General features: G+C 47.1%; 101 protein-coding genes and 1 riboswitch (2 of these 102 running past the window's edge). Of the genes, 67 read left to right on the top strand and 34 right to left on the bottom strand.

The genetic code is table 11. From position 1 onward, the window contains the following. Window positions 1-1,083, top strand: the end of a protein-coding gene (gene clpA / locus ACJJI5_RS11410; protein ID WP_413662223.1) for an ATP-dependent Clp protease ATP-binding subunit ClpA. Its footprint begins 1,197 nt before the window's first position; only the last 1,083 of its 2,280 coding nucleotides appear in the window; its start codon lies off the left edge, out of view; it ends in the stop codon at window positions 1,081-1,083. A 97-nt stretch (window positions 1,084-1,180) separates the two neighbouring features. Here the strand turns inward: clpA and infA are convergent, their stop codons facing one another. The 4 genes from infA to trxB form a co-directional block, all read right to left on the bottom strand. Then, complete coding sequence (gene infA, locus ACJJI5_RS11415) at window positions 1,181-1,399, bottom strand: translation initiation factor IF-1 (RefSeq protein WP_010130378.1); 219 nt, start codon at window positions 1,397-1,399, stop codon at window positions 1,181-1,183. A gap of 125 nt (window positions 1,400-1,524) precedes the next feature. Further along, window positions 1,525-2,244, bottom strand: coding sequence for an arginyltransferase (locus ACJJI5_RS11420; protein ID WP_413662222.1), 720 nt, complete (start codon window positions 2,242-2,244; stop codon window positions 1,525-1,527). Further along, window positions 2,237-2,929, bottom strand: a complete 693-nt coding sequence (gene aat, locus ACJJI5_RS11425) for a leucyl/phenylalanyl-tRNA--protein transferase (protein WP_444894753.1) — start codon at window positions 2,927-2,929, stop codon at window positions 2,237-2,239. Before aat ends, ACJJI5_RS11420 begins: the two co-directional genes overlap by 8 nt. Before the next feature lie 88 nt (window positions 2,930-3,017). After that, window positions 3,018-3,965: a thioredoxin-disulfide reductase gene (gene trxB, locus ACJJI5_RS11430; RefSeq protein ID WP_282933072.1), complete on the bottom strand. Its 948-nt coding sequence runs from the start codon at window positions 3,963-3,965 to the stop codon at window positions 3,018-3,020. Between the two features lie 410 nt (window positions 3,966-4,375). On the opposite strand from trxB, the gene ACJJI5_RS11435 reads away from it, so the two are divergent. From ACJJI5_RS11435 to ACJJI5_RS11470, 8 genes are all read left to right on the top strand, one after another. Next, on the top strand, window positions 4,376-5,431 hold the full coding sequence (locus tag ACJJI5_RS11435) for a methyltransferase domain-containing protein (protein WP_282933071.1): 1,056 nt from the start codon (window positions 4,376-4,378) through the stop codon (window positions 5,429-5,431). Between the two features lie 226 nt (window positions 5,432-5,657). Next, on the top strand, window positions 5,658-8,000 hold the full coding sequence (locus ACJJI5_RS11440; protein ID WP_282933070.1) for a DNA translocase FtsK: 2,343 nt from the start codon (window positions 5,658-5,660) through the stop codon (window positions 7,998-8,000). Between the two features lie 93 nt (window positions 8,001-8,093). Further along, a complete protein-coding gene (gene lolA / locus ACJJI5_RS11445; protein ID WP_445354044.1) occupies window positions 8,094-8,705 on the top strand; it encodes an outer membrane lipoprotein periplasmic chaperone LolA in 612 nt (203 codons plus the stop codon). Further along, window positions 8,698-10,041, top strand: a complete 1,344-nt coding sequence (locus tag ACJJI5_RS11450) for a replication-associated recombination protein A (protein ID WP_413662219.1) — start codon at window positions 8,698-8,700, stop codon at window positions 10,039-10,041. The genes lolA and ACJJI5_RS11450 overlap by 8 nt, the downstream gene beginning before the upstream one ends. 19 nt (window positions 10,042-10,060) lie before the next feature. Then, window positions 10,061-10,435: a fluoride efflux transporter CrcB gene (gene crcB / locus ACJJI5_RS11455; RefSeq protein ID WP_282933067.1), complete on the top strand. Its 375-nt coding sequence runs from the start codon at window positions 10,061-10,063 to the stop codon at window positions 10,433-10,435. Between the two features lie 47 nt (window positions 10,436-10,482). After that, the gene (gene serS, locus ACJJI5_RS11460; RefSeq protein WP_282933066.1) at window positions 10,483-11,766 is read left to right on the top strand and encodes a serine--tRNA ligase; all 1,284 of its coding nucleotides are present in this window, start codon (window positions 10,483-10,485) and stop codon (window positions 11,764-11,766) included. A gap of 92 nt (window positions 11,767-11,858) precedes the next feature. Further along, window positions 11,859-13,253 carry a siroheme synthase CysG gene (cysG, locus tag ACJJI5_RS11465; protein WP_445354045.1) on the top strand — a complete coding sequence of 465 codons (1,395 nt, stop codon included), beginning with the start codon at window positions 11,859-11,861 and terminating at the stop codon, window positions 13,251-13,253. A 64-nt stretch (window positions 13,254-13,317) separates the two neighbouring features. Beyond that, the gene (locus tag ACJJI5_RS11470) at window positions 13,318-13,581 is read left to right on the top strand and encodes a hypothetical protein (protein WP_445354046.1); all 264 of its coding nucleotides are present in this window, start codon (window positions 13,318-13,320) and stop codon (window positions 13,579-13,581) included. 22 nt (window positions 13,582-13,603) lie between these two features. Here the strand turns inward: ACJJI5_RS11470 and ACJJI5_RS11475 are convergent, their stop codons facing one another. Beyond that, window positions 13,604-15,931, bottom strand: a complete 2,328-nt coding sequence (locus tag ACJJI5_RS11475; RefSeq protein ID WP_445354047.1) for a penicillin acylase family protein — start codon at window positions 15,929-15,931, stop codon at window positions 13,604-13,606. A gap of 325 nt (window positions 15,932-16,256) precedes the next feature. Between ACJJI5_RS11475 and ACJJI5_RS11480 the strand changes: the two genes are divergently transcribed. From ACJJI5_RS11480 to ACJJI5_RS11495, 4 genes are all read left to right on the top strand, one after another. Continuing rightward, window positions 16,257-18,806 (top strand): TonB-dependent receptor, encoded by a 2,550-nt coding sequence (locus ACJJI5_RS11480; protein WP_444897509.1) that lies wholly within the window; start codon window positions 16,257-16,259, stop codon window positions 18,804-18,806. Between the two features lie 362 nt (window positions 18,807-19,168). Then, window positions 19,169-20,473 carry an ergothioneine biosynthesis protein EgtB gene (gene egtB / locus ACJJI5_RS11485; RefSeq protein ID WP_445354048.1) on the top strand — a complete coding sequence of 435 codons (1,305 nt, stop codon included), beginning with the start codon at window positions 19,169-19,171 and terminating at the stop codon, window positions 20,471-20,473. Between the two features lie 2 nt (window positions 20,474-20,475). Then, window positions 20,476-21,444 (top strand): L-histidine N(alpha)-methyltransferase, encoded by a 969-nt coding sequence (gene egtD, locus ACJJI5_RS11490; protein ID WP_445354049.1) that lies wholly within the window; start codon window positions 20,476-20,478, stop codon window positions 21,442-21,444. A gap of 28 nt (window positions 21,445-21,472) precedes the next feature. After that, a complete protein-coding gene (locus ACJJI5_RS11495; RefSeq protein WP_445356313.1) occupies window positions 21,473-21,922 on the top strand; it encodes a DUF411 domain-containing protein in 450 nt (149 codons plus the stop codon). Window positions 21,923-21,931: 9 nt separating this feature from the next. On the opposite strand, the gene ACJJI5_RS11500 is transcribed toward ACJJI5_RS11495, so the two are convergent. Further along, a complete protein-coding gene (locus ACJJI5_RS11500; protein ID WP_445354050.1) occupies window positions 21,932-23,179 on the bottom strand; it encodes an ArsB/NhaD family transporter in 1,248 nt (415 codons plus the stop codon). 77 nt (window positions 23,180-23,256) lie between these two features. Between ACJJI5_RS11500 and ACJJI5_RS11505 the strand changes: the two genes are divergently transcribed. Both ACJJI5_RS11505 and ACJJI5_RS11510 read left to right on the top strand, forming a co-directional pair. Continuing rightward, a complete protein-coding gene (locus tag ACJJI5_RS11505; protein ID WP_445354051.1) occupies window positions 23,257-24,510 on the top strand; it encodes an MFS transporter in 1,254 nt (417 codons plus the stop codon). 34 nt (window positions 24,511-24,544) lie between these two features. Continuing rightward, a complete protein-coding gene (locus ACJJI5_RS11510) occupies window positions 24,545-25,537 on the top strand; it encodes a hydrolase (RefSeq protein ID WP_445354052.1) in 993 nt (330 codons plus the stop codon). 25 nt (window positions 25,538-25,562) lie between these two features. Here the strand turns inward: ACJJI5_RS11510 and ACJJI5_RS11515 are convergent, their stop codons facing one another. Next, window positions 25,563-26,609, bottom strand: coding sequence for a methyltransferase domain-containing protein (locus ACJJI5_RS11515; RefSeq protein WP_444913969.1), 1,047 nt, complete (start codon window positions 26,607-26,609; stop codon window positions 25,563-25,565). Between the two features lie 403 nt (window positions 26,610-27,012). Between ACJJI5_RS11515 and ACJJI5_RS11520 the strand changes: the two genes are divergently transcribed. Together ACJJI5_RS11520 and ACJJI5_RS11525 are read left to right on the top strand one after the other, a co-directional pair. Next, window positions 27,013-27,630 carry an RNA polymerase factor sigma-70 gene (locus tag ACJJI5_RS11520; protein WP_282933052.1) on the top strand — a complete coding sequence of 206 codons (618 nt, stop codon included), beginning with the start codon at window positions 27,013-27,015 and terminating at the stop codon, window positions 27,628-27,630. Window positions 27,631-27,632: 2 nt separating this feature from the next. Continuing rightward, on the top strand, window positions 27,633-27,836 hold the full coding sequence (locus ACJJI5_RS11525) for a zf-HC2 domain-containing protein (protein WP_282933051.1): 204 nt from the start codon (window positions 27,633-27,635) through the stop codon (window positions 27,834-27,836). Between the two features lie 39 nt (window positions 27,837-27,875). Here the strand turns inward: ACJJI5_RS11525 and ACJJI5_RS11530 are convergent, their stop codons facing one another. Next, window positions 27,876-28,364 carry a hypothetical protein gene (locus ACJJI5_RS11530; RefSeq protein ID WP_413662207.1) on the bottom strand — a complete coding sequence of 163 codons (489 nt, stop codon included), beginning with the start codon at window positions 28,362-28,364 and terminating at the stop codon, window positions 27,876-27,878. After that, window positions 28,361-29,293, bottom strand: a complete 933-nt coding sequence (locus ACJJI5_RS11535; RefSeq protein ID WP_444908107.1) for a DUF2092 domain-containing protein — start codon at window positions 29,291-29,293, stop codon at window positions 28,361-28,363. Before ACJJI5_RS11535 ends, ACJJI5_RS11530 begins: the two co-directional genes overlap by 4 nt. A gap of 222 nt (window positions 29,294-29,515) precedes the next feature. On the opposite strand from ACJJI5_RS11535, the gene ACJJI5_RS11540 reads away from it, so the two are divergent. The 4 genes from ACJJI5_RS11540 to ACJJI5_RS11555 all read left to right on the top strand — a co-directional run bounded on the left by ACJJI5_RS11540 (window position 29,516) and on the right by ACJJI5_RS11555 (window position 35,785). Further along, window positions 29,516-29,908 (top strand): hypothetical protein, encoded by a 393-nt coding sequence (locus ACJJI5_RS11540; RefSeq protein WP_444908108.1) that lies wholly within the window; start codon window positions 29,516-29,518, stop codon window positions 29,906-29,908. An 84-nt stretch (window positions 29,909-29,992) separates the two neighbouring features. After that, the gene (locus ACJJI5_RS11545) at window positions 29,993-31,369 is read left to right on the top strand and encodes a TolC family protein (protein ID WP_445354053.1); all 1,377 of its coding nucleotides are present in this window, start codon (window positions 29,993-29,995) and stop codon (window positions 31,367-31,369) included. 14 nt (window positions 31,370-31,383) lie between these two features. Continuing rightward, window positions 31,384-32,625, top strand: coding sequence for an efflux RND transporter periplasmic adaptor subunit (locus ACJJI5_RS11550; protein ID WP_444933374.1), 1,242 nt, complete (start codon window positions 31,384-31,386; stop codon window positions 32,623-32,625). Window positions 32,626-32,638: 13 nt separating this feature from the next. Beyond that, a complete protein-coding gene (locus ACJJI5_RS11555) occupies window positions 32,639-35,785 on the top strand; it encodes an efflux RND transporter permease subunit (RefSeq protein WP_445354054.1) in 3,147 nt (1,048 codons plus the stop codon). Window positions 35,786-35,998: 213 nt separating this feature from the next. Here the strand turns inward: ACJJI5_RS11555 and ACJJI5_RS11560 are convergent, their stop codons facing one another. Together ACJJI5_RS11560 and ACJJI5_RS11565 are read right to left on the bottom strand one after the other, a co-directional pair. Then, complete coding sequence (locus ACJJI5_RS11560; RefSeq protein WP_445354055.1) at window positions 35,999-37,273, bottom strand: hypothetical protein; 1,275 nt, start codon at window positions 37,271-37,273, stop codon at window positions 35,999-36,001. A 532-nt stretch (window positions 37,274-37,805) separates the two neighbouring features. Next, on the bottom strand, window positions 37,806-39,092 hold the full coding sequence (locus ACJJI5_RS11565) for a hypothetical protein (RefSeq protein WP_444897495.1): 1,287 nt from the start codon (window positions 39,090-39,092) through the stop codon (window positions 37,806-37,808). Between the two features lie 539 nt (window positions 39,093-39,631). Here ACJJI5_RS11565 and ACJJI5_RS11570 point away from each other — a divergent pair. From ACJJI5_RS11570 to ACJJI5_RS11580, 3 genes are all read left to right on the top strand, one after another. Next, a complete protein-coding gene (locus tag ACJJI5_RS11570; RefSeq protein WP_445354056.1) occupies window positions 39,632-40,477 on the top strand; it encodes an SPFH domain-containing protein in 846 nt (281 codons plus the stop codon). A 916-nt stretch (window positions 40,478-41,393) separates the two neighbouring features. After that, on the top strand, window positions 41,394-42,146 hold the full coding sequence (locus ACJJI5_RS11575; protein ID WP_445354057.1) for a class I SAM-dependent methyltransferase: 753 nt from the start codon (window positions 41,394-41,396) through the stop codon (window positions 42,144-42,146). Between the two features lie 106 nt (window positions 42,147-42,252). Next, window positions 42,253-42,606, top strand: coding sequence for a DUF1428 domain-containing protein (locus ACJJI5_RS11580; protein WP_445354058.1), 354 nt, complete (start codon window positions 42,253-42,255; stop codon window positions 42,604-42,606). Window positions 42,607-43,478: 872 nt separating this feature from the next. Here ACJJI5_RS11580 and ACJJI5_RS11585 read toward each other — a convergent pair. From ACJJI5_RS11585 to ACJJI5_RS11595, 3 genes are all read right to left on the bottom strand, one after another. Beyond that, the gene (locus ACJJI5_RS11585) at window positions 43,479-44,468 is read right to left on the bottom strand and encodes a right-handed parallel beta-helix repeat-containing protein (protein WP_445354059.1); all 990 of its coding nucleotides are present in this window, start codon (window positions 44,466-44,468) and stop codon (window positions 43,479-43,481) included. Window positions 44,469-45,998: 1,530 nt separating this feature from the next. Continuing rightward, the gene (locus tag ACJJI5_RS11590) at window positions 45,999-46,466 is read right to left on the bottom strand and encodes a M56 family metallopeptidase (RefSeq protein ID WP_445356314.1); all 468 of its coding nucleotides are present in this window, start codon (window positions 46,464-46,466) and stop codon (window positions 45,999-46,001) included. A 458-nt stretch (window positions 46,467-46,924) separates the two neighbouring features. After that, the gene (locus ACJJI5_RS11595) at window positions 46,925-47,242 is read right to left on the bottom strand and encodes a BlaI/MecI/CopY family transcriptional regulator (protein WP_445354060.1); all 318 of its coding nucleotides are present in this window, start codon (window positions 47,240-47,242) and stop codon (window positions 46,925-46,927) included. A gap of 192 nt (window positions 47,243-47,434) precedes the next feature. On the opposite strand from ACJJI5_RS11595, the gene ACJJI5_RS11600 reads away from it, so the two are divergent. The 13 genes from ACJJI5_RS11600 to ACJJI5_RS11660 all read left to right on the top strand — a co-directional run bounded on the left by ACJJI5_RS11600 (window position 47,435) and on the right by ACJJI5_RS11660 (window position 60,260). Then, window positions 47,435-47,926: a hypothetical protein gene (locus ACJJI5_RS11600; RefSeq protein ID WP_445354061.1), complete on the top strand. Its 492-nt coding sequence runs from the start codon at window positions 47,435-47,437 to the stop codon at window positions 47,924-47,926. A gap of 27 nt (window positions 47,927-47,953) precedes the next feature. Further along, window positions 47,954-49,375: a sodium:solute symporter family transporter gene (locus ACJJI5_RS11605; RefSeq protein WP_445354062.1), complete on the top strand. Its 1,422-nt coding sequence runs from the start codon at window positions 47,954-47,956 to the stop codon at window positions 49,373-49,375. Window positions 49,376-49,689: 314 nt separating this feature from the next. After that, a riboswitch (cobalamin riboswitch) is annotated at window positions 49,690-49,837 on the top strand. Window positions 49,838-49,940: 103 nt separating this feature from the next. After that, complete coding sequence (locus tag ACJJI5_RS11610) at window positions 49,941-51,797, top strand: TonB-dependent receptor plug domain-containing protein (RefSeq protein ID WP_445354063.1); 1,857 nt, start codon at window positions 49,941-49,943, stop codon at window positions 51,795-51,797. A 37-nt stretch (window positions 51,798-51,834) separates the two neighbouring features. Further along, window positions 51,835-52,449, top strand: a complete 615-nt coding sequence (cobO, locus tag ACJJI5_RS11615) for a cob(I)yrinic acid a,c-diamide adenosyltransferase (RefSeq protein WP_445354064.1) — start codon at window positions 51,835-51,837, stop codon at window positions 52,447-52,449. 12 nt (window positions 52,450-52,461) lie between these two features. Continuing rightward, window positions 52,462-53,970, top strand: coding sequence for a cobyric acid synthase (locus ACJJI5_RS11620; protein ID WP_445354065.1), 1,509 nt, complete (start codon window positions 52,462-52,464; stop codon window positions 53,968-53,970). Next, window positions 53,967-54,989 (top strand): FecCD family ABC transporter permease, encoded by a 1,023-nt coding sequence (locus ACJJI5_RS11625; RefSeq protein WP_445354066.1) that lies wholly within the window; start codon window positions 53,967-53,969, stop codon window positions 54,987-54,989. The genes ACJJI5_RS11620 and ACJJI5_RS11625 overlap by 4 nt, the downstream gene beginning before the upstream one ends. Further along, a complete protein-coding gene (locus ACJJI5_RS11630; RefSeq protein ID WP_445354067.1) occupies window positions 54,989-55,771 on the top strand; it encodes a heme ABC transporter ATP-binding protein in 783 nt (260 codons plus the stop codon). The genes ACJJI5_RS11625 and ACJJI5_RS11630 overlap by 1 nt, the downstream gene beginning before the upstream one ends. Beyond that, window positions 55,764-56,312, top strand: coding sequence for a bifunctional adenosylcobinamide kinase/adenosylcobinamide-phosphate guanylyltransferase (gene cobU, locus ACJJI5_RS11635; protein ID WP_445354068.1), 549 nt, complete (start codon window positions 55,764-55,766; stop codon window positions 56,310-56,312). Before ACJJI5_RS11630 ends, cobU begins: the two co-directional genes overlap by 8 nt. A gap of 20 nt (window positions 56,313-56,332) precedes the next feature. Further along, window positions 56,333-57,379 (top strand): nicotinate-nucleotide--dimethylbenzimidazole phosphoribosyltransferase, encoded by a 1,047-nt coding sequence (cobT, locus tag ACJJI5_RS11640; protein ID WP_445354069.1) that lies wholly within the window; start codon window positions 56,333-56,335, stop codon window positions 57,377-57,379. Further along, window positions 57,369-57,974 (top strand): histidine phosphatase family protein, encoded by a 606-nt coding sequence (locus ACJJI5_RS11645; protein WP_445354070.1) that lies wholly within the window; start codon window positions 57,369-57,371, stop codon window positions 57,972-57,974. The genes cobT and ACJJI5_RS11645 overlap by 11 nt, the downstream gene beginning before the upstream one ends. Beyond that, complete coding sequence (cobS, locus tag ACJJI5_RS11650) at window positions 57,958-58,791, top strand: adenosylcobinamide-GDP ribazoletransferase (protein WP_445354071.1); 834 nt, start codon at window positions 57,958-57,960, stop codon at window positions 58,789-58,791. Before ACJJI5_RS11645 ends, cobS begins: the two co-directional genes overlap by 17 nt. Window positions 58,792-58,821: 30 nt before the next feature. Beyond that, entirely contained in the window at window positions 58,822-59,715 is an 894-nt protein-coding gene (locus tag ACJJI5_RS11655) for a cobalamin-binding protein (RefSeq protein ID WP_445354072.1), read from the top strand. Window positions 59,716-59,804: 89 nt separating this feature from the next. Next, window positions 59,805-60,260, top strand: coding sequence for a hypothetical protein (locus tag ACJJI5_RS11660; protein WP_445354073.1), 456 nt, complete (start codon window positions 59,805-59,807; stop codon window positions 60,258-60,260). Between the two features lie 160 nt (window positions 60,261-60,420). On the opposite strand, the gene ACJJI5_RS11665 is transcribed toward ACJJI5_RS11660, so the two are convergent. The 4 genes from ACJJI5_RS11665 to ACJJI5_RS11680 form a co-directional block, all read right to left on the bottom strand. Beyond that, window positions 60,421-61,419 (bottom strand): zinc-dependent alcohol dehydrogenase family protein, encoded by a 999-nt coding sequence (locus tag ACJJI5_RS11665; protein ID WP_445354074.1) that lies wholly within the window; start codon window positions 61,417-61,419, stop codon window positions 60,421-60,423. Between the two features lie 101 nt (window positions 61,420-61,520). After that, a complete protein-coding gene (locus ACJJI5_RS11670; protein ID WP_445354075.1) occupies window positions 61,521-62,366 on the bottom strand; it encodes an enoyl-CoA hydratase/isomerase family protein in 846 nt (281 codons plus the stop codon). A 33-nt stretch (window positions 62,367-62,399) separates the two neighbouring features. Next, a complete protein-coding gene (locus ACJJI5_RS11675) occupies window positions 62,400-63,218 on the bottom strand; it encodes an SDR family NAD(P)-dependent oxidoreductase (protein ID WP_445354076.1) in 819 nt (272 codons plus the stop codon). Window positions 63,219-63,221: 3 nt separating this feature from the next. Next, window positions 63,222-64,190 (bottom strand): LLM class oxidoreductase, encoded by a 969-nt coding sequence (locus tag ACJJI5_RS11680; RefSeq protein ID WP_445354077.1) that lies wholly within the window; start codon window positions 64,188-64,190, stop codon window positions 63,222-63,224. Window positions 64,191-64,448: 258 nt separating this feature from the next. On the opposite strand from ACJJI5_RS11680, the gene ACJJI5_RS11685 reads away from it, so the two are divergent. The 3 genes from ACJJI5_RS11685 to ACJJI5_RS11695 all read left to right on the top strand — a co-directional run bounded on the left by ACJJI5_RS11685 (window position 64,449) and on the right by ACJJI5_RS11695 (window position 68,821). Then, window positions 64,449-65,357, top strand: coding sequence for a LysR family transcriptional regulator (locus ACJJI5_RS11685; RefSeq protein WP_445354078.1), 909 nt, complete (start codon window positions 64,449-64,451; stop codon window positions 65,355-65,357). A 927-nt stretch (window positions 65,358-66,284) separates the two neighbouring features. Beyond that, window positions 66,285-67,649, top strand: coding sequence for an IS4 family transposase (locus tag ACJJI5_RS11690; RefSeq protein WP_507018116.1), 1,365 nt, complete (start codon window positions 66,285-66,287; stop codon window positions 67,647-67,649). Then, a complete protein-coding gene (locus tag ACJJI5_RS11695) occupies window positions 67,649-68,821 on the top strand; it encodes an anthrax toxin-like adenylyl cyclase domain-containing protein (RefSeq protein ID WP_445354080.1) in 1,173 nt (390 codons plus the stop codon). The genes ACJJI5_RS11690 and ACJJI5_RS11695 overlap by 1 nt, the downstream gene beginning before the upstream one ends. Window positions 68,822-69,215: 394 nt before the next feature. Here ACJJI5_RS11695 and ACJJI5_RS11700 read toward each other — a convergent pair whose 3' ends face one another. The 3 genes from ACJJI5_RS11700 to ACJJI5_RS11710 form a co-directional block, all read right to left on the bottom strand. Further along, window positions 69,216-70,202: an alpha/beta hydrolase gene (locus tag ACJJI5_RS11700; RefSeq protein WP_445354081.1), complete on the bottom strand. Its 987-nt coding sequence runs from the start codon at window positions 70,200-70,202 to the stop codon at window positions 69,216-69,218. Continuing rightward, the gene (locus ACJJI5_RS11705) at window positions 70,177-70,332 is read right to left on the bottom strand and encodes a hypothetical protein (protein ID WP_444908142.1); all 156 of its coding nucleotides are present in this window, start codon (window positions 70,330-70,332) and stop codon (window positions 70,177-70,179) included. The genes ACJJI5_RS11700 and ACJJI5_RS11705 overlap by 26 nt, the downstream gene beginning before the upstream one ends. Window positions 70,333-70,647: 315 nt before the next feature. After that, on the bottom strand, window positions 70,648-71,067 hold the full coding sequence (locus ACJJI5_RS11710) for a TraR/DksA family transcriptional regulator (protein WP_444913174.1): 420 nt from the start codon (window positions 71,065-71,067) through the stop codon (window positions 70,648-70,650). A gap of 124 nt (window positions 71,068-71,191) precedes the next feature. Here ACJJI5_RS11710 and ACJJI5_RS11715 point away from each other — a divergent pair, with 124 nt between their 5' ends. The 4 genes from ACJJI5_RS11715 to ACJJI5_RS11730 are packed head-to-tail and all read left to right on the top strand — an operon-like array spanning window position 71,192 to window position 73,584. Continuing rightward, complete coding sequence (locus ACJJI5_RS11715) at window positions 71,192-71,554, top strand: MerC family mercury resistance protein (protein ID WP_413662162.1); 363 nt, start codon at window positions 71,192-71,194, stop codon at window positions 71,552-71,554. A gap of 9 nt (window positions 71,555-71,563) precedes the next feature. Continuing rightward, window positions 71,564-72,073, top strand: coding sequence for a ZrgA family zinc uptake protein (locus ACJJI5_RS11720; RefSeq protein WP_444913173.1), 510 nt, complete (start codon window positions 71,564-71,566; stop codon window positions 72,071-72,073). Window positions 72,074-72,076: 3 nt separating this feature from the next. Next, window positions 72,077-72,544 carry a Fur family transcriptional regulator gene (locus ACJJI5_RS11725; RefSeq protein ID WP_282933007.1) on the top strand — a complete coding sequence of 156 codons (468 nt, stop codon included), beginning with the start codon at window positions 72,077-72,079 and terminating at the stop codon, window positions 72,542-72,544. Further along, window positions 72,544-73,584, top strand: a complete 1,041-nt coding sequence (locus tag ACJJI5_RS11730) for a CobW family GTP-binding protein (protein ID WP_445354082.1) — start codon at window positions 72,544-72,546, stop codon at window positions 73,582-73,584. The genes ACJJI5_RS11725 and ACJJI5_RS11730 overlap by 1 nt, the downstream gene beginning before the upstream one ends. Window positions 73,585-73,824: 240 nt before the next feature. On the opposite strand, the gene ACJJI5_RS11735 is transcribed toward ACJJI5_RS11730, so the two are convergent. Further along, on the bottom strand, window positions 73,825-74,781 hold the full coding sequence (locus ACJJI5_RS11735; protein ID WP_445354083.1) for a leucine-rich repeat domain-containing protein: 957 nt from the start codon (window positions 74,779-74,781) through the stop codon (window positions 73,825-73,827). Window positions 74,782-75,922: 1,141 nt separating this feature from the next. Here ACJJI5_RS11735 and ACJJI5_RS11740 point away from each other — a divergent pair. Next, on the top strand, window positions 75,923-78,148 hold the full coding sequence (locus ACJJI5_RS11740; RefSeq protein ID WP_445354084.1) for a S46 family peptidase: 2,226 nt from the start codon (window positions 75,923-75,925) through the stop codon (window positions 78,146-78,148). A 288-nt stretch (window positions 78,149-78,436) separates the two neighbouring features. Here ACJJI5_RS11740 and ACJJI5_RS11745 read toward each other — a convergent pair whose 3' ends face one another. Further along, window positions 78,437-78,781: a carboxymuconolactone decarboxylase family protein gene (locus ACJJI5_RS11745; RefSeq protein ID WP_445354085.1), complete on the bottom strand. Its 345-nt coding sequence runs from the start codon at window positions 78,779-78,781 to the stop codon at window positions 78,437-78,439. Between the two features lie 58 nt (window positions 78,782-78,839). After that, complete coding sequence (locus ACJJI5_RS11750; RefSeq protein ID WP_445354086.1) at window positions 78,840-79,613, bottom strand: SDR family NAD(P)-dependent oxidoreductase; 774 nt, start codon at window positions 79,611-79,613, stop codon at window positions 78,840-78,842. 283 nt (window positions 79,614-79,896) lie between these two features. On the opposite strand from ACJJI5_RS11750, the gene gcvA reads away from it, so the two are divergent. From gcvA to ACJJI5_RS11765, 3 genes are all read left to right on the top strand, one after another. Further along, complete coding sequence (gene gcvA, locus ACJJI5_RS11755) at window positions 79,897-80,811, top strand: transcriptional regulator GcvA (RefSeq protein ID WP_445354087.1); 915 nt, start codon at window positions 79,897-79,899, stop codon at window positions 80,809-80,811. A 430-nt stretch (window positions 80,812-81,241) separates the two neighbouring features. Continuing rightward, window positions 81,242-82,546 (top strand): S8/S53 family peptidase, encoded by a 1,305-nt coding sequence (locus ACJJI5_RS11760; RefSeq protein ID WP_445354088.1) that lies wholly within the window; start codon window positions 81,242-81,244, stop codon window positions 82,544-82,546. A gap of 120 nt (window positions 82,547-82,666) precedes the next feature. Then, window positions 82,667-83,188, top strand: a complete 522-nt coding sequence (locus ACJJI5_RS11765; RefSeq protein WP_445354089.1) for a DUF4166 domain-containing protein — start codon at window positions 82,667-82,669, stop codon at window positions 83,186-83,188. A 68-nt stretch (window positions 83,189-83,256) separates the two neighbouring features. Here the strand turns inward: ACJJI5_RS11765 and biuH are convergent, their stop codons facing one another. Then, window positions 83,257-83,979 (bottom strand): biuret amidohydrolase, encoded by a 723-nt coding sequence (biuH, locus tag ACJJI5_RS11770; RefSeq protein WP_445354090.1) that lies wholly within the window; start codon window positions 83,977-83,979, stop codon window positions 83,257-83,259. A gap of 602 nt (window positions 83,980-84,581) precedes the next feature. On the opposite strand from biuH, the gene ACJJI5_RS11775 reads away from it, so the two are divergent. The 3 genes from ACJJI5_RS11775 (at window position 84,582) to ACJJI5_RS11785 (ending at window position 87,345) form a co-directional block, all read left to right on the top strand. After that, window positions 84,582-85,484, top strand: coding sequence for a prohibitin family protein (locus ACJJI5_RS11775; RefSeq protein WP_444927968.1), 903 nt, complete (start codon window positions 84,582-84,584; stop codon window positions 85,482-85,484). 290 nt (window positions 85,485-85,774) lie between these two features. Next, the gene (locus tag ACJJI5_RS11780; protein ID WP_445354091.1) at window positions 85,775-86,566 is read left to right on the top strand and encodes a penicillin-binding transpeptidase domain-containing protein; all 792 of its coding nucleotides are present in this window, start codon (window positions 85,775-85,777) and stop codon (window positions 86,564-86,566) included. Between the two features lie 59 nt (window positions 86,567-86,625). After that, complete coding sequence (locus ACJJI5_RS11785) at window positions 86,626-87,345, top strand: DUF2059 domain-containing protein (protein ID WP_445354092.1); 720 nt, start codon at window positions 86,626-86,628, stop codon at window positions 87,343-87,345. 193 nt (window positions 87,346-87,538) lie between these two features. On the opposite strand, the gene ACJJI5_RS11790 is transcribed toward ACJJI5_RS11785, so the two are convergent. Beyond that, on the bottom strand, window positions 87,539-89,428 hold the full coding sequence (locus ACJJI5_RS11790) for a potassium transporter Kup (RefSeq protein ID WP_445354093.1): 1,890 nt from the start codon (window positions 89,426-89,428) through the stop codon (window positions 87,539-87,541). Between the two features lie 303 nt (window positions 89,429-89,731). On the opposite strand from ACJJI5_RS11790, the gene ACJJI5_RS11795 reads away from it, so the two are divergent. Then, window positions 89,732-91,372 carry an acetolactate synthase large subunit gene (locus tag ACJJI5_RS11795; protein ID WP_445354094.1) on the top strand — a complete coding sequence of 547 codons (1,641 nt, stop codon included), beginning with the start codon at window positions 89,732-89,734 and terminating at the stop codon, window positions 91,370-91,372. Window positions 91,373-91,424: 52 nt separating this feature from the next. Here the strand turns inward: ACJJI5_RS11795 and ACJJI5_RS11800 are convergent, their stop codons facing one another. After that, window positions 91,425-91,961: a hypothetical protein gene (locus ACJJI5_RS11800; protein WP_445354095.1), complete on the bottom strand. Its 537-nt coding sequence runs from the start codon at window positions 91,959-91,961 to the stop codon at window positions 91,425-91,427. 694 nt (window positions 91,962-92,655) lie between these two features. Between ACJJI5_RS11800 and ACJJI5_RS11805 the strand changes: the two genes are divergently transcribed. The 3 genes from ACJJI5_RS11805 to ACJJI5_RS11815 all read left to right on the top strand — a co-directional run bounded on the left by ACJJI5_RS11805 (window position 92,656) and on the right by ACJJI5_RS11815 (window position 94,905). Then, entirely contained in the window at window positions 92,656-93,009 is a 354-nt protein-coding gene (locus tag ACJJI5_RS11805; RefSeq protein ID WP_445354096.1) for a hypothetical protein, read from the top strand. A gap of 14 nt (window positions 93,010-93,023) precedes the next feature. Next, window positions 93,024-94,010, top strand: a complete 987-nt coding sequence (locus ACJJI5_RS11810; protein ID WP_445354097.1) for a PQQ-binding-like beta-propeller repeat protein — start codon at window positions 93,024-93,026, stop codon at window positions 94,008-94,010. Between the two features lie 493 nt (window positions 94,011-94,503). Beyond that, window positions 94,504-94,905 (top strand): thiamine pyrophosphate-dependent enzyme, encoded by a 402-nt coding sequence (locus ACJJI5_RS11815; protein WP_444959517.1) that lies wholly within the window; start codon window positions 94,504-94,506, stop codon window positions 94,903-94,905. A 52-nt stretch (window positions 94,906-94,957) separates the two neighbouring features. On the opposite strand, the gene ACJJI5_RS11820 is transcribed toward ACJJI5_RS11815, so the two are convergent. The 4 genes from ACJJI5_RS11820 to ACJJI5_RS11835 all read right to left on the bottom strand — a co-directional run bounded on the left by ACJJI5_RS11820 (window position 94,958) and on the right by ACJJI5_RS11835 (window position 99,486). Continuing rightward, entirely contained in the window at window positions 94,958-96,190 is a 1,233-nt protein-coding gene (locus tag ACJJI5_RS11820) for a TackOD1 domain-containing metal-binding protein (RefSeq protein WP_445354098.1), read from the bottom strand. A 305-nt stretch (window positions 96,191-96,495) separates the two neighbouring features. Continuing rightward, the gene (locus ACJJI5_RS11825; protein WP_444908162.1) at window positions 96,496-97,521 is read right to left on the bottom strand and encodes an HlyD family secretion protein; all 1,026 of its coding nucleotides are present in this window, start codon (window positions 97,519-97,521) and stop codon (window positions 96,496-96,498) included. A 5-nt stretch (window positions 97,522-97,526) separates the two neighbouring features. Then, window positions 97,527-98,792, bottom strand: coding sequence for a glycosyltransferase family 2 protein (locus ACJJI5_RS11830; RefSeq protein WP_445354099.1), 1,266 nt, complete (start codon window positions 98,790-98,792; stop codon window positions 97,527-97,529). 442 nt (window positions 98,793-99,234) lie between these two features. Continuing rightward, entirely contained in the window at window positions 99,235-99,486 is a 252-nt protein-coding gene (locus ACJJI5_RS11835; protein ID WP_444933343.1) for a hypothetical protein, read from the bottom strand. Window positions 99,487-99,657: 171 nt separating this feature from the next. Between ACJJI5_RS11835 and norR the strand changes: the two genes are divergently transcribed. The 3 genes from norR to ACJJI5_RS11850 all read left to right on the top strand — a co-directional run bounded on the left by norR (window position 99,658) and on the right by ACJJI5_RS11850 (window position 102,595). Beyond that, entirely contained in the window at window positions 99,658-101,229 is a 1,572-nt protein-coding gene (norR, locus tag ACJJI5_RS11840; protein WP_445354100.1) for a nitric oxide reductase transcriptional regulator NorR, read from the top strand. Between the two features lie 5 nt (window positions 101,230-101,234). After that, on the top strand, window positions 101,235-101,534 hold the full coding sequence (locus tag ACJJI5_RS11845; protein ID WP_445354101.1) for a hypothetical protein: 300 nt from the start codon (window positions 101,235-101,237) through the stop codon (window positions 101,532-101,534). A 350-nt stretch (window positions 101,535-101,884) separates the two neighbouring features. Beyond that, window positions 101,885-102,595 carry a hypothetical protein gene (locus ACJJI5_RS11850; RefSeq protein ID WP_445354102.1) on the top strand — a complete coding sequence of 237 codons (711 nt, stop codon included), beginning with the start codon at window positions 101,885-101,887 and terminating at the stop codon, window positions 102,593-102,595. A 15-nt stretch (window positions 102,596-102,610) separates the two neighbouring features. Here ACJJI5_RS11850 and ACJJI5_RS11855 read toward each other — a convergent pair whose 3' ends face one another. Then, on the bottom strand, window positions 102,611-104,797 hold the full coding sequence (locus ACJJI5_RS11855) for a heavy metal translocating P-type ATPase (RefSeq protein ID WP_445354103.1): 2,187 nt from the start codon (window positions 104,795-104,797) through the stop codon (window positions 102,611-102,613). Window positions 104,798-104,874: 77 nt separating this feature from the next. Here ACJJI5_RS11855 and cadR point away from each other — a divergent pair, with 77 nt between their 5' ends. From cadR to ACJJI5_RS11870, 3 genes are all read left to right on the top strand, one after another. Continuing rightward, window positions 104,875-105,309, top strand: a complete 435-nt coding sequence (gene cadR / locus ACJJI5_RS11860; protein WP_444897465.1) for a Cd(II)/Pb(II)-responsive transcriptional regulator — start codon at window positions 104,875-104,877, stop codon at window positions 105,307-105,309. Window positions 105,310-105,330: 21 nt separating this feature from the next. Beyond that, window positions 105,331-106,167 carry a metallophosphoesterase gene (locus ACJJI5_RS11865; protein WP_445354104.1) on the top strand — a complete coding sequence of 279 codons (837 nt, stop codon included), beginning with the start codon at window positions 105,331-105,333 and terminating at the stop codon, window positions 106,165-106,167. A 104-nt stretch (window positions 106,168-106,271) separates the two neighbouring features. Then, entirely contained in the window at window positions 106,272-106,676 is a 405-nt protein-coding gene (locus ACJJI5_RS11870) for an acyl-CoA thioesterase (protein WP_445354105.1), read from the top strand. Window positions 106,677-106,715: 39 nt separating this feature from the next. Here the strand turns inward: ACJJI5_RS11870 and ACJJI5_RS11875 are convergent, their stop codons facing one another. Both ACJJI5_RS11875 and ACJJI5_RS11880 read right to left on the bottom strand, forming a co-directional pair. After that, window positions 106,716-107,153: a cupin domain-containing protein gene (locus tag ACJJI5_RS11875; protein WP_444927959.1), complete on the bottom strand. Its 438-nt coding sequence runs from the start codon at window positions 107,151-107,153 to the stop codon at window positions 106,716-106,718. Between the two features lie 11 nt (window positions 107,154-107,164). After that, window positions 107,165-108,340: a thiolase family protein gene (locus tag ACJJI5_RS11880; RefSeq protein ID WP_444908172.1), complete on the bottom strand. Its 1,176-nt coding sequence runs from the start codon at window positions 108,338-108,340 to the stop codon at window positions 107,165-107,167. A 230-nt stretch (window positions 108,341-108,570) separates the two neighbouring features. On the opposite strand from ACJJI5_RS11880, the gene ACJJI5_RS11885 reads away from it, so the two are divergent. The 6 genes from ACJJI5_RS11885 to ACJJI5_RS11910 all read left to right on the top strand — a co-directional run. Further along, the gene (locus tag ACJJI5_RS11885) at window positions 108,571-109,431 is read left to right on the top strand and encodes a LysR substrate-binding domain-containing protein (RefSeq protein WP_445354106.1); all 861 of its coding nucleotides are present in this window, start codon (window positions 108,571-108,573) and stop codon (window positions 109,429-109,431) included. A gap of 127 nt (window positions 109,432-109,558) precedes the next feature. Beyond that, on the top strand, window positions 109,559-110,494 hold the full coding sequence (locus ACJJI5_RS11890; protein ID WP_445354107.1) for an alpha/beta fold hydrolase: 936 nt from the start codon (window positions 109,559-109,561) through the stop codon (window positions 110,492-110,494). Then, the gene (locus tag ACJJI5_RS11895) at window positions 110,487-111,341 is read left to right on the top strand and encodes an alpha/beta hydrolase family protein (RefSeq protein ID WP_445354108.1); all 855 of its coding nucleotides are present in this window, start codon (window positions 110,487-110,489) and stop codon (window positions 111,339-111,341) included. Before ACJJI5_RS11890 ends, ACJJI5_RS11895 begins: the two co-directional genes overlap by 8 nt. 273 nt (window positions 111,342-111,614) lie before the next feature. Further along, window positions 111,615-112,445 (top strand): IQM protein middle domain-containing protein, encoded by an 831-nt coding sequence (locus ACJJI5_RS11900; RefSeq protein ID WP_445354109.1) that lies wholly within the window; start codon window positions 111,615-111,617, stop codon window positions 112,443-112,445. A gap of 252 nt (window positions 112,446-112,697) precedes the next feature. Then, window positions 112,698-114,002, top strand: coding sequence for a hypothetical protein (locus ACJJI5_RS11905; RefSeq protein ID WP_445354110.1), 1,305 nt, complete (start codon window positions 112,698-112,700; stop codon window positions 114,000-114,002). A gap of 1,337 nt (window positions 114,003-115,339) precedes the next feature. Further along, a protein-coding gene (locus tag ACJJI5_RS11910; RefSeq protein WP_445354111.1) for a condensation domain-containing protein crosses the window boundary here: on the top strand, window positions 115,340-115,343 show its 5' end (the start). The gene runs 1,301 nt beyond the window's last position; the window shows 4 of its 1,305 coding nt (coding positions 1-4); its start codon is at window positions 115,340-115,342; its stop codon lies beyond the right edge, outside the window.

Consider the following 115,343-nt stretch of genomic DNA (forward strand, 5'->3'; position numbering starts at 1 on the left):
ACCGAGCGATTCCTCCCAGATAAGGCCATTGATGTAATCGATGAGGCGGGAGCCTACCAATCTTTGCTGCCTGAAGAGGACCGCAAAGAGGTTATTGGGGTCTGTGAAATTGAGATGGTTATCGCCAAGATGGCGAGAATACCTGCCAAGAGCGTGTCTGCTTCTGACAAGGAGCAGTTATCACGCCTGGATGACAATCTCAAAATGGTGGTGTTTGGGCAGGACAGCGCGATTGATGCCCTGGGTACGGCGATTAAGCTGAGTCGCGCCGGCCTGGGCTCTGAAGAGAAACCCATCGGCTCCTTCCTGTTTTCGGGCCCCACTGGAGTCGGCAAGACAGAGCTCTGCCGCCAGTTGGCGAAGGTGATGGGTATCGAGCTGATTCGTTTCGATATGTCTGAGTATATGGAGCGCCATACGGTTTCCCGCCTGATCGGCGCGCCCCCTGGGTATGTAGGTTTTGACCAGGGTGGTTTACTGACAGACTCGGTTACCAAGCACCCCCACAGTGTTGTGCTGCTCGATGAAATTGAGAAGGCGCACCCCGAAGTATTCAATCTGCTTTTGCAGGTGATGGATCACGGCACCCTAACTGATAACAACGGCCGCAAAGCGGATTTCCGCAATGTTATTCTGATTATGACTACCAATGCGGGCGCTGAGGTGATGAGCCGTCGTTCAATCGGGTTCTCCCATCAAGATCACTCCACCGATGGAATGGAGGAGATCAAGAAGATGTTTACCCCTGAGTTCCGCAATCGCCTCGATAATATTATTCAATTCCGTTCTCTGCCTCTGGATGTCGTGAAGACGGTGGTGGATAAGTTTATCGTTGAGTTGCAGGCCCAGTTGGATGACTCCAAGGTGACACTGGTTGTTGATGACGAGGCTCGAGAGTGGCTGGCGGTGCGGGGTTATGACGAGAAGATGGGTGCGAGGCCTATGTCCCGTCTGATTCGCGACAAGCTGCGCAAGCCTTTGGCAGAAGCCGTGCTCTTTGGTGAGTTGGCAGAAGAGGGTGGGCGTGTTTGCGTCACCATTGAAGATGATGAGCTGGCGATTAAAACGGCGGTGCCCGCCTAAAGTTAAATTAGCTTCAGTCAAGCAATAAAAAAGCCACCAAGAGGTGGCTTTTTTATTTCAGGTCAAATTGCCTTGCGGAATTTGGCCTCTGAGCGAATTAGCGCGCGCGGTACGTAATGCGGCCCTTGCTCAGGTCGTATGGAGTCAGCTCCACTTTCACCTTGTCGCCGGTGAGAATGCGAATGTAGTTTTTACGCATCTTTCCAGAGATATGCGCAATTACCACGTGTCCGTTTTCCAGCTTTACGCGGAAAGTGGTGTTCGGCAGGGTGTCGATCACCTCGCCTTCCATTTCAATATAATCGTCTTTTGCCATGCGGCAGCAACCTTACAATAACTTGATCAGACCTTTACCCCGGAGGCTCTTTGGCCTAGCCGCGGCTTGACGGGCGAGCATTTTGCACGAAAAGGCAAGATAGAGCAAAGGGAGAGTGTGTTGAACTAGAGCGATTTAAGGCTCCAGCGGTTTTCTTTTAACATTTCGATGGGGCGAAATTGGCTTTTATAGGCCATTTTGTGGCACTTCTCAATCCAGTACCCCAGGTAGAGATTAGGTAGTCCCAAGCGCCGGGCCCATTCGATCTGATAGAGGATGCAGTAACTGCCCAGGCTCCGTTTATCCTCATCGGGATCGAAGAAAGTATAGATGGCCGATAACCCGGCAGTCAGGATATCTGTTACCGCCACTGCCACCAACTTGCCGCGGGCTCTCAGCTCAATATAGCGAGTAGACCCCCAAGCCTGACTCAGGAAGCTGCGGTATTGTTCCCGGCTGGGCGGGTACATCTCCCCATCGGCGTGGCGCTGCTCGATATAGCGGGCGTAGAGTTCGTAATGCTCATCTGTATCGATGGACTCGATATGGAATATGTCCAGGTCCTTGTTGCGCTTCCAGCAGCGTCTCTGGTTGCGGTCGGGGACAAACAGGCTCACAGGTACGCGAGCCGGTATACAGGCGCGACAGGTCGCGCACTGGGGGCGATAGAGGTAGGCACCACTGCGCCGGAATCCCAGCTCTGACAGGCGGTTGTACAGACGCTGGTCCACTTCTGTTTGTGGATCGACAAACACCGTTGTTGCCTCCCGATCCGGCAGGTAACCGCAGGGGTGGGGCAGGGTGGCCAGTAGGCGCACTGAATCCAGCTGAGAGTATTTACCCATAAGTCCACGAAAGCTTCCAGGGCTGCGGGAAAGGCGGCTGCTTAACGCCGTCTGCCAGCAGTTGTTCGAAATCCTTACGACACATTTCCACCGCCCCAAGGCTGCTGAGATGAGGATTGCTCACCTGGCAGTCGATCAGTGGGCAGCCCCACAATTCTAATTGCCGAACGAGGTGGACAAAAGCGACTTTTGAAGCGTCTGTCTCCCGGTGAAACATCGACTCCCCAAAGAACACTCGCCCCAGCGCAATACCATAGAGTCCGCCAACGAGTCGACCGTCGCGCCAAACCTCCACAGAGTGGGCAAATCCCTGATGGTGCATGTCGATATAGGCGTCGCACATCTCATCGGTGATCCATGTGCCGGTTTCATCCGCCCGGGGGGCACGGCAGGCCTCAATTACCTCGGGAAAGGCTTGGTCGAAGGTGACCGAAAAGGTTCCTCGGCGCAATACTTTGCGCAAAGTGCGGCCAATACGAAAGTTTTGCGGGATAACCACGCAGCGAGGGGAGGGGCTCCACCACAAGATCGGCTGGTCATCTGAATACCAGGGGAAGACCCCTCTTTGATAGGCTTCAACCAGCCACTCGGGAGTCAGACCTCCTCCGGCTGCCAGCAAGCCATTGGGGTCATCCAGTGCGAATTCAGTTGGGGGAAAGTCTACAACGGTGTGGTCGAGCCACATCAGGCGGCTTTGGGTGTTCCCTGCCACGATCTGACTCCTGTCGGTAGAGGGGGATACCGGGCAGAAAAGCTCTGCCCGGGGATTTGACTTACTTCTCGGCGTCGAGGAAGCGCTCGGCGTCCAGGGCGGCCATACAGCCGGTACCCGCAGAAGTTACCGCCTGGCGGTAAATATGGTCGGATACGTCACCTGCGGCAAATACACCGGGAACAGAAGTCTGGGTGGCATTGCCGTTCAGGCCGCTCTCCACAATGAGGTAACCACCATTCATTTCAAGCTGGCCTTCAAAGATACCGGTATTCGGTTTGTGACCGATAGCAATAAACACACCGGAAACGTCCAGCTCTGTAGTGGTGTCGTCCTGGGTGTTGCGTAGGCGAAGCCCAGTTACACCGTTGTCGTCACCGAGCACTTCGTCCAGGGTGTTGTGCCAGCAGACATTGATATTGCCGTTTTCCACTTTATCCATCAGACGGTCCTGAAGGATTTTTTCTGCGCGAAGCTCGTCGCGGCGGTGAATCAGGGTCACTTCACTGGCGATATTGGAGAGGTACAGGGCCTCTTCTACGGCGGTGTTGCCACCACCGACAACAGCAACTTTCTGGTCGCGATAGAAGAATCCGTCACAGGTCGCACAGGCGCTGACACCGCGCCCCTGGAAGGCTTCCTCAGAAGGTAGGCCCAGGTACTGAGCTGAGGCACCAGTGGCGATAATCAGCGAGTCACAGGTGTAAGTTTCGTTACCTTTCAAGGTGAAAGGGCGCTGTTTCAGATCAACAGATTCGATGTGATCGAAGATGATTTCTGTCTCGAAGCGCTCTGCGTGCTGCTGCATTTGCACCATCAGGTCCGGACCTTGAAGCTCCGGAATGCCGCCCGGCCAGTTCTCGACTTCAGTGGTGGTGGTCAGCTGCCCACCCTGTTGCATACCCGTGATAACAACCGGGTTCAGGTTTGCCCGTGCAGCGTAGATAGCCGCGGTGTAGCCGGCTGGGCCTGAGCCTAGGATGATCAGTCGATGATGGTTATTGCTCATGAAGTACTCTTTAAAACTCTCAATTTGCGAAGTTTACCCAATGGGCTGGGAGTCCATATGCCCGTCCATTTTTTGATCAGGCGAGACTATTAAATTGGGCGATATAATAGGCGATATTTACCATTCGGCGAAATAGTTTGCCTTAATTTGTTCGATTGATCGTACCTATTCAACTCTCTTTGACCTTGCTAGAGGTTTGGCTCAAATCGGAGTTTGCGCCATAGTTGGCCGTAAGAGCTGGAAAAATGTAAAAAAGTTCCAATCTAACGCAGCTGCTGCTGGCACTGCTAGGGGGAGAATGGGGTGTCACAAATTAGAATTACGGATTGTTAGATGTATTGAGTGTGTGAGCGTCATAGGGGCCAGTGACTTCGAGTAAGTGCCCAAACCCCAGTGGGTTGAGGATCGTTATGCGCTACAAAAGAAAGTTCATACCCTTAAACCTGAAGCGAGAGCAGTTGGGGCATCCTAAAACTTTTCTGACCCTTAGTGAGGAGGCCCAGGCTTTCGTAGCCGAAATTATCGACGATAGTTATTCGTTGCGTTTTTCCATTGATCTGGAGCCCGATGGCGATCACCGGGCGAGCTTACATGGCCCACCCCACCTGCTGGATCTATTTACCGCGCTCAACTTGCAAATACGCTGTGAAATTGTCTCTGATGGATATGGTGATACAGGAGGTGGGGCGGTTACTTGCGCGGGTGAGCCAGAAGAGCTCGAGAAGTTTGCTATGGCGCTGGGCCTCAGCAATGGTTGTCGAGTTCTCGACTTGATGTGTGGCAGGGGAGTCCTGAGTAGCTACCTGCTTAAGTTTGCCAAAGCTCATGGGGTTATTATTCAATGTAGCTTGTGCGATTCCCACCCTTCGCAGCTTGAAAACCTTGACCCAAATATTCAATTGCTAGCTGCCGATATCACTATAGGTGATGGAAGAAACTTGCCATATCCCAGTGAATTATTTGATGCTGTGGCAATCAGAATGGGCCTGCACGAAGTGCCTTATAAAGATCAGCCCCTGGTTCTCCAGGAGTGTTATCGGGTTTTGAAGCCGGGAGGTCCGCTGTTGGTTTGGGACTTGATGCCGGCGTCTGCCGGGGTCCAAGATTTACTGTGTGCCCAAAAGCGAAAACTGTCAGCGCTGACACACCGTGAATCGTTGCTCTTGGATCGGTTCTTTTTGCGGGAAGACCAGTTGTTACAATTGCTCAGCGATGCAGGCTTTTCGCAAGCAGAGCGGGTATCCAGAACCTATTACCGGGATAGTACTCAAGACAAATTAAAAACAGAGTTGGGCGGGGATCAATACAAATTGGAAATTCTGAATAGTTACCTCCGCGAGAGAGTTACCCAGGCGATTATTGATGAGGTTTGCTGGGAGGATTCAGGGCAGGATATCTCGATGATGATTCCAAATTGCATCTATCGCACGTACAAACCGATAAATTTAGAAGAGAATACTGGCTAGGAAGCGCTCCAGGTTTTTCGATACTGCCGCCAAACAACAAAAAACTACTTGGTGTCAGGGATCGTAAGGCGCAATCTGAAAGCGTAGATTGTAAAATAGCCTGATTGAGTTGCTTTCTTCTGTAAGCAATACAGAATTTTGTCAGGCGGCATGGGGATTCAGGTCCCAGGTAGACACCGCCAAGTTCATGTGGACATAAAAAGTACAGCATTATTGAGGTAAGCCATTGAAGGCCGAAAGCGCAACTGAAAAAAGCCCTGCAGAGAGCAATGCATTGCCAGACTCATTGATCGCCCGACTCGTTCGCGAGGGGGCCCTGATCAGTTTGCTGGCTGGTGCCCTGTTGCTCGCCATTAGCCTGTTAAGCTTTAGCGCAGAAGATCCAGGCTGGTCGCAAACTGGCAGTACCCAACAAGTGCACAATGCCATTGGGCCAGCCGGTGCTTGGCTGGCAGATGTGTGTTTGTCTTTGCTCGGATGGATGGCTTACCTGTTCCCCTTGCTGATTGGTCTGCGGGCCTATCACATCCTTCGCGATCGCAATGCCCGCTTCCATTTGCCGCTATTTGCTTTGAGAGTATTTGGCTTGCTGCTTGTTCTTGTCAGCGGGGCGGCAATGGCGACTCTTTGTTTTGATCCCGCAGAAAACCCATTGCCGTTTACCAACGGAGGCATCATCGGTAGCGCGATGGCGTCTGCCCTGGGTTCTAGCCTCGGCTATGTAGGGGCAACCATTTTACTGCTTGCGATATTTGCTATCGGTGTCACTGTTTTTACAGGTTTGTCGTGGCTCAAATTGGCAGAGGCAATCGGCAAGAATGTGCTCGGCTTTTTTGCCTTGCTGGGCAGCTTCTATCAACGCTGGCGTCAAAAGCGCAATGAGCGGAGGGTGGCCAGAGAGGCGATTGTCGTACGCAAAGCCGCTGTGGAGGAAGAGAAGCAGCGAGTTGCAAAACGAATTCCCCCGAAGATTGAGCCCGCTGCCCCCAAGCCGAAGCAGAGTCCTCGGGCAGCAAAGGAAAAACAGCGAGAGCTTTTCAAAAGTGGTCCGGTTACTGGAACCCTGCCGCCACTGGGTCTTCTCGATCCAGCAGATCAAAACAAGAAGGCCGGTTTCTCCCGGGAATCCCTGGAAGCGCTGTCGCGTCTGCTGGAACTTAAGCTGAAAGACTTCGGTGTTGTTGCCGAAGTGGTATCTGTTCTGCCGGGGCCGGTAGTAACCCGCTTTGAAATTCAGCCAGCTCCCGGCGTAAAGGTGAGCAAGATTTCCAATCTGGCAAAAGACCTGGCGCGCTCGCTGGCGGTGATCAGTGTGCGTGTGGTTGAGGTAATCCCAGGCAAGTCGGTTGTGGGTATCGAAATCCCTAACGAAAATCGACAGATGGTACGCCTCAGTGAAGTGTTGTCGGCAGATGTCTACGATAATGCCAAATCGCCACTGACTCTGGCGCTCGGTCACGACATTTCCGGTCAGCCGGTGGTGGCCGATCTGGCCAAGATGCCTCACTTGCTGGTAGCGGGTACCACCGGCTCGGGTAAATCCGTGGGTATCAACGTTATGTTGTTGAGCCTGCTGTACAAATCCACGCCCGATGAGGTCCGCCTGATTCTGGTGGACCCAAAAATGCTGGAGCTCTCGGTGTACGAGGGCATTCCGCATTTGTTGACCCCGGTCATCACCGATATGAACGATGCCGCCAATGGTTTGCGTTGGTGTGTTGGAGAAATGGAGCGCCGCTACAAGTTGATGGCGGCAATGGGGGTGAGAAACCTTGCAGGCTTTAACCGCAAAGTGAAAGAAGCGGAAGAGGCCGGGGAGCCGCTGATCGATCCTATCTGGCAGCCAGATCCCGCCTCGAGTGTGCCGGAAGATGAACAAACCGCACCGGCCCTGAAAGCACTACCTGCCATTGTTGTTGTGATTGATGAATTTGCCGACATGATGATGATTGTCGGTAAAAAGGTCGAACAGCTGATCGCACGAATCGCTCAAAAAGCCCGTGCAGCTGGGATCCACTTACTGCTTGCAACCCAGCGACCATCTGTGGATGTTATTACCGGCTTGATTAAAGCCAACGTACCTACTCGAATCGGTTTCCAGGTTTCGTCCAAGGTGGATTCCCGCACAATCCTCGACCAGGGCGGTGCGGAGCAGCTGCTCGGTCATGGTGACATGTTGTACTTACCGCCTGGAAGTGGTGTTCCCGTTCGTGTCCACGGCGCTTTTGTCGACGATCACGAAGTGCATAAAGTTGTCGCGGATTGGGGCCGTCGCGGTGAGCCTGATTATATCGATGGTATTGTCGACGATAGTAATAACAGTATCCCCGTGCCCGGATTACAGTCTGAAGGCGGCGAGGATGAAGACCCTGAAGCCGATGCGCTCTACGACGAAGCCGTAGCTTTCGTCACTAAATCCCGCAAGGCGTCAATTTCCTCTGTGCAGCGTCAGCTGCGGATTGGTTACAATCGCGCGGCTCGAATTATTGACGCCATGGAGGCTGCCGGGGTGATATCTGCGGCGGGCCACAACGGCAATCGAGAGGTGCTGGCACCGCCGCCAGCCTGATAAGAGTTTGGCCCTTGGAGCAGTGGCGGGTTAAGCCACTGTTCACTTAGTCGGGGTTAATCTTTAAGGAAATCAATACGTTGGGACTCCACTATGAAAAAAATTCTGCAGGGTCTGCTGCTTTCAATCAGTGTTACCGCCAGCGCGGCCTGGGCTGATGCCACCGATGACCTGAGCGATTTACTCAAGCCGTTGGAGGCGATTTCGGGTAATTTCAAACAGACATTGATCGACGAGCGTGGTGAGGTCACACAAAAGAGCAATGGTAGCTTTTCTGTGCAGCGTCCGGGCAAATTGCGCTGGAAAACCGGTGAGCCTTATCCCCAGTTACTGGTGACAAACAACAAGACGCTCTGGCTGTACGATCCGGACCTGGAGCAGGTGACAGTTCGCCCGGTGGATGCCCGTATAAAAGATACTCCAGCCCTATTACTGGGGGGCAAAGTAGAGGAAATTCGGGGCTCGTTTAATGTGAGCCAGAAAGAAGGGGTTTATCACCTGACTCCCAAGAACCCCTCGGCCCCTTTTAAAGCCATGGAAATTCGATTTGCCAAAAATGGCTTGCCGTCGGCAATGACCGTGCGCGATGGTATGGGACAAACCACTGAAATTCAGTTCAGTGGTATGAAGGCGAACCCAAAACTATCCGCTTCTATATTTGATTTTAAGCCCCCGGCCGGTACTGACATTATTAAAGATGAGTGATCTGTTCGATACTCCCAAAACCCACCAACCCCTCGCGGCCCGTATGCGGCCGAACTCCCTGGCTCACTATGTGGGCCAGTCGCATTTATTGGGGGAGGGCAAACCTCTGCGGGAGGCCGTAGAGCGCGGCCAGCTGCACTCAATGATTTTGTGGGGCCCACCCGGTGTGGGCAAAACCACTTTTGCGCGGTTGCTAGCTGAAGAGTGCGATGCTCGATTTGCCACCCTGTCTGCGGTACTCGCCGGAGTGAAAGATATTCGTCAAGCGGTGGCCGAAGCTGAACAGCACCGGATACAGTCGGGCCGCCACACTATTTTATTTGTCGATGAAGTGCATCGATTTAATAAGGCTCAGCAGGATGCCTTCCTTCCTTACGTGGAGGAGGGCACTGTGACTTTTGTTGGGGCGACCACGGAGAACCCCGCTTTTGAGTTGAACAATGCGCTCCTGTCCCGGTGTCGGGTCTATCTTTTGCGCAGTATTCCCGAAGAGGAGTTGTTGGGGTTGCTGCGCTACGCCCTGCAAACCGACCAGCAGTTGCGCGAGCGGAGCGTCAACATTCCCGAAGAAGTGTTGGGTAAGATTGCCCGGGCTGCCGATGGGGATGCCCGCAGTGCACTGAACTTGCTGGAAGTGGCCTGCGATCTGGCCAAAGAGGAGGCCGGACGACTGATTGTCGATGAAGACGTGCTCGCCGAGGTGCTCAGTGCCGATGTTCGCCGTTTTGATAAAGGCGGCGATTATTTTTACGATCAAATTTCCGCCATGCATAAATCAGTGCGGGGGTCTGACCCGGATGCGGCGCTCTACTGGTTTGTGCGGATGCTGGATGGAGGCTGCGATCCGTTATATATCGCTCGCCGTGTCGTACGTATGGCCAGTGAAGATATCGGCAATGCGGACCCGAGGGCTTTGCAGTTGTCGCTGAATGCCTGGGATGTGCAGGAGCGCTTGGGGAGCCCCGAGGGCGAGCTGGCAATTGCCCAAGCCATTACTTACCTGGCGGTTGCGGCAAAAAGCAATGCAGTTTACTCCGCTTACAATCGTGCCGTGGCGGATGTTCGTCGCGAGCCCAGTTACGAAGTGCCAGTGCATTTGCGCAATGCCCCTACCAAACTGGCAAAAAGCCTGTCCCACGGTGCGGAGTATCGCTACGCCCACGACGAACCCGATGCTTTTGCTGCGGGAGAGAATTACTTCCCCGAAGAGATTGCTGAGCGCGAGTACTACCAGCCGGTTCCCCGAGGGCTGGAGTTAAAAATTTCAGAAAAATTGCAGACTCTGCGCCGACTGAATCGCGAGAGTGACAGGCAGCGTTACAGAAACTCTAAATAGATAGAAAGGAAGCAGCTAAATGCAGTGGCTGGCAGTCGCCCTGGGCGGCGCACTTGGGGCAGTTCTTCGCCACCTGGTGAGTATCTGGAGCTTTCCGGTATTTGAGGGTCGGTTTCCGCTAGGAACCATCATTGTCAATTTAACAGGCTCTTTTTTGATCGGTATTGTTTATGTACTGATCGCTCACCGCGCCATGTTGGGGGAGGAATGGCGTCTACTGTTGATGACCGGCATGTTTGGCGCACTGACAACCTTTTCCACTTTCTCCCTCGAAAGCCTGATACTGTGGCACAATGGCCAGCCGCTGGTGGCCCTTGGCTATATTGTCGGCAGCCTTGTTGGTTGTTTGTTGGCCACCGCTGCTGCTGTCGCTTTGGCGACACGGTATTTTTAATTTAACTTCTCTGTTGTAGGAGCCTGATAACAGGCGAACTGGAAACGATGCTCGATCCCAAACTGATTCGCACGGATATGGACCAGGTGGCCGCTGCCCTGAAAAAGCGCGGTGTAGAACTGGATACTGCCAAACTTGAAGCCCTTGAAGAACGCCGCAAAGAATTGCAGGTGCGCACCGAGAGTTTGCAAAACGAGCGCAATAGCAAGTCGAAAAATATCGGCCGTGCCAAGGCGAATGGTGAAGATATTGCCCCGCTTTTGAAAGAAGTGGAGTCCCTCGGTGGTGAGTTGCAAGATGCCAAACATGCACTGACAGAATTGCAGGGAGAGCTGGATGCAATCTTGTCTGCGATTCCCAACTTGCCGGATGCCTCAGTGCCCGAAGGCGAGAGTGAAGACGATAATGTGGAGGTTCGCCGCTGGGGCCAGCCGCGTACTTTTGACTTTGAAGTTAAAGACCACGTAGACCTGGGCACACACCTTGGTGGCCTCGACTTCGAGATGGCAGTGAAGCTAACCGGCTCCCGCTTTGCGGTAATGAGCGGTGATGTTGCGCGTCTGCATCGCGCGTTGGCACAGTTTATGCTGGATACTCACACCGAAGAGCATGGTTACCAGGAAACCAATGTGCCGGTTGTTGTGAATGCTGATTCCCTGTACGGCACTTCCCAGCTGCCTAAATTTGAGGAAGACCTGTTTAAGCTCGAGGATGATCGTGGTTTCTACCTGATCCCGACTGCGGAAGTGCCCCTCACCAATATGTATCGCGATCATATTGTTGAAGACAGTGCTAGCCTGCCGCATAAATTGGTTGCTCACACTACCTGCTTCCGCTCTGAAGCTGGCTCTCACGGCCGCGACACTCGTGGCATGATTCGCCAGCACCAGTTTGAAAAGGTAGAACTGGTTTGGGTGGCGCGCCCGGATCAGTCTGAAGAGGCACTGGAAACCCTGACGCAAAATGCGGAGACCATTTTGCAGAAGCTGAACCTGCCATACCGCACAGTGATTCTCTGCGGTGGCGATATCGGTTTCTCTGCTCGAAAGACATACGATATTGAAGTTTGGATTCCGTCCCAGGATAAGTACCGCGAGATATCCTCTTGCTCCCTGGTAGGTGACTTCCAGGCGCGCCGAATGAAGGCACGTTGGCGCAACCCGGAAACCAATAAGCCCGAATTGGTGCATACACTGAATGGCTCCGGCCTTGCCGTGGGTCGTACCCTCATCGCTGTTCTGGAAAATTACCAGCGCGAGGATGGCAGTATTGAGGTGCCGGAAGTATTGCGGCCCTATATGCGAGGCCAGGAAGTGATCTCAGCTTCCTGAGCGTAGCACTCCAAAAGGGCGAGCGTAGAGTTCGCCCTTTTTTGTTTGTAGTAATGAGTTTCACTTTGCCCGCTATTTGATGGAATAAGAAGTTGCGTTATTTACCCCTCGCATTTGATGTCAAAGATCATCCCTGTTTGATTGTTGGAGGCGGCTCCATTGCCACCCGTAAAGCTCGCTTATTGCACAAAGCGGGTGCACGGATATTGGTGGTATCCCCGGAAATTACCGATGAGCTTCAGCAAATGGTGACTGATTCTGGTGGGGAATGGTTTCAATCAGTTTATTCGAGCGAGTATTTACAGAAAGCGGGGCTGGTCGTTGCTGCATCTGATAGTGAGTCCGTGAATGCACAGGTTTCAGCCGATGCCCAGGCTCAGCGCCTACCTGTCAATGCGGTGGACGCGCCAGAGTTGTGCACGTTTACTTTCCCAGCCATTGTGGAGCGGGGAGATCTATCGATCGGCATCAGCAGTGGTGGCGCGGCTCCAGTACTGGCGCGCAGAATCAGGGCTCAGCTCGAAGCCCTGCTATCGCCGGGGCTGGGACCGCTGGTAACTTTGGCGGCAGGGATGCGCGATAGGGTTAAGGCAGCGCTTCCAGAGTCTCGGCGCAAGAATTTTTGGGAGTGGGTTTTTGCCGGCCCCGTTGCCAACCGCATGGAGGCCGGGCAACCAGCAGATGCCGAGCAGGCGCTGGTGGATGCGCTTCAAGACTGGCAGGGGAGCCCGAATCCGGTGGGTGAGGTTTACCTGGTAGGTGGAGGTCCGGGAGATCCAGACCTGCTGACTTTTCGCGCACTGCGCTTGATGCAGCAGGCGGATGTGGTGCTCTACGATCGGCTGGTTTCACCGGAAGTGATGGAGTTGGTGCGCCGGGATGCAGAGCGGATCTATGTGGGTAAGCGCAAGGCTTTCCACGCGGTGCCACAGGACGATATCAATCAGCTGTTGGTAGATTTGGCCAGCCAAGGTAAAAAAGTTTTGCGACTTAAGGGAGGCGATCCCTTTATTTTTGGTCGAGGCGGTGAGGAAATAGACAAGTTGTCAGAGGCGGGGATTCCCTTTCAGGTAGTGCCGGGAATCACTGCGGCCTCTGGTTGCGCCAGTTACGCTGGTATCCCACTGACTCACCGGGATCACGCTCAATCTGTGCGCTTTATTACCGGGCACCTGAAAGAGGGTGAGTTAGACCTCCCTTGGCAAGAACTTGCGGGCCCAGCACAAACCCTGGTTTTCTATATGGGGCTTACGGGGTTACAAACCATTTGTGCTGAATTGATTAAACACGGGCTCGATGCGAATACGCCGGCGGCCTTGGTTGAAAAGGGCACTACGCGAGACCAGCGAGTAGTTGTCGGTGACTTGAGCAGCTTGCCGGCCCTTGCTGAAAACAGTGAAGTTCGAGCGCCAACACTCACCATCATTGGTGGGGTAGTGAGCTTGCATGAAAAGCTTCAGTGGTATCAGCCAAATCGAGAAGATTAAGGCAGGGACCCAATGACGCCGAGAGTACCTATACTGAAAAGGTACTCTCAGAGTGGTGTTCAATATGCTGCTTGCATTTATTCGCTTTTATTGCACCAATGCTGTGCGCTTTTTTCTCCCACCGGTCCGTGAAATAACAATTCCTGCACAGCTAGACAGTCACACCCGGCGCTACACCTACCACTACCAGCAAAAGAAGAGTTGGGTGAGAAATCTCTGGATTACATCGGCGGCACTGATGTTGTGCTTTCCAGTGCTGCCTTTCGTTGTGAGTCTTGCCTTCTTCACCACGTTTCTGTCTTTTGCAATTCTCGATGAGACTGCCTGACTTTAGCGTCCCTGCGGTACCTCTAATTTAACGTGAGTCGGTAGCGAGGCTCGCGTTCAATAAATGATGAAGTGTTTCCCTTTACCCAATCCTGATGGCCGTTGCCGAAAAATGGTGAGAGTGGATGAGCACTTTGACCTGTGGCCATATGGAAAATACCGTCTGCATCCCGGCCCGGTGAAACCACTAAGCGCTGGGATGCGCCATGAGTGGGAGACTGGAAGCGGGGCATATGGGTATCTCCTGCGAGAGGCTCCGCAGGCATTGCCAGGAACCAGTTCAGCGGTGGTATTGCTTTGCCCAGTGGATGCTGGATCTTTGCCGTATTTTCAGCACCCCAGGATTGACGCTTAAGGGGCTGATTGCTGCGATTCATTTTTTCCAGTACTTGATCCAGAGCGGCGAGCTTTATCGCGTTCCAGGATTCAAAATCCGGGTTGAGAAGCTGTTTTGGCTCTTGCTGAGCCATTTCCCAAAGTGGGTATTCAAATTGGCGCTTGAGTTGGCCGAAAGAAAACTTGGGCTGATAGCGGCGCATGTAAGTCAAAATGGGCGCTGTCGTAAGCTCCATCAACTTCAGGCGATAGTTGCGAACGATGCGATAGCCTACGGAGTCGATGGCGGCTCGGCCTCCCCAATTTTGAATCTGTATATATACCTCGCGGTAGTCTTGCTGATCTTCAAGTAAGGTGAGGAGGTGTTGCTGCCACCGCTCGAGAAAAACTGCCTGATCGTCGAGCTGGATATTTAAAAGGTCCTGCTCATTGAATTTTTCTTGAGCGAAAAGCCGTTCGCGAATTTGTTGCTGACGTGCGCCGAGCGCATAGCCGTGGTTGCCCATGAGTTTGAGATAGTCCCCATCAACGATTCGAGCGTTGGCACTCCAGATTCGGCTTGACTCTGGGTTATACAGGCGGGGGTGCTCCTGGGGGCTTAAATAACCGTCCCAATAGGCACTACCATCTGCCCAGCTGACTGATCGACTGCCATCAAACCCGACTCGCTTGGGAATAGCGCCAGCCACAGTCCAACCAATATTGCCGTTACTATCGCCAACCACTAGGTTCTGGTGGGGGATGCCTATGGTGGGGCCAAGCTCCAGAGCTTCTTCGGCGGTACGAACAACTTCCATATCAATCAAGTTCATATTGCCGCCCAGAGTGTCGTGAGCAACCCAGCGGAATGCGAGAGGAACGCCATCGTGGTTTGTACCGATAACGGGACCCCAGATAGTTGTGCGAACTTCTATGGTTTTTGGGTCGCTGCCTTTGACGGCGATAGATTCTGTTTCATAGGCAAAATTCCTCCAGCCTTCAGGCGTTTTATATTGATTGCCGTCTTCGCTGAGTTCCAGTGGAATCAGGTCACTCCAGTCGCCACCGGTGTTGGTAAATCCCCAGGCAACTAATTCGTTGCTTCCGGCAACCATAATTGGGCCGCCTGGAAGGGTTACGCCACGAACAAATCGGTTGGTGCCTGGTATGCTCCAGCCTGCTCGGAACCAGATATTGGGAACACTCAGCCCGAGGTGCATATCGTTGGCAAGAATGGCTCCACCGTGCGCTGTTAAATTACCGCCGACCACCCAGTTATTACTGCCGTAAATCTTGTCATCACTCTCCATCGCCTGATAAACGATAGTGTCCTGTTCATCTAAAAGTGCAGAAATCGGTGTTTCTGGGAGGCTGACCTTTTCTCGTGCTTCTCCAAATAGTGGTGCGTCCCACCGCCCGCCTTGGGGAAAATAGAAAGCGTAGAGATCTGCTGGAAGCAATTCGGCTAAAGCGGTGTCGCGAAGTTCATAACTACCGCGTTCACTTTGTAGCGTCAGGTACATGCTGTAGATAGTTAACAGGCTGTCGGCAGAATTCCAGGGGCGCGGTTCCTGACCCAATAACAAATACTCCCAGGGTTTTGCGGGAAGCTGGTTGAGGCCAAAATTAATACCGTTGATATATTGATCCAGAAGGGCCTTTTGTTCCGCCGGCATCGCAGCAATGTTTCGCTCTGCTCGCTGGCGAAATTGATGCAAACGTACCTTTTGATCGTGTTTTATAGTGGACGCGCCCAGTAATTCTGATAATTCCCCGGCAGAACTTCTCCGCAACAGATCCATTTGGAAAAAACGTTCCTGCGCGTGTAAAAAGCCCAATGCGAAGGCCGAACTGTTTCGGTTTTCAGAATGAATTAATGGCACTCCCTGTGAATCGCGCTCGATAACAACTGGGTCTTTTAATTTACCCGTGGTAATGGTTCCATCGAGAATAGGCAAGCTCTGTCGGAGCCAGATCCAGGAGCCAATTAAAAATATAATTATCAAACCCAATAGGCTGATAATTAGTGCTGTCATATACCGCTTGAGAAATGGAAATGTTGTCATTGTGGTGGCCGCAAAATCTCTGAGTTAATGTCGGTAGCACTTTATTGTGCAATTTTAATTTCACTCGCAAAGTTACTAAGCGATACAAGGAGTAACTTTTAGTGACAAAACCCAAGCTTTAAATTATAGGATTTTCCTGTCATTCGCTGCTATTTCTCGAAGAACTGACTGGTCACAAGAAAAAAGTCATCGCAGGGTTTTCAATATGAAAACGCAACCGTAAGATGGCGTGCAATAACAAAAACAACAATAAATCGAAAACATCAGGCTGTATAACAATAAACGCGAGGACGCGATGATGCACGATGTTGGTAGAGATGTAACAAACCGTAGATTCAATCTTTCCATTCTTTCTGGAACCATTGCTTTCCTCACCGCTGTCGGCTCTCACGTTCACGCTGCGGAAATTGAGGAGGTTGTCGTTACTGCGCAGAAGCGAGCGGAAAACCTACAGGACGTACCTATCGCGATTTCCGCCTTCACCGGGGAAAATATAAAAGAAGCCGGTGTCAAAAATTTGACTGACTTGGGGAAATATACGCCGGGCGTGGAAATGCACAATGATACCGCCCTGCAACCAACGTACAGTATTCGCGGCGTGCAAACTAATGACTGGACCATAGGCTCTGATCCAGCAGTGGCGGTCTATGTGGATGGGGTTTATACCGGCCGCAGTGCAGGTGCCGAGATACCGCTGACCGATATTGAGAGGGTTGAAGTCCTCAAAGGGCCTCAGGGTACACTATTCGGTCGCAATGCCACCGGTGGTGCGATCCACATTATTACCACCAAACCGCAGGCGGATGATTCTACGGAATTAAATCTAACTGCCGGTAATTATGGGCGCCAGTCGTCGGATCTTTTGGTTAATCGCCAGATTAGTGACAACCTGTATGGCCGTTTTTCGGCGTCGACAAATCGTCGCGATCCATTTGCTGATAATTTAGCAAATGGATTCTCTGTAGGGGATCAGGATACTCAGACCTACCGCGCCTCTGTGTTGTGGGAGCCGGCGACGGATACTGAGGTGCTGTGGCGCGCCAATTACGGGATTATGGATCAAGGCAGCGCTTTGCGAACAACCATAGTGCCCAGCCTTAAAGATGAAACGGATGTTTTTGGCGACTACGCCCTGGATACCCCGACCATAGAGGATCGTGATTCCTTTGGCACATCACTGACAATTACCAAAGATTTCGATAATTTCACTTTTACTTCGATTACTGCCTACAGCGAATTCGATGCCCACCTGCAGCAGGATGAGGATGGTACCGCCAACCCGGACTATATGTTTGGGTCGGCAAATACTGATGATCAAAGCCAGTTCTCTCAAGAGTTCCGTCTCAATGGTGCTACAGATACTATCAAATGGACTCTGGGAGCTTCTTACTCCGAAGAAGAGGTGGATCACACCACTTATGCCAATTTCACTACCGGATCGGTGGAGTCCTTTGCCGTTTATGAAGGGGTAAAGGCTGCCTATCCGGACCTGACCCAAACTGAGCAAGAGGACTTAGCGGTTATCACCCGTGCGCAGCTACAGCAGGCGGGGTTGGAGGGAATTGCCAGCGCTTCCTTTGTCTATGACCTGATGCTGCAAACAGGCCAGGTGGATGCGTTACTCGCTCAGTTAGGCGCTGCTGGTATAACTGGCGATATGCTCTATGCGGAAGATGTAGTCGGACAGATGATGGCGGGCTTCAATCCCTGGATAGCCTCGGATGCACATTGGGGGGAGAGTGTCCGCAACACAGGTGATTACCGTTCCAGTGCTATTTACGGTGATATGACCTGGAGCCTTACCGATAAGATGGACCTGACTATCGGTGCTCGTTATACCTACGATCAAAAAGATTTCACCATCCAGACGGCTTATGGCAACAGTATTCCTCTGTCACTGTCCGGCGGAGATGTGCGCTTGGTTGACGGAGATGGCAACGTAATCGGCACTGTAACCCTGCCTGAGGTCGATTTGGGGTCCCAGTTGTTTGGCATTGTGTTTTTCAACAATGGCCAGCCGGTTTTGGACTCCAAATTGAGTGATAGCTGGAGCGACCTTTCCGGTCGTATAGTGCTGGATTACCGCTGGAATGACGATGTGATGACCTATGTCTCCCTGGCGGATGGTTTTAAAGCCGGTGGATTCAATAGCCTGAACTTTGGTCCCGGGGTTGAGTCGTCTTTCGATCAGGAAGATGTCGTTAACCTGGAGGTTGGTCTTAAGAGCAGCCTGTTCGACAACCGAGTACGCTTGAATACCTCTATTTACACCTACGAATACAACAATTTGCAGGAGTTGGATCTGGTGGGTACTCCTATTCCTAGTTATAACCTGCGGAATTCGGATGCAGAGGGTACTGGGGCGGAGATCGAAGTGCAGTGGGCAGTAACAGAGAGCTTGTTTATTGCCGGTAATTACTCCTACCTGGATACAGAGTTTACTGACTACCAGATCATCGAAGCCATTGGTGAGACTGAAGAGGACTCGAAAGTAGGTCAGTCTCGGGTATCAACGCCAGAGAATAAATTCAACCTAATGGCTGAATACACAGTGGACCTTGCATCTGGCGGGGAGTTTATTTTCCGTGGCGATTATAACTGGACAGATGAGCGAATTGGTTCGATTACTGATCGGACACGTATCGTGGAAGACTATCAGTTGTTCAACCTGCGGGCGGCCTGGAACAGCCCTTCAGATAGTTATTCTTTAGCGCTCTGGATACAAAATTTGACGGATGAAGAAATTGCTGGCGGTTATGGTGGTACCGGTGCAGCCATTGGTGCCAGTCCCGCTTGGCGCTTTATGCCGAGAATGTACGGTGCGGATTTAACTGTCCGATTTTAATTAACCCATGGGTTAATACGGCACAGGGATGTGCTGTTGTCGACCTTGGGAGGGCATTTAAAGGCCACAAGAGTATTGTGGGATTATTTAGAGTCCCTTATTCCGGCAGTAGCCTATAAAAAACGTTTAGATTGAGAAAATTGCGTCTAAATTTTGAAAGAAATATTACATAAAACAATTTTTGCTCTATTTTATTAAGTTATTCCTGTCAGCATGACGAGAGAGTGGGCCGGTTTATCCGGCCCTTTTTTTTATTGACCCTTCAAGTGAAAAATAAACTGGCGCATATACCCTTCTGTTGAATAGCTAGCCTCTAGGTTTACACCTAAAACTGCGTATGATGATTTTAATAGAGAAGAAATGTGTCGCAGTTGATTACTAATATGGCAATACACGTCGGTGAAGTAACTTTAGAGGAAGTACAACATCAACTTCTCAGTGATTACCAGAAAGTTCGTGCAGAGACAGAGAACCTCGCATTGCCGCTATCCCCGGAGGATATGCAGCTACAGTCTATGCCGGATGCCAGTCCTACCAAATGGCACCTAGCACATACGAGCTGGTTCTTTGAGACCTTTATCCTTGCCAACCGGTTGCGGGGATATCAAACGTTTAACCCACACTTCAACCACCTGTTCAACTCTTACTACAACAGTTTGGGTACCCCCTTTGCACGCCCTAACAGGGGGCTAATTTCGCGTCCGGATAGTGCCCAGGTTTATGAATATCGAAAGTTTATCGATGACTCCATGCACCGGTTGCTCAGTGAGTACCCGATTCCTGAAAATTTGGCCGCGTTGGTCCAGCTGGGGTTGAATCATGAGCAGCAGCACCAGGAATTGATATTGACCGATATCAAGCATGCTCTATCAACTAATCCCATGGCACCAGCTTACCGGGATATGTTTCCTGAAGATGAAGACGGGGCACTGGAACCACTCCGTTGGTTGAGCATACCCAAGGACTTCTATGGGATTGGGAGTAATGGCGATGCTTTCTGCTTTGATAATGAAGGGCCTGAGCATCAGCAGTTTATCGATGACTTTGTTATTGCCTCCCGACTGGTTACTAATGGGGAGTACCTTGAATTTATAGAGGATGGTGGCTATGAACAGCATCGTCTGTGGCTTTCGGATGGTTGGCTGCATTTGCAGAAAAATCAGCAAAAGCACCCATTCTATTGGCGGCTGAATAGTGATGGTTGGTATCAGTACTCCCTCTATGGGTTGCTACCCTTAAATCCAGCTGAGCCTGTCTGTCATCTTTCTTTTTATGAGGCAGATGCTTTCGCAACCTGGGCTGGAAAACGATTGCCTACCGAATTTGAGTGGGAGGCAGCTGCTTGCCATTTACGCCAGCCGAACCAGATGGCATCAGCTAATTTCCTGGAGAAACGTCACTTCAGGCCATTGCAGGCGCAGCGAGGACAAACGCAGTTCTTAGGGGATTTGTGGGAGTGGACTTCCAGCGCTTACTTACCTTATCGGGGCTTCAGAGCCCGGGAGGATGCAGTAGGGGAGTACAACGGAAAGTTTATGTGTAACCAAAAGGTTCTTCGCGGTGGATCTTTTGCAACCCCGGCTGACCATATCCGGATCAGTTACCGCAACTTCTTTTATCCACACCAGTCGTGGCAATTTACCGGTATCCGTTTGGCAGGAGACTAAATGTGAAAGCAGCCGTATCATCGATGCAGGAAAGTTCACAACAAGACCATGAATTTCTCAATGATGTGTTACGGGGGTTGGCCGGAGATCAGAAAACACTACCGTGTAAATACCTATACGACGAACTTGGTTCTCAGTTATTCGAGAAAATATGTGATGTAGACGATTATTATTTAACCCGTACTGAGGCTAAGATATTCAATCAGTATCTACCGGATATTGCTGAAGAAATTGGCCCAGGGGCGCTACTGGTGGAGCCTGGTGCAGGCAACTGCGAAAAAGTAGAGGGCCTACTGCATCTTTTAAAAAACCCTAGCGGATACTATCCCATCGATATTTCCCCGGAGATTCTCTATTTGGCGGGGCAACGAATTAAAAAAGGCTTACCTCATATTTCTATCTGGCCGGAAGTGGGTGACTTTACTCAAGCCGAAGTATGGGACAATCTGTCAAATATTGAGTCAAAAAAACGTGTGGTGTTTTTTCCTGGTTCGACAATTGGAAACTTTGAGCCGGATAGGGCGGAGCAGTTGCTGGAGACGTTTGCGGCGAATTTGAGAGCGGGAGACGGCCTGCTTATCGGAACTGATTTAGTTAAAGATTCCGTTGTACTGGAGAGGGCGTATCACGATAGTGAGCATATTACGGAGCAGTTTAACAAGAACCTCCTGCAACGAATTAACAGTGAGTTGGGAGGCAACTTTGATTTGTCATCTTTCTCTCATCGCGCTTTCTATCAGCCATTGCGAAAACGCGTAGAAATGCATTTAGTTAGCCTCCGGGATCAAAGCGTCGCAATCGCTGGGGAAGAAATCGTCTTTTCGGAAGGGGAGACTATTCATACCGAGAATAGCCATAAATATAAAGTGAGTAGTTTTAATACCCTGTTGATGAAAGGCGGCTTTAAGCCTGTTCGCCACTGGACTGATTCCTCTGAATCTTATGCTATTCACTATGCCCAGGCTATCTAGGGAGGTTTTAGCTCTCCTTCTCTCACTGGTGATATTGGCCGTACCAGCAAGTTTTGCTGGTACGGAGGAAAAAAAACAGTGGGATGCCGATAGTTTTATTGTGTATAAACACCCGCTTTGCTTTTGTTGTAACAAGTGGGTGGATTATCTACGGGGTAACGACATTGCTGTATCTACCAGTTCTGAGCTGAATATGGCCAAAATTCGGCAGCAATGGGGTGTTCCTCGGGGGATGGAGGGTTGCCATACGGCGGTGTGGCACAACAAATATGTTTTTGAAGGCCATGTTCCCGTCAAACATATCCTGCAATTTATTTCCTCTCCTCCAGAGGATGGAATCGGTCTGTTAGTACCTGGGATGCCAGTTGGCAGCCCAGGAATGGAAGTGGATGGAAAGTTTGAACCTTACAATATTTATCTGCTGCTGGAAGGGGGAGACTATCGCCCCTTTGTCCGAGTCGAGAAGCCCCAGAGTTAGCTCTTTTTTTTAGGTCTGTAGCGAGCTGTACCAAATAATATAGAGATAACTCGCTGCCACACTGATAACACTTACCGGCAACATCAATAAAAAGAACTGCCAGAAGTTAAATGGTTGCACACCAAATTTTTCCGCCTGCTGCAGCACTATTACATTGCTGGCTGCGCTGATGATAAATAGGTTACCAGCAACTGTAGATATGGCTGATAGCATCATAAGTGTTTGAGTGTCGTGTTCATGTAGAAGATTCAGGTAGATTTCCACTACGGGAACATTGGAAAACAGTTGGCTGGCAAAAAAACTGACAAAAGTTACGGTTTCAGGTTCAGCCAGATTAATCCCGCTCTCGTGCAGAAAAAACTGTAGTGATCCGGACTTGAGTAGTGAGCCGGTCACAATAAACATGGAAATAAAGAAAAAGAGAGTGGGCCAGTCTACTTCTCTCAGTATTCTTCTTCTTTCATGACTCGCCAGATAAATGGGTGAGCAGGCGACCAAGCCTATTTGACCCAAGGTTGGGTGGTAAATACCTTCTACGTTATGAAGTACACTGCCTAATGCAATTAGAATTACCAGAAGGGCAGCCGACAATAGAGGTGGCCATTTTTGTGCTATCTCATTGTCCTCTCGAGGCTGAATGCCTACATTGTGACTGGGTTCGTCAACTTTAAGAAACCTTTTTAACCAAAGAATCGACAGCAGCATGGTGATGGCTGCCGGGATAAAGATCCACTCGGCAAATACCAGAAACATATTGTCAAACTGCCCTGCGTTGGCAATCAAGATATTTTGTGGGTTGCCGACTGGGGAGATCATGCTGCCGATCGTTACGGTAGCGCAAAGTAAAATAAGTAGGGGTACAACACCCCATTTCATATCCCTAGCCATCAATAGAGCGATGGGTACACCAATCACTGCTGCAGCATCATTGGTGAGAAGGGCGGCACAGACGGCCATGATCAGGACATAGCTTGCCAGTATGGTATTGGGGTTTTTACGGGAGAGTATTCGCCTGCTGATTTGTGCTGAAATCCCTGTGTCGTATAGAGCGGATGCAATCGAAAATACAGAGAATAAGTAGAGGATTAAATCCCAATCCACAGCAAAGAATGCGTCTTTAAGTGTGATTTGCCTCAAGGCCAAAAGTGCTACTGCGCCAAGGGTCATGATGTGCCAGATACGAACGGCAGACGGTAGCCATTGGCGAACGGCTATTAGGATAAAGATGATTGCCGAGACGGTTAAGCTGATAGACATCTATCGTTATCCGAGTGTCGCTAGTCCCAACTGCTACTCTGGTTTTCAGCGTTGCTATTTTTCTGAGGCTCTATCCAGTGCAGCAGAGTGCCAACAAGGCCATTCATAAGAGTTTAAACAAACCTCTTCTCTTTACGAATTTCTTTGCTGGAGATGTGGTTGCGGGTTTGGGACCATACCTGGCGATTTACCTGCTCTCAGCCATGCACTGGAAGCCGGGAGATATTGGGGTTGTCCTGGCAATTGGCGGGGTAACCACTGTACTGCTGCAGACACCTGCTGGCGCATTTATCGATAGTACTCGCTTTAAGAGAGGACTTATTGCCACTTGCGGGATCATTATCGGTATTGTTTCTATCACTATTGTGGAATTTACCAGCCACAAGCCATTAATTTATCTCTCCCAGGTTTTGATGGGAGGCGCAATTGCCTTCGTGGCTCCCTCTATTGCGGCAATCACACTCGGCGTTACCAGCGATGAAAACTTTACCTATCAAACCAGTGCCAACCAGGCCTCCAATCATGCGGGCAATGTCTTTGCTGCTGGGCTTGCAGCGATTCTCGCCCTGACTATTTCCGGGCAGGGGGTGTTCTGGTTGATGGCGGTTATGGGTGCCCTTATGGCGATCTCGGTAGCCTTTATTCCGGGAAAATCTATCGATCATATCCGTGCTCGGGGCGGAGAGCACAAGGACGTAGAGGGCAAAGCGCAGCCTTCAGGCTTCAAGTCACTGCTATCTGACCGGCGCCTGGTCGCTTTGGCTGTCAGCGTGTTTCTATTCCACTTTGGCAATGCTGCGATGTTGCCCTTGGTGAGTCAGAAACTGTCGATTAACTCGAATGCTGATATAGCTATTGCCTTTACGTCAGCTTGTATCATCGCCGCCCAGTTTATGATGATGCTGATGTCCTTTCTGTGTGCGGCCAAAGCGGATACCTGGGGGCGCAAGCTAATCTTCCTTATCGGTTTTTTTATCAATCCGGTACGGGCGCTGTTGTTTATGTCTACGGACAATCCGTACTTCCTGGTAGCAATTCAATCCCTGGATGGCGTGGCTAATGGTATATTTGGCGTCATTATTATTTTAATGTGTGCCGACCTGACACGTGGTACGGGCCGTTTCAATGTTACTCAGGGCGCTATGGCTGCCTTGGTGGGAATTGGTTCGGCATGTAGTAATTTTTCTGCGGAATATATTGTTCAGTATTTTGGCTATGGCGTTGCTTTTCTTACTTTGGGAGCTATTGCTCTGATCGCCGGTACATTTTTTCTGATTTTTGTCCCAGAAACGAAAGGGGCAACAATCCCTAAATCATCAGCAGGAAACTGATAGCCCCGGTTGTTTCGACTATTGATAGAAATCTATGGTTAATTCTTTTTCTCCAGCCCCAGGCCTTGGCAATCGACATATTCAGACCGTATTCAGTCGTTTTCACCGCGCCACCCCCTGGATTGAGACAGATTGCCGCTGGTACGAAACGCCTGATGGCGATCGCCTTTCTTTGCATTTTCCCAGGCCGCTACGCAATGATCTCGATTATCCTCTGGTACTGATACTTCACGGTTTGGGAGGTTCGGTAGAGTCGCCCTATGTGCAGGGGCTGATGGAAACTCTTCTGGCATACCATTACCAGGTCGCTGTAATGCATTTTCGAGGTTGTGGTGGTGTGCCTAACAAGTTGCCGAGGGCCTATCACAGTGGTGACACTGAGGACCCCCGCTGGTTGATTAGTGTTCTTAAGAAGCAGTTTCCCCTAACTACAATTGCTGTGGTTGGTTTCTCATTGGGCGGGAATGTTGTTCTTAAAATGTTGGGTGAGGATGGTGGCTGCGGACAAGTAGCCGCTGGGATTGCAGTTTCAGCTCCAATGGATCTCCATGCCTGTAGTCGCTATATCAATACTGGTATATCCCACCTATATGAACGTCATATGATCAGCGGGCTTCGTTTGAGCCTGCTTCATAAGGCGAAAGACCCACAGTTGGCTGCGGCCTTACCCGATCTCAATTGCAGTGGGGACTTTGTCGATTTCAGGCATTTCGACAGTGCTTTCACTGCGCCGTTACATGGTTTTCGTGATGTGGATGAGTATTACACCCAGGCATCCAGTAAGCCTTTACTCAAAGATATTCGCACGCCGACTTTGATTATCAACGCCGTTGATGATCCTTTTATTTGTCCATCAGCGATACCTGTAACCAGCGAAGTCAGTTCTGCTGTCGATTTGGCGGTGAGTGATCGAGGGGGGCATGTAGGGTTTATAGAAGGGACGGTATGGAGCCCCAGTTATTGGCTGGAGAAAAAAATACCCTACTTTTTGGGGGCAGTCGTTGGGTTTCCAAAGGGAGCCCGTTAGGGGGCTCCCATTTCCAGGCTCAGGGTTAACAGCACTGGGTACTCGATTGATCCGCTTCGGGAGTGTCGCTGGCAAATGGCATTTCCTTGCCGCAGCCGGGAAACAGGCCAAAGTGCCGCGAAAAATCGCCAATAAACTCGAAGTGGGGTGCGAGACGGGTCTCTGCGAGCATTCTCCAAGTATTACCGCACACAGGGAATACTCGTCCGGTCTCAATAATGTGGTGTCCATCGAGAACGAATTGATCGGCAGAGCCCGGTAGTGTGCCTTTATAAATCACTGCTTGGCCGTAATCCTCACAGTCTTTTTCCAGTTGCGCTAATTTGAACAAGCGATAAGTGGCGGAAAAAAATCGAATTGAACCACAGCGCTGGGCCAGGGTTGGGTTGGTGATAAGTAATGGCCGGCTCTCCACCAGGCGTGGATCGCGGAAGCCGCTGCCCTGAGCAATTTCCAGAAAGTCATTCCAGTAGAGTGCGCCCCCAAGACACTCGCCAAACAGCTCGGGGTCAGAGCTAATTGCGGGGGGAATACGACGGTCGGCATAGACATCGGAGAAGTAAAATTCTCCCCCTTGTTTCAGCAGCCGGAACAAGCCTTTGAGTACAGCATCTTTGTCTGTGGAGAGGTTAACCACACAATTGGAAATGATCACATCAAAGCTTTCAGGCTCTAATTCCAGTTCCTCCAGCTTTTCAATGTAGCCGTGCAGGAAGCGGACATTGTCATAGCCAAACTTGTCGGCGTGATGGGCTTGGTGCTGCCTGGCCACAGCCAACTGCTCTTCCGTCATATCGACACCTACTACTTCACCTTTTGGACCTACCAACTGGGAGAGTAAGTAAATATCCCGGCCTGAGCCACAGCCAAGATCCAGTACCCGGCAGCCTTCCAAAAGTGGAGGGCAGACAAGTCCGCAGCCGTAATAGCGGGATAGGACATCGGGATGAATATTGGACAGCAATGGTTTTAGCCACTCTGGCATATCGCTGGGATCACAACAGGCATTGGTCTTCAGGTCTGAAGAGTTCTTTAGTTGGCGTCCGTAGTAGTCCTGTACTAAATCGTGCATTGGCTCTTTACCTATTGCGGGGGTTAACCAAAAAGGCGCAGTTGCGCCGGTATTGGCGCTCTTTGTAATTTTGTTGAGGAAGTGTAACAAGTCTGCGGTTCCCGCGACTAAAAACCAGAGGAATCACGGAAGAGTTGAGGAGTTAGAGGTTCTTCTGGCCAAAGGTTTCCGCTTTCGAAACTGATGCAGAGCTCTATACTGGCATGATATTTCGCTCATTCTGGCTCAAGATGCGGGGTAAAGCAGAAAAGTCTCAATTGGCACAAAAATACCAGCATGATGCACTAGATATTTCAGAATCAGCAAAATTGCCTTTTGGCGCCAGTGGGAATTGGTTTGTAGAGAATCGCATTATTTTCGTTAATATCGACTCTCTCCGCTTCGATATTATGAGGGAACGTAATTGAGCGATCACCTAGCTCCCAGTGCTTCGACAGAGTCCGCCGAGGATTCCTTACAGAATTCGCAGTTCCTGGTGGATTTGCGCCAGCAGATGCTGCGTTTTGCCAGTTTGCAGTTGCAGGATACACAGCTGGCTGAGGATGCTGTTCAGGAAGCATTGATGGGTGCCCTAAAGAACTCGCGAAGCTTTTCCGGTCGCTCGGCTTTGAAGACCTGGGTCTTCGCCATTCTCAAGAACAAGATTGCCGACATATTGCGACAGAGACAGCGCTTCGTAGATGCGGATCAATTGGTTCGTGGGGATAGGGAAGAATATGATCACGATGAGCTGTTTGATCAGACGGGGCACTGGCAGAAGGATGAAAAGCCCAAACGCTGGGCTGATCCTGAGTCGGCAATTCACGATAAGCATTTCTGGCGAATCTTCGAGGCCTGTCTCAGCCATCTTCCCTCGCGCCAAGCGCAGATCTTTATGATGAGGGAATTTATTGAGCTGGAAAGCCATGAGATCTGTGCTGCCATGGAGATTACCGTTAGCAACTTAAATGTCACATTGCACAGGGCGCGCCTTCGCTTGCGCGAGTGTCTGGAAGATAACTGGTTTGGTGTGGAGAAGTGACAATGATGAAGACCTGCCGGGAAGCCACGAGGCTGATGTCTGAGTCCCAGGAGAGGGACCTGCTCATTTCCGAGAAGGCGAGCCTGAAGTTACATCTGGCGGTTTGCACACCTTGCCGCAATTTCGGCAAGCAGATGAAGACCCTCAGGCATATCACTAAATCCTATGCTCAGGGTGGCCCCGAGAAAGCTGACAACGAAAAATAGCATTTCGCACTTGGGGCCACTTATCCAATATTGGCGTTCCTAGCGGGGAGGGCGAACCGGGCGGTAGGCGATATGGCCACCGACAAAGTGCGGTTCATACCAGTAGGACCCGCAGTGCTCATAGGTAACGTTACCAACAGTTACTGCAACACAGCTGCGAGGCAACGTATATAACCACCCGCCGACACCTACGGCTGCTGCCGTACCCCAAAATGCTGGTCCCGGGTAGGGCCAGTAGTGGGGGCGCCAAGGGGGCGGTGGGTAGGGTGGATGATGGGGGTGAAATGGGGGGTGATTGGGAAAGCGCCTTGCAAACTCCCCCGGGGCATAGCCACCGTGGAAGCCTCCACCCATCGGACGCATCCCATTAAAATGTCCCCCAATATTGAAATGAGCCCCACCACCACCAAACCGACCAAAGGCTTCGGCTGAGGGACTGGCCAATGCAGTCAGTAGTGCCCCCGTGACCAGGGCAGGCACAACCAGTTGTGCAAGGAAACCCGTCTTTTGACCGTTGCGATGCATCATGGTGTGGCCTCCTTATTGGGTTCCGCCTTCTTAAACTGGATCTGCTTGAGCTTGTCGGTGGAAGGGGTAAATTGCCCGGCGGCACCAGGTTTGGCTTCCATCCATTTCAAGGTGGCAATAAAGCGCGGCTTGGCGGGGTCGCGGGTATTCACTGTTGAAATACGCAGGGGCAGGGGCTTGTCACCAGCCTTGATCCAGATTTCCCAGTCCAGGTTTTCAGAGCGAAATGCCCAGTGCTCGGTTTTTTGGCCGTCAACCATAGGCCGGTTTACCAGAAAGCCTTCTTTGATACCGGACCAAACATTTTCCTTCCTTCCCCATTCGAGGAGGTCGGCAAAAGGAATCTCAATGCCGTAATCCTTGGCGGCTTTGGTCAAAACTTCCGCTGTAGGCTGGGGTGCTTCCATTTCTGCGAAATAACCATCGCGGGGAGCAATCACGGTGAACTTGTCGCCATTGTGAATAAATTGACGGGTAATAGAATCTGTTTTCAGGTCTACACGCAGTTGCTTTGGTGGCATTGCCATATATTTGACGGTACCGCCAATCAGGAGCTTTTCCTGATTTTCCAGAACGACTTCTGTGAATATATCGGCGTTAAACATCATCATTTTGAGGCTGGCGAGGTAGTCACCCATTCGTTTCAAGGTTGCCATCGCCTTGGGGTCTAGGGGCTCGTTTGATTCCATGGCCCCCATTTGGCCTTGAGGAGGTTTGCCTTGCTGCATTTGCCCTGGTGGCTGGGGGGGATTGCTGTCATCGGTCGATTGAGTGGGGTGCCCTGGTGGCGGGGTTTGGCCTTGGGAGCCAGTGCTATCGGGTTGCGGGGGTGGAGTCGGGTTTTGAGCGACAATCGCAGGGGCTAATGCCACCGTCGCTGCAAGAATCAGCGCCCTAGCCAAGCCACCAAAGGGTTGAAAAGCAAGCATTTACCGGTACCTCCCAATACATAGCCATAGTTGTGGCATCTGAATCAGTGTAGAGGAGAACCTTCGCGCCTGCTGTTGCGTCAAATCGAGTATTGAAACGAGACTGGCTATCCAGAATTGCTGGTCAATAAGCTGTTGTTTTACAAAACTTTTGCCGTATTCAATTGAGGCTCTGGGTTATGTTTGCTAGAGTCGGTCCATTATTGATACTAGCCTGCTCCTATGAATGTGGTTCGTCTGTCATTTTTACTGATTGCGCTGCTGATTTTCCAGACAGCTGGCGCCTTCTATGACAGTCATGATGAGCTAGAAGATATCACCATCCACTTCTCTTCAAATCATATTGATCAACTCCCGGGGGTAGCTCCTACTGACGAGCCTGATGGGGGTTCCGTCACTTTCTCGCTGCCTTCCTCCGGTGAAGAGCAATCTACACCGACGTTGGATTTCTGTAATCACTGTTGCCATTGTCACGGAATTAATGCAACCGGGCTTTTGGGGCAGTCTTATCAACCTCTTCTTCGGGGCACTATCAGTTACAGTGACACAATCAGTGCAGCTGTGCCCTCAGGTTATTTTTCTCCACTTTTACGCCCACCTATAACCCAAGTCTGATTAGTTAAATACTGCGTGTGCCGCTATAGAAGTATGTAGCTTTTGCTCGCACACGATGATCGAGTTGTGACTTGGGAGAATTCCATGGATTTTTTTTCCACGCTCTCGCTGAGCGTGATTGGTCGTACATCCTTTAGATTTTTGTTGACGACCGCTCTACTTATATCTGCGCAAGCTACCTCTGCGCAGAGGGGAGAAGTATTGACGCTGCCAGAGGCAATACAGAAAACTCTGGCACAAAATCCACAGATTGCAGTTTTTCCACTCCAGCAATGGGCATTGGATGGTGCTGAGTTCACAGCCGGCCTACGTCCTGCATGGGATTTTGGTTTCGAAGCTGAGTATGCGGTATACGGAGATGATGGTTCATCAAGCTCAAGCTCAAGCTCAAGCTCAGGCTCCCCCGGTCGGCCCGGTCCGCCAAGTGACGACGATGATGATGATGACAAGGAACTTGAGCTGACTGCTTCTTTGTCATCAGTTATTGAGTTGGGGGGCAAACGCCAGGCTCGAATCGATGTTGTCAATGCTCAGCGGGACCTCTTAATTGCCGATGAGCAAGCGACAGCACTGGATGTCTTGGCCGAGGTGGTTCGTGGTTATGCGCAAGTACTCGCTGCCGCAGAATTACTGATTCTGGAAAAAGAGAAGGTCTCGCTGGCGCAAGAAGCGTTGGACGCTGTAACTACAAGGGTCAATGCTGCTGCGTCCCCCATAGCTGAACGCATGCGGGCTGAGTCTGCACTGGCGAATGCCATTTTGGCCGCCGAGGCACAGGAGCGAATGCTGAGCTACTACAAGTACGCACTATCCGCGCTGTGGGGGCAACCTACCCAGGACTTTGCAGTTGACTCCAGCGTGCTCTTCCGATTTGAGCCAAATGCCAGCTTTGATGTTCTGTACGAGCGAGCTCAGGAAAACCCTTCTATTGCCCGTTTTGCCTCTGAAGAGCGCTTGCGCGCATCTCACCTGCATCTGACACAAGCGAAGTCGATACCTGATATTGGTTGGTATGCAGGCTATCGGAACGACAAAGAAGATGATGAGAATGCTGTCGTTGTTGGCTTTAACGTGCCGCTTTTTACCGGGCGACGTAACCGGGGTAAAGAGATTTCTGCAATGGCTGAGCTGGAACAGGTTCAGTTGGATAGAGAGGCGGCATTGCTAAAGCTCTATCCCCAGCTTTTCTTGGCGGTAACGAGCCGTGAACAAGCGCTGGCCATTGTTGACGAAATGCAAAATACCGTTATTCCCACATTGCGCAAGGCGCTTTCTGAGGTTGACCGGGCCTATCGCCGGGGGCGCTATTCCTATGTTGAGTTGATCTCTGCCCGCGAGGAATTGCTCGATGCTGAGCGCTCGAGAATTGTGGCGGCACGCTCTGTTCATGTGTATGGAGCGGAAATTGAGAGGTTAACTGCCCGGCCATTGGGTGTCGTGGTTGTCGAGAGCAGTAGATGAAGTTGAGTTTAAAAATGAGCAGATTAAATAGAACTTTTAAGCTAGCGATGCTGTTCCTAATCCTTTTGGTACCTCAAGGGTGGGTGGCAAATTTTAGTTATGCCAGTGGCTCCCACGGTGGAGAGCATCATCAAGAAGAAAGTAAAGGGCCACATGGGGGCCGCCTCTTAGAGCAGGGGGATCTTGTGGTTGAGCTAGCTCTGGTAGAGCGGAGTGGTAAGGCTGAGTTTCGCGCATGGATTCAGGAAGACGGAAAAGCGCTGGACAATGCAGAATTGACCCTAACTCTGGTTCGACTTGGGGGTGAATCGCAACATATTGCCTTATACCGTGATGCAAATATTGATTACTGGCGCAGCCAAGAACATCTGGCTGAACCCCATTCATTCGACATTGAGCTCTCTTTGATTCACAAGCGAGGCCGTGCCAAATGGCAGTTTGAATCACATGAAGGAAGAGTAAAGATAGATGAAAGCACGGCGGAAAAGGCCGGCATTAAAACTGCGATAGCCGCACCGGGAGTTATTCAAGAGCGTATTACCCTTTACGGTAAAACTACTATCGATCATCGCAGCCTCAGTCATGTTCGTGCTCGTTATCCAGGCACCGTTGTCACGATTGAGAAAGCGTTGGGAGATTCAATACAGAAAGGAGAAAAGCTTGCAACAATTGAGTCCAATGACAGCTTGCAAACTTACTCCTTGATAGCGCCTATCAGCGGTCAGATTATCGATAAGCAGGCCAGTCGAGGGGAGTTTAGCGGTGACCGGGTACTGTTTACGATTGCGAACTACAAGCAAATATGGGCAGAGCTTCAAGTATTCCCCACTCGCCGGGGACAAATTGCTCGCGGACAAAAAGTTTCTATTACCGCCGATGGGCTCTCATTTGATTCGACAATTGTCAGCTTGGCACCGGGGGGCAATGGCACGCCTTTCGCAATAGCCCGCGCGATGATTGAGAATCCAGAGGAAATTTGGACAACAGACCTGATGGTTCAAGCTGATGTTGTCACCAATGAGAGTCCCGCGCCTTTAGTGGTGGAAAATCAAGCGCTACAACCCTTCCGCAATTGGACCGTTGTGTTTGTAAAAGTAGGGGATGCTTATGAGATTCGCCCACTGGAACTTGGGCGGACCGATGGCAGGGTTACAGAGGTATTAAGTGGACTCAACTCTGGAGACCGCTACGTCACTGAAAACAGTTACTTAATCAAGGCGGATATAGAGAAATCCGGCGCTGCTCACCACCATTAATTGAGGCCAGAAGATGATTGAAAGCATCCTGCGCTTCTCCATTGAGCGGCGTTATTTCGTATTGTCCCTAATTTTTATTCTGGTGGGGCTAGGGGTTTGGAGTTACCAGAAACTCCCTATTGATGCGGTCCCCGATATCACCAATGTTCAGGTGCAGATTAATACTGAAGCACCTGGTTACTCGCCTTTAGAAGCTGAACAGAGAATCACCTATCCGGTAGAGGCGGCACTTGCCGGACTTCCCAACTTGGAGTACACCCGTTCGATTTCGCGCTACGGGCTATCCCAAGTGACTGTGGTTTTCAAAGAGGGGACAGATCTCTATTTTGCGCGAAACTTAATAAACAGTCGCCTGGGTACCATCGAGAGCAATCTGCCCCCGGGGTTGGAGCCGGAAATGGGGCCCATTGCCACCGGGCTCGGTGAGATCTTTATGTATACCGTGGAGGCTCTGCCCGGAGCAACCCAGCCCAATGGTCAGCCCTACGACGCCACGGCACTGCGGGAGATTCAGGATTGGATTATTAAACCGCAATTGTCTCTCGTTCCGGGGGTTACGGAACTAAATACTATCGGTGGCTATAACAAGCAGTATCACGTAACACCGGACCCCCGCCAGATGCTTAACTTCGGCGTATCGATGGAGGACATTGCCGAGGCTTTGCGTCGCAACAACGAAAGTCGAGGTGCTGGCTATCTGGAAAATAATGGACGCCAACTGTTAGTGCGTTCACCGGGACAACTACAGAATATAGGAGAAATTGAAGACGTAGTAATTACCAGCCGATCCGGGGTGCCGGTTAAAATTTCTGATGTTGCTGAAGTGGCTATTGGTAAAGAGCTGCGTACAGGTGCTGCTACGCGAGATGGTGAAGAAACCGTATTGGGCACCGCTATGATGCTGGTGGGGGAAAACTCCCGCGAGGTGGCGCGCAATGTGGCGGAAGCTTTGGAGCAAGTGAAATCCACTGTACCTGAAGGTGTAAAGGTGGAAGCGGTTTACGATCGCACGACGCTCGTGGACAAAGCCATCGCTACAGTACAGAAAAACCTTATTGAAGGTGCGTTGCTGGTAGTCGTCGTGCTGTTCTTGCTGCTTGGAAATATTCGGGCTGCCTTTATTACGGCCGCTGTGATTCCGCTGTCCATGCTTGCCACTATATTTGGTATGGTGCAAACCGGTGTTTCTGCCAACCTGATGAGTCTCGGTGCGCTCGATTTCGGTCTGATTGTCGATGGGGCTGTAATTATCGTAGAAAATGCGATTCGCAGGCTCGCCGAAGCCCAACAGCGCAAGGGCGGTAAGTTACCTCTGCAAGAGCGACTGGAGCTGGTATTCCAGGCCACCAATGAAGTGATTCGCCCGAGCCTTTTTGGAGTGTTGATTATCACGGTGGTGTATATTCCTTTGTTCACACTGACTGGTGTCGAAGGAAAGATGTTTCACCCTATGGCCGCTACTGTGGTTATGGCGTTATTGGCTGCATTGGTTCTTTCTCTCACCGTAGTACCTGCAGCAGTTGCTGTTTTTCTCACCGGGAAAGTCAGTGAAAAAGAAAATAAGGTGATTGTTGCTACTAAGTCACTGTACAAGCCGCTTTTAATTGCCGCAATGAAAGTGCGTTGGCTGGTACTATCAGGGGCTCTTGCTTTAGTACTGTTTTGTAGTTGGCTAGCTACTACTCTCGGTTCTGAGTTTATCCCTCAGCTTAATGAGGGCGATATTGCACTACACGCTTTACGTATTCCGGGGACTGGCCTCGAGCAGTCGGTGGAAATGCAGCGTCTACTGGAGCAGCGCATTAAGGAGTTCCCCCAGGTAGACAAGGTATTTGCAAAAATTGGTACTCCAGAGGTGGCTACAGATCCAATGCCTCCGAATGTGGCTGATAACTTTGTGATCCTGAAACCCAGAAACCAATGGCCCGATCCAAAACTGCCCCAGGAGCAATTAGTGGCAGAAATCGAAGCAGCCGTTCGAGAGCTTCCAGGTAATAACTACGAATTTACCCAGCCAATCCAGATGCGTTTCAACGAGTTGATTTCTGGTGTGCGTGCAGATCTGGGCATCAAAGTATTTGGTGATGACCTGGACCAGCTTGTCGCTTCGTCTAATCAAATCCTGGGTGTGTTAAATGGGATTGAGGGTGTAGCCGATGCTCGAGTAGAGCAGGTTGAAGGTCTGCCAGTTCTCTCTGTAGTCCCCAAGCGTATAGCGCTTGCCCGCTATGGTATCGACCTGAAAGCCCTACAGGACTTGGTATCAACCGCAATTGGTGGGGAATCTGCAGGGCTGATTTATGAGGGTGACCGCCGCTTCCAATTGGTAGTAAGGCTGCCGGAAGGGCTGCGCCGGGACTATGAAAACCTTGGTGACTTACCTGTATCTTTACCCGCTGGTAGCCCGCTAGGTAGCTATGTGCCTTTGTCTGAAGTAGCCAATCTTGACATGACACCGGCTCCCAATCAGGTCAGTCGTGAAAATGGCAAGCGCCGTGTAGTGGTAACCGCGAATGTACGCGATCGCGATTTAGGATCTTTTGTGGAGGAGGCAAAAGCCCGAATCCAACAACAGGTGTCTTTGCCTGCCGGTTACTGGTTGGTATATGGAGGTACATTTGAACAACTGGAATCTGCAAGTACGCGTCTTTCTATCGTTGTCCCGCTGACGCTTTTGGTAATCCTCGGTCTTCTGGTAATGGCTTTCGGCTCATTCAAAGATGCCTTGATCATTTTTACAGGAGTTCCCTTAGCGTTAACTGGCGGGGTGCTAGCTCTATGGCTGCGCGGTATGCCTCTATCGATTTCTGCAGGGGTTGGGTTTATTGCCCTTTCTGGTGTTGCGGTTTTAAACGGCCTGGTAATGCTGTCATTTATTCGTCAGCTGCGGCAACAGGGCGGTGAGCTTTTGGTTTCGATTATTGACGGAGCAATGATTCGTCTTCGTCCTGTACTGATGACCGCTCTGGTCGCCAGCTTGGGGTTCGTGCCTATGGCATTGAATGTGGGTACCGGCGCAGAGGTACAAAGGCCCCTGGCCACGGTTGTGATTGGGGGGATTATTTCTTCCACACTTCTAACTCTGTTTGTACTTCCGTTACTTTATCGGATTGTGCATAGCAGGGGAGGAGACGAGATGGCTAAAAACTCTATTAAGTAGATGTTTCTGCCTACTTCACCTCACAAAAGGTATGAGTGCAGGTCGTTCGGCTTCCTAATAAACTCCCCTATGAGTCTGTAAGATAATCTTAGTGTTTAATATACAGCCTGCGTATGGTTTAAATGCATTGCTTTTATGGCGCTGTGTTTTTGGGAGTAGTACATGCCGAAAGTGACTCGATAGCTTGAGACGCCTAGTTTATGTGGAGCTGATTCATATCAAATTCTTTAGAGTGTTGATATATTTTTCAGCAAAATTTAAAGCGTTATTTCTTTTTGTTAGTGGGTCACAGTATGAAAAGACAAAAACGGAACTTTTTTCTGTTGAATAAGTGCTCAATGATATTGGATGGGCGCCGTGAGTTTGGAGTGAGGTACCTATGATAGGTTCAAAAAAATTCATGTGCACACCCAGGGATTCCAGGTTACCCAAGTTGGATACGCATAATCCTTCAAGAAAGTAGGGATTGTTGGTTTCGTATTTTTCAACCCACTCAATAATATTCCCTAAATCATAGTTCTTGTGAAAGTTAAACTTACAATATTCGCCGGACTCTGCCTGCCGATCAAGTTCAATCTGTAAGTGCTTTGCCAGCTCCCAGGTGTTCTCGATATCGATATCTGGTGTAACCTCAAGAGTAGTAACTGCAGAAAAGGTACCAATAACGCTTAACTCGATTCCGGTGCCGCATAGGTCGCGGACATCCATGGGTAATAAGATTTTGATCCATTCTCTGTGATTTGGCAGTATGTTTGATGCCTGGATGGCAATAGCACAAAAAAGCGCACTAGGTCTTACTTTGTGTTTTCTGCCAATAGTTGCAACGTGAGAGAGTTCCTCCATAGGAAATTTGCGATATAAAACATGGCCCTGCCGTTCAGTAACAAAAGCGGCTTCTTCTACTGGCCATTTAAATAAATTTTCCTTAATTCCAGATGTTTGCTGGTTGGAGAAATGCTTGCTTGAATCAAAGTAGGTCTCAACAGGGTCGTATAACGGCTGTCTATCTAACCTGAATCTTCCTTGATCCAAAAAATACAAATCTAAAATATAGAATATGATCCCGGCAGACCGGCCGTCCAATGCAGCATGATTGCTGACCATAGATATGTAGTCGACTTTACCGAGTGAATTTAGATAGAAGGAAAGAGTATATGTACATGCTTCAACATTGAGTCCTGTTTTACCTCTGCGAGTATATTCATACTCAATATTAATGGGTGTTGAAAGCTCCTTTATTTCTATAGGAATATCCTCAAAGGGTACATCGCAATACCAGCGCAGTTGCTCAGCTGACTCAACACGAGCCTGTAGAAGGGGGTAAATTTCATGGATTAAAGAAAAGGCAGTTTTAAGTTGCTCGACACTCAGTGGAATTAGAACTTTATAAAAGGAAACCAGCAAGGTTCCCCCGCAAGTTCTCCTGGCTAGCTCGGTAAATAATGCTTCTTCAGGCCCCAGCACCCTGGAGGACTCTCGGCTGGACATAGGTGCTCTTTCCAAGAACAGATTGACTTAATGTCAAACTTAATAAAATAGAAGTTAAGATGCAAAAATATTGATACCTAAATATTGCTTGCTTATCTATATATACTTGTTCGGAATACATAAGTGCTGGCTAAGATTTGTCGTGGCTTGATCTAAGATTGACTGGTTTGAGGTGCATTACTTGAGTAGGGGTATGGGGCAATAGCTCCTTTGGTATACATGTATGCCTTTCAATAAAGCTAGTAACGTCGCCTCCTTTCGGTAGGTTACATTAAAAAAAGTACTGAATTTTATATGGTTTATTGGCTTAAGGTTGATGTTTGGTGAAATCTATGAGATGTATATGATATGACAGACTGTACTTGGTTGGCGTTGCCAATATTTCCTTGCATTGATTTTTGGTGGTCACTTGTAGTGACCAATTGATTCTTTGTTGGAGAATCGTACATAAGGTGAAATTGTTTGGGGGTAGCCTTGGCTGATTAGGGAGTAGTGGGCGCCTTTGCTTTTGTTCGTTTTTTTAAGTCAAGGGTTAGTTCTCAGGTTTTAAAAGCCTCTTGATAGTGTTGATGAATTTTTCTGCAAAATTCAAAACGCTATCTCGTTTTGTGAGTGGATCACAGTACGAAAATATAAATACAGAATTACGTACCGTTGAATAGGTTAGTAGTGAGATAGGGTGAGCTCCATGTGTTTGAAATGGAATTGCCGTGATGATTTCAAAGTGCTTCATTGCTGTGCCAAGCGCTTTCATGCTGCCTACATTAGATATACACATTCCTTCAGAAAAGAAAGATTTCTTTTCCTCATAATCCTGAGCCCATTCAATAATATCCTCGAGTTTATATTTCTTGGGGAACATGAACTTGAATGGTTCTCCTTCTTCCGCCTGTTTGTCAAGCTCAATCTGTAAGTGGCGCGCTAGTTGCCAGGTGTCTTCTATATCTATATTGGGCATGATTTCAAGAGTGGTTGCTGATGAAAAAGCACCTACTGCACTTAATCCAATTTCAGTGCCGCAGAGTTCACGAACATCCATGGGTAGTAAAATTTTTATCCAATCTTTATGGTTGGGTAATATTTTGGATGCTTGAATCGCAATGGCGCAAAACAGGGCGCTTGGCCTTACCTTGTGACTTTTCCCTATTTTTACCAGTTGTGAAATTTCTGCAATCGGAAATTGCCGATATATAGCATGACCTTCACGTTCTGATACAAAAGCAGGTTCCTCTACGGGCCAATTAAAAAGTTCATCTTTTTGAGAAGATGGTTTTTCATGGGCAAAGTATTTAGGGGAGCTAAAGTAGCTTTCGACAGCTTCATAAAGTGGTTGTCCGCCTAACCTGAATGTTCCTTCATCTTTAAAGAATATGTCCAAAATACAGAATAAAGTCATCACTGATCGGCCATCCAAAGCTGCGTGGCTGCTGACTAGTGAGATCCATTCAACTTCGTCATGGGAATTAATATAGAAAGAAAGTGTATATGTGCATTTTTCAACATCAAGGCCCGTCTTTCCCCGGCGATTGAATTCAGCCTCGAAATCAAGAGGCCCCTTCAATTTTCGAACCTCAATTGGAATTGACTCGAATGGTACGTCGCAGCGCCATCGAAGCTTGTTGCCGGACTCAACTCTTGCCTGTAAAAGTGGGTAGATTTTATGTGCCGATGCGAAACCACGTATCAATTTTTCAACGCTAAGAGGAGTGAGTACTTTGATAAAGGAGATTACTAATGTCCCCCCGCAAGTTCGCCTTGCCAACTCGGTGAACATAGCCTCCTCTGCACCTAATACTCTGGAGAGCTCTGTAGCTGGCACAAAGTACCTCCTTTTTAAAGCCCATCCATATCATGTAAAGTAACTTGAATAGGCTTGAATCACAAAAAACAATTGCTTAAAGGTAAATGGCTGTAGATTTGATTTTGGATACTTTGTTGCAGAAGAATAGTTAAGTGATGGTAAGTTGTACTAACAATAGTTTTATTGGTGCGGATTTTAATTTAAGGGTTTTTCCAGAAAAATTGTTGTTTATTGGTCTGTAGCGGGTTTAGTGAAGTTCTTTACATTTGCTTTTACCCTACTGGGGGGTAGTAGACTTACAGTTGGGTTTTGGACAGTAGCTTTGTGGCCAGCATGTTGTAGTTGATGTAAGCTGTGGGTGAATGCTCTTAGTATAGTGGGTATATTTGCGTATCCATTGGTTACCCCTTGCTGAATAAGAGAGTTTGCACATCTTATATAATTTATTCTGACTGGATTTTTAAAATATGCCGGAACAACTCTTTCCCCTTTTACTTTTTTGGCCTGCGATACTTGGAGCTGTAGTAATTTTTTTGTTAGCTAAGTCCATTGTGATAGTGGAACCGAAACAGTACCACTTTGTGCTATTTCTTGGTAAATATTGGAAAACTGCCACCCCTGGTTTCAACTTGATTATTCCCTACCTTTCCTGGGTAGACAAAAAAGCTTCAACGGCTCTACATGAAACCCCCGTTGAGTTGAGTCTAAAGACCAGTAATCATGTCACTTTTGGTTTGATTCTTAAGGTTCAGCACCAGGTATCGTCGGATGTGCAGCTTGCATACAAAGCTCTATATGATTTAGAGAATTACCAGGCACAACTGAAGTCTTTTGCGACAGATGCAGCTATCCCTGTTGCCAACGGCATTGAACTTGAAGACGTTTATAACAAAAAAGAACATATAGCTGATAAAGCCAAGGGGCGCCTTCGCCAATTTTTCCACGACTTTGGTGTAGAGATTGTCGATGTATTATCAGATGAGCCGCGGCTACCCAAGTCGGTAGAGGTTCAGGCTAACAAAGTTATGGAAATGCAGCGGGAGAAGCAGGCCGCTACCTACGAGGCTGAGGCGATTCGGGAGCGCGAAGTGGGTAAGGCTAAAGCTGATGGCGAGTCCGTAAAGATTCGTATGGAGAAAATGGGGGAGGCACGACGGGTATATGCACAAAGTGCAGCCGAGGCTATTAAGGTTCTTACCAGCGCTGGTACCAGCGCAGACGAAGCGTTGCGCTTTATGACTGCCATTGCAGATAATGATGCGCTGGTAACTGCTGCACGTCACGGTAGTACTGTGGTAATGGCTACCAGCCAGGCGCAGCAAGTACCTGTCGCTTTGCCGTTACCTGATAAGTCGGCTGCGGTAGCAAAACAACGGCCGCTGAGAGAGCCCGAGCCTGTCTAGTAAGGTCATCCGAGGGGTAAGCCTATGGGCTTATCCTTTGGTAGCTTCGGGGTATCTTGATAGTACTTTACTCCGATAGTTGATGTCGTACCGCTCAGCGCTACAGTACTTGATATTCTAAGTGGTACAACTACAACATTTTTCATGCTCTTGGCGCTGCTTATATTGCTTTATCAGTTGTCTTTGGTCGTAATTTGAGTCAATGGGCCGATATGATCTTTGCTAGGCATTTTACCGGCGAGTCCAAGCCGGCTAGTCCCGACTATGGTTGGCCCAAGTTAAGGTATGAATTGATTGTATTTATAAAAACACTGTTAGCCTGCGTAATCACCCTAGCTCTCATTCGAGCAATGACATGAATGATCGGTAATCTAGATAAATCATTTGCACTTTATATGTGGGATGATATTTTCAAAGCACTCTTATTTTTTTGGCTTATTTTTGGCCCTGGATGGAGGACTATGTTTCGCCTGTTTAGAAGGCCGTTGAAGAAAAGCTCTTAGAGTATTTTGTGCTATTGCTGTTTCGAAGTTCTATTATGACTCCTAATGTGTATTTGGTCTGCATAGTTAGTGGCGGAAAATTATACGTGATATCGTAGCTGTCAAGTTTTTACCTGGAAGATGATGCTCGTATTATGTCTCGGAAGGGCAAGGTATCGCTATTTTGTGGTTTGTTGGTATTGGGCAGGAGTATTGATGTCCACTATCGCGCCAGTATTGGTCTCACATGAATTGTTGCATTTCAAGAAGTTATTGGTAGGGTAATGCTTGGAGGGGGTCCCAGCTGCTAATAAATAAGAATAATATTTTTTTTGATTTTGACCTAAGAGCTAGGGTAAGAGGTGCAGCTATAGTAGCTCATATATATTATCTTGCCGCGGCTGCTTAAAGAACCTTATTTGTCGGGGGCAGAAATGCACCATCACAAATTATTCAGTGACAAGAGTGAGCTTTATAAGACTGCTAGGCCAACCTATCCTCCAGAGCTTTATAAGTGTCTCTCAAGCTTGGCTCCATCAAATAAACTTGCCTGGGATTGTGCTTGCGGTAGTGGTCAGGCAGCGATAGGATTGGCTAAACTATTTGGTAGTGTGTACGCAACTGATATTAGCGCCGAGCCAATAAAAGCGGCTAAAGTCCACCCTAATATTCACTATCAAGTAGGACCTGCTGAGCAGTGTGACTTGGCAAATGAGAGTTGTGATTTGGTTTGTGTGGCCCAGGCGTTGCATTGGCTTAACCTTGATGATTTTTGGCCCGAAGTTCTAAGGGTTTTGAAGCCAAAAGGTATTTTTTCAGCTTGGGGCTATAACTGGCCAGTCTTAGATGGAGATCTGGCTCAAATATTCAATGAACTTATTTTGGGTCCAATAGAGACGTGCTGGGCTCCACAAAACAAATTGCTCTGGAATCACTTTAAGGATATAGACTTTCCTTTTAGTGCTATACAGGTTTCGAAGCCAACTATGGAAGCAGTCTGGGACCTGAATGAGTTTTTTAATTTTATACATACTTTTTCGGCCGTGCGGAGATGTATAGATGGCATGGGTGGTGAATTTATGGAGCGGGCCTACCGTAAGGCTAAGGAGGTTTGGAAGATACCTCAAGAGAAAAGAGTGATAGCATTTGATTTTGTGCTCTATGTAGGGTGTAAGAAAGGTTGGTGATAGAGAGATATCGCTATCACTAGATCAGGGCAGTAGAAGTGCTTTGCAAATCTGTATTTAATTTCAATAGTAACTTATCAAATTAGAAAATACCGGGGAGTTAAAAATGTCTTATGCAGATGGATTTGTAGCAGCTGTACCCTCAAATAATAAAGAAGAATATATTAAGCATGCAAAAATTGCTGCAGAGGTATTTAAAGAGCAGGGGGCTCTAAAGGTTGTTGAAACTTGGGGTGATGATGTTCCAGAAGGCGAATTAACCTCTTTTCCTTTGGCCGTAAAGTGTGCTGGCAATGAAACTGTAGTGTTCTCCTGGGTCCTCTGGCCTTCTAAAGCGGTTCGAGACTCTGGATGGCAGGCGGTTATGGATGATCCGAGGATGAGCCCAGATCAAAACCCCATGCCATTTGATGGTAAGAGATTAATCTATGGTGGCTTTAATATTATATTGGATGAATAAGGCATGTTTGTAGGTCATTGCGGAATGTCAATAGCTTAGTTTGGGTTGCCTTTGAGGTAGTATTTTATCGTGAATTGAGTAGTGCGAAGGTTCCGTTAATGATTGATACGTAGTTGTATTTGGAGTGCAGCTACACTTGAAGAGGGTGGATATATTCTGCAGCTTAGTTGGGCTTCGTGATTCTCGAAGCTGGTGGCGACTATCCACTGCCTAAAGAAAGTGAAATTGCATTTCACGATTTCGAAGATGGTCCTAATTTCTTTAGTTTGGTATATTCGTCAAAAGCCCAATTTCGCAATGTGGTATTGTTCAGGTCCCTCCCAGAAAAATTGGGTAATCCTGGGTAATCGTATGACTATAATTCCCTCTAACCTTGCACTATTTATCCTGGTCATTTGGGGTGAATAGTGTTCGGCTGGTGGCTTTAATAGAGATGTTTCTCTCTTAAAGAGTATATGTTGTTAGGCACTTGCCTTCTCTACGGACCTGACGACCTTGGTTACAATTCATGCCGCCATGGTAGCCCCACGACGGACTTGTCAGGTTGGTGCTTGGGAAATGGTAGGAGTTTGTTCTCCATATCGAATGATCCGGAACATGTGGTTAGTGTTACAGCTATATTGCACGGTTGTGTATTTTATTCAATGCTCAGTAGATTTAGGGTGATTATTGTTATCGGTTTTATTCGGTTCATTATCGCTCTTTAGGATTTGAATGTACCTATATTTAGGGGGTAGGCTTGTCTAATATACATAACTCTGGAAGTTGCCAATCCACAGCTATTAAATTTCTTTTTTCCACTGTCTACCCCCATGATCGATCGCCCACGCTGTAAATGTAGGGATTATCTACAAGCACAGTTATTTGATACGCTAGAGGAATCGAAGACAGTCAGGGTCGGAAGTATTGGCTGTATTGGAGCTCCAAGTATTATTTAAATTAGTGCAGGTGGGATCGGCAAATGGGTCCAGCAAGTCGAAACCAACATTATCTGTAGATATATTGCCTCGAATTACATTGTCGACACTTCCTGACTGCTCTATATATATTCCCTGGTCACCATTATATTGGACTGTGTTTTGGAGGATTGTATTGCTAGAGCCGCTGTCGGAGATCTCAATACCATCATCACCATTATTGGAGGCAATGTTTTGGGATATATAAGAGTTGTTTCCATTAATGACGATTCCGCCACCATCATTGTTTTCAGAAATATTGAATGATATGGTTGCTCCAGATCTGTTTAGATCAATTCCGTCATCGTCACTGCCTGCAGTATAATTTTGGATGATAGAGGCTGAGGCGCCATTAATTTCTATTCCTTCGTCACCTGCCCCATTAATTATATTTTGTGTTACTGTAGTGAAGTCGCCACTGGCATCTATGCCATCATCACCATCCGCCCCATTACTAGTAATAATATTGCCCTGTATTAGATTGTTATTACTCTCTGCTCTGATTCCGTCATCGAGGAGAAAATTAGTGATTTGTGTGTGAAGAATTGAGTGTAAGCCGGAGCCGGCTACCAGAATGCCCCCTGGACAATTCTCTACGCTCCCACCGATAACTTGACGAGAGGTACCCTCAACCATTATACCAAATTGTCCAGTTTCTCCAGCTCCGCCGATGCATGTGATTCCGCCATCACCTGACATATACAGGTTTCCTGAGGGGCCGGTAATGGTTAAAGCGTAAGGGTTTTCTGGCGTTAACTCACATAGTAAATTTTCTGTAAGAGTGGTAGGTGAATTAATAGTATCAAAACATTCAACGGCAAGTGATTGAGGGGAAAGTATAACGGCTGAAGTGCTTACCATTAAGTAGATGGGCGCAGTCAAAGACTTAGATAATTTGATATTCATTGATGATTCCTTCCATGTAATAGGGTATTAGTGGGTTTAGTTTATCCTTGTTTTTTAGGTGTCCTGAAATGGTTTGTTTAGAGTCTTCAATGCAGTTTTATGGTTAAAGTGGGTGGTTGTTATTACAGCAACAATTCTGCTTTATGTGGTTGTTTTTTCCAAATATTTATTTGGAGTTTTGAGATTGTTGTAATTATATTTTTTTATAAGTCTTTGGGTGTTTCCCTTGGTCTATGAGGTTAGTTTTGCCCGGGAAGTGCTGGTGTTGATTTTTAATATTTATATGGAAATGTTTAGTGTCGGTTGCCCTATATAGATATTGAGAATTAGTGGGTGTAATTATCTTGTCTGATACTTATCACCTTAGGTAATACTTTTTGAATTCCTTTAAGGTCAATACTCCGGGTAGTTTTAAATGGCAATCTAGGTAGGGACTACGATCAAGTTCTGGGAGTGATAGGCTCTAATAACCAGGTGGTTCAGTGCTTCCACATGAATATCTAGGGGGTGGACAATTTTGTGATGCCTCGAAAGTCCCATAGGGAAGCCTTGAAGTCCGCAGTTGCTGCACTGTGACCCTGTTGGCATTCGTTGCATGCTGCGCCTAATGTCTGCGACCATCAATGCCTGCAATATACTGTAGAATTATTTTGAGGCCCCTATTAAAAATTGAATTATGGCGCTTTAATAAAAACTGTTCCCAGTTGTATCTCTTCATTTGATTAGTGTTATTTGACCTTCTGGTACCTTTCCGCCAATTTCGTGTTCACGATTAGAGGTGCCTTATGCCCTGAATTGGCTAAGAAGGTTAAACGGGATGTCCGGAAAACCGGCGCTGACCAAGCAACAGTGATCCACCAGTATTTTGAGTGTTAAGCCCAATACCGGCCTCTTTCTTTAAATATAATGGAATGGAGTGCTACCATCTTGCAATGAAATCTTTCGCGCTTCGGCTCCATATCATGCTCTCACTGGAATAGTTGACAAAAATGTAATTATCCATGATGGAAGTGGCTGTAATCTACATAAATAAATGCATCTTCGATGTTTTCATTGTTTCGTCAATATACCGATAAATATTTCGCGGATTGGATTGCAGTATTTGATAATGGTTATAGGGAGTGGTTTATTAATTGCGTCTTTTTAAAGCTGTATTTAATTGCTTATTAATATATATCTTGCCTATAGCTGATGGCCTCTTGCTCCTATTTAGCCGAGCTCTGAACTAATGCAGGTTTTAGGTGAACTGTGAAACGTAATAATTGAAGACTCTTGAATTATAGTGTATTGATTGTCGCGTTGTTCCATTTTGAATTCATAACACCTTAATAAAGTGATTGCCGCATGATACGGTCTTACAGAGTAAATTTTGATTGTAACCTTTTGATTTGACAACTGTTCAATACCGACAACATCTTGATCGGCGGAATTGAAAATCATTCTAGTCACTTCTCTTAGCGGGATTTCCTCAAAGTTAAGTTGCATGGTTTCCTTTGGCCAAGATGAGTCATCAGCTACTACATGTGGTGTTTAGGTTAGACCAATAAACCCTATAGTAAGGACAAGAAGGCCACCTAATGTTGTTTTTACTGTTGAGCTGTGGTGTTTTTCAAGCATGATAAATCTCTCTTTTTGGTTTAATAGAAATGCCATGGTGGAGGGGAGGATGTTCGCGTATAAACGTTTTGTTGATGCGCGAACATATTCTAAGCGTTCATTGTTACTGCTATTTTTTAGAATTCGATGGTCACATGCCAATTCCTGGTCTTCTCGGATTATTGGTGCAGCCATATGAATTAGTGGATTGAACCAAAATACGGCACGGACGATTTCATAGACCAATTGAACCCATAAATCCTTACGTTCTATTTGGGAGAGTTCATGGGCAAGAATACAGCGTTGCTGAATTTTATTATATCGTGAATAGAAATCATCCGGTAAGTATGCTGCAGGCTTTGATAGGCCTGTAACAAATGGAGCGGAAGGTGTGTGTTTTATATATGGCGTGGGCTTTCAGTGCTAATGGTTTATGAATTCTGATAATCTCTTCTACCGAAATAGATTGTCGATTTTTGCTTAAATGATTTTTAAGTGTGCGTATAGAAAAAAGTCTATAGATCACCCAGGCAGAGAAACCGATCAACCAAACCCAGATTAAATAAAAGTCGGGAGTAAGTACCGTAACATTTGGATTAGGATATATCTTTATTGAAATGTTATCAGCTGAAACGGCTTGACACTCAATAAGTGTAATTCCGACTTCTGGTTTTTGCCACATGAAGCATCTAACCAAAGGAATTAGCCAGAGTAGGAATGCTATCTGTGCGCCCGGATAACGCCGGATCAAACCTTTTATCAATAGAACTAAACCAATTAGAAAAGTGATTTTAACTGATGTTTAATATAGCCACTCAATAATTTTTCTTCTTCAGTTTGTTTGCAGTTTCTTTTAACTCTTATGTTGATATCTTTTTATGCTGGGCGAAGTGTGCAAGCAGGGGAGCCATTTTGCCATTGAAAAAATGTGACAGGGGTCTGTTAGTTTCCCCCTCAACAAGTTCATCCCTCGAAATAGCAAGAGAGTAAAAATAGCGTCTGCCATCTTTGCTTCTCTCAAGAGTTATCTTGGTTGCAAGCCTGTTCAGTATCGGTTTTACAGTATTTGGATGCCAGTCAGGCGTTTCTTGTGCCCGTTCAATAATCCGTTCTACTGTAAGAGGGTGACCTTTCCAGAGTGCTTCAAGGATTACTTGTTCAGAGGTCGAAATATTCATGATGTTAAGGATGACTGAAAATTTAGTCTTGCAGGCTACATGTGTAGTCTATTGTGGTTAAGTTTTGATTAAGTAGGGGTAAGAGATGTAAACCTTCTTGTAGTGGGCTTATATTGAAGAGGATTGCATCTGAATGGCGCTTTAGTAACTTAAATTCTGCTTGATGGGGCTGGCCTAAAGGCTATTGTGTAGATGCGGCTAAAAGAAAGTGAAGTGTTGATATATATGCCAGCGCGGTTGCAAATGCTTTATTCCGTTAATTTTTATACAAAAGCTTCGTTCGTGTTTTTTGGGGTAATATTATGTTGTGGCGCGATTTGTGATGAGGGAAAGCTGACGCTTAAACCATATCAGCAGTTGTCAACTGAAGGCTTTTTTGATTTTCAGTGGCAGGGGGTAAGTCAAAATACGACTTACATTTTACAGCTTAGTTTAGACAAAGAATTTAGTGATATAGAAAGGACCTATTCGCTACCTAAAGAAGGTGAAGTTGCCTTAAGTGGTTTTGAGAGTGGCTACTATTATTTCAGGTTGGCAGGTCAGGAAGGGAGGTATTTCAGTAACGTGGTAAGCGTTGATGTAGTCCATAGAAATATTGTGGTTGCATTAATTCTATTTGCCACTGGAGCTTTTCTTTTTTTGATATTAATTGTTTCTATCTATTGCTCAGGGTGGATTAGATAATAGTTACATTTAGATCGGATGGGGTGTATGACTGCAATTTCTACAACTACAGCATTGACAATTCTAATCATCCTTGGGGGAGGGTGGATACTGATGGGTTGGTGGCTTGGAAGGAAGAGCATATCACTTGAAGAGTATATGTTGGCGGGGAGAAATGTTGGTTTTGCTTTGGCCTCTTCTACGGCTCTCGCAACCTGGATAACCAGTAATACAACTTTGGTTGCTCCTCAACTAACCTATCAGTTTGGGGTTTGGGGGATGTTAGGGTATTCAATGGCGGCAACAGGGTTGATACTTTTTGCCACTCTGGCAAAGCGAATCCGGCGGTTGATGCCTCGTGGATTTACCTGCGGTGACTTTTTCAGATTGCGGTATGGACGTTTTGCCTGGGGCGTTTTTCTTATAGTTTCGATTTGTTATGCATTAGGTTGGATGGTCAGTTTAGGTATGGCTGGCGGAGTGTTGTTATCTGCTCTAAGCGATTTGGGGTACGCGCTAGGGGTGACAGTGATTCTTGTTATTTGTGTGTTCTACACAATGCTGGGCGGGCTTAAGGCAATCATCGCTACTGACTTTATTCAGGCTGTTGTAATATTGCTTGGGTTGATTATTGTTGGTTATGCCTGCATTGATAAGTTGAGCTTGGAGTCAATTTATTATGCCCTAGAAGATCTGAGTCCGCAGCTCTTAAATTTAATTTTCCCGGCGGCTATTATGTTCTTTTTTAATAGTCTTTTTTTTGGGGTCGGTGAAATATTCCACTCCAATGTCTGGTGGTCTCGGGCCTTTTCTTTCAAAAGCGGTGTTGGGGAGAAGGCCTTCTTACTTGCCGGTTTTTTGTGGTTTCCCATTCCTATTACAGCAGGGTTTGTTGCTCTGGTCGCTCCGCTTATTGGTGTTTACCCGCCTGTAGCAGATATGGTTGGACCGTTAATTGCTGCGAGTATCTTGGGGGGGGTCGGTGCAGCAGTAATTTTTGTTGTTGTTTTTGCTGCAATTGCGTCAAGCTTAGACTCTTTGCTTGCTGCAACAAGTGATTTGCTAACAAAAGATGTTTATGCAGGAATGATTAACTCAAAACTGGATGATAGGGGGTTAATTGTTGTTAAAAAAATATTTATATTGGCCCTTGGATTTTTTACATGGATAGTCTGCTTGCCTAGGATATCGACTTTGGGTGAAGTTCTGAACTTCATCAGTGCATTCGTTTCCAGTACCATTTGGCCTATTGTATTTGGGCTTTATTACATGCGACTGCCTGGCTGGGCTGCCAGCATGGCGATGATTTTGGGTAGCACCATTGGATTTACTGCCTATTTTTTAATTGGATTCTACGTGGCTGCACTAGTCTCAACCGGAGTTTCATTGATCGTGTGCTTGATTGGGGTTCTGTCAAATAAAAATAAGTTTGATTGGGTATGCCTGAAGGAGAGAGATAAAATCGCTTAACGGAACTATGATAATCAGTCTTGGTTATTTCCAACTTATTATTGTTATTGCATTTGTCGCCACATCTATGGCGCCATTTATCCTATTGCTTTTGCTGGTTATAGACTGGCTAAAAGGGAGGGTATGGTAACAAGGAAGTTTGCACTTGATTGTGTTGCGGTCTTTAGGAGGCGTCGATATCTAGGGTGGCTTTTGTTAACGTGTGTCTTGTCTAGTCCCGCTTTAGGTATAGCTGTCTTGTTAAAGATTTTTTCCCTAATTACTGTTCGTTTTTTGTAAGCCCTTGGTTGACTTTCCGGTACCTTTCCACTAGTTTCGCGACCACGATTAGAGGTGCCTTCTGCCCTGAATTGGCTGAGAAGGTTAAACGGGAAGTCCGGAAATCCGGCGCTGCCCCCGCAACGGTGATCCACCTGTATTCTGAGTGGTAAGCCCGATACCGGCCTCTTTTCTAAACACGATGGAGCGGAGGGCTACCATCTTGCAATACGATCTTTCGCGCTTCGGCGTGCCGCATTGCTATTCCTCCCTCGATCCCATGTGCTTTTGTCTTAGGGGTTGAAACTTGAAAAAATCTATATTGAGCCTGGCTGTACTGTCAGCCGTGAGCGCGCCGTCTTTTGCTGAATCCACTGTTACCGAATCTTCAATTCCAGGCCTGGAAACCGTGGTTGTTGTGAGCTCCCGTCAGGGCGAGCCGCTGCGCCAGGTAGCTACTTCAGTAACTGTATTGGATGAAGAGCAGCTAAAAGAGCGGGGATTGGTGTCCCTTGCCGATGTTTTGCGCAGTGTGCCTTCCGTGTCTGTTACCAATACAGGGGGTATGGGCAAGACAACCTCCTTAAGGGTACGTGGAGAGTCCGATTTCAGAACCTTGGTCCAGATAGACGGTATCGACATTTCTGACCCAACCGGTACCCAGGCGGGGGCTCATATTGAACATATTATGAGCAGCAACTTGCAGCGCGTGGAATTATTACGCGGTCCACAAGGTATGCTCTACGGAGCCGATGCCGGTGGTGTACTGGATATCTCGACTCGTCGCGAGGGAGAAGGGCAGCGCTTTGAGGTGTCAGCTGAGGGCGGTAGCTTCGATACTGAACGCTACAATGCCAGCGCTAGCGGAGCCAATGAAGCACTGGATTATTTTGTTTCTGCAGCGGCGGCAGAAACCGATGGTTTTAATACCAGTAGTTATGACACGGAATTGAGAGATGACGACGGTTACGATAATGAAACCTTGCATGGCCGTGTAGGTTGGAATATTTCTGAGCAGTGGCGACTTGAGGCTGTGGCGCGGGATACCGATGCTTCAGGTGAGTATGATCGCTGCGGCTGGCCCTCTCAGGATGATTGTAACTTTGATTTCAGCCAGGAAAGTGTTCGTGTCAGCTTAGCTCATAAAGGCGAAGATGGTCAGCAGGAGTTGGCTTATACACGTTCTGATTTGCAGCGTACCTATATCAGTGAAGGCGTGCCCTTTTATGAAGCGGAAGGTGATATCGAAAAGTTGAACTTCACCGGTTCCTACGGGTTTAGTCGCGAACATGGAATGGTCTACGGGGTAGAGCACCGTGAAGATACTTCGGGAGACCTGGATCGGGATCAGTGGGCAGTTTATTCCGAATATCAGGGAAGCTATGCCGATCAGGCTTATATCACCCTTGGCCTTCGCCATGACAATAACTCTGATTTTGGCAGCTACAACAGCTTCCGCGCCAGCTCAGCCTATTTATTTGAGGATGTTGCCAACGGTACGGTAAAAATAAAAAGTAGTTACGGCACTGGCTTCCGTGCCCCGAGCTTATATGAAGTTGACTACAACGCTACCGCATTCGACTGGTTAACTTTTACTCCATTAGAGTTGCCGTCTCTTAAGCCGGAAGAGAGCCGAGGCCTGGATCTTGGTGTTGAATACTTTGGTGAAAACTCTCTCTACCTGGAGTTCGTACTGTTTAAACAGGTCATGGAGAATGAAATCGGATTCGATATGGTCGACTACACAGGTTACCTGCAAAGCAGTGGAGAAAGCGTGTCCCAAGGCGCTGAGTTTGTTGTCGAAGCGCAATTGACTGACAGTCTATTGCTCTCTGCCAATTACACCTACACCGATGCTGAAGAAGCCGATGATTCTCCCCGAGCCCGCAGTCCCAAGCACTTGGCGAATCTCGGCTTCACTTATAAGCCTACTAGTGACTTGAGCCTTGTTATGAACCTGCGTTCCAGTGCGGATGTGGTAGATAGCGATGGCTCTTCGCTGGATGATTATCAAGTGCTGGATGCCAGTGTCCGTTATCAGCTGAACAACGCCACGACGGTATTTGTTCGCGGTGAAAACCTTACCGACGAAGATTATGTGGAAGTCACTGGCTATAACACTGCGGGCCTCGCCGGTTATGCTGGTGTGGAATTCAGCTTCTAAAGCACTTTCTTTTATAGGTTCTTGAACTGAGGTGGCCATGTCGGAAGACGAGCAGAAACGAAATTCCAAGCACAAGCAGGCAATGCAAAAACACAAGGAGAAGGTTGATGCCAACATTGCAGCAGCCGATATCCAGCGTGGAGTTGCTGTCCTGCTCACCGGAAATGGCAAAGGGAAGTCGAGCTCAGCTTTCGGCATGGTGATACGCGCACTGGGTTACGGGCAGAAAGTGGGTGTGGTGCAATTTATTAAAGGCGCACAGCAATCTGGGGAAGAGCTTTTCCTTAAAAACCATTGCCCGGAAGTTACTCTCTATCAAATGGGCACCGGCTTTACCTGGAATACTCAGGATCGCACCAGCGATATTGCTGCTGCAGAGAGAACCTGGGCAGAGGCAGAAAAAATGCTCACCGATACCACCTATGACTTAGTGGTGTTGGACGAACTCACTTATATGCTCGCTTACAAATACCTGGATGAGTCCAAAGTATTGGAGACTCTAGCCCAGCGGCCACAGGAACAGAGTTTGGTGGTGACTGGTCGAGGTGGTGGTAGTGCGCTACAGGAGCTAGTGGATACGGTATCTGAAGTGAAAGATGTTAAGCATGCTTTTAAAGCGGGCATCAAAGCCCGCAAAGGCGTAGATTACTAGGTTGTTTTCACTATGTCCGTGTTGATGGTTCAGGGCACGACTTCCGATGCCGGCAAGAGTACTTTGGTGGCCGGGCTCGCTCGTTATTTTTCCCAGCGCGGAGTCAGTGTCGCACCTTTTAAACCGCAAAATATGGCACTCAATAGTGCTGTTACGGTGGATGGTGGTGAGATAGGGCGGGCACAAGCGTTGCAGGCCCAGGCCTGTGGGATCGCCCCCCACAGCGATATGAACCCGGTGTTACTTAAGCCCGCTTCAGATACCGGGGCTCAGGTTATTATCCAGGGTAAAGTTCTGGGGAATATGCAGGCGCTGGATTACCACCACTATAAAGCCACCGCGCAAAATGCAGTGCTGGACTCCTTCGCACGGCTCGATGATCAATATGAGCTGGTGTTAGTTGAAGGGGCAGGTAGCCCGGCAGAAATTAATCTGCGTGAAAACGATATTGCCAATATGGGCTTTGCCGAGGCCGTTGATTGCCCGGTTATACTGATTGCCGATATCGACCGCGGAGGTGTGTTCGCCCACTTGGTAGGCACCCTCGAATTGCTGTCTTCCTCAGAGCGAGAGCGTGTCGTCGGTTTTGTGATCAACCGCTTTCGTGGCGATCTGCAATTACTTCAACCGGGGCTCGATTGGTTAGAGGAATATACCGGCAAGCCAGTTCTCGGAGTCTTACCTTATCTCCATGACCTCTACCTTGACGCGGAGGATGCCATTAGCACCCAACAGAGCGGTGCTGATGCTCGATTGAAAGTGGTAGTGCCGGTATTGCCGCGCATAAGCAATCATACAGATTTTGATGCGCTGAGGTTGCATCCGGATATCGATCTGCAATTTGTCAGTGTCCGTGAACCAGTCCCACAGTGCGACTGGATTATTCTTCCCGGCAGTAAAAATGTGCGGGCAGACTTGGCTTACTTAAAAGAAAACGATTGGCCTGCACAGTTGGATCGGCATCTGCGCTATGGCGGCAAACTAGTGGGTATTTGCGGTGGTTTGCAAATGCTGGGGAGCGAGGTACAGGACCCGGATGGGGTAGAGGATACCCTGGGCAACGAACCGGGCTTGGGTTATCTGGATTTCACAACTCGATTGCAACCAGTCAAAGCACTGAAAAATATTACCGGCTTTTTAGCTTTGGAAAATGAAGTAAAAGAAGCTACTCCTGTTCAGGGCTATGAAATCCACTGTGGTATAACAGAAGGTGTAGCTCTGCAAACTCCGGCGGTATATATCTGTGATAAAGACGGAAATTCCAGGCCTGATGGTGCAATAAGTGCTGATGGACAGATATTCGCGACCTACGTGCATGGGCTGTTCGATTCACCCGAAGCGCTGAGCGCACTTTTTGCCTGGGGTGGGTTGAAAGACTCTACGCCGTTGGATGTGGGTGAACAGCGGCAGCAACAATTGGACAGGCTGGCTGAGACTATTGCCGAGAATATCCAGGGAAACTGGCTCGAGCAATTTGAGGGAACCAGGGAGACGGCAGCGCTGCAAGAGGATACCCAGTGACTGTTACCCGTATCAAAGCATTAAATATTGCCTGGTGGTTACTGCCCACAGCACTTGCCCTTAGTTTTTCTGCTGCCGTTGCTATAGGTGCAGTGTATCTCTCACCCTCACAACTATTTGCCGCGATCAGTGGCCAGGGCGATGGTGGACTCGCTGGGGATATTGTTCAGGCAATACGATTGCCAAGGGCGCTGTTGGCGGCTGGAGTGGGTGCTGTGCTCGCCATCTGCGGGGCAATGTTGCAAGGCTTATTTCGAAACCCTCTAGCTGACCCATCCCTGATTGGTGTTACCGCAGGGGCTTCTCTCGGTGCTTGTTTGGCCATCCTGCTAGGAGCGGAGGTTGCCGCTGCGTTTGGGAGTTTGCCCGTTGTATCCATAGCTGCTTTTTTCAGCGGCCTTTTAGCGGTGACACTGGTCTACAAAGTGGCGAAAAGTATTAATGGCACTTCCGTGGCCACCATGTTGCTAATGGGGATTGCCGTTACCGCTTTTTCCGCAAGCCTGATCGGGCTAATGGAGTACTTTGCTGATAATGACACCCTGCGCCGTATGAGCCTGTGGCTTATGGGAGGGCTGGATGCAGCGAGCTATCCTCGCGCTTTTCTGGTTTTGGCCGTGCTGGGCGCTTTGCTTGCCAGTATGTCCCGCTTCGGCACCTCACTAAATGTTCTTTTATTGGGAGAATCCCAGGCGCGCCATCTCGGTATTGATGTGGAGCGGGTAAAAACCCGTTTGATAGTGCTCGTTGCGGCGGGAGTGGGCACTTCGGTTGCTGTAGCCGGCAGTATTGCTTTTGTGGGGCTGGTAGTGCCCCATATAGTGCGTTTGTGGGTAGGGCCTGATCACCGGCAGCTGCTGCCGCTTTCTGCCCTGGCTGGAGCCAGTTTATTACTAGTTTCCGATACCCTGGCGCGAACCATTATTGCCCCGGTGGAGATCCCGGTAGGGCTGATCACCGCACTGATTGGGGTGCCTTTCTTTGTTTCCTTGTTACGTAAAAGCAGGGGGGCAATTTAATGGCTCTGCTGCAGGTGGAGGGAGTTACGGTTAGTGTCGATAATCGGCCGCTGTTGCAAGATATCAACCTGGAGGTAGATGTCGGCGAGCTGGTTTGTGTGATTGGCCCCAATGGCGCGGGGAAGTCGACCCTGCTGCGTGCCCTTTGCGGTGAAGTCAGGATGGATTCTGGGCAGGTCCACTTTAAAGGTAACTCTTTTTCAAAGTTGTCCGCCCGCAATCGAGCCAGGCAAGTTGCCGTCCTGCCGCAAAATAACCCGCTGACATTTGCCTTTACTGGGCTGGAACTGGTCGCCCTCAGTCGAACTCCGCATTCCACCGGTACTGACCGGGACCGAGAAATCTGCCTGGAAGCCATGGCTGCGCTGGATGTTAGTCATTTGTCTGAGCGCCTGTACCCAACATTATCCGGCGGCGAGCAGCAGCGATTGCAGCTGGCTCGGGTGATGGCCCAGATTTGGCGTGCAGAGGATGGGGGAGAGCGGCTCCTCTTATTAGATGAGCCCGCTGCCAGCCTGGATATTGCGCACCAATATGGAATGATGAGAGCGGTAAGAGATTTCGCGCGAAGTGGCGTAGCTGTGGTAATGACGGTCCATGATCTGGCCCATGCCAGCGGCTATAGCGACAGAATCCTTGCCTTAAAGCAGGGGCAAAGTATGGCCTACGGAAATCCAGAGGATGTATTGACTGCGGAGAATATGCAGCAGCTTTACGGCTACAGTGTCACGGTGATGCCGCACCCGGTAACCGGTAAATCTCTGGTGATTGCCGATGTCTAGTGCCAGTGGTGTGCATCTGATACTAGGAGGCGCACGCAGTGGAAAAAGCCGGCTCGCGCAACAGCGCGCGGAGCAGTGGCTAAACAGCAGTAGCGATGGTGGACTTATCTACCTGGCAACGGCTACGGCGGGCGATCAAGAAATGTCTACCCGTATTGCTCGACATCAGGAAGACCGGGATCATCGCTGGCAGACCCTGGAAGAACCTATTGCACTGGCAGAGGCTCTGGTTACCGCTCCTGAGTCCCACTGTGTACTGGTGGACTGCCTCACTTTGTGGTTGAGCAACTGTCTTCATCAGGGCGTCTGGGAGTGTGAGCAAGAGGCGCTTCTGCAATGTATCGATCAGAAGCGTACTCTCGCTAACGGTAATACCCCAGCTTGGATTTTTGTCAGTAATGAAGTCGGTTCGGGTATTGTGCCCCTTGGGCAGTTATCGCGGGAATTTGTGGATGCGGCAGGTTGGCTTCATCAGGCATTAGCCGAGCGAGCTGATAGCGTCACTTTGGCAATTGCAGGTTTGCCGCTCACTGTAAAGTAGAGGAGCCTCTGAGACTGATAATGATGACAGATGAACTCAGTTGGCTCGATAAGCCTGCACCAACCCCGGACCAGAGTGCTCGCAATGCCGCGATTGCCCGCCAGAAGCAATTGATTAAGCCGCAAGGCGCACTCGGTCGGCTCGAGAGTATTGCCGTAGATTTCGCCGGATTCCAGGGCAGGGAGCAACCCCAACTGGATAAATTGTCGGTGCGCGTATTCGGTGCTGATCACGGTATTGCAGTCCAGGGAACTTCCCGATTTCCTCAGGCCGTCACTTCTGTAATGCTGAAACTATTTTGCGAGGGTGGGGCGGCTATTAATGTGTTGAGCCGCGAGCAGAATGCTGACTTTGCCGCAATTAATCTGGGTTGTGTGGTCCCCGCTGAACACCCCGACCTGATTGATGAAGTTATAGCTCCCTCTACTGCGGACTTCTCCCAAGGTAATCCCGCTATGACCCAAGCGCAGCTGGCTCTTGCTCTTGATGCCGGTCGCCGCCAGTCTACCGATGCAGATTGTTTTATTGGCGGAGATATGGGTATTGGCAATACCACTTCCGCCGCTGCCATGTTTGCCGCCCTTTTTGAGCTAGAGGTTGGCAGCATTACGGGGCGAGGAACAGGTATCGACGATGCAGTGCTCGCCCGCAAGGTGGAACTGATCGAGTTTGCTTTGGAGCAGCACCGGGCAGCGCAGGGCTCGCCACTTGCTATTCTGCAAACTTTTGGTGGCTTTGAGATTGCAGCCTTAACGGGAGCGTTTGTCGCCAGTGCCCAGCGAGGTGTCCCTGTATTGGTTGATGGTTTTATGGCGACTGCTGCGGCAGCTATTGCCGGTGCTATTAATCCGTCAGTGAAACCCTGGTTGCTCTACGCCCATCTCTCTGACGAGTCTGGTCACAAACTGGCCCTCGAGTGCCTGGGGGTGAAGCCATTGCTGAGCTTCAATATGCGCCTTGGCGAAGGCACAGGTGCAGTGTTGGCCATAAGTATTATCAAGCAAGCGCTGAACCTGCATAACAAAATGTTCACTTTCAGTGAGGCAGGAGTGCCAGTTGCAGATTGATCTTTTACGACACGGTGCCTGCGAAGGTGGAAATATTTTTCGCGGGCAGGTCGATGTGCCCCTAACCAGTGAGGGTAGGGAGCAGATGTTGCGAGGGCTTGCCGAGCTCGATGACTCCTGGGACCGGATTGTTACTTCACCCTTACAACGCTGCCAACGCTTTGCTGCTCAGCTTGCCCGAGAGAAAAAACTGCCGATTACTGAAGTTCCTGATATCCGGGAAATTGGTTTCGGGGACTGGGAGGGGCAGTCAGTCGATAAGATCTGGACTGAGCAACGAGCACTGTGTGAAGCCTGGGGGCGTGACCCGGAAAAGCACGCACCGCCGGGAGGTGAGCCCTTTCCCGTATTTCGATCCAGAGTTCTTCAAGCTGTTGATAATCTAGCCCAGCAATACTCGGGAGAGTCCCTGCTACTGGTTACTCACGGTGGTGTTATCAAGTTGTTGCTCGCGTATGCGAATAACTGGCTCCCAGTGAAAATGATTTCACTGCAAGTTAACTACGGGTTTGCCGCATCGCTGAGATACGACTCGGACAATAAGACCTTTACCGTTTCCTACCCTGAGCAGTCAGCTTATGTTTATTGCCCGTAAGTTGTACAACCTATCCCAAGCATTTCTGTATGCGCTGGTATTTCTTACCCGGCTGCCGGTGGCGGGCTTGCTGCGGGAGGTGGACAAGGAAACGGTGAAGCGGTCGATATATTTTTATCCCCTGGTTGGAGTGGTGATTGGTGTACTGTTATCCGGGGCCGCCTACCTTCTGACTCCTTTAGGTACTCAGTTACAAGCCGCAATACTATTAGGTTTCTGGGTGGTCCTGACAGGTGCACTACACCTCGACGGCCTTGCTGACTGTACTGATGCCTACTTTGCTGGACATAAGTGTGCCGATCCTGAAGAACAACGTCAGCATATTCTGAGAGTAATGCACGATCCCCACTGCGGCTCTATTGCGGTAGCAGCTGTTGTTGTTTTCCTACTGATAAAGTTTGCTGCAATAGCAACCCTGCTAGAGCTAATAAACCCGGTAACAAAAGATGCTTGGGTCTATCTGCCGTTAGTGCTCTCACCTATGTTAGCCAGGGCTGCGGCCCTGGCTTTAATAGGAGTTTCACAATACGCACGTGTTGAAGGCCATGTACCGCCCGCTGGCTCCGAGCGCCGATGGGACCTATTGCCGGTAGTTGCAATCGTAGTTGCTATTGGATGTTTAGCGGCGCCAACTCCCATTGCCATAGGCATCGTCTGTAGTTTGATTGCCCTGGTCTTATTCTGGCGTCGCCTGTGGGATAAGGCTATTGGTGGTTATACCGGCGATTGTTTGGGCGGTTTGGTCGAGATAAGTGAATTGTCGATATTGATATTATGGGTGGCAGTGGTTGCCAATGTGAATTACGGGGCTGTTTAGAAGCTCCTTAGTTATAGTCGAGTTAAAGAGATGTCTCGAAGCAGTATTGTCCGTGTTGTTTTAGCCTTGAATCTGTTATTGGTTAGTAATACTTGGGCGGATGATTCCGTGCGGGTAAAAGATGCCCGTGGCCAATGGGTTGAACTGCCTGCACCCGCAGAGCGTATTGTTGCGCTAGCGCCAAATATCGTGGAGAACTTTTACAGTGCCGGGGCCGGGGATAAGCTAATTGCTGCAGTAAGCTACAGTGACTACCCCGAGCAGGCTAAGCAATTACCGGAGATAGGTAACTATAAGGCGGTAAATTATGAAAGTTTACTATTGCTAAATCCCGACTTGATTGTTGCCTGGGGATCGGGAAATGGCGATCAGATGATCAATAAACTGGAGGATCTCGGTTTTACAGTTTTCGTATCTGAATCTCACACTCTTGAAGATATCGCTGTGAATGTAAAGCGCTTCGGTACACTTGCAGGCACAAGTGACTATGCAGATAAATCTGCCGGAGAGTGGCTTGAGCGACTGAATCAAATACAGCTCAGCCATAAGGATCTGGATCCGGTCAGTGTTTTTTATCAAGTTTGGAATGAGCCACTGCAAACACTTAATGGCGACCACCTGATTAGCGATGTTATTGAAACCTGTGGCGGCCGTAATATATTTGCCGGTGCATTGGTATTAGCACCGAAGATTAGTATTGAGTCTGTACTCGATAGAGACCCGAGAGTAATTATCGCCAGCGGCATGGGAGAAGAGCGGCCAGATTGGTTGGATGCCTGGGAAGCATACCCAAGAATTAATGCAGTTAAAGAGGGAAACCTGTTTCATGTACCACCGGATATCATCCAGCGACATACTTTTCGGGTGCTGGATGGTATGGAGATGGTTTGTGATGATTTGAATCGGGTGAGAAGAAGCGGTTAGTTTTTCTGCTTATCAGCAGGAAGACTCAGTCGCAGCGTATTATTTTGTAGATCAACTATCGAAATTGAATTTGCTGGCTAGATATTTTTATGGGAATATTTTTTGTTATTCTCTTTGTCGGAGGGCTGCTTGCAGTCCCATATTTGGCGATTAAACTAACCATACTTGAACAGGATAAAAGTAGTCAGTGGTCAACCTTCTGGAGGCTGGCTTCCGCAGACTATTATACAATGCAAAGTGTTGCAGCTATCCCAGGCACTGGTTTGTTATGTTATATATCGTTTTATCGAGGGGTGTCGACAGGAAGCTTTGAATTTATAGTAATTGCTTTTGGTTTGGCGGCTCTCATGTTGTTTTTAATTGAAGATCTTCTGAGGCAAGATTATCTTCAATTTCATATCAAAAATTTAAAGCTGTTATCGATAAGTATAACCTCTTTAATATTGACGGCTCTAGAGTTATCAATGGTTGCCACCACATTTGCTGGAGCTGTCGCTATGCTTTTAGTTTCAATTAGATGTGCTAAGAGATCTATTCTAAAATAGTCTATATCAAAGAATAACAAGTTGGTGTGAGCTGATTAAAAAGTCAGACTTAAAGTGATAGCCTTCGAGTAATCGAAGGCTATCATGTCAGGCTTGAACAACCATATTTTTAGGGTTATCCCATCAATAATAGAAATTTGCGAACTGGGATCCCTATTAGTCAGCTTCCTGATTCAATATCCACAACAACTTTCCCCATAGCTTGCCCACTTGCCAGCCGTTCATGGGCCTTGCCAATATCAGGCAAACTATAAGAAGTTTCATCAAGCACAGGTTTGAGATCGCCTGCTTCAGTAATGGCTTTTAGTGCTTTTAAAATATGTCCGTGTTCCTCACGGTGATAATTGTGTAGCATTGGAATTAACATAAAAATGACATGCAAAGACAAGCCTTTAAAGTGAGCAGACGTCAGGTCAAGTTCTACCATGGAAACGGTAGTAGCTACTTGGCCGTTGAGTTTTGCTGCCTCAAAAGAGTTCGTTATATTTGCACCACCAACTGAGTCGAATACTATATCGAAGCCTGCTCCGTTGGTGTACTTCAGTACATATGACTCAACCGATTCAGTCCGGTAGTTAATAGGCGTTGCCCCCAGTTTTTCAATCATTGCCAGTTGAGGATCTCCGGAACCTGTTGAGTAAACATCAGCACCAAAGTGACGAGCCAGTTGTACAGCTATATGACCCACACCGCCCGAGCCACCGTGGACAAGAACACTTTGTCCAGGCTTAACCCCCGCACGCTGTAACCCTTCGTAGGCGGTTATGCCTACTAAGGGCAAAGCTGCTGCTTCCCGCATGGTCAGGTTCTCGGGTTTCAGGGCAATTAAGTTCGCGTCTGCAACAATATATTCGGCTAATGTTCCCGGCAAGTCAGCCAGTCCACCTGCGCAGCCATAGACTTCATCGCCCACTTGATAATCGGTTACACCTTCGCCAATCTCTTCAACAACACCAGCGAAATCCATACCCAATATCGCCGGGGCTTTAGGTGAAAGGGGTAATGCAGGTCCCATTTGGCGAATCATGGTATCTACGGTATTGACGCTGGTTGCTGATATTTTAATCAGCACATGGCCAGCTTTGGTAGTCGGCTTGGGTACTTCAGCAGCTTCAAATACGTCCGGGCCGCCAAAGCTATTTACGATCATTGCTCTCATCTTGAACTCCCAAAAAATGTACTCTCTATAGAGTTTTATCTAAGGTCAGAAGTAAGTAGGGCACCGCAGGCTGTAAATCGTCCGATGCCCGATCGTTACTGCTAGTTTATTTTTTGTACATCCATAACCAGTTGGTTCCAGTTCCGCTGATTTTCAATATCGTGTTCCAACCCTTGTTCATCTGCGATAGAGAAGCGTTTTAGGGCAGGTGTCTTACTGGTTGCTTGATACAGCCAATAGGCCTCCGCTTTTAGCGCTTCACCGATAGGTTTATCGATTGACTCATAGACCGCCTGCTTACAGGCATTGATTGATTCCGCTGGAAATTGAGCAATTCTCTTCGCTAGGCTATCGACATACTCGCCAATTTCATCTGGCTCTAGTGCTTTGTTGATTGTGCCGAGGCTTTCCGCTTCGTCAGCATCGAAATCACGGGCGCTGAGAATAATCTCCAGCGCTTTACCCAGTCCTGTCTGCCGAGCCATCCTTGATGCGCCTCCCCCACAGGGGAGGATTCCCATACCCACTTCCATTTGCATGAATTTATATTTTCCTCGGGCTGCGAAACGCATATCGAGTGCCAAGGCCAGTTCATGGCCACCACCTCTGGCGAAGCCTTCTAGTTTGGCGATCGTTGCTTGGGGCACCTTACTGATGCGTTCACAGATAGCCTGTAAATCCAACAGTTGGGCTTCTTCGCGAGATACAGCTTCGTCAGACATATCTTTCAGTAACTCAGTATCGTAATGACATACCCAAACTTCCGGATTTGCCGACTGAAACACAACGACTTTGGTTTCTCGATCCCGTTCCAGGCGCATTGCCAGGCTGTTTAAGTCGGCCAGCATTTCCTGCCCTTGGACATTCACGGGACCAAAGTCAAATGTCACAGTTAGGATTCCGTCATCTTGCTTCGCCGAGAATGTGGTAAAACCTTCATATTTCATGGTGAATTCCTTTTAATTGATTGCGTTAACGTCTTAGGTATTTTTAATGCTGAGTTTGTCGAGAGTGTTCTCAATTTCTTCAATAAGTACCTTTCTCTTTTTCTCATCTAGCGCGTCTGGGTGTGGCTGGGACCAGTTGCCTATGTCATTGTCAAAGTATTTACCGCTAGCGTTTGAGAACTCATCATCGAGTGCCGCCCGTACCAATATATTGGCGCCGATACTTAAGTCTTTTCCTTGAGTTCCGTAAGCATCTTTCACCATTTTGCTACCCAGAAATGAGGCGGGATTGATTGCGATAAATTGCGGGGCCTTGTCGCCAAGTGAGCGGGCTAGTTGAAAGGTCCACATGGTGAGAGCCAATTTACTTTGGGCATAAGCGTCGCTGTCGGATAGTTGTTGGTGACCTTTGAGCGCTTCGATGTTTACAGTTGCTTGCGCTGCAGAGGATAGATTAATAATGCGGCCATTGGCGCTAAACAGCGGCAATAGCTGTGTCGTTAACAAGTAGGGGGCAATAGCATTTACGATAAAACGAACATCGTAACCCGTGTCGGTTATTGGGTTTTGTACTTTAAATACGCCGGCATTATTGATAAGAACATCAATACTTGAATATTGATCTTTCACCTTTGAAGCTAGTGCTAGCACCTCAGATATATTGGATAAATCTGCTCGGAATGTATTTATATGAACTTCCGGAGAGTTTTGCTTTATCACTTCTTTCGCATTCGCTAGTTTTGCATCACTACGACCATGTAAGAGCAAAGTTTGCCCCTTTGCTGCCAGTAATTTTGCAGTCTCCAAGCCGATGCCATCTGTACCGCCTGTCAATAAAATAGTCTTCTGCATTTGTTATTCCTTTACACTAAAATGTGGGAGAATGACTTCCGAAATTGCTTTAAGAGTTTCTTTAATATCTGCCTGGTTAAATCGGAGGTTCAGGGCAACGTGGTTAACACCGATCTCTTCTCGTGACTTTAGATATTTGCATAATTGATTAATGCCCAGTCGGTATCCCAAGTGTATGGGGTGCGGTAAAGCATCCGGGGTATCGCTTATATCAATATAGAGAGGCTCCATAATCGGCTTGTTAATAGTCGAGTTATTTCGCAACTGCCTAATAAATTGCTCTTGTATGGTATGTGAACGAGGATAGGTGATCCAGCCATCTCCGTTGTCACCTAGCCAGCCTGAGGATTGCTGAGACGAGCCTGTTATCAGTAAAGGCAGGCTTGTTTCTCTCGGCTTGGGCAATATGTCCAGATCGCCAGAAATTGCTCCAAAGCAACTCTGAAGTTGGGGGTAGGGCTCTGCTACACGGCGAATATATTTATAGCTCTCCCGGAACAGTTTCCCTCGCTCCTGATACGAAACATTCATCGCAGGATATTCTTCCAGACGATCGCCACTGGCGATCCCTAGAATTAAGCGTCCGCCTGAGATTTGATCAACAGAGGCTGCAGCTTTTGCGATATGCGCTGGGTGGCGTAAGGGCAAAATGATGCTGGCTACACCGAGGGTAATTTTCGATGTCTGGCCTGAGAGCAGCCCAAGGTAGACGAATGGGTCAAAAGTTTGACCCGCATCGCCAAAAGAAGGCACATTGAAGGGGACATCTCTAAGCCAAATCGCGCTAAATCCCAATTCTTCCGCAAGTTGGACTCGTTCAACATGATCAAGCATCGTTGGAACTGGGTTCGTTGCGTAATTCTCTATGGGCACCACAAGTCCCACCGAGAGCTTACCTGGCTTAAACAGGGCGTTGTAACCCGCGTTGATACTGGCAAAACCGCAGCCCTGATCTTTGTATTTAGAGTGCACCGTGGTAACTCCTATGCTTCTCTGATAGGAGAGAATTGGAGGCCAAAGCTGCTAGCCACATCACAATAGACGGCTTGTGTCTGGTTATTTTCTGCGCCGCCGTTCATAAGCACTCTTACACTCATCTTTTACCTCCCAGAAAGCCTAGGCCAGTCATCGATCGACGCTGGCTCGATCTGTGACTAAAGGCTAAAGCATTGGAATCTATGTATAAACGGCGTATAAATGGAATCAGAATTCGGTTTTTGGAGATAATAAGTGGATACAAATGGGGTTCGGCTATTCGTACTGGCTGCGGAGATGCTGAATATAAGCTCTGCGGGGCGGAGGCTTGGATTGGCCCCCTCTGTTGCCAGTGCCCGCTTGTCCAAGCTCGAAGTTCATTTGGGGGCGGACCTATTTCATCGATCTACCCGCAAGGTCTCTCTGTCGATAGAGGGGGAGGAGTTCCTGCCTTTTGCCCGGGAGATCATCGCGCAAGAGGATGCGGCTTTTGCTGCGCTGGGGCGTGGAAATTCCTCCGTGAGCGGAACGCTCAGGTTTGCGGCATCGAGCACTTTCGTTCAGCGCTTTATCGCGCCTATCCTGCCTGAATTCCTGGAAAGGTATCCTGGAGTCAACATAGAGCTGAAGCTCTCAGACACACAAGTCAACCTTATCGAGGGCGGCTTTGATTTGGCACTACGCAATTATGCGGTTGAAGACAGCAGTTTAATTGGTCGGAAGCTTGCGGATGACAGGCGAGTTCTATGCGCTTCTCCCAGTTACTTGAAAATATATGGTGTTCCCGAAAAGCCGGAGGAGCTAGTTGCACATCAGCTTTTGGCCTTTATCAATTCAAAACCCAGGAAACTCATATCTGCGAGCGATCAGACTACTTATCAATTCCCACCTTCAAACAGCAAATCTCGAGTGACTTGTGATGATGGCGCCAGCATGCGAATCGCTGCAAAAGCAGGGGTGGGAATTTGCATGAGTTCTGTCTGGAATATCCAAGCAGAAATTCTGGAGGGTTCTCTGGTTCGAGTGCTGCCAGAATATTATATAGATGATCAATCAGCCATTTGGCTCGTATACCCAAAGTCCAATGTTTTGACATCTAAAGTGCGAGTCTTTATTGACTACCTGATTGAGAAAATCGGAAAGCCGCCGGTTTGGGAACAGTAGATTGTTGCTTCATCAAAAGGATTCCACTTCACATGGGTTTGTACAAGCTCTGTTCTGCATAGGATAGGTAGGTTAATTTCGCTCCTTAAGGGGGAAGATCTCGGTGCTCAGCTAGAGGTCTTTTTTCTTTCAGGTAATGATTCACGGCTTGATGCGGCCTCCCTTTTCCAATCTGGTAAATTCTCTATCTGTTAAGAATATATCCATTTACAGGATATCTTATACGTCTAGTAGTGATACTTCAATTGTATAAACCAACCCCTCTCAATTTAAAAGGCCAAAATCTAAAAAAATATGCCCAAAACCTAAAGGTCGCACTGCGAACTGCGTGTAGGCTTCAGTTTTAGAACAAACTGGGAACCTTTTGGATACTTTAGGTCATACGATCCACGGACTTTGGTATTTTTATAGTCTTTCCTTTACGTATGAAGTTGGGGTAGGGCATTTTTCAAGTCAAGCTTCCTAAGAATTTGGCTTTATTAATTGGATTCAAAAGATTAATTCAGTTTGTGTTCACAGATACAGACCTATAAACAAGTCAGGGTTAAGGGTGGTGGGCAAGATCTTTACCTTGGCGTGTTTGATAATAGTAGGCGGACTAGTGCTTATTTTTAGAGGCACAAAATATAGATTTAGTAGTTTTACATTCGTCGTAATAAATTTCTATAAATAGCATTTATTTAGCCAGTCGAAATTTATATGTAGGCTACCCCGAAACAGGAAATTAATACATGGACCTTATATTTAACAATGCTGCATTGCGTCAAAACCTTATAGGCTGCCCGGCCTCTCATGCCGACGCATTTAAAACCACCGCAGCATCTCACCGTTGCGCTAAGTTTTATACACAAGTTTTTCCGGTTTTATTATGTAAATCAATAAGTTACAGTTTGACCTGGCATGAATTACAGATTTGATTGGATTATTATGCAGGACTGGGTCATGGACGAAGTAAAAAATCAGGTTATGGGTGATACACGCTTGAATAAGCGCTTGTCCAATATTCTTAGTAGTTTAAGTTCAGATCCAAAGAATAGCATTCCCTGTGCAAACAAAACTTGGGCAGAAACGTTTGCAGCTTATCGCTTTATCGAAAATGATAAAGTCAATTTTGACTCTATTATGAGCGGCCATAAATCGGCAACTCTTGAGAGAATCAAGGCGCAGCCCGTTGTTCTTATCCCTCAAGATACCACCTTTCTAAATTTTGCCACTGACTTAGAAAGTAAAGAGATGGGAACACTTAGGCGGAAAGAGACCAATCAGCAACTCTTGCACACCTCCATCGCTATAACGCCATCAAGAATTAACTTGGGTGTTGTTGAGGGTAGTATGTGGCAGAGAGACAAGGAATCAAGCTCTAATTCCCGTTATACCAAGTCGATAAAGGATAAGGAGAGTCGACGCTGGCTAGACCATTACGAAACGGCTTGTCAGATACAGGAGCGCTGCCCTGAAAGTACAATTGTGAGTATTGCTGATAGAGAGGGTGATATTCATGAGTGGTTTCAACTGGCTGAAGATCAAAGTGAACAGCGGCGGGCGAGCTATATCGTTCGAGCTAAGGCCAATCGCACTTTAGAGCTCGATGGAGAAGAAACGGTTTTGCTTTGGGATCATATGAATGAGCAGAAATCTGTCGGTCTATACACGGTAGATATTCCCAAACGGAATGGAGAGCCTGGAAGAAAAGCCAAGGTCAACGTATCCACTACTGAGATACGGCTACTTGGGAAAGGAAAATCTAAACGACCACTTTCTCTCTATGCTGTATTGGCTAAAGAATTAAACCCACCAGAGAGTGAAAAAGGCATTGAGTGGATGCTGTTAACTGATCTTCCAGTTGAAGACTTTAAGCAGGCAAGGGTCATCATTGAGTGGTATCGAAGCCGGTGGGAAATTGAAACCTATTTTCGGGTGGTGAAAGGCGGATGCCAGATAGAAAGTAACCGTTTTAGAACAGAGCAGCGCATGTTGAACTGCATTGCGATCTATATGATTATTGGATGGCGGCTACATTCGATAACTACGCATGCACGAAGAGTTCCTGACGCACCGTGTACAAGTGCCTACTCTGAAAAAGAATGGCGTATGATATGGATGATTCGAGATAAAACTACTCCACCAAATGAACCCCCAAGCATGAGGGAGATAACCCGTATGTTGGCAGGTTTAGGAGGTTTTTTGGGGCGTAAAGGGGATGGCGAGCCAGGGGTTAAAACCGTTTGGCAGGGATACACCAAGCTACTTCATTATATAGAGGCAGCAGAAGCTCTAAATGGACTTAAATAATGTGTATAAAACACAGCCGTTGCGTTATCATCGTTCGCGCAACAGGGCCAACGTGTACTCAATTACTTGAGCAGGGATATGATACAAAGGGCTTTAGGATTCATGGGAAGTCATGCGATTGGGGGCCGATGGCTGGTTTTGTTTTACGAGACCCCCGGTTAAATAAACACGGGATGAGAAAAGCGGCCTATAACCGCACCCAGCATCAAGAGGCATTCACTGATAACAACTCTGGCGCGGGATGGACTGCATCAACAACACCGCTTCGCTTGCATCAGGAACGGGTTGATTGGCTGATTCAGAACGGAAAGATCAATGTTATAAGAAAAACTCAAGATCGTTACGAAGGTATAGCCAGCCACCCCAGTGGCATTACTTTTCACTATTCTCTTATCAGGGTTAACACATGTTTGGGAGATATGTGGGGTGTTTATGTTGATAAGGAAAAGAGCAGACAGTCAGGTTTTATCCAGGAGCGGGGTAATATCGTTGTTCAGTATGACACTAAGTACAAAGACATGTATGAGCCGCTACTGGCGATGACCAATCCAGTGGAGCATCGTCATTTTCGAAATGAGCACCCTCTGAATGCCATTACCGGGGATTACGACTTATTTGCTATTTGGCCATTTAAGCAGGGGGCAAAGAGGTTTGATCGATATGGAGATGATCGCCGTATTCTCGGCACTGCTCAAGCTTGGTCGCAGCGCCAGCATATCGAAAATCAATTGGAGAGAAATTTCACTACCCAAGGGCAAGGCACTAAACTGGGTAATATAACTAATCGGATTTATGAAGTAAGCCAAACACTCAATTCCACAATTGGTGGCATTCGCAACCCGAGAGCTGGAGCTGGGCATTGGGGGCCATTCCCCAGAAGAAATGTACTATGGCACAGTGATGAAGCCGCACGCCCATATGTGAACGATATAGATTTACCCCTTATTGCATTTACTCCTGCTCGCAGTGAAGTGGTTATTCAAACTTTGCAGGCTTTTAGAGAATTTATCGCAATGTGTAGAATACATGGTGTCCATGTCACTTTGGCAGAGGGTTGGGCAATGAACCCTACCAATAATAAGCCCGACCGATTGGGGCAAGGGTACGGAAGATTTGTACCTCGCGACTGGCACTTTGGTCAGTGGATCGTTCCACCTTGGTACAATGCTTAATAGAGTTATTATGTCGATGTCTGTGGTTACTTGAAAAGTAGCCACTACTTCTCCGGAGGCTGGTTGTTAACAGCGTTTTTTGGAGCGGTCCTTTTAGGTAAAGTAGATGATTCTGTATATATTTGAGGTGTTCAATATACACAGAGAGAAGGTGTGCGCGGAAATAAATACATTTACCTAGGCGGCAGTCAAGTGAGGTGCTCCAATCTAGTCAAGCTCACCATAAGCTTGTGGAGCAATTCATAGAGCATCAATCTACTTGAAAGTCTGACAAGGGGTTTCTACTTCAGGTGGTAGCTCTCGTGGGATGCGCAAGGTTGTAAGGGGGGCGACGGAATAGTACTAAACTGACATCAAAGATAAAATAGGAATTTGTTCTCAATTTTTTGTGTAACTAACTTTGAGTGCTGTTAAGCCATTTAATAATTTCTTTATGTTCAACTTCTCCTATTGTATTCATGCTTGGGTGATATCTGCCAATAATTTTAATTAACTTTACATTGTCTTTTTTCAAGTTTTCATAATCCACATAAGGAGATATTTGGTCTGAATCTGAGAGTATTAGTAGTGTTGGAACCTTGGAGGACTTTAGGAGTGGTGTTATCTTCGTGTCATCCAGATTGATTTTGGCTTTCTCTAGAGCCAGAATTGCACCCTTGCGAAAGTCTTTTTCAGGGATAATTTTGCTAAGTAGTGGGTGGTCACGTTTTGCATAATTGTACACAGCTTCATCAAATGATGGCATTGGAGCCGAAAGAATAATTCCGCTAATGTCTTGTCGTTGGGAAGAGATATGGGCTGCCGTTAGTGCGCCCATCGAATTTCCCAGAATATAAATATCCTCATCTTTAATGACGCCCTCTTTTATTAAATTGTCAATGAGGTGGTTAATATAATTGCTGTCATCCACCCCGTATTTTTTATTGCCACCTGAATCACCATGACCGAGAAGATCTGGAACAACAACCTGAAACCCAAGAAAACGGAAGTATAAAGCTGAATTGATCATAAAATCTTTGGAGGTGCGAAATCCATGCAATAAGATTACGGTACCATCGTAACTCCGCTCCATGGAGTTTCTGGTTAAATCGATTTTAACATTGTTCTCTTTGTCGCCTTCTCCATGTTTTACGGAGTACTGAAGTTTGTTATCGGTTAAAGGTGGACCATAGTAATAGCTAATACAGTTCTTTTTTTGCAGAGGGCAATATTTGTCTTTTTTGAAGTCTAAGTCTTTAATTTGATCGGCAGTTAATCTGTTGTTAAAAGAATAATCTTCAGCGTTGTCTATAAAGCTTGCGATCCTTTGGGAGCAGGCTGAAGTAGCTAAGCATGTTAAGGTAATGGAGAGTACTTTAATTAGAGATACTTTGGTTTTCATGGTTTTTGACTTTAGGAGGTTGCCGTAATTTACTCGCAGGATTATTCGTTTTTCTCTTGCCTTTGATATGTGCCATATAGGCAACCAGTTCTTCTGCCTGTAAACCTGCTGTGAGGGGTACTTCGTTCATAATTTAGGGCTTTTCCAACTTTTGCCCTTGTTTTGCGAAGGGGGCTTAGGAGTCTGCTGAGGTATTGTGTTTCGAACCAGCGTACGCCCAAGATGAGTACTAATTACTTGAGCCGGCTTGTACTTCTTCTAGGCTAGCGTGTGCCACTTATGTTGGGAGTCTAGGGTTTTGCCGAATAACTAAAGTGACCACTAAACCCCTTCTTTGGTTGAGAAGGCTGTCGGCTATCCTCTAAGGCAGCATGAAAACCTCCATTCCTCAAGGTGCTACCGTGTTATATCTAGTCACAGCAAAGCGTGAGGCCGAGTATGGTGCTTACCTTTGCTTGCTGTAGTTGCGTTCCAGCATTTCCTGGCGACTTTTTTCTTCAAAAGAGAGTTCTGCAGTGGGCCTTAATAGCAGTCGCTGCAAACCGATCGGATCCCCACTTATCTCACAGTACCCGTAAGTGCCATCTTTAATCTTCTCTAATGCCCGCTGGATCTTGCGCAGAAGTAGATGCTTGCGGCCGGTAAAGCGTAGGTGTTGCTGGTTCTCCTGCTCTGCGGCCGCTCGGTCCAGGTCATCAGCTAAGGCAAGGTTCGTGGTTGCAATAGCCTGCTGTCCCTGTTCAACCTCTGCCATTAGGTCGCTTTTCAATTCCATTAGACGATGCTGGAAGAAGAATAGTTGTTTTTCGTTCATATAGTCTGAGGCGGGCATCCCCAGCAGTTCTTGCTCACTGATTTTTGGCATTCCATGAATCCCCTGTTCCATAGCTCACGTTGACTTGAAATATTAAATTGATGATATAACATATCATCATGTTGGCTGAAGTGTATGTGGTTGTCTTGGGTTCTCGTAGATTAAAAGGATTGTTGTGAGAGATACTTTAGGAATTTTGGCTTCTGGGCTTTGCTTGCTGCACTGTCTTTTGACTCCTTTGTTACCGGTATTGGGAGGTTTGGGGATATTGGGTGCTTTACAAGAGGACCAGTTTCTCCATTTGCTGTTGCTTGTACCCGTGGTAATTCTGGCCTTGGCCAGCTTCCCAGCCTCTTGCCGACGCCATCAGCGCTACGCGGTAATGATTGTTGGTTTCTCCGGGGCATTGCTATTGGTTGGTGCGCTATATATCGAGGGGGTATGGGAGCTAGTTGCCAGTGTTCTTGGTGCAGGCTTATTGATTGTTGCCCACTGGGTAAATCAGCGCTTGATTTATCGGGGCGCTCTTGTCGAATAGGTGAAGATCATGAGGCTTGCAGGAGCATTGTTCGTTGTGTTTTTTTGGGCTGGCCCGGTGGCCGCAGAGGTGGGAAGCCATGTTCACGGTAAGGCGATGATGTACCTGGTGGCCGAAGCAGACAGAATCAGTGTCGAGCTGGAGTCGCCCACAGTCGACCTGGTGGGATTTGAGCATGCGCCACGTAGCGATGTTCAAAAGCAGCGGTTAGAGCAGGTTGCTCACGAGCTATCCAAGCCAGATCATTTTCTTGAGTTTGTCGGTGCCCAGTGCAAACCCTTAAGTGTGGAAGTTAAGGCGCCATATAGCGCAGAAGTTACCAGTGACAACTCGGTGCACAGTGGTTTCCGTGCTAGTTACCAATTCAAGTGTGATAATCTGGCAGAGTTCAACAGTGTCATTGTTACCCTGTTTGAGAGGTTTCCCGGTATTCATGGGATTGCAGTGCAATGGATCAGCTCCGGTCGTCAGGGGGCTGAACTGCTCACTGGTAAAGACAACAAATTGCAAATGAAATAGGCTATGAAAGCATCCCAAATCAAACAGACCCTGAGTGTGGCGGAACAAACCTGTCGCAGTTCAGGTGCCCGCCTGACTGAAAAGCGTAAGAACGTTCTTACCGTGTTGTTGCGGTCAAAAACTCCGCTCTCTGCCTATGAAATAGCGGAGCATTACAATGGTGACTTTGGCGACTCAATTCCCGCCATGTCAGTCTATCGAATGCTGGACTTTCTGGCAGCAGAGAACCTGGTTCACAAACTCAATTCAGAAAACAAGTACCTGGCCTGTGCTCATATTGCCTGTGACCACAGCCACCAGACTCCACAGTTTTTAATCTGCAATCGCTGCAGCAAAGTGCGGGAAATTGGCATTAGGCCCGAAGTCATTGATGCATTGCGGGATACGGTTGAAAGTGCTGGATATCATCTCCAGACATCCCAATTGGAGCTGGATTGTGTTTGTGATGAGTGCAGCCGGGATGCAGCTTAGTGGCAGCTAGTCAGTTAATACGCGGGGTACCTGCCAACGTTATCACTGGTTTTTTGGGCGTCGGCAAGACAACGGCTATCCGGCACCTCCTGGAAAGTAAGCCCGCTGATGAGCGCTGGGCTGTTCTTGTCAATGAGTTTGGAGAAGTGGGCGTTGATGGCGCACTTTTTGAACCAGAACAGGAAGGCAATATTTATATTCGGGAGGTACCTGGCGGCTGTATGTGCTGTGCTGCTGGTTTGCCGATGCAGGTCGCTTTAAACCAGTTACTGGCTAAGGCCAGACCCCATCGATTAATAATTGAGCCGACGGGCCTGGGGCACCCTAGAGAGGTGCTGGCGGCTTTGTCTGATGCAGTGCGCGGCGGTGTGTTGGACCTTCGCGGTACGCTAACTTTGGTCGATGCTCGCTGTATTGAAGATAACCGCTACTTACGTAGTGAGACTTTTCGGCAGCAATTAGAAGTTGCTGATCTGGTAGTGGCGAATAAGTCTGATCTCTACGGCCCCGAAGACTTGCAAAACCTTCAGCGATTTCTCTCGTTCTTAGGTGGGGGCGCTGAAAAACCGCTGCAAGTGGTGGAGCAGGGGCGTATCGAATTGGATTGGCTCCAACTGCCCTGCAGTTTTCAGGTCTCGTCGGGGAGTGATCACCACCACCCAGTAACTAAGGCGGCGGATGAGATTGAGCTATTGCCGGAGTGTGGCTATCTCCGCTCAGAGAATAGCGGAGAGGGATACTACAGCTGTGGCTGGCGTTTTAGCCCTGAATTTATATTTGATTATGATGCGCTCTTTTCACTATTCAGTGGCACTGACGCTGAGAGAATCAAGGGGGTATTTATTACTGAGCAAGGTGTATTTGGATTTAATAAGGCTGACAAAGTACTTACAGTTTTAGAGCTGGATGACATATTGGAAAGCCGGGTAGAGGCGATTAACCAAGCGCGTTTGGATTGGGATGCAATGGAGAGCTCCTGGATCGCTGCCCTGGCGGATAACCAGGGTCCCGAAACAAAAGTGTTTTACGAATCCAAATAGCTATATGGCCAGGTATTCAAATCTGGCCTGGCTTATTAGAAATTTTTACAAAGAGCTGCTCATTTTCTTTAGCCCCGCTCTACGCGGTACAAAAGAAGCAGAGCTGCTCTAATAATTGGAAGCTCTAATATCAGTGGGAGTTTTCTCTACGAGTCTTTCGGGTTGGTATAAAAACAACCAAACTGAAGTATTCATATTAAAAATAGTTCGGACATTCTCAGAAAATGATATTTTAAAAACTTAATGTGATTGTCTTCCAATAAACTCCTGAACCTCCTCCAATCCTCGGATAGTTTCCCAGTTAAGATTTAGATCCGTAACAGGGATGCTGTCAGTTCCATCATACTCCTCTTTAGAGAGGTAATCGCCTATAGAAAGTTCACGCAGATTGGGCAATAAAGATAATGCAGAATAGTTTTTTACGTGCGTTCCTTCTAAAGATAAACACCACAGATCTTTCATTTCGTCAAGCGCAGATATTTCGCTTACCTCTGTTCGGGCCAGGTTAAGATTAGCTAAATTACGGTTGTTGACTAAAATAGAGCAATCATCAAAATAGGTATTCCGCAATCCAAGCATTATCAATGAGCTTAAGGATCTCAGTGGTGTAAAATCTTTAACTGGGCAATCGGAGATGTTTAGGCGTTGAAGTCTATTTTTTCCAGAAAGTGAGTCGATCGCGGTAAAGCTGCAATGATCAGCTCTTAGCCACTCAAGCATGTTTAACTTTGTCAGGGGAGATAAGTCCGTGATTTGTGTTTGATCAACTTGAAGTTCCTTGAGTTTAGTAAGATTCTCAATGGGCTTCAAATCTTTATTGGGGCTACGAGATAGACAAAGGATCTCTAATTGTTTGCAGTTCGCTATTGGTGTTAAGTCCTTTATATCAGTATCATTCAGGTATAGTTTCTTAATTTTTTTAAACTCACTCAGTTCTGATATTAATGTTTGATCAATGTGAAGCTCCTCAAGCTCAGTAAGGCTTTCGATGGGCTTCAAATATTTTGCCGGGCAACGGGAAAGGGAAAGAACTCTTAACTGTTTACAGTTTGCTAACGGTGTAAGGTCTTCCACCAGAGTATCCTCTAGGTACAGTTCTTTAACCTTTCTAAATTCACTTAACGGTGACAGATCAGTAAGATTTTCTCTCCCTGAGAGATCGATAACTTCTTCGTCTAGAATAGGTGTTGCTGGCATAATAGAGTTTCCAGGGATTTTCAAGTAATATAATTTATTAATAGCTCTATCTGAATTCTTACAGCAACGGATATGCTTGGCAAGAGCAAAGGAGGCTAGTAGATTGTGTGCTGATTTACTTCTGCACAAACAAACCAGCGGCCTAGGGAAACTCGTACCAGTAAGCAGCCCTGAAAGGGCAAGACCAGATAGAAGCGGTCAATTGATATAGCCAATAGGCTTGAGCCAACTTTCTTGAACCAACTTTCTTGAACTCCGGTTTAAAATTCAGGCGTATACTGTTTGCTACATATGACATCCTGCTTTATAGCCTTACCATCTTAGCGATGTGTCTGAAAGATTTAGATCACTATATCTGCAAAAAATTTTGACTTATCTGTAGATATTGCCCGACGAGAATATGTAAAGTTACCGCAGACGGTCCGTTCTTGATTGGAGTCAGCTGAGTTCTCTTCACTTGTGCAATGCGTTGCTCAAGGTATCTTTCTGTAGAGTAATTAAACTCAAGTTATTCTTCCGTTAGATAACTTCAACTAATGAAAATTATTTCCCGAGGTTCTAGCTGTCCTGCTTCCTGCTATTGAAGACGGGCCAATACCTGTATTCCTTGATCGTACAGTTCACTTCTCCGGTGTTGAAATGATGTGATGCATCACTTTGCTGATTAGTCTAGTAAGATAGCCTCCAGGTAGTTGGAGATAATCAAGCTTGAATCCAGAACCCACACAGAAATCTCAGTGGTTGTAGGGCGTTAAGTGAAGTTTATTGGTCAGTGCATGCCGGAACCGGAAGTGGCTTGCTCAAAGATTTTTTGAGGGCAAAACAGCTTGTCGCAAATTTCCTTCTTGTTGTCGCCATAATTTAGATCCGCCCGGACTTTACGACATTAAAATGATATTTTGTATCAATTACGTATCTATGGCTTGCCCCATTTGAGTGTATAAGCCAGTGAAGTAATATCGATGAAATACTGGTTTTAACCAAGAGCACAGTTTCGTGTCGGCCTACCGTCCTGGCGGGTATGTTACTCTGTCAGCCTGCCGTGTTTATGAGTGAATTTTCGGTGTACCGGAAAAGACAGGGTTAGCGTTGGGAAGTACCCAAAATTAACCTGTTATTTTTTAAATATTGCTGAGTAAATATGAAAATAAATAATTCTATTGTTTACGGGGTTGCAACTGCAGCATTATTTGCTGGAGCGAGTTGCGCCAGCCTCGCCGCAGAGAAAGAGAGTGTTTCGACTGAAGGCATGTGGCAACCTCACCAGTTGCCTGAGCTGTCCAAAGAGCTTCGCACTCATGGCCTGGAGCTGGACCCAGCCAGCATGACCAAGCTTACCGAATTTCCAATGAATGCGGTGATCAGCCTGGGAAACTGCTCTGCTTCCTTTGTCTCTCCCACGGGATTGGTGATTACTAACCACCACTGCGCCTACGGTTCAATTTCATACAATTCAACTGAATCCAAGGATTTACTGGCTGAAGGTTTCCTGGCCGGAGATTTGTCTGAAGAGCTGCCTGCTGCACCGGGCTCCCGCGTCTACGTCACCGTTGCAATGAACGAAGTAACGGACAAGGTTAACGAACGCCTGACAGATGAGATGGATGGTGCTGCACGTTTTGCCGCAATCGAAGAAGCGGAGAAGGCGCTGGTTTCCGAGTGTGAAAAAGATCCGGGCCATCGCTGTGAGGTCTATAGCTACTACGGCGGTTTGAATTACTACCAGGTTAAGCAGCTGGAAATCCGCGATGTGCGTTTGGTTCATGCGCCGGCGTCTTCGATTGGCAAATTCGGCGGCGATATCGATAACTGGATGTGGCCTCGCCATACCGGCGATTACGCTTTCTACCGCGCCTATGTTGGCAAAGATGGTAAACCGGCTGATTATTCCAAAGATAATGTCCCTTACGAGCCCAAGCACTATTTGCCTGTAGCAGCAAAAGGGCCTAAAGAAGGTGATTTCGTGATGGTTGCCGGTTATCCGGGGCGTACAAACCGTTATCGCACTGCCCAGGAAGTGGAAAGCAACTTCAACTGGTATTACCCAAACATGCAGCGGGTGCTGGGTGAATGGTCGGAAACGATTGGTGCGGCAACTGCCGACAATAAAGATGCAGAGTTAAAGTATGCAAGCCTCGTGGCAGGTTTGAATAATTACTCTAAAAACTTTACCGGCATGATGGAGGGTTACCAGCGTAGCGATCTATTGCAGCGTAAAGAAAAGCTGGAAAAAGATTTGCAAGCTTGGGTGGATTCAGACAAGGCCCGCGAGAAAAAATACCAGTCGACGATCGATGATCTCGAGGCGCTGGTTGTAGAAAAAGAATCAACTCGTGAACAGGACCTGGCCATCGATTATATGGATCGTTCAGCCATGCTGGGTGCCGCAAGCAAACTGTATCGATTGGCTAAAGAGAACGAAAAACCCGATGCTGAGCGCAAGCCGGGTTATCAGGAACGGGATCTAACCCGATTCAAAGAGGGCATGCGTCGTATAGAACGCAGCTATCACCCATCAGTCGACAAACAGATCTGGCTTTACTTCCTGGACCGTTACCAGGCGCTCCCTAAGGAGCAGCGTATAGCCAGCTTTGATCGTTACTTGAATATCGGCAAAGGCAATACTGACTTAGAGGCAACTCTCGACAAAATGTATAAGGAAACAGAGCTTTCCAATGTCGAGGTACGTGAAGCGTGGATCGGTAAAAAGCCCGAAGACTTCAAAGAGAGCAAGGATCCGTTTATCCAGCTGGCAGTGGCCATGTACGATGATATGCTTGCCCGTGAAGAGCATGAGGAATCCATGAAAGGGCGCTTCGCCCAATTGCGCCCACAGTATATGGAGATGCTGATAGATTATTACCACTCCCTAGGTAAGCCGGTCTACCCGGATGCAAATAGCTCTCTTCGCGTGACTTATGGCCTGGTTAAAGGCTATGAGCCACCAGCTGGAACAATTGAAGAGGCAGCAGATGGTAATGACGGTAAACAAGGCTTTGTACCTTTTACAACATTGCGTGGTATTAAGGCAAAGTATACCGGCGAGGACCCCTTTGATGCTCCTAAGGCTTTGATGGAAGCGATCGATAAGAAGAACTATGGCCGCTACTATGAAAAGCAGCTGGATTCAGTACCGGTTAATTTCCTAAGTACCGTAGATATTACGGGCGGTAACTCAGGATCTCCGACAATGAATGGTCGCGGCGAGCTGGTGGGAGTCGTATTTGACGGAACCTACGATAGCATCAATGCTGATTGGGACTTCACCGATAGCACCCGGGCGATTCATGTCGATATCGCTTATATTCTCTGGGTAATGGAGAATATTGACGGGGCCGGATACTTGGTTCGGGAGATGGGCCTATAGCCGGTATTAGCTGAAGTAGCGTCCCCGGGTGAGCAGCGCTCCCCGGGGGGGTATTTTTTTATGGAGTTGAATGCTATTTACTTTTATACTGTAAGTCGCAGTGCCGAACTCGCTTTCTTTTATCACAATACTCCAGATAGCTTCAGCCCAATCATTCCGGGGAGTGAAACTCAATAGAGTGGTTTTTGGCAACTCAAGCCTTCTAAATCTGTCCGAAGTATTGTTATCCTCAAAGAAGGAAACGAAACAAAGAAAAATAACTTTCTTTGTTTCTTACTTTAGCTACGATCAATTGCCTTGTAACTGGGCGTGAGTATCGAGCACGCGCGCACTATAAGTAAGCGCAGCTCCAGCATTTAGGGCTATCGCAACACCAAGTGCTTCCGCAATTTCAGCTTCAGTTGCACCATGCTCCACTGCTTTTTGTGTATGAACAGCTATACAACCATCGCAGCGAGTTGTAACTGCTACAGCAAGGGCAATTAATTCATGGATTTTTGGTTCCAAGAGACCGCTTTTAGTTGCAGCATTGTCCATTGTTCCTAAGCCACGTACTACATCAGGATTTTTGTTTGCGAATTTTCTAACACCTTTGAGCAGGTTATCGCGGTATGCATTCCAATCTTGTATCATTTTGCATAATCTCCGAAGTTATTTATAGGGTTGTGTGGGTAATACACCCGTTTGATAGCTAGTTACGGCCAGCCATTACGCCACCATCGATATCCCATACTGCACCAGTAACCCAATCTGCCTTATCCGAAAGTAAAAACGCGATGGTATTGGCAATATCTTGTGGTTTACCAACACGACCAATCGGGTGAAAATCATTAAAGCCTTGCAATGCTTCGTGTACTTCTTCTTTAGGGATAAAGCCTTCATAGATCGGTGTTTGTACAACAGCTGGCGATACTGCGTTAACACGAATGTTGTATGATGCTAATTCCATCGCCAAGTGCTGAGTCAATGAATGTAAACCTGCTTTAGCCATTGAGTAAGCTGATGATGGCGTCGCTGCAATTGCTTGTTTGGCCCACATAGAGCCAACGTTTACAATTGCACCTGCACGTTTGCTTGCAACTAAGTTGGCTGCGACTTTTTGTGTAATAAAGAAGAAGGCACGGTTAATTTTCATGTATTGGTCATAATCGGCATTATCATGCTCCAAAAACGGTTTTGGGAAAAACACTCCCGCAGCATTGACCAATAAGTCAACATCCCCATGTTGTTCATCAATTGATCGTGTTAAGTTTTGGACACCTTCATCATTAGTTAAGTTGGCTGTTAATGCTTCAACAGAACCGAGTGATGACAGTTGTACACGCGCTTCTTCTGTTTTATCAGCTCGGTGACCTACGATAACCGCTTTTCCGCCCTCGGTAAGGATCGTACGGGCAGTTTCCAAACCCATACCACTTGTGCCACCAATAACTAATAGTTTTTTACCTGCAAATTGTGCGCTCATAATGAACTCTCTTTTTTAACTGTATAAGTGGGTTTTGTTGATGTTACGCCTGGATGGAACAGCCACTCCCACATAGTAAGCCTCAGTTGACTAATGCCTGTTAGTCCGCGTTTTAATTCGTATGCTAAAGAAAAACTTTCTTAAAAATTTAAGAAGTAACTCTGTAGCTACTGACGATCGTATAAGTTCTCTCTGTATTAAGCTTGATGTGTATTTTTTATGACTTTACATTCAGTTTCAAACGAGATAATCTATCCTTACGCTAAAGAAAAACTTTACTGGTATGAGATTCCCTATACACCTAAATGCACTGAGAGCTTTTGAGGCCAGCGCTCGATACAAGAGTTTTTCTGCTGCAGCAGAAGAATTAAATGTAACTCCAGCAGCTGTTGGACAGTTGGTTCGCTCATTGGAGGACTGGCTAGGTGCCCCTTTGTTTCACCGAATGAAAAGTGGAAAAGTCCGTCTTGTTCCTACCGAAACGGCTGAAATAGCACTTCCAGATATCCGGGCTGGTTTTGACAGGTTGGTTATAGGGCTGGAACGCCTACAGGAGAGTTCGGCAAGCGGTGTATTAACAGTATCTATTAGTCCAGCTTTCGCGGCAAAGTGGCTGCTGCCAAGACTTGAACGTTTTCAGAATATTTGTCCAAATACCGATGTTCGACTTGATACTAGTTTAAAACCGGTAGACTTTGCTGTTCAGCGAGTCGATGTTGGTGTGCGTTACGGTCTTGGAAATTGGCCTGGGCTGACATCGGAAAAGCTCATGGATGAGGAAGTGTATCCTGTATGCGCTCCAAACTTTCTACATAAGCGCGGTCATTTCCACCATCCAGATGATTTGGTCAAAGAAACACTTATTCATGATTTGTCCATGGATTCCTTTACAGGGTTCCCTACTTGGTCTGAATGGTTTAAAAAAGCAGGGATTATTGAGAAAGTAAGCACACATAATATCCAAATAAACAATTCAGCTGCGGTATTGCAATCAACTATTGATGGAAACGGTATTGCGCTAGCGCGTAGCGTCATGGTCAGGGATGATCTTGCTGCAGGCCGGCTAATTAGATTATTTCCAGAAATTGACTATAAATCACCCCTGGCATATTACATAGTTTATCTTCCAGAACTGGCTGAAGTAAGCAAGGTGATTGCTTTCAAGGATTGGCTTTTTACTGAATCAGAAAGCGTGTAATAAATTATGTCTACTCTATTAACAAAATTCCCTGGACAGTTGTAGTCCAATAAATCAGGTGCTGTAACTCAATAAGGTAGTCATTGGCTACTTAAGGCTACCTTAAACTTACGATAAAATAGTACCTTCGGTGCCCTAACCTTATAGATTCAGGGAACCTGGCCCTCTAAAGCTGACAGAAGTATTGTTTTCAGTGTTCTTACTTTCCCTTCTATAAAGAGTTGATACAACAGATAATCAAATATTTTCAACCTATATCGGAAATATAGATTTTGTAATTTCTATACTTATTCGCGTTGTTGCCTTTCCGGATAATTCGTGATCCTATTTCCAGGCTGCAAATTTTCCTGTCATGGGAAATGTTTATATCTCATGCCTTATAGCAGCTCACGAGCACTATCTAATAATTTTTCGTAACAAGGAAATAGTTTTGAATAGGATAATACTAACAATCTTAATGTTGCTGGGTAGCCTCAATATATTTGCTTCAACCCCGGATGTTGAGCAGGCTAAGGACTCTTTAGAGATTGTAAAAGAATTAACCCCATGGCCTTGGGAAGAACCGGTAACTCCAATTCTTGAGGAGTATATGGCAGCTGAATTTGATCAGTACTCGGGGATGGCAAAATCCCACTATATGGTTGAAGAATTACTGATGCACAAGTGGGGCCAGTCAATCACAGAATTTATTGTATTAGCTGAGCTTCTATACACGTTTCAGCCAGAAGATTACCAGGAGCAATATAGGCCGGAATTTGATGCCGCTATTGCCGACCTGAATCTGTTCAGATTGGCAATTAATGAGTTACTGCTTCCCCATGTGCCCGGTTATAAACTGAAACAGCAAATTTTGACTAAGCGCTTTGATGGCGAGGGTATGGTAATTGCTGTCTTTGATTTGTTTGATCCGACACGCTTACAAGAGCAGCGCGAACAGTATCCCAATATTGAAGCAGAAGTTGCATTTGGTGATCCCATTACTTTCCTTCATGGTAACACCGTAATTGATATCATTTTGGATATTGCTCCGAAAGCAACTATTGTACCCGTTAGTGCCGAGAGCAAAACTTATAATGATGCAATGGCCTATATGCGGAATCGAGATGACATTAGTGTGATCAATATGAGCCGTGCGTTCCATATCACCAATGACCAACTGGACCCAGAGTTTGCAGAGCATCTTTCCGCTATTTTACAAAGTAAGATCTTTACCAAGTCACTGGGAAATACAGGTACGGATCTTGAGCATAACAACACCGATGTGAGAGAGCGCTTGGAGCTACCGCCACTCGGCAGCTTCTTTACCTATGACCTGGATTTAATCAGGGCATTCCTTGCTCAGAATGAAGGTCAGGCCGGCGCTGAGAATTTGTTTTTTGCAATCAACCTCCAGCCATTCTCAAATGAGATTTCACTTACGGCGACGGTTCCGGGTTACAACCCCTTGGCTATTAAGCAGAGCTTTGCTATTGCCGGCGATGCAGTATATTCAGCTTCCAGTCAAAACTTTGAGTCTGGTAGCTCTTTTGCTGCTCCTCAACTAGCGGCTGTCAGTCTATTGCTCCTTGAAATGGCAGACTACTATGGCCTTAGCAGGGTAGAAGCTGCTCAACTAGTGAGCAAGTCATTGAAAGATAATGCTCGCCGCAGTTGGTTGGGTGATCACAACACCGGGCTTGGGTTCGTTGACGCCCACCGGGCTATGAGCACTATTCTGAGAGCGAATAGCAAATAAGCTTGATTTAGTCATCGAGTTGACTGAGAGTGCGCTGGCAGGTTGAATATTTGCAGCCTGCCAGTTACCAGTATAGATGGTACTGTGGGTAAAGGAAGTGAATAGGAATAGGAGTGAATATTGAACATACTTTCTGCTCATATGGGGTCCTCATTCAATGAATTATCTCCACTGTTGCAATTTGCACACACTGGGGTGAAGAGGTATGAGGGTTCTGTTGTAGTCAAGCGAGGTGGAGTTATTGCGAATACTATTTGTTCAATATTTCGATTTCCGAAGGCGAGTTCAAGTTCGCAGTTAGTTGTTGATTGTGGGCACTTTTCCGATCGGATGGATTGGGTGAGAGATTTCGATGGGTTCAAGATGAGTTCATCATTTTATTCAGAAAAAAGTTACCTGGTGGAAAGGCTCGGCCCTTTGGAAATGCAGTTTACCGCTCATAATGTCGACGGAGCACTTGAATATCAGTTTTCGAAAACGAAGCTATTAGGTATACCTTTGCCCAAATTTCTTTGGCCCAAAGTCAAGGCTTATGAAACAGAGAGTGAAGGGCAGTATCAGTTCAGTGTTAGTGTGCACATGTTTTTAGTGGGGTTCATTTTATCATATGCTGGCGATCTGAAAATTACGGAGCCCGCTTGATTTAAAATGCCATTAGGGAAGAGCGATCTCAGTAACAAGCTCTTCCCCAACAACAATACATGATTTACTTACCTGGTATTAGAGGCTTCCGCTAGTCCCTTCAGGAGTTTCTGACTATCTGTATGAGCGCCAAAGACACCTCCCTGCATAGTAATCATCTTGAGAGCCGACTCATGATTGCCGATGTCGGTAGCCCCAGTGCAGTCTGATAGAAGCAGGCACTCGAATCCTCGATCATTTGCTTCCCTCATGGTGGTGTGTACACAGACGTCGGTTGTAACGCCCACGAGAATCAAGTTATCGATCCCTTTAAGCTTGAGTATTAGCCCGAAGTCTGTAGAAAAGAAGGTACCTTTGCCTGGCTTATCAATAATGACCTCACCAGCTTTGGGCGCTAGTTCAGGGATCACGTCCCAACCAGGTTCCCCTCTGACTAAAATACGTCCACATGGTCCCGGGTCGCCGATACCCGCAGCAATTTGTCGTGAGCGCCAGCGTTTGTTTGGAGGGAGGTCAGAAAGGTCGGGGCGATGTCCCTCCCGGGTGTACATAATGTGGTAGTTTTCTGCCCGCATCGCATTCAATACTTGCTGGATGGGTTCGATGGGCTTGCGCATTGCCTCCAGATCATATCCCATCTTGTCGACATAGCCGCCGGGGCTGCAAAAGTCCACCTGCATATCAATAACCACGAGAGCGGTGTTTTCTGGCCTGAGATCCCCATTATATGGCCACTTGTATGGGTTGGCCTCGACAGGGCCATTCTTGTCCGATGAATCTGAAGTGCTCATTGTCAAGGCCTCTACTTATTGATAGAGAAAGTGATTGCTAATGGATAATAGCGTTGATTGAGAGCTTGATTGAATGGCAAGGCTTTATCGGGCGCACAATTCTTGCTTAGGTGAGGCATAGCTGGATTTGCATAAGTAATAAGTGCTCATCTGGTAGTGGGTTTAGGCGTATCTCTCCTATATCTTTTATTCATGAAAGGCCAAAAATATTGTGACATCTATTTTTGTGTATACGGTTCTCTTCAAGTATTTGATCAAATTTAAAAGGCGATTTTTATTCGTATATCTAGCATATGAAATTGCGAATGCGATTTTATTGTGCGCTAAATATCTACAAACAAGATCACGGTTGGATAGTTCAAGCTTACTTCTATATTACGGTTCAAAGAGTTTGTTCTACTGATATGTGGAAGTGAAGCGTCATACTTTTTTTATTGAAAAATTATCTATATCATCCTGCGGGTCATTTTGAGTGAATTTTAGCGGAGCTTACTTGGTACTCCCATCTGATTAAGAAATATAGGGATTAAAAAATGCCCGCTTTTGTATTCATCTTTGAAGTTAAGAACCGTTTTTGGATGTAAGTAGTTAAAGGAAAGTTTGTGGAAAATCTTAAGAAGGGAATTTTCGCTGGTGTTGCATTACTGATTATCCCTATCACCATGGGGACAGTTTTCACGGTTGACGAGGGTCACGTAGGAATCGTAAAGCGATTTGGCAAGGCAGTTTCACAGGTTGATCCCGGAATTCATACGAAAGTCCCATTTATGGATAATGTGGTCGAAATCGAAGTGAGAACCCGGAAAAATGTTGAAACGATGAATGCCGCCACCGCAGAACAAATGCCGTTAAAAGCAGTGACCGCGGTGAACTGGACGGTAACTCGCAGTGCAGCCATAGATTTGTATAAGCAATATGGCGGTTTGGAACAATTTGAACAGCGGATTCTCGATCCCAGGCTGAGAAGCGCCAGTAAAGCTGGTCTGGCTGAATTCAAGGCAGAGCAGATTATCCAGAACCGGAATGCAGCAATTCGACGGATTGAGGAACTCTTGGAGGAGGAAACCAAGGGGTTGCCTATGGAATTGGGAGATGTACAGATTGAGAGCATCAGCTTGCCTCCCAAGTACATCCAATCTATTGAAACCAAGCAGACAGAGTTGAACTTGGCGGCTGCCGAAAAGCATAAATTGGAACGTCAAAAGCTGGAAGCGCAACGTGAGGTGAATACTGCTAATGCGCGCCGTGATGCCACCAAAGCTAAAGCAGATGGTGAAGCCCATAAGATTCGTGTAGAAGCCGAGGCGGAAGCTTTTGCGATTCTGGAGAAAGGGGAAGCGGAAGCTGCAGCGATTAAAGCAAAAGCTGATGCGATTGCCAGAAACCATACCTTGGTTGAATATATCCGCGCGCAGCAATGGAATGGTCAGATGCCTTCAACTATTATGGGTGGCGATCAGCCAATTCTGTGGGATATGGGGAATAACTCAGACCGCAGAAATTAAGATAGCCCAAAGCTAGAGCTTTGCTTGCTTTTTACACAAAAGGTTTGGTGCTTATCAATAGGAAGCACCAAACCTAGTTTGTTCAGTTGGCAGTATTTCTTAAATTCTAAATGATGGTACAGTCATTACTTAATGAGGACTGTTTGTTAGTCTCGTAGTTACTTGACTTGCCAATTAACTCCTCCCAATATCCGAAAGGTACTTTTCGGTGTGCTTATTACCCGGTAGATCCTGATTAAATTTATTGATGTTCCTCGGGTATCACGCACTCTAAATCAAGGAGATTCCGGTTGAAACACTTTATATGGTTTATCACTGCTGCAATATTGGTTTTTGGTGTCAGCAACTCGGTGATTGCAGAAGATGGGGGCTCATGTAGCAAGTTATGTACTTTTGTGCTCAAGAATAGTCGGACCTCAGAATATACGGTAATTAATAGGGAGAGGGCAGCCAGGCAGTTCACACCATTCTCTACTTTTAAGGTTCCCAATACCCTTATTGCACTTGACTTGGGTTTAGTTGAGAACCTGTTACAAGAGCTAACCTATAATCATGACAAATACCCGGCTAAAGAGTGGTGGCCTACAATCTGGTCAGAAAGGCCTTTGACGATTCGCGAAGCATTTCAAAATTCAGCGGTTCCGATCTATCAGCAATTAGCAACGGAGATTGGCGCTAAGAGAATGAATCAGTATTTGGCAGGTTTTAATTATGGTAATCGGGATGCTTCGTCTGGTATTGATACCTTCTGGCTCAATGAGAGTATCAAAATATCAGCGTTGGAGCAGGTAGACTTCCTGGAGCGTTTATTTACTGGTCAATTACCTGTATCGCAGTCAGTTATAGATAAATTTAAAGAAGTGATGCTAGTAGAGGAGACTGATGCCTATAAGCTATATGCAAAAACAGGAGGAGGGCCATTAGCTAAGAATAAGGCTTTAGGTTGGTATATTGGAATTGTTGAGTCCAATAACAATATTCATTATTTTGCGATTAACATAGATGGCAGTAGTTTTCGGGAAGTACAAAAGAAAAGAATTGAAATTGCCAGAAAAAAACTATCTGAGTTGGGGATTATTTAGGCTCTTTATAGCGAAGCTGTGGTACGTCTGTTTTTGCCGCTGCCGATAAAATAACCAATTTGGATAAGCTTCTGCTTGTGTCAGGTTTCACCAAGCAGGTTGAGGGGTTTCCTGAGCTAGTAAAATCTGGATTTGCGGAAGGCGTACAGCAGGGTGCACCAATTTCTCAGGATAAACTGCAGAAGATTCTTGAAAGTGCAGATAATACAATTTTACCGTCCATCATTATGGATGAAGTGCGCTCGTCACTGAGTACTTCTCTGACCGATAAAGATGTTGGGGTCTTATTGGCTTGGTATGAGTCAGATATCGGTAAGAAAATTACCAAGGCTGAAGAGGAAGGAAGCTCTGAAGAGGCATTCCAGAATTTGATGGCTGACACAAAGCGCGTTGAAATGGCAACTCGTATTGATCAGCTTGTTGGTGCTACCGATATGGCGATGGAGATGCAGATCTCTACGGGTATTGCTGTCTATTCCGCAGTTACGGCAGTGATGGCTCCCGGCCAAGAGATCAATCTAGATGCTTATAAGGCACAAATGGAAGCAATGAAGCCCCAGATGCGTCAAAATGTTGAGCAATTTGTTACTCTCTCTTTCGTGCAAACTTATCAAGGCTTCGACGATACAAGCTTAGCGAAATATGAGGAGTTCCTGAGCCAGCCAGAAGCTAAAAAATTCAATTCCTCTTCAATGGCAGGGCTTAATAAAGCTTTAACACAAGTAATCGGCCGTTGGTCCGGTGATATGGCTTCTATACTTAAAAACGAAGCGAACTGATTATGGGATAGGGAGCTCCTGAATATCTTTGTGCTTCTTAATTTGATATTTAGGGGTTTCTTGACCTGTCGCCTGTTTCCATATTATCTGTAAAGGAAGCAGGCGGTATGACCATCACGCTTTAACCCCTCCACTCTATCCCCTAAAGTGAGTCTCACAGCCTCGTCAATTATTGATAAATTAACTTGTCAATTCAAATCATTATATTCTCTTGCACTTCTACAGTCCGATTAGCTGGAATACGATAATAGTCTATAGTACTACTTGAATTCCTTACCATGGCGGCAAAGATCCGCTCTCGCCAATTTGCCATTTTGCTATAACCGCCTTTAACAGGAAACACATTGTATCGGCAGGTGAAGAAAGAAGACTTACTTGGATCTATATCCAAAAGGTGCATTTTGTTGAGTTTATTTATGGCTCCTTCGACATCTGGGCGTTCCATATATCCATAGCGTAAGATTAGCCTGAAACATCCCTCTCTAATCTTGCTAATGATTGCTCGGTTCTTTGGGAGTACTTTTGGTGTGTTGGCCGACGTAACGGTTAGGAAAAGATTCTTTTCATGAAGGACACTATTGTGCTTCAAATTGTATATCAGGGCATGAGGTACAAAGAGTTGATTGGTTCCCACAAATATTGCAGTTCCAGGTACTCGTAATGGGGGATTATCAAAAAGTGAGTTTAAATAGGGCTCTAATTTAAAATTTTTCCCCTGTAAGTAACAATTTATCGCTTTTTTTCCATCTCTCCAAGTAATCATCAGCATCGCAATAAAGGCGGCTAAACTTATAGAGAACCACCCCCCGTGGCCTATCTTTGCCAGGTTTGAAGTAACAAAGGCAAAATCAATAAAAGCAAAGAATGAGCCGACAGCCAGGCAAATTATCAGATTGTATTTGAGGTAGTGGCGATACACGATTGCTGCAATGCAGGAGGTAATCAACATTGCGCCACTCACTGATACACCATAAGCACTAGCCAGGTGGACTGAGCTTCCAAAGAGAATTGCCACCAGTATTACCGCTGTCATTAATAGGTAATTGACACCGGGCATATAGACTTGTCCCGCGAGTGCTGATGACGTGTGCCGGATGGCAAAACGGGGCATCAAGCCAAGTTGGATTCCTTGTTTTGTCAGGGAGAAGGTCCCCGAGATACAGGCCTGGGAAGCGATGCAGGTTGCTACAGTTGCAAGAATAATCATTGGGTAGAGCGACCAGTCCGGGTACATCCGGTAAAAGGGGTTGTCTACCGCAGAGGTGTCACTAATAAGTAGAGCGCCCTGTCCCATATAGTTCAACACCAGGGCGGGGAATACCAAACCTATCCAGGCAATTCTTATAGGCATGCGTCCAAAATGCCCCATGTCGGTATATAGAGCCTCTCCTCCGGTAAACACCAGTAACACTGCACCTAATATCCAGAAGGAAGCCATGCCATGGTTAGTGAGGAAGCTCACAGCATGTAGGGGATTAATGGAGTGGAGGATTACAGGGTTTTGGAGCACCCAGTAAAGGCCCGCGAGCAGCAAAACTAAGAACCAGATGGCGGTAATCGGGCCGAACAGTTTCCCCACGGTTTCGGTACCGAAGCGCTGTACAAAAAACAATCCAAAGAGTATGCCGATAGAAATTGGCAGGATAAACGGTTTTAGAGTCTTATTGACTATCTCGAGCCCCTCGACTGCGGAGAGTACGGAGATGGCTGGTGTGATAACGGCATCACCAAAAAATAGTGCCGCCCCACAGATTCCGCCGCCGATAATGAGCTTTCTTAATAATTCTCGCCCTTTTGTCGCTTCCAGAGCCAGTGTCATCAGCGCCATGATCCCGCCTTCCCCTCGGTTGTCCAAGCGCATTACCAATATGACGTACTTAATAGTGACAATGAGGGTAAGTGCCCAGAAGACAGCAGAGACCCCACCAATAATGGTCTCGGTGTTATGGGGAATTCCAAACCGGGGGTGGAAAATCAGTTTAAAGGCGTAGAGTGGGCTAGTGCCGATATCACCAAATACAACCCCGAGAGCGGCAAGTGATAGAACCCAGTGTTTTCTTGCGCCTTCTGAGCGAGATTCCATTTGCAACTCTTATCATCCGGTGTCATACAAAGGCAGTGATTTAAGACTTATCAGGGGTTTTGCTGTCATCACTTGGACGGTGGATATCAGCGCGCAAGAAATAGTTTTCCCTGAGACTGATCTTAGCAATACATTGCTAAGGCACCATGTGAGCTACTGTGCAGGGTGCAAACTTACGAGCCGATAAAGTGAGATGTAAGAGAGGTATCCGCGTAATTGAGCAATTGTGTCAGGCAGTTATAAAGGCAGCTCTTTTGGCGGGGATCTTATTGTTAGTAAGGCGGGACTACAGGAGCCTCCCCAATGAAAGCATCGGACCTTTTTATTCGTGCCCTGGAGAAAGAGGGCGTTGAGTACATCTTCGCGATTCCTGGTGAGGAAAACCTGGATATGCTGGAGTCTTTGCGGGGTTCAAAGATAAAACTAATTGTCACGCGCCATGAACAAGGTGCCGGTTTTATGGCTGCTACCTATGGTCGGCTTACGGGCAAACCAGGTGTCTGCATGTCTACTTTGGGGCCGGGGGCCACGAACCTTGTGACAGCTGCAGCCTATGCCCAGCTCGGTGGAATGCCGATGGTGATGGTCACTGGTCAAAAACCTATCAAAAGTTCCAAGCAAGGCCAATTCCAGATTATTGATATTGTTGACATGATGCGTCCGCTGACCAAGTTCACCAAGACCATTGTGGGGGGCGACTATGTGCCAGCTCATGTCCGTGAAGCCTTCCGGCAATCGGAAGAGGAGCGGCCGGGGGCGACCCACTTGGAATTTCCTGAAGATATTGCCCGTGAACACTCCACCATGCCGGTCTTGGAACCCAGCTATAACCGCAGGCCAATTGCCGAAGAGAAGGCGGTGCGCAAAGCCGCAGAAGCGATTGCGGCATCCCGTAAACCACTGCTGTTGGTGGGAGCAGGCGCAAACCGTAAATTAACCGCCAAAATGTTGCGCAAGTTTGTCGACAAGCTGGGTGTTCCGGTGGTGACAACTCAGATGGGTAAGGGAGTAATTGATGAATCGGGCCCGCACTTTATTGGAAATACCGCGCTATCCGATGGGGATTTTGTTCACCGGGCCATTGAGCAGGCCGACCTGATTATCAATGTGGGTCACGATGTTGTAGAAAAGCCGCCTTTCTTTATGCGTCCCGGTGGCCCGGAAGTTGTACATATCAACTTCAATTCAGCGCAAGTGGATCCGGTCTACTTCCCGCAGATAGAGGTGGTTGGCGATATTGCCAACAGCTTGTGGCAGTTGGACCAGCACTTGGAACCCCAGGATCACTGGAGCTTTACCGATGCGCACCGTATCCGTGCCGCGCTTCAAAAGCATATCCAGGAGGGCTCAAATGCCACCACTTTCCCAATTCGTCCGCAACGACTGGTAAAGGATCTCCGCGAAGTAATGCCGGAGAAGGGAATTATTGCGCTTGATAATGGCATGTTCAAAATCTGGTTCGCGCGGAATTATCCTGCTTTAGCCCCGAATACCGTGCTGCTCGACAATGCACTGGCAACGATGGGGGCGGGCTTGCCTTCGGCAATGGCTGCCAAGTTGGTGTGCCCAGACCGCCGTGTGGTTGCAATTTGTGGGGATGGGGGCTTTATGATGAATTCCCAGGAGATTGAAACGGCGGTTCGTTTAAAACTTGACCTTATCGTGCTTATTTTGCGCGATGATGCCTACGGAATGATCAAGTGGAAGCAGGCCATGATGGAGTTTGATAACTTTGGTCTGGATTTTGGTAATCCTGATTTTGTCGACTATGCAAAATCCTATGGTGCTCATGGCCACAGAATAACGGCCACGGATGAATTTAAACCGATGATAGAAAAATGTTGCAGGGCGGGTGGGGTACATCTCGTGGATGTGCCTGTTGATTACAGTCACAACGACCGTATCCTGAATCATGAAATTCGCGAGTTGTCGAGTAAGTTGTAGAGGTAGCCGGCTCGGGTAAGGTAGTTGTAACAGGGAGGTGTTCGGCTTTCTTTTAAACAAGCTCCTCGGGCCCGAGTACTTTAAAGTAGGGGCCAATATCCAGCCTTATGGAGGACATGGCAATCTTGATCATTTCTCTGCGATCTTCAAGTATGTCCTCCTTAGCTATTCCATGTAGAACCATATAATCTTCATATTTCCCGGTAATAAAGTCCTCTTTCCGTATACCTTCGTAAGCTCTACATAAAACTCCATGAAGGTTCTCTATAAATTGGCGGCGGCTCTGCATTGTTTGTCGGGGCCCATGCTCGACTTCGAGTTCATGAGCATGTTCATAGTTGATATTCACCAAGCAAAAATTTGTTTTGTTCTCTTTCCATGCTCTTGCCGCCTGGTTGAGTTCTACGATCAGGGTGAAGGGCAGGTCGGCAAACATGGGATTGTGGTCAGTGAAATCGAGAAATGCGTATCCGGCCCTAAGGTAACTGCTGGCTCTTTCAGTGAGGTCGTAACTATGAATATCACCGGTACGGATTGATTCGCTATCGGTATCCATCTGGCAGTTGAGACACAAAAACCCTATTTCCACTTCTGAACTCGCGTGGCCGCAGGCATTACAAATGAGCTTTTCGCATTCCGTCACAACCGTCCAGCAATCGAACATAATATTAAAACCGACGATAACTTTGGAGTTGGAACTGTAGTGAGGGGGAAGGTTGACGCTAGATACAAACAACTGCGCTAATATTTTGTCGCTGTCTTTGTGATTAGTACAATTAGTATCCGATGCCACGCCCGTTAAGAGTAAGAAAAAATTCGCCAGTCAGAACTGGATGATTATCTAACCATGCCGACTGTAATAGATAATTCTGATAGAGTGTATGAAGCGATTGTTGTCAATTAAAAGAAATAGCAAGCTGAAATGAGCGATAAAGGTGATATGCTAGATTACTTGAAGTTTTACACCTATAATTTACTTCATTTTGCAGGCCTACAAGAGCGAAGGGCGTCTTTCTTAGTCCAATCTTAAGGTGGTGAGCTTCTTACGTTTCGCTGTTTTTACTGGGGTTGTATTCTTCTAATGTTGCTGTACTGCTGCCGTAGTAATATTTCTTGGTGGTTAACCTGCACCAAGCTTATTATTTGGGTGGTAGATAGGTCTCAAAGCCAATTCTTACCTGGTGGCATTCATTGACCCTTTAGTTCCCCTCCTGATACTATCCCCGCCCAAATTCATCTTGATAAAAACAGCTGGATTCTCCTGGTTGGTATAGATGCGGTAAGTGGCAAGGTTAAAGTACTGTCTTTTTGATCCGACTACAGGCCTTTCTGGATCTAAATCTGTAGAGATGAAAAACTGGAGTTCTGCACGGAGTATTTCTGGTAGTACTTATGAACAATTTAAAGCTTATTTGACAGGTGGAAGTGATTTTGAATACTACTTTAGCAATGGTTTAAATGATGCTATGAAGGGTCAATTTCAGAATGTTTTTAAGAGCTCTTCAAAGGCAAATGAATTATTTGATGCCAACCCGGAGTTCTTTATACGCCAAGATATTTCAGATGCTGACATGCTAATTGACTTAGCTAATAAAGGGCTATTGACTAATCACCCTTTATTGGATTTTGTACACTGATGGATAGGCATTATATGTATAAAAAAATATCTGAAATTAAATCTGTCAGCAAAGGCTATTCTTTAGAGGGTAGCATGCTGACTTATCAATCAGGATCAAAAATTTTTCAGTATGATATAGTAAGTGAGAAAGAAATATTTGACTCACATGTTGAGAGTGATTTCAAGGGGTTGGTAAGGATAGATGATGTTCTTATTGGTATTTCGGGTTCTGGATACGCATTTTTTGACTCTCAACTCGCCACTGTAAAATCGGTCACTATTGAAAATCCGGTATGTGATTTCAGTATATATAACGAAAAATTAATTGTAGTGAGGACTGACTATGACTACTCTCTTTTTCTGTCAAGGCAAGGTATTCAAGATATTTTTCTAGATAAGGTTATCTGGGAAGCGGATTTTGGAGAGAATATTAGGGTTGAGTCAAATATAGCCTTTACAGTTTCGCTTAAAGGAATTGGTAGGCGAGACCTTGAGTGTGGAGAAGTTAAGTGGTCTGTGGAAATGGCCAGTGGAAAATATCTTCCTGAATTAGTTGGGGCTGATAACAATATAGTTGTTTTTTGTTTTAAAGGGTTAGATAAAGTAGTTGCCTTTAATATTGAGACAGGAGAAGTTAAATGGGAGATACAAACTTTTGCTAGAGGGTTGTGCATTGATAAAACGAAGGGGCTCCTTCATCAAATGCTAGTTAATTATGCCGCTTATGATTTAATGACAGGGGAGTTAAAGGATAATTATCAAAATTTTCCATATTTTGAATCAGTAGGCATAGGGTCGCAAAGAAGTAATTATATTCTGGAAGGAAGTCATATACTTACCACAGACCAGAAAAAAGGTGTTATTGGAGCATTTAATACTGTTACCCATGAATTTGATTGGGTGCACAAAGAAGAGGGTGTCAGTTTTCCGCCTCCTACTCCTATTATTTATAGAGCTCCTTATTTGCTGGTTTATGATAACTTGGGCACATTACATGTCTTTGAAAAGGAATGCATGTGATATTGGCTATGCTCTCTTAATTTAATGTTGTAAAGTAATAAGCAGAATCTAAATCTTGTAGTGGGTGGTTCATATCTGCTCACTACTACTTCAAAGAGATTTAGGAAGTGCGGTCGCTTACTAATTACTTTTCATCTTATTAATATACAGATTCTCATGGCCAGAAAAGTGGTAGGTTGTTAGAGATATTGTTTCTGGCTATGAAGATTTGAATACTATTTTGATTGCTGATCCATTATTTTTGATGCATAGCCCTCTTTTTGTTATTTGCGTATATGGCAAAGGAGCCTGCGAGCTTTTTTTACTACGATTTACTAGCATTGGCCCCAAAAGGTTGTTTTCTTTAGTTAGATATTTAGATTAGCAAGTAGAGATAATGGGCTTCCAGCTACTATTTTACCCTAGTTATATTAAAGGTAACCCTGGAATATTTTCGCAGAGGCCCCATCATTAATGGCTTAATGGCTTAATGGCTTAATGGCTTAATGGCTTAATGGCTGCCAAGCTGGTTTACCCTGACCGCTGTGTGGTTGCAATTTGTTGTGGGGATGGGGGCTTTATGATGAATTCCCAGGAGATTGAAACGGCGGTTCGTTTAAAACTTGACCTTATCGTGCTTATTTTGCGCGATGATGCCTACGGAATGATCAAGTGGAAGCAGGCCATGATGGAGTTTGATAACTTTGGTCTGGATTTTGGTAATCCTGATTTTGTCGATTATGCAAAATCCTATGGTGCTCATGGCCACAGAATAACGGCCACAGATGAGTTTAAGCCGATGATAGAAAAATGCTGTAGGGCGGGTGGGGTCCATCTCGTGGATGTGCCCGTGGATTACAGCCACAACGACCGTATCCTGAATCATGAAATTCGCGAGTTGTCGAGTAAGTTGTAGGGGTAGCCGGCTCGGGTAAGGTAGTTGTAACAGGGAGGTGTTCGGCTTTCTTTTAAACAAGCTCCTCGGGCCCGAGTACTTTAAAGTAGGGGCCAATATCCAGCCTTATGGAGGACATGGCAATCTTGATCATTTCTCTGCGATCTTCAAGTATGTCCTCCTTAGCTATTCCATGTAGAACCATATAATCTTCATATTTCCCGGTAATAAAGTCCTCTTTCCGTATACCTTCGTAAGCTCTACATAAAACTCCATGAAGGTTCTCTATAAATTGGCGGCGGCTCTGCATTGTTTGTCGGGGCCCATGCTCGACTTCGAGTTCATGAGCATGTTCATAGTTGATATTCACCAAGCAAAAATTTGTTTTGTTCTCTTTCCATGCTCTTGCCGCCTGGTTGAGTTCTACGATCAGGGTGAAGGGCAGGTCGGCAAACATGGGATTGTGGTCAGTGAAATCGAGAAATGCGTATCCTGCCCTAAGGTAACTGCTGGCTCTTTCAGTGAGGTCGTAACTATGAATATCACCGGTACGGATTGACTCGCTATCGGTATCCATCTGGCAGTTGAGACACAAAAACCCTATTTCCACTTCTGAGCTGGCATGGCCGCAAGCATTGCAAATAAGTAGTGTGCCGGGTTTGTCGTAGTCACTGCCGAAGTGTAAAAGCTCCTTTCGACATTTGGGGCAAATCAGGTCTTCACCTTCCCTGAAGTCAGCTTCGCGTCCCAGGTAGGCGCAGCTGAAATGGTGCAGATAGAAGTCTTCGGTAAGGTTAGAGGATCTGCATACCGCGCACTCTTCACGGACATTAAACTGGGAACCTCCACAGCCGTTACAGATATGGCGTCGATCGAAAAACTTGCCCTGTAGAAATCCTGATTCGATCAGTTTTTCACATTCCGTCACAACAGTTGGGCTATCGAGGATAATATTAAAATCAACAGTCGCTTTGGAGTTGGGGCTATAGTGCGGCGAGAGACTTACGCCAGATACAAATAATCGCGCTAGTATTTTGTCGCTATCTTTCTGAGTGGTGTGGAAATCCAGGTGGACTTGCGCGCGCCGATAGTGAAAGTCGTCAATAACCTGGCTCACAACGGGCATATCCTGCGCACTAAGCTTTGAGCAATCCAGATCTACCTTCTCGCCGACTGTTCCAGTGAGATCAATAACCGGGAGTAGATACAAGCCACCACGCATATGCCATATATGCGTCAGGTCATCTACTGATGCTGGCTCCTCAATTAAAATAGCGTCTTTGGATTCACCGGTATGCGATGTCACCTTAGAGTCGCCGGGCCAGCGAAAAAAGCTATATTCGTCACTTAAAAAGGAGATGCTGATTCCTCCACACCTATATAACAGCTGGCGTTTGAAAGATTAACTGAGTGTTTTAGCTTATTTCATGCCAGTTATACGTAACTGTGTAACCTGTGGCGTATATGGCGTCCCTTTTACTGAATAGATTGTTGAGTATTTAAGAAAAGATAGGTGAAAAATTGGCAATAGGCAGGGATAGGTGCCCTACGTCCCTGGCAGGAATTAGGAATAACTGTATGACATAAAAGGTAGTCGTCATCTGGGGGGAGTTAATTAATAAATTTATCAATAATGACATCAATCCAGTCAATCTTTAGGGTTATGGTAACTTTCTCGTTCACCGGAAATTTTGATGGGTCAAGTAAGACTATTTTCGCTAACTGATTACGCGATGTGGGCTTGAATGTATTTTGGAACTCCTGGGGTAGTGCTGCTGAGAGGGGGATCATTTCTACTAGTACCCCTTTGTCTTTAAAGCGTCCACCAGTAACCAATACCTCCATTCCAGGCTTGATCACGAATTGATATTGATTGGGTAGATAGGCTAGGACATAGGCTTCCCCGGTGTAGATAGACATAAGGGGCTCCCCAGCATCATAAACATTGCCGACATGGGGGACTGAAGCCCCAACTAGACCAGAAGTGGGGCTTTGAATAATACCGTTATTGTAATGCTCCTCCAGTTTTCTTAGCGCTTGTTCGGAGCGATAAATTGCCTCATCAACAGATCTACGTTTTCCTTCCAGGGTGGCGCTTTCAACTTGTAATTTTACCAGGGTTTCACTGGCCTCGAAGTTATCTTTCAATACATCTTGGTAACCGACTTCGCTGACTACTCCTTTATTTGCAAGTTTATTGATTCTATCTACGATTCGGCCAATTTGTACTTTACGCTCCTTGGCGGGAGTGAGTAGTTTTTTAGCAGTCTCTGCCAATAAAGTGAATTCAGCAGAAATCTGTATTAGGTTAGCTTGGCGGGTGGAGAGATCGGCGATTCGCTCCAGTAGCTCCATTGATTCAATCCTTAAGAGTAGTTCGCCCTCTTTAACAGCTTGTCCTTCATCTACGGCAACCTCTACTACTTTTACTAGATAGCCCATTTCAATAACGCTTTGATCGCGTAGTACTAACCCATCGCTTCGCAGTAAAAACCAGTCACCCCATATATAGCGAATAACGCCAATACCAAATAAAATTAACAAAGCCAGATATATTCGTCGGCTGGCAGATCCTCGGGTTTTTCGCTGCTCGCTTTCGAAGCTATCTGGGCGTAGTCGTTTTCGCAGAGCCTTCATTCAAGCTACTCACGAACACGGTGTACTTTTAAAGGGGCGAAAGAATCTTTATAGGATGTTCTAAAGATCCATTCCTGAACATAAGCATACAGTCTTACGACTCGCATAAAGTTTACATAAAAGATGCTATAGGCAGGAATATAGGGCCAAAGGGGAAGTGACTTGACTTTTGGGGTTGCGTAAGAAGCTAAAGCAAAGGTAATTGTATCGAGTGCAATTAATACAACCTGGGCTCCCGCTAAAATAAACCAGGCATTGTCGCCATAGCGCACAAATATCCAGACTAAATAGATTGGTAAAGCTATTGCGGCAATAACATTGAAAACCAGGAATTCATATTGGTGAAAAAACTCTTTTAGCTGCATTCCTTGGCGGAACGGATTAATAAAATGCAGGTACTTGCGGTAGCGAAGACGAATCGCATCCCGTTCCCACCTAAAGCGCTGGCGCATTAGAACTGTGATGCTGGTGGGAACATCGGTATAACAAATCGCCTCAGGTGCAAATTCCACTTTCCAACCGTAATCCCGCAAACGAAAGGTGATATCTAAGTCTTCTCCTCCGCCGGCATCAAAGCCGCCAATTTGATTCATTGCGGATACCCTAAAAGCACTGAAGGCACCGGAGGCACAACACATTTGGTCGAGCATCGCTAGGGAGTGTCGCCCCAAGCAAATACTGATTACATATTCAATGGCCTGGAAGGAGCTGAGTATATTTTCTGTGGAGTTTCGGACAATTACATTACCTGAAACCACGCCAACCCTGGGATCTGCAAAGCCTTGCATCACGTATTTCATAGCGTGGCGATCGAAGGTGCAATCGCAATCAATTGAGGCTATAAAGTCGCCTGTTGAAAATCTCTGTCCTAAATTAAGGGCTGAGGCCTTGCCTCCACGCAGTTCTGTTGCATGAGCGCCATCCAAGCGACCTTTATTTTGCAGGTAGTGAATATCGTCCCGGGTTTTATCTGTGGAGCCATCGCTAATCGCGATCACTTCGTAGGGGATATAGCTCTGTTCCTGTAATCGCTCGCCACACTTTTCAATAGAGTTTTCTTCGTTGTGACCGGCGATTACCGCTGTGAGTCTGCCTAAAGACTCTATATCTTCTTCAAATTCAGGTTTGGAGGCGAAAAAAAATACAGAGGTAAAAAACGACATTAAATATCTGGGAAACTCCAACACCACGACAATCCAAAACATCGTAAAGAGAGTGGCGTAGCTCTGAGTGGCAAAGAAAGTAATTCCGTCATCGATCATTTCCCACATTTAGGTTTGCTCCCCAATAGGCGAGTGCGGACTTCGGCTATTGCTGTTACCTATCTGTGATATAGGAGCGAACGTATGTGGCTCACTGCTAATGTCTGGCAGTACCTCTTTGAGGAGGGGAGGGGATTGAGTGTGCGGAGTGGGTCTTACGCTTGGATTCCATTCATTGGTAAGGGCTCTCAACTCATTGCTTGTTAAGGCTAAGCCCAATTTTGATACCCCCTGACTTTGGCCCTTTGTTCATCAATCAATTAAGTGCTTGCAGACTTGATGTGTCGGTCCGAGGTGTCGCACAAGGAGATGCGTCACCTGAGATTGTCAGTATAGTCCACGGTTGTTTCAGGTGCCGAGTAGTGCTGAAGCCCAGAGCTACTGCGGCTTCAGGCAAAATTTATATGCCACTGCTAAAGGGGGCAGGGGACAAGAAGGCGTTTTTTAATTTCTAACGAACTTCAAGGTTAAGGTTGTATTGAGCAACCACACGACCTATGTAGCCCAGTTTTAGAAACGTCGCACTAATCACCATAAAGATATGTCCTGCGACCTGCGCGGGAATTGAAAATAGGTGCGATAGGGGATAGCAAATAACAATCGTCAGAATAAGCAGGGGAACTGACAGAAGCAGCGTAAAGTTACCGGCTTTTAGTAGAAGCTTGAAACGCTCACGCAGTAAGGGGTTTTCCGTATTCAGCATATCGGCCTCAGGTTCAAACGGCGTCAATCTATCTTTAGCAACTGCTATGCCAAATATAAATACCAATAAAAACAATGAGTTATGGTTTATTTTTGGTGTTTGTGTGTCAAATTGACCTTTATGGTTGCTGTGTCATAATGACTCTTAAAGGTCTTTTGGACTGACTTGGCTATGGTAGATACCAACGCAACCTTACTGCTCGAAGTGGCTCTGGACCTGGCTAATAGCCTTAACAACAGCGATCGTTTTGAGCGTCTGCTCTCTACTATCCGCAAAGCGATCAAGTGCGATGCTGTTGCCTTGCTTGGGCTCAATGGCGATACACTCACCCCCCTCGCAGTCCAAGGGCTTGCCCGACGGACCCTAGGGCGGCGATTCCTGATTGATGAGCATCCACGGCTAGCGCAAATCTGCGCCTCGGAACACCCGGTCCGCTTCCCCTCTGACTGTCAGCTACCAGATCCCTTCGATGGTTTGCTGTTGGATAGGGAGGGAGATCTTCCCGTGCACTCTTGTATGGGCTTGCCTCTCTATTCAGATAACCACCTGATTGGTCTGGTGACAGTGGATAGCATGACAGCAGATGCCTATGCCCGAATCAGTGATCGAACCCTGGAGCTGATAGCCGCACTGTCTGCAGCCACTTTGCGCACAGCCCTCGAGCTAAAAGCCCTGTCACACTCCGCCGAGCATGCCGAGCAATTGGTGAAAGACCTAACCCAGCAGGCACTGGAGCGGGATGGAGGTGAATTAATTGGTGAGAGCGCGGAAATGCAGTCCCTGCGCAGTGAGATAGAGCTGGTGGCTGGGTCGGATTACAACGTGCTGATTCTCGGTGAAACGGGAGTGGGGAAAGAGCTGGTGGCCCGTACCGTCCACAGGTTGTCGACTCGCAAGGAGAAGCCCTTAGTCTATTTGAACTGCGCTTCCCTGACTGAAACCCTGGCGGAAGCTGAACTTTTTGGCCATTCAAAAGGGGCCTTCACCGGCGCAGATCGCGAGAGGCCCGGCAAATTTTTACTGGCGAACGGCGGCACTATTTTCCTGGATGAGGTTGGCGAGTTACCGCTTGTGGTGCAGAGCAAACTGTTGCGTGTATTGCAAAGTGGTGAGATTCAGCCGGTAGGTAAGGATACGGTGCAGCATGTAGATGTTCGTATTGTAGCGGCGACTAATAGGGATTTACGCAAAGGGATTGAAAACGGTACTTTCCGAGCTGATCTCTACCACCGCCTCTCTGTATATCCCCTTGAAGTCCCACCGCTATGCCGGAGGGGTAATGATGTCCTGCTGTTGGCAGACTACTTCTTGGAGCGCTCCCGCAGGAAGCTGGGTTTTCGTCAGTTGCGTCTCAGTACAGAGGCCACCAATAAGCTACAGCGATACGCTTGGCCGGGTAATGTTCGCGAGCTGGAACATATTATCAGCCGCGCAGCCCTTAGGGCCCGCAAAGGTAGCTCTCCAGAAGCTATTGTTGCCATTACTGCAGAACAAATTGAAATTCCCGATGACCTGGTTATTCAGAAGCCTCCGCGGAAACCGGTAGAGTCGCTGTCTGAGGCTATTGATTTAAGGGTGGAAACGGAAAACTATCAGCGCGAACTCATTGGGCGTGCTCTAGCTGAGACCGATGGGAACTGGAGTAAAGCGGCCAAATTACTATCCGTAGACCGAGGGAACTTGGTGCGCCTCGCTAAAAGGTTGGGTGTTTACATCAAGAAAGAGGTTGTTCGAGGTAAGTAATCTATATGAAGCAAGGGGTTGCAATGTTGATTAGCGATAAAGGATTACGATTTTCGCTGGTTGTAGGGGTAATTTCCCTGGCTATCGGCTTACTGGCATTTGCGTATAACTGGAAAATTATTGGTGGGGGATGGCCGTATTTCGGTACATTTTTATTTCCAGGCAATCTTGTACTGTCATTCTTCTCTGAAGAAATAGACTTCTGGCCAAAGTTTGCGCTGCAGATGAGTGGCCAGTTTTTGGTTCCTTTTTTGGTTGCGCGCGGTATTATCAAATTCAAGGATTGGTTGAGGTCACAGCTTTAGGTTTGTAATTTTGCTCGTTGCACTTCTTTCGATAGGGTAAGCAATGAACGCGGCGCTAAAAAAGATTTTTCCACTTCTATTTCTAATCTGTATCTCCATTTTTTGGGGCTTATACTATAGCTCTAACGGCCCCCCTAAATGATTACGGTCGCGCTAATTACGAGTGGTTGCTACTGATAGATGGCCTTATTGTTTTACCTATTCTGTGTTTAATTTGTTCCGAAAATAAGCGGGACGCACTGCTAAAAATACTGGTCTTTGGGAGCCTGGTAGTATTGGTTGGAAGTTACATTATCCCTAATCAAAGTAAAGTCCTTTGGCCATACCTGGAGATGGGGAGATACTTGCTATTGGCAGGCTTGGTTATAGTTGAAGTGACGGCTATAGCTACAATGTGTTCGGCAATTAGGGCGGCAACTATCAACCATGACGATCCTGATATCGCAATACGCTCGTCAGTGGAGAAATATACCGGTGGGGGAGTGTTAGCACAAATATTGGAGTTTGAGGCCCGTGTTTGGATGTTCACGTTCCTTGGTCATCGCATTGACCCAAGCCAATATCACGGGAGTAAGCATTTTAGTTATCATTTGAGGGCTGGAGCAAAAACTACTGCTCTCGGATTCATTTTTATTATTTTATTCGAACTGCCAATAGTACATCTCCTTTTACACTTTATTTGGTCGCCAATGGCAGCAAATATTGTCAGCTTTTTGACTCTGTTTGGGCTTCTATTCTTGGTTGCCGAATATAGGTCAATGGGGCGTAGACCAATATCTCTTAATAATGACTGCCTCTTAGTAAGGTATGGCCTCTTTAATCAGAAGAATATTTGTCTAAGCGATATCCATTCTATTACTCAAAGCTCTGGTTACATTCCAAGGTCGAAAGCTGTAAAACGATTTAACTTTTCCGGTAATCCAAATATTCTTATCGAACTAAACAGGCAAGTTGGGCAGGTAAGATGGATTTATATTGGAGTTGATCAGCCGGCGGAATTAATCAGTGCTGTGACCGATGCTAAGAATAACTTAGAGGTGCCGCTCTCCAGCACTGACTAACTTGAGTAGGATTGATTATTTTCTCATCACTCGGAGCCCATTAAAGACTACTAACAAACTGGTCCCCATATCGGCAAAAACAGCCATCCACATGGTTGCCTCTCCGGCAAAAGCAAGCACCAGAAAAACCGCTTTAATACCCAGCGCCAAGATAATGTTCTGCCAAAGAATATGGGCCGTTGAACGAGATAGTTGGATAAAGGTGGCGATCTTGCCCAGATTGTCGTCCATCAGGGCCACATCAGCGGTTTCTATCGCTGTGTCGGTTCCCGTTGCTCCCATCGCAAACCCTATATCAGCACGTGCCAAGGCGGGGGCATCGTTAATGCCATCGCCAACCATGCCAACCTGGCCTTTTCCAGATAGAGCCTCCACCTCTCTGAGCTTGTCTTCCGGCAGTAGGTTGCCTTCAGCCCGATCGATGCCGACTTGTTTGGCAATCGCATCTGCAGTGTGCTGGTTGTCCCCGGAAAGCATCAGTGTTTTCACGCCCAGCTTGTGAAGGCTCTCAATGGCGTGCTGGCTCGATTCCTTCACGGTATCGGCGACAGCAAATATCGCCAGTACGGAGTTTTCCCGGGTCAGCATCACAACAGTTTTCCCTTCTTCCTCAAGGGTTCCCAATTGGCGCTCCAGCTCGGCGGAGCAAATGCCCAATTCTTCAATAAGCCGGTGGTTACCCAGGTAGCACTGATCCCCCTGAATTCTGCCCCTGACGCCGCGCCCGGCCAGGGCTTCAAAAGTACCTACTTCTTGAAGACGTTCGTGGGGAATCTGAGCAAACTCTAGTACGGCCCTGGATACCGGATGATCGGAGCGTTCGGCTAGGCTCGCCGCCAGGGTTTGTACCTCTTCCGCGGGCATTGGCGCTATCACTTTAAAATCCGTGACGTTTGGCAGGCCATGGGTGATGGTTCCAGTTTTATCCAATGCCAACCAGCGAAGGTGGCGCCCCTGCTCAAGGTAGGCCCCGCCTTTGACAAGGATTCCGTGGCGGGTGGCCGATGCCAAGCCGCTTACGATGGTGACAGGAGTTGCAATCACCAGTGCGCAGGGGCAGGCGATTACCAGTAACACGAGTGCGCGATAGATCCATTCCATCCAGCTGCCGGCAAAAAGCAGCGGCGGTATTACCGCAGTAGCCAGTGCCACTGCAAACACCAGGGGCGTATACCAGCGGGCGAATTGGTCGACAAAGCGCTGGGTTGGCGCGCGACTACCTTGTGCGGCTTCCACCGCATGAATAATTCGGGCGAGCAGGTTATCGTTGGCAGCTGCTGTAGATTGGTATTCGAGTGCTCCGGATTCGTTGATACTGCCGGCGAAAAGTTCATCTCCAGGGCCTTTGTCTACCGGAAGGCTCTCGCCGGTAATTGGGGCCTGGTTTACTGCTGAATTGCCGCGTATTACCTCCCCATCAAGAGCGATGCGCTCGCCGGGGCGCACCCGAATGGTGGTGCCAACCGGAACAGTCTTGGCTGACATGGAAACCCACTCGCCATCTGGCCCCTGTACAGTGGCGGTTTCCGGGGCCAGGTCCATTAACTCCCGAATCGCATTGCGGGCACGATCCAGGGATTTGGCTTCTATTAATTCTGCCAGGGTGAATAACACCATCACCATTGCCGCTTCGGGCCAGTGACCGATAAGCAGGGCGCCGGTGACCGCGATAGACATCAGCGCGTTCATATTCAGGTTGCGATTGCTGAGCGCAATCCAGCCCTTTTTGTAGGTCGTGAGTCCGCCGCCAGCGATAGCGGCCAGGGCCAGTATCATTACCAGCCAATTGTTTCCCCCCTGTAACCAGAATACGACCTCGGAGGCAATCGCCGCCAAACCGGCAGCGCCCAATAACCACCAGTTTGCATGGGTGGTAGGTGGCGCGGAATCGATGTCATCTTCTGTGGCCAGGCGTGCGTCCAGGTCAAGGGGGGTCAAGGTATTGAGGATCTTGCTCTCCATACCGGGCGCGTGGCGCACCTGCAGGATTCGCTGCACCAGATTAAAGTCCAGCTGGTAAATGCCCTGCATACCGGAGAGCTTGGCACGTATTAGCCCCTCTTCAGTGGGGCAGTCCATCTTGCTGATGGAGAACAGGGACAGGTCACCTTTGTCGCTGTTGTTATTGCTGTTTTGAATCGGTGTCATGGTTGCGGCTTGGGTTGCCCCGCTGCAGCCACAGCTGGAATCGCGCTTGACCATTATTCACTCTCGGATAGATCAGTCAGTGAGCCAGTATTACAATCCCTCTAGTAACTATAGAGTCAAGAGGGAGTGGCATGGCTTACAAGATTGGTGAAGCAGCCAGGAGGGTGGGCTGCAAAGTGGAAACGGTTCGTTACTACGAGCAGGCAGGGCTACTGCCAGAGCCCGCTCGCTCAGAGGGTAATTTCCGGCTCTACTCAGAGTCTCACCTGGAACAACTGCGTTTTATTCGCCACTGTCGTTCTCTGGATATCCCCCTCGAGGATATTCGCAACCTGTTGAGATTAAAAGAGGCTCCATCGCAAAGCTGCACTGATATTGATAGCGTGGTTGATGATCAAATTCAAAGAGTCGAAAAACAACTGGAATCGCTCAAGCAGTTGCGAAAAAGCTTGGTAGATTTACGCAATCGATGTGAGGGTGGCCAGGCAATTAATGCCTGTGACATTATGCGGGAGCTGACAGATTGTAGCTGTCATGGCCATCCGGCAAATAATAATGAGTGTTAGTCGTAAATTTTGGGCCTTGTTTTGAGTAAGTGGCGTATAACTTTTATCGTATTATTTTGTATTGGTTTGTTGTTGGCCGTATGGGCATTTATCGTTGAGCCTGCAAGTTTCCGAATTAATGAAGATGATATTGTCGTAGATGCCTGGCCAAAGGAATGTAACGGGCTAAGGGTCGCGATACTTGCTGACCTGCATGTAGGTTCCCCTTACAAGGGGCGGAAGAGCTTACAAAACCTGGTTGAGGCTGTTAATAAAAGCCAACCCGACCTTATTCTCCTACCCGGTGACTTTGTTATTCAAGGGGTTGTTGGAGGTAAATTCGTTCGGCCGGAGGATGCAGCGGGAATTCTTAAAGAACTCAAGGCCCCGATGGGGGTGTTTGCCGTATTGGGAAATCATGATTGGTGGCTTGATGCAGCGCGGGTTGAGCAATCCCTTGAAAGCCAGGGAATTTCAGTGCTTGAGGATAAGTCAGTAAGTCTGGTTAGTAGCGAATGTAAATTACGACTAGTGGGAATCAGTGATTTTTGGGAGGGGCCTCACGATGTTAAAAAAGCAATGCAGGGGATAGATGAAGGTGAGACGATATTGGCCTTCACTCATAATCCGGATATTTTCCCCGAACTGCCTGCGGAGCTGTCATTAACTATCGCCGGGCATACTCACGGGGGCCAGGTCTACTTGCCGTTTATTGGGCGGCCCATAGTACCTTCAAGTTACGGGCAGCGTTTTGCTATTGGGCATATTGTTGAAGGTGATAAACACCTCTATGTAAGCCCTGGGGTAGGGACCAGTATTTTGCCAGTACGTTTCCTGGTGCCACCAGAAGTAACTGTATTATCCATATTTGGTCCTTGAGGTTTGATCTCTCAATGATGGATTTGGGTAGGTGGTTTGGTAGGAATGGAGCGGGGACCTTCACATATAATTCCAGCCCAGATAAGAAATAACGGGTTGATACGATGATAACAGTCAAACGAAAAGTACTGTTCGGGGATTGTGATCCCGAGGGAATCGTATACACCCCAAGGTTCTCATCGTTTGCACTTGAGGCAACCCATGATGCAATGGCTGTTCTGCTTGAAGGGCCTGCTATCGCCAGAATGAAACAACTGGGTTTTCTTACACCTGTAAGAGCTTTTAACCTGGAATTTCTATCCCCTGTAACCTGGGATCAAGAATTAAGTATCCATGTTTCTGTTGTGGATATTGGTAATCACTCTTTTACGTTTCAAACGAAAGGCTTTTTGGATAATGGGATACTAGCGTTCACCGCCAATATTACCTATGTCACCCTGTCATCCCCTGAAAAGCTAAAGACCCCATTACCTGGCTATCTTAGAGAGGCCCTGCTGCGCGTCAGTTAGCTGCCAATTCATTGGCAAGTTATTAGAGTAGGGTGCTTCCTAATTATCTTTTTGAAAGACCGTTGTCGGAATTCCCTTAGCACCAGCGTAAAAAATGATAAGTGTCGCCGGCTTGTCGCCTTCATTGCGCCCAAAATGCCACATATCGGTGACTTCAACGTAGGCTTTCCCCTCATCCAAAGTTAGGCTTTTATCCTGGTCAACGAGGGTAACTCTTAAAGTGCCTTCGGCAACATAGACGCTATTAGGTACGGGGTGTTTGTGCACTGGTAGCCGTGCGCCTGGCTCGATTGTCACACGCACCACAGAGAGCTCTGGCTGCCCCTCTGGATATTGGGGTAGGGTATCTCCGGCCCAATCCTTGGTCGATTCTACCAGTGTGTCAAATTTTACCCCCTGCATATTTTCCTGTAGATAACCCACCAAGGGGAGCATTAGCAATAATACTAGGGCAGCCATAGGCTTCCAGGTGTTCATGGGCTGATTCCTTATCGCTCTAAGTAAGCAGCCGTCGCCATACCGCCGGCAGTGCAGACACCAATAATTGCCCGATGGGCGTCGCGCCGGCCCAGCTCTAACAGGGTTGAACCCAGGTAGCGGATGCCCGACATACCGTAGGGGTGGCCGAGCGCAATAGCTCCGCCATTAACGTTGGTAATGTCCCAAGGGGTTTTGAGTTCAGCCTGGTTGTATAGGGTGGTTACGGCAAAAGCCTCATGTAGCTCCCAAAGGTCAATCATATCCTGGGTGAGTTGGTGGCGCTTCATAAGGCGACTGACCGCTGGCGCTACCGCAATACTCATCTCTTTTGGCGCTACCGCTCCCAGCTGCATACCGCGAAACAGCCCCAGAATAGGCAGGTTTCTTTGCGCTGCCAGTTCAGCATCCATCATGACGACCGCTGCGGCCCCATCGGATAATTGGGACGCATTACCGGGAGTTATCGTCCCCCCTGTGTTTACGGGCTCCAGCGCAGACAGGGCTTCCATGGTTGTGCCGGGGCGGGGGCCTTCATCTTCTGACAAGGTGACTTTCAGGCGATTGGTTTCGCCACTCTCCTTATCTTTCACTGCCATTACCGTATCAAACGGCGTGATTTCCTCGGCAAACTTTCCGGCCTTTTGAGCTTCGGCAACACGCTTTTGTGATTCAACCACATAGCGATCCTGATCTTCACGACTGATGTTGTATTGATCGGCGACATAGTCGGCCGTTTGGATCATGGTCCACCAAACTGCCGGCACTTTCTTTTGTAAGGGCTCATAGACAAAATGGTTCAGGTTCAAGTTGAACTGCACCAGGCTGATACTCTCGACGCCACCGGCCACCCCAATTTGCATTTCGCCTGCGGCAATACGGTTGGCCACAATAGAAGCCGCATTGAGGCCAGAGCCGCAGTAGCGATTTATAGTAAAACCCGGCACTTGAGACCCAAAGCCGGCAAATAGTGCCGCGTTGCGCGCGACATTGTGCCCAGTAGCCCCCTCGGGTAAGCCGCACCCCAACACAACGTCTTCCACTTCCTGTGGCGTTAAACCCGCCTTATAAACCACCTCCCTCAGGACATGGGCAGCCATAGAAATACCGTGAGTTTCATTCAGCGCACCCCGCCTGGCTTTGGCGATGGCAGTTCGGCAATAGGCAACAACGGCGACATCTCTCATGGGTGTAGCTCACACGATCGGGGAGGGGATGTGTTTACATTAGATCAGATAGAGGGGCTTGCAGGAGGGAGGTGAGTTTGGAGCTGCTTTCAAGCGTAACCGCTCCAAGGGGAGGGGTTGTTTTGGGCTAGATTCTCCTCAATTTTGGCAGCTAACACGTTGAGGGAGCCTGTAGTACCCATGATAATCTGCCATTCACAAAATAATGGTATGGCATCACAGTATTCTTCATGCGGAAACTTCCCTCGACTAACTTGCTGGTAACCTTTGATGCGGCTGCTCGGCACTTAAGCTTCAAGGACGCTGCACAAGAGCTTCATGTAACACCTTCCGCTGTTGGGCACCAGATACGAACGCTGGAGGCGGAGTTGCAAACCAAGCTATTTATTCGTTTCAATCGAACTATTGAACTTACGGGTGTTGGTAGGGAATACCATCTGAAAATTGCCAAGGCACTGGAAGTGATTCGACGGGCAACTTTGGATTTACTTGCGCGGGATCAAAATAAAACACTTACCATCCACAGTATTCCATTTCTGACCAATACAGTACTCGCCCCAAATATCAAATCCTTTAAAGCGCTATACCCCACAGTGTGTATTAGTATCGAGTCTCAAATCGCCCGCGCTAGCATAGACCCTGGCGAGCTGCAGGTTGCTATACGTTATGACAAGGAGTCGAATGATGATTTGTGTTACCGGGAGATCTCAAGGGTGCGAATTTCACCGGTTTGCGCGCCGGGTTACTTGAAGAACGATCGAGCAAATCAGATCCAATTGTCTACAGATAAGCTGGGTTGGCAAAGATGGTCGGCAGATTGGGGCTTATCAGTTGAATTCAATGAGAGGCTGACTTGTGATGGCTTACAACCCGTACTCGAGATGGCCGAGCAAGGGTTGGGAGTCGCAATGGGATACTTTCCCGCACTAACGCCTAAAGTCAGATCTGGAGAGCTTGAACTACTCTACCCTGAAAAATTCAGTGAGCTGGCTCCTTTGTATCTTGCCTTTAGCAAGTCATTGGAGGGTAACGAAATTATTGAAGGATTTGTTCGCTGGTTTATAGAAGTTGTCCATTCCCTAGAAGGTTAATCACCTAGCTTTATTTTCCCAGACAAGATTTTCTTGCCTGAGCCTAAGGAAAAACCCATTTGTCGCAGTGTTGTCACTTCCCTAGGATTATCTGATTGAGTATCTAAAGTAATCAGGTGGCCAGAGTATGATATCGGCAGTTATAGATGGCTTTGTGCCGAGTTTGCTTAAAAGTCAAACCCTTAAAGGGTACGCAGCTCACTCAAGAGATGGTATTCAGTTTATGGATTTGGGCTCTTGTGTGATTCGCTTTCGAAAGATAGGGCGAGGCAGCCGTGTAATTGTTTTTGAAGCAGATCCGCCAGTTGTTATTGAGCATTATGACTATCTTGTAAGCCAAGTTCCAAGTGATTTCACCGTTGTAATATTTGAACCACCTGGCTTTGGTTTTTCCATTCCTTCAACGAGTCTTGATTATAACTTTGCATCTTTGGTTAGCCTTACCGAGGTGTTTTTACAAAACCTTGCCCTTGGATGTGTGACGCTTGTTGCTCCATGCGTACTCGGCTTTGGAGCAATTGCACTTGCGTACAAGCGCCCAGATTTGCTTGACCACATAGTGCTATCTCAAGTACCGAGCTGGGGAGAAATGTTGAGATGGAAGGAGGGGAGAGATCCACGAGGATTGCTGAGCAAGCCAATTTTAAGTCAGCTGTTGCTAAAAGCTCTGAAACGTAAGCGAACACTTGCCTGGTTTGAAGCTGCGCTAGGGAGGAGTGAGCTGATCACACCGTTTAATGAATTGGCCCAACAAGCCTACCAACATGGAGCAACTTTTAATCTGGCGTCAGCTTTTCAACGATTATTAGTCGGCGAATCTCCTTTGCAGGGTACTCTTTTCTCCAAACCCTTAACAGTGAGAGCCTTATTTCTTTGGGGGGAGCGGGACCTTTCTCATAGATGTACTTGTAAGCATTCAAGTTTGAATATGATCCCGGAGGCCTCTCTACTACGCATAGCAGAAGCTGGACATTTCCCTGAGCTGGAGGCTCCGGATGTGGTGCTGGGCCCTCTCATAAATTTTGTATTAGACCAAGACATGGAGGTCTCAAGTAATGATTGAAGAATGTCGAATAGTAACTCAGGATGGCCTATCTCTCGGGGCAACGCTATTTTCACCAAAAGGTCTGCCTAAAGCGGGGGTAATCATAAATTCGGCTACTGCGGTCAAGCAGGGCTATTATGCTGAATTTGCAAAATTCCTGGCTAAGAATGGCTACTTGGTAGTGACCTATGACTATCGAGGTATAGGTAAGTCTGCGGTTGCCAATCAACGAGACTCCCGACTATCTATGAGCGCGTGGGGAGAGTACGATTTGGCCACTGTTATCGATTGGTCTACTAGCCAATACAAAACGCTAACCTGGCATTGTGTGGGGCATAGTGTAGGGGGCCAAATTATTGGCTTCGCAGATAACAATACCCAACTTGCTAGTGTCTACTGTGTATCCTCCCAAAGCGGGTATTGGGGTCACTGGGGATTGCGTCAGAGGCCCAAAATATTGTTTGCTTGGTTCGCTATGATACCGCTCTTATCAAATATTTTGGGGCAGGTTCCAGGCCTTTTCCTCGGAGGTGAAAGTTTACCCGCAGGTGTTGCCCGGCAGTGGGCCTACTGGGGGCGCCATAAAGATTATATTGTTGACCAGAGAGGTAGCCCCATACGAGATGGCTTCTCCCGTCTAGAGTGCAATATGAAGTTTCTATACATAGATGATGATATAGATTTTGCTCCACTGCAGGCTGTGAAGGCTCTCAAGGCGTTCTATTGTAATGCAAATACCAAAATACAGATTGTGAATGCTAAAGCCGTGGATACAAAGCCAATAGGTCATTTTGGTTTCTTCAAGGCGCGCTACGAAGATAGTTTGTGGAGGGACACTTTAGGTTGGTTGAATGCTGCGGCTTGAGCATCTAAGGGGACCATTTCTATTTTGATTTAGAAGTCGTCCCACTCGTCATGCTATTTACTCTTCTATATCAGGTCCTGCTGGTTAGTCTTGGGTGTTCTTCTTAGAGTGGGTTTTGATGACTGAATAACCTAAATTTGCGAAGAAAAATACAGTGCGTGCGGGATAATATAGGCTTAGATGCTGGCTGAAAGCTTATAATCACCTATTCACAGCGCATTTTGAGCCCACTGTATTCTCCTGTCCTTTACAGTTACGAAAGAGTTACCGTTAATGGTCGTCAAGAATCTAAAGAAAGTTATTGCCTTGCTTTTGACTGCGCTCCATTGTGGTCAGCCCTCAAGCGGTATGACTTACCGTGATAGGTCATTTATAGTTGAGAGCAGTAAAGTAAATGAAACATCAGAATACTTAATGGAAGTAGGTCTTTCCAATAGTGTATTGCCTAGACCAACTGACTGGTGGTCAGGTGAAAATACATGTAATTACCATGGGGTTAATGCGGGCAGATGTGCACCAGAAGGAATCTCCCAGTGGATTCTTACTATGAACGATACGAATAGGGCTAATGAAAGTAGCTCTAGTGTTGCGGTACATGGTAATTCAAAAATAAAAAACTACAGGCTTTTTGAACTTCATTCAAAATACAAGGGTGAAGATGTAAGGTGTCTTAAAAAATTTAAATATATGTGTCCTGCATATGTTATTTATTACACAGATGCCCAGCGAGAGGGGACGAAACTATCGGTGATGGACGGGAAGATTTATGACTCTACTGGTGAGCTTTTTGATACTAGGCGCGCACAACAGGCAGAAGATTATAATGGTAGAGCCGCTATCTATGTTATGGATAAGAATGGGAATATATATTCAAGTTATTTTTATCCAAAGCCAGTCTTTGCTCATTCGACGTTTCTGGCAGGAGATAGTGTTGCAGCAGCGGGTGAGATCGTAGCGGAGGGTGGAAAGATAGTTTTCGTTAACACCTGTTCTGGCCATTATCGGCCCACTCCAGTTGCCATTGATCAACTTCGTGCTCAGTTATTGTTGCTAGGATATACGGATATAGGCTTCAGTACTTCGACTGAATGTAGATGGCGGTGAAGGTTGTTTAGCGTATAGTTTTATTTTTGTCTAACTATATTCGAGTATATCTGGAGTGCGGCGATGTGGGTTTTCTAGGCGATTTGCAAGTTTCTTAAGCTATGTGAGCCTTGTTTTTGGCGTTTACGGCTATGATTTCTTTTGTGCATGCCTCGTGGTTATCTTGAATCGATTTTTATAGATGTTATGTGGCAATAGCGCTTTCTCATTCTATACTGTCGGCAGTGATCTCCCCACTGGGAAGAGCCTGCAATGAATAAAGTAAAACCTTTTCGGAAGCTTGGGGCTCAGGAAGCACTCTTTGTAGAGTTGACCGAAAAGTCTAACGGTGCAGTTCAACTAGCCGTCTTCTTCAGGACCTGTAGGTCTCTGGGTGTTGAGGAGTTACTAAAGGGAATGGAATATCTCCATAATCTGCACCCAATGCTCCGTTCTCGTGTAGAAAAAAATCATCATGCTTATTGGCTCTGTGATGTAGCTTTTAAAGCTATTCCTTTTGAAATAGAGCATGATGCATTGCCTTTAAATTATCAGGAAGAGTTTAAGCGATTAGGAAGTAAAGTTCTTGAGCTGGATAAATATGCTTATCGTTTCACGGTTTATGTGAATGAGTATGAAGAAGTAAAGTGGATTGCTTTTATGGTAAGCCATGCTGCCATGGATGGACGCTCCTTATTACTCCTAGTTAGAGATTTGGATCGGTACTTGAGAGGCGGGGCTGAAGATGAATCCTCTGCTTCGATCATGAAAAAATCGGTGGTGGATTATGTTAGTTCCATAAAACACCTTAATAAAAGACAGTTGGCAGTTGGTGACGGAAATGATATTCCTCCAAAGTGGCCTGTAGAGCAGGCAGTAAATGCTTCCCTTCGAAGGGGATGTTCTATGTACCGGGTCCTACCCAAAAAATTATTTTCTCTTTTGTATTTACTTTCAAAACATGAGAATGTGCAGGTCACCTCTATCTATAATGCCATTGCGATTATAGCCGCCCAGTCATTACCAGGTTTCCGCTCAACAGCAGAGTTAATGTTGCCTATAAATGCACAATGTTTGTGTAAGCACCAGATAGAACGGGATGTTATTGGGGAATGTACAATTGCGTTAACTATATCCTTATCATCAAATGAAACTAGTCTTGACTTATTGAGCCTCGCACGTTTAATTCAAAGAAAATTCTATTTGCAGGTGAGGCGAGGGAATTTTTTTAAACCTCCAATTGTGCCCGATTACAGCCTTGTTGATATTAAACATTTGGCTAAAGATTCTAGTACTGCTAAAGGTTACTTTCCCTCTGGGATTTGCGTATCCAATGTAGGGGATATAGGTGAGTATACGGGCCCTTTGGAGTTCTTTGACTTTGGTGTAGTTATGACGGTACAAACACATGGAGAACACCCGATCATGCTAGTGACTTGTACAATAGATGGAGAAGGCGTGTTCGTTTTTGGATATTGCGAACCGCTAGTTAGCAAAGAAAGTGCTCTAAAGTATGTAGAAAAATATATGAAGACACTAAGAGACTTTTCCGAGAGCAATGATTTACATATAAGTTAGTGATCTGCGAGGGATACTGTGAGATTACAAGATCTACCCACAATATCTATATTGAGATCAGAATAGGTCAACACTTGTGTTTTACTGCTTAAGCTATCCTCTTCATTAGTCTGGAAGCATCAGTTTTCAAAATAATTCAGGAGGCCTGAATGTTGAATGAAGATGTTAGCAGTGGTGGTAGTGGACCGGGTGTTGCGGTAGTAAGCGATATCTATATAGGGGGCATGTGCTTGCACAGTATTTGATCCTGCTGGTCCTAATGTGTCAATATTTGTGACGCTTTCGCTACGAATTGTGCGACTTTTTTTAATCTAGTTGGATTGTATCTGTACCATGGAATACTGATGGTGGTAGTAGGTTGCTTTGGAGGGCTTCCATATACTCTGTTAATAGTGCGATATAATTACTTTAGAAAAAAGATTGAGTTATGGGCAAAATCAAATAACGTAGAAATTTTAAGTATAGAAAATAACAACCTAATCAAGAGTAAGTTGATTTGGAAGGTGTCCGATATTCAAGATGTATTTTATTTGCAGGGGCGCGATGAAGAATATTGGGTGGCATGTGGGTCATGGTTTTGGGGGCGTTCAAGCGTGAGTTGAAAGTACATAGAGAGTCTAACGGGAGTTTAAGGCTAGTTGCTTCCTGGTGAATACAATATTTGACTAAAGGGAGTGGTTTATCCTAAATGATAAATCCAGGACACCAAAAGACTAGAGATGAGAGCTAGTTATATTATTGTTACCGGTATCGAGGGATGTTTCCCTTCAAGTCAGGGCAAAGGTATGGTAAAAAATTAAAAAACCTAGTTGTGTGATGGAACCCATTAGGTTCGATAAACGCTGCAAGGAGAAGTAACTAGAGGTTGGGGTGATAGTTAACAGTCGCTGAGGAAATGGATTGATATTTATGAACCTTAATAGGCTCTTATTGTTTTGTTATTGGTTGGTCATATTCTTAATGGTTGTGTTGATTGATTTAACAAATGTTATTGCACATGTGTATTCACTGTTTTTTGATTCAGAGAATGAAAAGGCAATCAACTCAATTCAGATGGGGTGCAAGGTCGGATTTGTAGTTGTTGCTTATCATTTGTTTGTATTTGTTAGGCGGAGAATATTGAGCGGCGTTGACAGTAAGTGAAAGTTCATGAAGGTCCTGAAAGATATCATCAATAAGTAGGTGGAAAGAGAACTCATTACCTATGGCGCCGAGATCTATAAGGTTTGTGTGAGTCTCGTGGTTATCTAGAATCGATTGTTATAAATGTTTCAAGGGTATAGCGCTTTCTCGTTCTATACTATTGACAGTGATCTCCCGACTGGGAAGAGCCTGCAATGA

It is taken from the genome of Microbulbifer maximicatervae (SeqCode) (genome assembly GCF_052467955.1).

What these genes read in the sequence shown, in the direction of transcription:
- ACJJI5_RS11575 (WP_445354057.1), top strand. Translation starts at nt 41,394, where the DNA reads ATGCACCATCACAAATTATTCAGTGACAAGAGTGAGCTTTATAAGACT.
- ACJJI5_RS11825 (WP_444908162.1), bottom strand. Translation starts at nt 97,521, where the DNA reads ATGAAGGCTCTGCGAAAACGACTACGCCCAGATAGCTTCGAAAGCGAG.
- ACJJI5_RS11890 (WP_445354107.1), top strand. Translation starts at nt 109,559, where the DNA reads ATGATATCGGCAGTTATAGATGGCTTTGTGCCGAGTTTGCTTAAAAGT.
- ACJJI5_RS11510 (WP_445354052.1), top strand. Translation starts at nt 24,545, where the DNA reads ATGGTTAATTCTTTTTCTCCAGCCCCAGGCCTTGGCAATCGACATATT.
- lolA (WP_445354044.1), top strand. Translation starts at nt 8,094, where the DNA reads ATGAAAAAAATTCTGCAGGGTCTGCTGCTTTCAATCAGTGTTACCGCC.
- cobU (WP_445354068.1), top strand. Translation starts at nt 55,764, where the DNA reads ATGTCTAGTGCCAGTGGTGTGCATCTGATACTAGGAGGCGCACGCAGT.
- ACJJI5_RS11435 (WP_282933071.1), top strand. Translation starts at nt 4,376, where the DNA reads ATGCGCTACAAAAGAAAGTTCATACCCTTAAACCTGAAGCGAGAGCAG.
- ACJJI5_RS11545 (WP_445354053.1), top strand. Translation starts at nt 29,993, where the DNA reads ATGGATTTTTTTTCCACGCTCTCGCTGAGCGTGATTGGTCGTACATCC.
- ACJJI5_RS11560 (WP_445354055.1), bottom strand. Translation starts at nt 37,273, where the DNA reads ATGTCCAGCCGAGAGTCCTCCAGGGTGCTGGGGCCTGAAGAAGCATTA.
- ACJJI5_RS11880 (WP_444908172.1), bottom strand. Translation starts at nt 108,340, where the DNA reads ATGAGAGATGTCGCCGTTGTTGCCTATTGCCGAACTGCCATCGCCAAA.
- ACJJI5_RS11870 (WP_445354105.1), top strand. Translation starts at nt 106,272, where the DNA reads ATGATAACAGTCAAACGAAAAGTACTGTTCGGGGATTGTGATCCCGAG.
- ACJJI5_RS11790 (WP_445354093.1), bottom strand. Translation starts at nt 89,428, where the DNA reads ATGGAATCTCGCTCAGAAGGCGCAAGAAAACACTGGGTTCTATCACTT.
- ACJJI5_RS11815 (WP_444959517.1), top strand. Translation starts at nt 94,504, where the DNA reads ATGGCTGCCAAGCTGGTTTACCCTGACCGCTGTGTGGTTGCAATTTGT.
- ACJJI5_RS11600 (WP_445354061.1), top strand. Translation starts at nt 47,435, where the DNA reads ATGCGGCTAAAAGAAAGTGAAGTGTTGATATATATGCCAGCGCGGTTG.
- ACJJI5_RS11470 (WP_445354046.1), top strand. Translation starts at nt 13,318, where the DNA reads ATGCTGCTTGCATTTATTCGCTTTTATTGCACCAATGCTGTGCGCTTT.
- ACJJI5_RS11580 (WP_445354058.1), top strand. Translation starts at nt 42,253, where the DNA reads ATGTCTTATGCAGATGGATTTGTAGCAGCTGTACCCTCAAATAATAAA.
- ACJJI5_RS11885 (WP_445354106.1), top strand. Translation starts at nt 108,571, where the DNA reads ATGCGGAAACTTCCCTCGACTAACTTGCTGGTAACCTTTGATGCGGCT.
- ACJJI5_RS11515 (WP_444913969.1), bottom strand. Translation starts at nt 26,609, where the DNA reads ATGCACGATTTAGTACAGGACTACTACGGACGCCAACTAAAGAACTCT.
- ACJJI5_RS11675 (WP_445354076.1), bottom strand. Translation starts at nt 63,218, where the DNA reads ATGCAGAAGACTATTTTATTGACAGGCGGTACAGATGGCATCGGCTTG.
- ACJJI5_RS11830 (WP_445354099.1), bottom strand. Translation starts at nt 98,792, where the DNA reads ATGTGGGAAATGATCGATGACGGAATTACTTTCTTTGCCACTCAGAGC.
- ACJJI5_RS11595 (WP_445354060.1), bottom strand. Translation starts at nt 47,242, where the DNA reads ATGAATATTTCGACCTCTGAACAAGTAATCCTTGAAGCACTCTGGAAA.
- cobT (WP_445354069.1), top strand. Translation starts at nt 56,333, where the DNA reads ATGATGACAGATGAACTCAGTTGGCTCGATAAGCCTGCACCAACCCCG.
- ACJJI5_RS11525 (WP_282933051.1), top strand. Translation starts at nt 27,633, where the DNA reads ATGATGAAGACCTGCCGGGAAGCCACGAGGCTGATGTCTGAGTCCCAG.
- ACJJI5_RS11855 (WP_445354103.1), bottom strand. Translation starts at nt 104,797, where the DNA reads ATGGTCAAGCGCGATTCCAGCTGTGGCTGCAGCGGGGCAACCCAAGCC.
- ACJJI5_RS11695 (WP_445354080.1), top strand. Translation starts at nt 67,649, where the DNA reads ATGTGTATAAAACACAGCCGTTGCGTTATCATCGTTCGCGCAACAGGG.
- crcB (WP_282933067.1), top strand. Translation starts at nt 10,061, where the DNA reads ATGCAGTGGCTGGCAGTCGCCCTGGGCGGCGCACTTGGGGCAGTTCTT.
- ACJJI5_RS11845 (WP_445354101.1), top strand. Translation starts at nt 101,235, where the DNA reads ATGAAGCAAGGGGTTGCAATGTTGATTAGCGATAAAGGATTACGATTT.
- ACJJI5_RS11710 (WP_444913174.1), bottom strand. Translation starts at nt 71,067, where the DNA reads ATGCCAAAAATCAGTGAGCAAGAACTGCTGGGGATGCCCGCCTCAGAC.
- ACJJI5_RS11585 (WP_445354059.1), bottom strand. Translation starts at nt 44,468, where the DNA reads ATGAATATCAAATTATCTAAGTCTTTGACTGCGCCCATCTACTTAATG.
- ACJJI5_RS11500 (WP_445354050.1), bottom strand. Translation starts at nt 23,179, where the DNA reads ATGTCTATCAGCTTAACCGTCTCGGCAATCATCTTTATCCTAATAGCC.
- ACJJI5_RS11905 (WP_445354110.1), top strand. Translation starts at nt 112,698, where the DNA reads ATGAATAAAGTAAAACCTTTTCGGAAGCTTGGGGCTCAGGAAGCACTC.
- ACJJI5_RS11700 (WP_445354081.1), bottom strand. Translation starts at nt 70,202, where the DNA reads ATGAAAACCAAAGTATCTCTAATTAAAGTACTCTCCATTACCTTAACA.
- biuH (WP_445354090.1), bottom strand. Translation starts at nt 83,979, where the DNA reads ATGAGCACTTCAGATTCATCGGACAAGAATGGCCCTGTCGAGGCCAAC.
- ACJJI5_RS11535 (WP_444908107.1), bottom strand. Translation starts at nt 29,293, where the DNA reads ATGCTTGCTTTTCAACCCTTTGGTGGCTTGGCTAGGGCGCTGATTCTT.
- ACJJI5_RS11655 (WP_445354072.1), top strand. Translation starts at nt 58,822, where the DNA reads ATGTCTCGAAGCAGTATTGTCCGTGTTGTTTTAGCCTTGAATCTGTTA.
- infA (WP_010130378.1), bottom strand. Translation starts at nt 1,399, where the DNA reads ATGGCAAAAGACGATTATATTGAAATGGAAGGCGAGGTGATCGACACC.
- ACJJI5_RS11835 (WP_444933343.1), bottom strand. Translation starts at nt 99,486, where the DNA reads ATGCTGAATACGGAAAACCCCTTACTGCGTGAGCGTTTCAAGCTTCTA.
- ACJJI5_RS11900 (WP_445354109.1), top strand. Translation starts at nt 111,615, where the DNA reads ATGGTCGTCAAGAATCTAAAGAAAGTTATTGCCTTGCTTTTGACTGCG.
- cobS (WP_445354071.1), top strand. Translation starts at nt 57,958, where the DNA reads ATGTTTATTGCCCGTAAGTTGTACAACCTATCCCAAGCATTTCTGTAT.
- ACJJI5_RS11795 (WP_445354094.1), top strand. Translation starts at nt 89,732, where the DNA reads ATGAAAGCATCGGACCTTTTTATTCGTGCCCTGGAGAAAGAGGGCGTT.
- gcvA (WP_445354087.1), top strand. Translation starts at nt 79,897, where the DNA reads ATGAGATTCCCTATACACCTAAATGCACTGAGAGCTTTTGAGGCCAGC.
- ACJJI5_RS11480 (WP_444897509.1), top strand. Translation starts at nt 16,257, where the DNA reads ATGATGCACGATGTTGGTAGAGATGTAACAAACCGTAGATTCAATCTT.
- ACJJI5_RS11670 (WP_445354075.1), bottom strand. Translation starts at nt 62,366, where the DNA reads ATGAAATATGAAGGTTTTACCACATTCTCGGCGAAGCAAGATGACGGA.
- cobO (WP_445354064.1), top strand. Translation starts at nt 51,835, where the DNA reads ATGTCGGAAGACGAGCAGAAACGAAATTCCAAGCACAAGCAGGCAATG.
- ACJJI5_RS11745 (WP_445354085.1), bottom strand. Translation starts at nt 78,781, where the DNA reads ATGATACAAGATTGGAATGCATACCGCGATAACCTGCTCAAAGGTGTT.
- serS (WP_282933066.1), top strand. Translation starts at nt 10,483, where the DNA reads ATGCTCGATCCCAAACTGATTCGCACGGATATGGACCAGGTGGCCGCT.
- ACJJI5_RS11705 (WP_444908142.1), bottom strand. Translation starts at nt 70,332, where the DNA reads ATGAACGAAGTACCCCTCACAGCAGGTTTACAGGCAGAAGAACTGGTT.
- ACJJI5_RS11690 (WP_507018116.1), top strand. Translation starts at nt 66,285, where the DNA reads ATGCAGGACTGGGTCATGGACGAAGTAAAAAATCAGGTTATGGGTGAT.
- ACJJI5_RS11720 (WP_444913173.1), top strand. Translation starts at nt 71,564, where the DNA reads ATGAGGCTTGCAGGAGCATTGTTCGTTGTGTTTTTTTGGGCTGGCCCG.
- ACJJI5_RS11810 (WP_445354097.1), top strand. Translation starts at nt 93,024, where the DNA reads ATGTATAAAAAAATATCTGAAATTAAATCTGTCAGCAAAGGCTATTCT.
- ACJJI5_RS11735 (WP_445354083.1), bottom strand. Translation starts at nt 74,781, where the DNA reads ATGCCAGCAACACCTATTCTAGACGAAGAAGTTATCGATCTCTCAGGG.
- ACJJI5_RS11555 (WP_445354054.1), top strand. Translation starts at nt 32,639, where the DNA reads ATGATTGAAAGCATCCTGCGCTTCTCCATTGAGCGGCGTTATTTCGTA.
- ACJJI5_RS11875 (WP_444927959.1), bottom strand. Translation starts at nt 107,153, where the DNA reads ATGAACACCTGGAAGCCTATGGCTGCCCTAGTATTATTGCTAATGCTC.
- ACJJI5_RS11550 (WP_444933374.1), top strand. Translation starts at nt 31,384, where the DNA reads ATGAGCAGATTAAATAGAACTTTTAAGCTAGCGATGCTGTTCCTAATC.
- ACJJI5_RS11530 (WP_413662207.1), bottom strand. Translation starts at nt 28,364, where the DNA reads ATGATGCATCGCAACGGTCAAAAGACGGGTTTCCTTGCACAACTGGTT.
- ACJJI5_RS11630 (WP_445354067.1), top strand. Translation starts at nt 54,989, where the DNA reads ATGGCTCTGCTGCAGGTGGAGGGAGTTACGGTTAGTGTCGATAATCGG.
- ACJJI5_RS11660 (WP_445354073.1), top strand. Translation starts at nt 59,805, where the DNA reads ATGGGAATATTTTTTGTTATTCTCTTTGTCGGAGGGCTGCTTGCAGTC.
- ACJJI5_RS11740 (WP_445354084.1), top strand. Translation starts at nt 75,923, where the DNA reads ATGAAAATAAATAATTCTATTGTTTACGGGGTTGCAACTGCAGCATTA.
- ACJJI5_RS11725 (WP_282933007.1), top strand. Translation starts at nt 72,077, where the DNA reads ATGAAAGCATCCCAAATCAAACAGACCCTGAGTGTGGCGGAACAAACC.
- ACJJI5_RS11475 (WP_445354047.1), bottom strand. Translation starts at nt 15,931, where the DNA reads ATGACAGCACTAATTATCAGCCTATTGGGTTTGATAATTATATTTTTA.
- cadR (WP_444897465.1), top strand. Translation starts at nt 104,875, where the DNA reads ATGGCTTACAAGATTGGTGAAGCAGCCAGGAGGGTGGGCTGCAAAGTG.
- ACJJI5_RS11665 (WP_445354074.1), bottom strand. Translation starts at nt 61,419, where the DNA reads ATGAGAGCAATGATCGTAAATAGCTTTGGCGGCCCGGACGTATTTGAA.
- ACJJI5_RS11605 (WP_445354062.1), top strand. Translation starts at nt 47,954, where the DNA reads ATGACTGCAATTTCTACAACTACAGCATTGACAATTCTAATCATCCTT.
- ACJJI5_RS11620 (WP_445354065.1), top strand. Translation starts at nt 52,462, where the DNA reads ATGTCCGTGTTGATGGTTCAGGGCACGACTTCCGATGCCGGCAAGAGT.
- ACJJI5_RS11450 (WP_413662219.1), top strand. Translation starts at nt 8,698, where the DNA reads ATGAGTGATCTGTTCGATACTCCCAAAACCCACCAACCCCTCGCGGCC.
- trxB (WP_282933072.1), bottom strand. Translation starts at nt 3,965, where the DNA reads ATGAGCAATAACCATCATCGACTGATCATCCTAGGCTCAGGCCCAGCC.
- aat (WP_444894753.1), bottom strand. Translation starts at nt 2,929, where the DNA reads ATGTGGCTCGACCACACCGTTGTAGACTTTCCCCCAACTGAATTCGCA.
- norR (WP_445354100.1), top strand. Translation starts at nt 99,658, where the DNA reads ATGGTAGATACCAACGCAACCTTACTGCTCGAAGTGGCTCTGGACCTG.
- ACJJI5_RS11895 (WP_445354108.1), top strand. Translation starts at nt 110,487, where the DNA reads ATGATTGAAGAATGTCGAATAGTAACTCAGGATGGCCTATCTCTCGGG.
- ACJJI5_RS11420 (WP_413662222.1), bottom strand. Translation starts at nt 2,244, where the DNA reads ATGGGTAAATACTCTCAGCTGGATTCAGTGCGCCTACTGGCCACCCTG.
- ACJJI5_RS11540 (WP_444908108.1), top strand. Translation starts at nt 29,516, where the DNA reads ATGAATGTGGTTCGTCTGTCATTTTTACTGATTGCGCTGCTGATTTTC.
- ACJJI5_RS11750 (WP_445354086.1), bottom strand. Translation starts at nt 79,613, where the DNA reads ATGAGCGCACAATTTGCAGGTAAAAAACTATTAGTTATTGGTGGCACA.